The sequence below is a fragment of the Streptomyces varsoviensis genome, from assembly GCF_000718635.1.
Taxonomy (GTDB): domain Bacteria; phylum Actinomycetota; class Actinomycetes; order Streptomycetales; family Streptomycetaceae; genus Streptomyces; species Streptomyces varsoviensis.
Genome location: NZ_JOBF01000003.1, coordinates 1 through 115,343, shown reverse-complemented (window position 1 = coordinate 115,343; position 115,343 = coordinate 1). Strand labels below are relative to the sequence as shown.

Annotated in this window: 93 protein-coding genes (1 of these 93 running past the window's edge); 37 read left to right on the top strand and 56 right to left on the bottom strand. The window is 72.2% G+C overall.

Annotated features, from left to right (window positions below; translation table 11 throughout):
- On the bottom strand, nt 1-1,334 hold the 5' portion of the coding sequence (gene htpG, locus IF55_RS05190; RefSeq protein ID WP_030875976.1) for a molecular chaperone HtpG. It extends 628 nt beyond the left edge of the window; 1,334 of the gene's 1,962 nt are visible here — the first part of the coding sequence; its start codon is at nt 1,332-1,334; the stop codon falls past the left edge of the window.
- A gap of 247 nt (nt 1,335-1,581) precedes the next feature.
- On the opposite strand from htpG, the gene IF55_RS05185 reads away from it, so the two are divergent.
- The 3 genes from IF55_RS05185 (at nt 1,582) to IF55_RS05175 (ending at nt 3,490) form a co-directional block, all read left to right on the top strand.
- Nucleotides 1,582-1,947 (top strand): hypothetical protein, encoded by a 366-nt coding sequence (locus IF55_RS05185; RefSeq protein ID WP_157854263.1) that lies wholly within the window; start codon nt 1,582-1,584, stop codon nt 1,945-1,947.
- A gap of 64 nt (nt 1,948-2,011) precedes the next feature.
- Entirely contained in the window at nt 2,012-2,377 is a 366-nt protein-coding gene (locus IF55_RS05180; protein WP_157854262.1) for a hypothetical protein, read from the top strand.
- Between the two features lie 96 nt (nt 2,378-2,473).
- On the top strand, nt 2,474-3,490 hold the full coding sequence (locus tag IF55_RS05175; RefSeq protein WP_030875966.1) for a small ribosomal subunit Rsm22 family protein: 1,017 nt from the start codon (nt 2,474-2,476) through the stop codon (nt 3,488-3,490).
- A gap of 71 nt (nt 3,491-3,561) precedes the next feature.
- Here the strand turns inward: IF55_RS05175 and ddaH are convergent, their stop codons facing one another.
- Nucleotides 3,562-4,377 (bottom strand): dimethylargininase, encoded by an 816-nt coding sequence (gene ddaH, locus IF55_RS05170; RefSeq protein WP_037962756.1) that lies wholly within the window; start codon nt 4,375-4,377, stop codon nt 3,562-3,564.
- Between the two features lie 262 nt (nt 4,378-4,639).
- Between ddaH and IF55_RS05165 the strand changes: the two genes are divergently transcribed.
- The gene (locus IF55_RS05165; protein WP_030875960.1) at nt 4,640-5,236 is read left to right on the top strand and encodes a TetR/AcrR family transcriptional regulator; all 597 of its coding nucleotides are present in this window, start codon (nt 4,640-4,642) and stop codon (nt 5,234-5,236) included.
- A gap of 244 nt (nt 5,237-5,480) precedes the next feature.
- Nucleotides 5,481-6,203 carry a bifunctional DNA primase/polymerase gene (locus IF55_RS05160; protein WP_030875956.1) on the top strand — a complete coding sequence of 241 codons (723 nt, stop codon included), beginning with the start codon at nt 5,481-5,483 and terminating at the stop codon, nt 6,201-6,203.
- Between the two features lie 106 nt (nt 6,204-6,309).
- Here IF55_RS05160 and IF55_RS05155 read toward each other — a convergent pair whose 3' ends face one another.
- The 4 genes from IF55_RS05155 to IF55_RS05140 all read right to left on the bottom strand — a co-directional run bounded on the left by IF55_RS05155 (nt 6,310) and on the right by IF55_RS05140 (nt 10,454).
- Complete coding sequence (locus tag IF55_RS05155) at nt 6,310-7,281, bottom strand: SCO2278 family lipoprotein (protein ID WP_030875954.1); 972 nt, start codon at nt 7,279-7,281, stop codon at nt 6,310-6,312.
- A 141-nt stretch (nt 7,282-7,422) separates the two neighbouring features.
- Complete coding sequence (locus tag IF55_RS05150) at nt 7,423-8,274, bottom strand: heme ABC transporter ATP-binding protein (protein WP_030875953.1); 852 nt, start codon at nt 8,272-8,274, stop codon at nt 7,423-7,425.
- A 115-nt stretch (nt 8,275-8,389) separates the two neighbouring features.
- A complete protein-coding gene (locus IF55_RS05145) occupies nt 8,390-9,493 on the bottom strand; it encodes a FecCD family ABC transporter permease (protein WP_037962753.1) in 1,104 nt (367 codons plus the stop codon).
- Between the two features lies 1 nt (nt 9,494).
- Nucleotides 9,495-10,454: a heme/hemin ABC transporter substrate-binding protein gene (locus IF55_RS05140; protein WP_051776078.1), complete on the bottom strand. Its 960-nt coding sequence runs from the start codon at nt 10,452-10,454 to the stop codon at nt 9,495-9,497.
- 175 nt (nt 10,455-10,629) lie between these two features.
- Here IF55_RS05140 and IF55_RS05135 point away from each other — a divergent pair, with 175 nt between their 5' ends.
- Nucleotides 10,630-12,141: an HtaA domain-containing protein gene (locus IF55_RS05135; RefSeq protein ID WP_037962748.1), complete on the top strand. Its 1,512-nt coding sequence runs from the start codon at nt 10,630-10,632 to the stop codon at nt 12,139-12,141.
- Nucleotides 12,142-12,209: 68 nt separating this feature from the next.
- Complete coding sequence (locus IF55_RS05130; protein ID WP_048831566.1) at nt 12,210-13,847, top strand: HtaA domain-containing protein; 1,638 nt, start codon at nt 12,210-12,212, stop codon at nt 13,845-13,847.
- Between the two features lie 136 nt (nt 13,848-13,983).
- Here IF55_RS05130 and IF55_RS05125 read toward each other — a convergent pair whose 3' ends face one another.
- Both IF55_RS05125 and IF55_RS05120 read right to left on the bottom strand, forming a co-directional pair.
- Nucleotides 13,984-14,652 (bottom strand): response regulator, encoded by a 669-nt coding sequence (locus IF55_RS05125; protein ID WP_030875938.1) that lies wholly within the window; start codon nt 14,650-14,652, stop codon nt 13,984-13,986.
- Nucleotides 14,649-15,800, bottom strand: a complete 1,152-nt coding sequence (locus tag IF55_RS05120) for a sensor histidine kinase (RefSeq protein ID WP_030875935.1) — start codon at nt 15,798-15,800, stop codon at nt 14,649-14,651. Before IF55_RS05120 ends, IF55_RS05125 begins: the two co-directional genes overlap by 4 nt.
- Before the next feature lie 221 nt (nt 15,801-16,021).
- Between IF55_RS05120 and IF55_RS05115 the strand changes: the two genes are divergently transcribed.
- The gene (locus IF55_RS05115) at nt 16,022-16,606 is read left to right on the top strand and encodes a hypothetical protein (RefSeq protein ID WP_157854261.1); all 585 of its coding nucleotides are present in this window, start codon (nt 16,022-16,024) and stop codon (nt 16,604-16,606) included.
- 303 nt (nt 16,607-16,909) lie between these two features.
- On the opposite strand, the gene IF55_RS05110 is transcribed toward IF55_RS05115, so the two are convergent.
- Both IF55_RS05110 and map read right to left on the bottom strand, forming a co-directional pair.
- Complete coding sequence (locus tag IF55_RS05110; RefSeq protein ID WP_030875930.1) at nt 16,910-17,605, bottom strand: biliverdin-producing heme oxygenase; 696 nt, start codon at nt 17,603-17,605, stop codon at nt 16,910-16,912.
- 114 nt (nt 17,606-17,719) lie between these two features.
- Nucleotides 17,720-18,577, bottom strand: coding sequence for a type I methionyl aminopeptidase (map, locus tag IF55_RS05105; RefSeq protein WP_030875927.1), 858 nt, complete (start codon nt 18,575-18,577; stop codon nt 17,720-17,722).
- Between the two features lie 78 nt (nt 18,578-18,655).
- Here map and IF55_RS05100 point away from each other — a divergent pair, with 78 nt between their 5' ends.
- Nucleotides 18,656-18,904 carry a hypothetical protein gene (locus IF55_RS05100; protein ID WP_030875924.1) on the top strand — a complete coding sequence of 83 codons (249 nt, stop codon included), beginning with the start codon at nt 18,656-18,658 and terminating at the stop codon, nt 18,902-18,904.
- A gap of 421 nt (nt 18,905-19,325) precedes the next feature.
- Here IF55_RS05100 and IF55_RS05095 read toward each other — a convergent pair whose 3' ends face one another.
- On the bottom strand, nt 19,326-19,937 hold the full coding sequence (locus IF55_RS05095) for a hypothetical protein (protein WP_030875921.1): 612 nt from the start codon (nt 19,935-19,937) through the stop codon (nt 19,326-19,328).
- Between the two features lie 275 nt (nt 19,938-20,212).
- Between IF55_RS05095 and IF55_RS05090 the strand changes: the two genes are divergently transcribed.
- The 5 genes from IF55_RS05090 to npdG are packed head-to-tail and all read left to right on the top strand — an operon-like array spanning nt 20,213 to nt 25,106.
- Nucleotides 20,213-21,301 carry a sialidase family protein gene (locus tag IF55_RS05090; RefSeq protein ID WP_030875919.1) on the top strand — a complete coding sequence of 363 codons (1,089 nt, stop codon included), beginning with the start codon at nt 20,213-20,215 and terminating at the stop codon, nt 21,299-21,301.
- Complete coding sequence (locus tag IF55_RS05085) at nt 21,298-22,638, top strand: ABC transporter substrate-binding protein (protein ID WP_030875915.1); 1,341 nt, start codon at nt 21,298-21,300, stop codon at nt 22,636-22,638. Before IF55_RS05090 ends, IF55_RS05085 begins: the two co-directional genes overlap by 4 nt.
- Nucleotides 22,635-23,546, top strand: coding sequence for a carbohydrate ABC transporter permease (locus tag IF55_RS05080; protein ID WP_030875913.1), 912 nt, complete (start codon nt 22,635-22,637; stop codon nt 23,544-23,546). Before IF55_RS05085 ends, IF55_RS05080 begins: the two co-directional genes overlap by 4 nt.
- Nucleotides 23,543-24,388: a carbohydrate ABC transporter permease gene (locus IF55_RS05075; protein ID WP_030875911.1), complete on the top strand. Its 846-nt coding sequence runs from the start codon at nt 23,543-23,545 to the stop codon at nt 24,386-24,388. The genes IF55_RS05080 and IF55_RS05075 overlap by 4 nt, the downstream gene beginning before the upstream one ends.
- Nucleotides 24,389-24,401: 13 nt before the next feature.
- Entirely contained in the window at nt 24,402-25,106 is a 705-nt protein-coding gene (gene npdG / locus IF55_RS05070; protein WP_030875909.1) for an NADPH-dependent F420 reductase, read from the top strand.
- A gap of 94 nt (nt 25,107-25,200) precedes the next feature.
- On the opposite strand, the gene IF55_RS05065 is transcribed toward npdG, so the two are convergent.
- Nucleotides 25,201-25,626, bottom strand: coding sequence for a nuclear transport factor 2 family protein (locus tag IF55_RS05065; protein WP_030875907.1), 426 nt, complete (start codon nt 25,624-25,626; stop codon nt 25,201-25,203).
- 186 nt (nt 25,627-25,812) lie between these two features.
- Between IF55_RS05065 and IF55_RS05060 the strand changes: the two genes are divergently transcribed.
- Entirely contained in the window at nt 25,813-26,064 is a 252-nt protein-coding gene (locus tag IF55_RS05060; RefSeq protein WP_078643679.1) for a hypothetical protein, read from the top strand.
- A gap of 31 nt (nt 26,065-26,095) precedes the next feature.
- On the opposite strand, the gene IF55_RS05055 is transcribed toward IF55_RS05060, so the two are convergent.
- Nucleotides 26,096-26,914 carry a site-2 protease family protein gene (locus IF55_RS05055; protein ID WP_037962745.1) on the bottom strand — a complete coding sequence of 273 codons (819 nt, stop codon included), beginning with the start codon at nt 26,912-26,914 and terminating at the stop codon, nt 26,096-26,098.
- A 271-nt stretch (nt 26,915-27,185) separates the two neighbouring features.
- Here IF55_RS05055 and IF55_RS05050 point away from each other — a divergent pair, with 271 nt between their 5' ends.
- Nucleotides 27,186-30,617 carry an AfsR/SARP family transcriptional regulator gene (locus tag IF55_RS05050; RefSeq protein ID WP_030875901.1) on the top strand — a complete coding sequence of 1,144 codons (3,432 nt, stop codon included), beginning with the start codon at nt 27,186-27,188 and terminating at the stop codon, nt 30,615-30,617.
- A 52-nt stretch (nt 30,618-30,669) separates the two neighbouring features.
- Here the strand turns inward: IF55_RS05050 and IF55_RS05045 are convergent, their stop codons facing one another.
- The 4 genes from IF55_RS05045 to panB form a co-directional block, all read right to left on the bottom strand.
- Entirely contained in the window at nt 30,670-31,500 is an 831-nt protein-coding gene (locus IF55_RS05045) for an ABC transporter permease (RefSeq protein WP_030875898.1), read from the bottom strand.
- Nucleotides 31,501-31,555: 55 nt separating this feature from the next.
- Nucleotides 31,556-32,617 carry an ATP-binding cassette domain-containing protein gene (locus IF55_RS05040; protein WP_048831563.1) on the bottom strand — a complete coding sequence of 354 codons (1,062 nt, stop codon included), beginning with the start codon at nt 32,615-32,617 and terminating at the stop codon, nt 31,556-31,558.
- 794 nt (nt 32,618-33,411) lie between these two features.
- A complete protein-coding gene (locus IF55_RS05035) occupies nt 33,412-34,440 on the bottom strand; it encodes an amidohydrolase family protein (RefSeq protein WP_030875893.1) in 1,029 nt (342 codons plus the stop codon).
- A gap of 61 nt (nt 34,441-34,501) precedes the next feature.
- On the bottom strand, nt 34,502-35,419 hold the full coding sequence (gene panB, locus IF55_RS05030; RefSeq protein WP_030875890.1) for a 3-methyl-2-oxobutanoate hydroxymethyltransferase: 918 nt from the start codon (nt 35,417-35,419) through the stop codon (nt 34,502-34,504).
- A 158-nt stretch (nt 35,420-35,577) separates the two neighbouring features.
- Here panB and IF55_RS05025 point away from each other — a divergent pair, with 158 nt between their 5' ends.
- From IF55_RS05025 to IF55_RS05010, 4 genes are all read left to right on the top strand, one after another.
- Complete coding sequence (locus IF55_RS05025) at nt 35,578-37,209, top strand: MFS transporter (protein WP_030875888.1); 1,632 nt, start codon at nt 35,578-35,580, stop codon at nt 37,207-37,209.
- Nucleotides 37,206-37,802 (top strand): TetR/AcrR family transcriptional regulator, encoded by a 597-nt coding sequence (locus IF55_RS05020; protein ID WP_030875885.1) that lies wholly within the window; start codon nt 37,206-37,208, stop codon nt 37,800-37,802. Before IF55_RS05025 ends, IF55_RS05020 begins: the two co-directional genes overlap by 4 nt.
- A gap of 334 nt (nt 37,803-38,136) precedes the next feature.
- Nucleotides 38,137-39,168 (top strand): endonuclease/exonuclease/phosphatase family protein, encoded by a 1,032-nt coding sequence (locus IF55_RS05015; RefSeq protein WP_030875883.1) that lies wholly within the window; start codon nt 38,137-38,139, stop codon nt 39,166-39,168.
- Nucleotides 39,169-39,273: 105 nt separating this feature from the next.
- Entirely contained in the window at nt 39,274-40,485 is a 1,212-nt protein-coding gene (locus IF55_RS05010) for an MFS transporter (protein WP_030875879.1), read from the top strand.
- A gap of 387 nt (nt 40,486-40,872) precedes the next feature.
- Here the strand turns inward: IF55_RS05010 and IF55_RS39185 are convergent, their stop codons facing one another.
- Nucleotides 40,873-41,073 (bottom strand): hypothetical protein, encoded by a 201-nt coding sequence (locus IF55_RS39185; RefSeq protein ID WP_157854260.1) that lies wholly within the window; start codon nt 41,071-41,073, stop codon nt 40,873-40,875.
- 179 nt (nt 41,074-41,252) lie between these two features.
- Here IF55_RS39185 and IF55_RS05005 point away from each other — a divergent pair, with 179 nt between their 5' ends.
- Nucleotides 41,253-41,948, top strand: coding sequence for a hypothetical protein (locus IF55_RS05005; RefSeq protein WP_245661063.1), 696 nt, complete (start codon nt 41,253-41,255; stop codon nt 41,946-41,948).
- 140 nt (nt 41,949-42,088) lie between these two features.
- On the opposite strand, the gene IF55_RS05000 is transcribed toward IF55_RS05005, so the two are convergent.
- A complete protein-coding gene (locus tag IF55_RS05000; protein ID WP_245661100.1) occupies nt 42,089-43,342 on the bottom strand; it encodes a hypothetical protein in 1,254 nt (417 codons plus the stop codon).
- 474 nt (nt 43,343-43,816) lie between these two features.
- Between IF55_RS05000 and IF55_RS40365 the strand changes: the two genes are divergently transcribed.
- On the top strand, nt 43,817-44,086 hold the full coding sequence (locus IF55_RS40365) for a hypothetical protein (protein WP_245661062.1): 270 nt from the start codon (nt 43,817-43,819) through the stop codon (nt 44,084-44,086).
- Between the two features lie 308 nt (nt 44,087-44,394).
- On the opposite strand, the gene IF55_RS04990 is transcribed toward IF55_RS40365, so the two are convergent.
- On the bottom strand, nt 44,395-46,149 hold the full coding sequence (locus IF55_RS04990) for an NAD+ synthase (RefSeq protein WP_030875869.1): 1,755 nt from the start codon (nt 46,147-46,149) through the stop codon (nt 44,395-44,397).
- Between the two features lie 302 nt (nt 46,150-46,451).
- On the opposite strand from IF55_RS04990, the gene IF55_RS04985 reads away from it, so the two are divergent.
- Nucleotides 46,452-46,955, top strand: a complete 504-nt coding sequence (locus IF55_RS04985) for a DUF4234 domain-containing protein (protein ID WP_245661061.1) — start codon at nt 46,452-46,454, stop codon at nt 46,953-46,955.
- A 75-nt stretch (nt 46,956-47,030) separates the two neighbouring features.
- On the opposite strand, the gene IF55_RS04980 is transcribed toward IF55_RS04985, so the two are convergent.
- Nucleotides 47,031-48,731, bottom strand: coding sequence for a multicopper oxidase family protein (locus IF55_RS04980; RefSeq protein ID WP_030875864.1), 1,701 nt, complete (start codon nt 48,729-48,731; stop codon nt 47,031-47,033).
- A gap of 101 nt (nt 48,732-48,832) precedes the next feature.
- Nucleotides 48,833-49,288 carry a DUF6153 family protein gene (locus IF55_RS04975; RefSeq protein ID WP_030875861.1) on the bottom strand — a complete coding sequence of 152 codons (456 nt, stop codon included), beginning with the start codon at nt 49,286-49,288 and terminating at the stop codon, nt 48,833-48,835.
- 268 nt (nt 49,289-49,556) lie between these two features.
- Between IF55_RS04975 and IF55_RS04970 the strand changes: the two genes are divergently transcribed.
- A complete protein-coding gene (locus IF55_RS04970) occupies nt 49,557-50,387 on the top strand; it encodes a DUF998 domain-containing protein (RefSeq protein ID WP_078643676.1) in 831 nt (276 codons plus the stop codon).
- 63 nt (nt 50,388-50,450) lie between these two features.
- Complete coding sequence (locus IF55_RS04965) at nt 50,451-51,341, top strand: alpha/beta fold hydrolase (RefSeq protein ID WP_030875856.1); 891 nt, start codon at nt 50,451-50,453, stop codon at nt 51,339-51,341.
- 207 nt (nt 51,342-51,548) lie between these two features.
- On the opposite strand, the gene IF55_RS04960 is transcribed toward IF55_RS04965, so the two are convergent.
- Both IF55_RS04960 and IF55_RS04955 read right to left on the bottom strand, forming a co-directional pair.
- Nucleotides 51,549-52,256, bottom strand: a complete 708-nt coding sequence (locus IF55_RS04960; protein WP_037962739.1) for a GntR family transcriptional regulator — start codon at nt 52,254-52,256, stop codon at nt 51,549-51,551.
- A 117-nt stretch (nt 52,257-52,373) separates the two neighbouring features.
- Nucleotides 52,374-54,422: a collagenase gene (locus IF55_RS04955; protein ID WP_078643673.1), complete on the bottom strand. Its 2,049-nt coding sequence runs from the start codon at nt 54,420-54,422 to the stop codon at nt 52,374-52,376.
- A gap of 296 nt (nt 54,423-54,718) precedes the next feature.
- On the opposite strand from IF55_RS04955, the gene IF55_RS04950 reads away from it, so the two are divergent.
- The 3 genes from IF55_RS04950 (at nt 54,719) to IF55_RS39180 (ending at nt 58,373) form a co-directional block, all read left to right on the top strand.
- Nucleotides 54,719-56,080 carry a glutamine synthetase family protein gene (locus IF55_RS04950; protein ID WP_030875849.1) on the top strand — a complete coding sequence of 454 codons (1,362 nt, stop codon included), beginning with the start codon at nt 54,719-54,721 and terminating at the stop codon, nt 56,078-56,080.
- A 256-nt stretch (nt 56,081-56,336) separates the two neighbouring features.
- Complete coding sequence (locus IF55_RS04945) at nt 56,337-57,416, top strand: DUF262 domain-containing protein (protein ID WP_211269942.1); 1,080 nt, start codon at nt 56,337-56,339, stop codon at nt 57,414-57,416.
- 156 nt (nt 57,417-57,572) lie between these two features.
- Nucleotides 57,573-58,373, top strand: a complete 801-nt coding sequence (locus IF55_RS39180; protein WP_157854259.1) for a hypothetical protein — start codon at nt 57,573-57,575, stop codon at nt 58,371-58,373.
- 416 nt (nt 58,374-58,789) lie between these two features.
- Here IF55_RS39180 and IF55_RS04940 read toward each other — a convergent pair whose 3' ends face one another.
- The 3 genes from IF55_RS04940 to IF55_RS04930 all read right to left on the bottom strand — a co-directional run bounded on the left by IF55_RS04940 (nt 58,790) and on the right by IF55_RS04930 (nt 61,998).
- Nucleotides 58,790-59,911, bottom strand: a complete 1,122-nt coding sequence (locus IF55_RS04940) for a hypothetical protein (RefSeq protein WP_030875843.1) — start codon at nt 59,909-59,911, stop codon at nt 58,790-58,792.
- An 89-nt stretch (nt 59,912-60,000) separates the two neighbouring features.
- The gene (locus tag IF55_RS04935) at nt 60,001-60,321 is read right to left on the bottom strand and encodes a hypothetical protein (RefSeq protein WP_030875841.1); all 321 of its coding nucleotides are present in this window, start codon (nt 60,319-60,321) and stop codon (nt 60,001-60,003) included.
- A gap of 276 nt (nt 60,322-60,597) precedes the next feature.
- Nucleotides 60,598-61,998: an NADP-dependent succinic semialdehyde dehydrogenase gene (locus tag IF55_RS04930; RefSeq protein WP_030875837.1), complete on the bottom strand. Its 1,401-nt coding sequence runs from the start codon at nt 61,996-61,998 to the stop codon at nt 60,598-60,600.
- A gap of 285 nt (nt 61,999-62,283) precedes the next feature.
- Here IF55_RS04930 and IF55_RS04925 point away from each other — a divergent pair, with 285 nt between their 5' ends.
- Nucleotides 62,284-65,319, top strand: a complete 3,036-nt coding sequence (locus IF55_RS04925) for a bifunctional [glutamine synthetase] adenylyltransferase/[glutamine synthetase]-adenylyl-L-tyrosine phosphorylase (RefSeq protein WP_030875835.1) — start codon at nt 62,284-62,286, stop codon at nt 65,317-65,319.
- 126 nt (nt 65,320-65,445) lie between these two features.
- On the opposite strand, the gene IF55_RS04920 is transcribed toward IF55_RS04925, so the two are convergent.
- The 14 genes from IF55_RS04920 to gcvH all read right to left on the bottom strand — a co-directional run bounded on the left by IF55_RS04920 (nt 65,446) and on the right by gcvH (nt 83,648).
- Nucleotides 65,446-66,456, bottom strand: a complete 1,011-nt coding sequence (locus tag IF55_RS04920) for a phosphatase PAP2 family protein (protein ID WP_078643670.1) — start codon at nt 66,454-66,456, stop codon at nt 65,446-65,448.
- Nucleotides 66,457-66,520: 64 nt separating this feature from the next.
- Nucleotides 66,521-67,564, bottom strand: a complete 1,044-nt coding sequence (locus IF55_RS04915) for a LacI family DNA-binding transcriptional regulator (protein WP_030875829.1) — start codon at nt 67,562-67,564, stop codon at nt 66,521-66,523.
- A gap of 25 nt (nt 67,565-67,589) precedes the next feature.
- Entirely contained in the window at nt 67,590-69,269 is a 1,680-nt protein-coding gene (locus tag IF55_RS04910) for a glycoside hydrolase family 13 protein (protein ID WP_030875826.1), read from the bottom strand.
- 176 nt (nt 69,270-69,445) lie between these two features.
- Nucleotides 69,446-70,330, bottom strand: coding sequence for a sugar ABC transporter permease (locus IF55_RS04905; RefSeq protein WP_030875823.1), 885 nt, complete (start codon nt 70,328-70,330; stop codon nt 69,446-69,448).
- Nucleotides 70,327-71,310, bottom strand: coding sequence for a carbohydrate ABC transporter permease (locus IF55_RS04900; protein WP_030875820.1), 984 nt, complete (start codon nt 71,308-71,310; stop codon nt 70,327-70,329). The genes IF55_RS04905 and IF55_RS04900 overlap by 4 nt, the downstream gene beginning before the upstream one ends.
- A 175-nt stretch (nt 71,311-71,485) precedes the next feature.
- A complete protein-coding gene (locus IF55_RS04895; RefSeq protein ID WP_030875817.1) occupies nt 71,486-72,793 on the bottom strand; it encodes an extracellular solute-binding protein in 1,308 nt (435 codons plus the stop codon).
- A 184-nt stretch (nt 72,794-72,977) separates the two neighbouring features.
- Complete coding sequence (locus IF55_RS04890) at nt 72,978-73,739, bottom strand: TetR/AcrR family transcriptional regulator (protein ID WP_078643664.1); 762 nt, start codon at nt 73,737-73,739, stop codon at nt 72,978-72,980.
- A gap of 98 nt (nt 73,740-73,837) precedes the next feature.
- Nucleotides 73,838-75,793, bottom strand: coding sequence for a hypothetical protein (locus IF55_RS04885; RefSeq protein ID WP_030875810.1), 1,956 nt, complete (start codon nt 75,791-75,793; stop codon nt 73,838-73,840).
- A 30-nt stretch (nt 75,794-75,823) separates the two neighbouring features.
- Nucleotides 75,824-76,447, bottom strand: coding sequence for a rhomboid-like protein (locus tag IF55_RS04880; protein ID WP_211269941.1), 624 nt, complete (start codon nt 76,445-76,447; stop codon nt 75,824-75,826).
- Nucleotides 76,448-76,539: 92 nt separating this feature from the next.
- A complete protein-coding gene (locus IF55_RS04875; RefSeq protein ID WP_048831558.1) occupies nt 76,540-79,698 on the bottom strand; it encodes an alpha-N-acetylglucosaminidase in 3,159 nt (1,052 codons plus the stop codon).
- Between the two features lie 88 nt (nt 79,699-79,786).
- Nucleotides 79,787-80,434: a LuxR C-terminal-related transcriptional regulator gene (locus IF55_RS04870; RefSeq protein ID WP_030875802.1), complete on the bottom strand. Its 648-nt coding sequence runs from the start codon at nt 80,432-80,434 to the stop codon at nt 79,787-79,789.
- Nucleotides 80,435-80,858: 424 nt separating this feature from the next.
- Nucleotides 80,859-82,151: a sensor histidine kinase gene (locus IF55_RS04865; protein ID WP_030875800.1), complete on the bottom strand. Its 1,293-nt coding sequence runs from the start codon at nt 82,149-82,151 to the stop codon at nt 80,859-80,861.
- A gap of 221 nt (nt 82,152-82,372) precedes the next feature.
- The gene (locus IF55_RS04860) at nt 82,373-82,942 is read right to left on the bottom strand and encodes a winged helix-turn-helix domain-containing protein (RefSeq protein WP_030875797.1); all 570 of its coding nucleotides are present in this window, start codon (nt 82,940-82,942) and stop codon (nt 82,373-82,375) included.
- 310 nt (nt 82,943-83,252) lie between these two features.
- The gene (gene gcvH, locus IF55_RS04855) at nt 83,253-83,648 is read right to left on the bottom strand and encodes a glycine cleavage system protein GcvH (protein WP_030875794.1); all 396 of its coding nucleotides are present in this window, start codon (nt 83,646-83,648) and stop codon (nt 83,253-83,255) included.
- Nucleotides 83,649-84,091: 443 nt separating this feature from the next.
- On the opposite strand from gcvH, the gene IF55_RS04850 reads away from it, so the two are divergent.
- Together IF55_RS04850 and IF55_RS04845 are read left to right on the top strand one after the other, a co-directional pair.
- Nucleotides 84,092-85,339, top strand: a complete 1,248-nt coding sequence (locus tag IF55_RS04850) for an acyltransferase family protein (RefSeq protein ID WP_211269940.1) — start codon at nt 84,092-84,094, stop codon at nt 85,337-85,339.
- 137 nt (nt 85,340-85,476) lie between these two features.
- Nucleotides 85,477-86,004 (top strand): VOC family protein, encoded by a 528-nt coding sequence (locus tag IF55_RS04845; RefSeq protein WP_030875789.1) that lies wholly within the window; start codon nt 85,477-85,479, stop codon nt 86,002-86,004.
- Nucleotides 86,005-86,472: 468 nt separating this feature from the next.
- On the opposite strand, the gene IF55_RS04840 is transcribed toward IF55_RS04845, so the two are convergent.
- Nucleotides 86,473-87,945, bottom strand: coding sequence for a hypothetical protein (locus IF55_RS04840; protein WP_245661060.1), 1,473 nt, complete (start codon nt 87,943-87,945; stop codon nt 86,473-86,475).
- Nucleotides 87,946-88,078: 133 nt separating this feature from the next.
- Here IF55_RS04840 and IF55_RS04835 point away from each other — a divergent pair, with 133 nt between their 5' ends.
- Both IF55_RS04835 and IF55_RS04830 read left to right on the top strand, forming a co-directional pair.
- A complete protein-coding gene (locus IF55_RS04835; RefSeq protein ID WP_030875784.1) occupies nt 88,079-89,041 on the top strand; it encodes a hypothetical protein in 963 nt (320 codons plus the stop codon).
- A gap of 764 nt (nt 89,042-89,805) precedes the next feature.
- Nucleotides 89,806-91,581, top strand: coding sequence for a hypothetical protein (locus IF55_RS04830; protein ID WP_157854258.1), 1,776 nt, complete (start codon nt 89,806-89,808; stop codon nt 91,579-91,581).
- A gap of 127 nt (nt 91,582-91,708) precedes the next feature.
- Here the strand turns inward: IF55_RS04830 and glnA are convergent, their stop codons facing one another.
- Nucleotides 91,709-93,118 (bottom strand): type I glutamate--ammonia ligase, encoded by a 1,410-nt coding sequence (glnA, locus tag IF55_RS04825; RefSeq protein ID WP_030875780.1) that lies wholly within the window; start codon nt 93,116-93,118, stop codon nt 91,709-91,711.
- Nucleotides 93,119-93,493: 375 nt separating this feature from the next.
- Between glnA and IF55_RS04820 the strand changes: the two genes are divergently transcribed.
- Nucleotides 93,494-93,961, top strand: a complete 468-nt coding sequence (locus tag IF55_RS04820) for an RDD family protein (RefSeq protein WP_030875777.1) — start codon at nt 93,494-93,496, stop codon at nt 93,959-93,961.
- 203 nt (nt 93,962-94,164) lie between these two features.
- On the opposite strand, the gene IF55_RS04815 is transcribed toward IF55_RS04820, so the two are convergent.
- From IF55_RS04815 to lipB, 4 genes are all read right to left on the bottom strand, one after another.
- Nucleotides 94,165-94,845, bottom strand: a complete 681-nt coding sequence (locus tag IF55_RS04815) for a DUF4191 domain-containing protein (RefSeq protein WP_030875774.1) — start codon at nt 94,843-94,845, stop codon at nt 94,165-94,167.
- A 10-nt stretch (nt 94,846-94,855) separates the two neighbouring features.
- Nucleotides 94,856-95,092, bottom strand: coding sequence for an SCO2195 family GlnR-regulated protein (locus IF55_RS04810; RefSeq protein ID WP_030875772.1), 237 nt, complete (start codon nt 95,090-95,092; stop codon nt 94,856-94,858).
- Nucleotides 95,093-95,363: 271 nt separating this feature from the next.
- Nucleotides 95,364-96,317 (bottom strand): lipoyl synthase, encoded by a 954-nt coding sequence (gene lipA / locus IF55_RS04805; RefSeq protein ID WP_030875769.1) that lies wholly within the window; start codon nt 96,315-96,317, stop codon nt 95,364-95,366.
- A 117-nt stretch (nt 96,318-96,434) separates the two neighbouring features.
- Nucleotides 96,435-97,217 (bottom strand): lipoyl(octanoyl) transferase LipB, encoded by a 783-nt coding sequence (lipB, locus tag IF55_RS04800; protein WP_030875767.1) that lies wholly within the window; start codon nt 97,215-97,217, stop codon nt 96,435-96,437.
- A gap of 241 nt (nt 97,218-97,458) precedes the next feature.
- Between lipB and IF55_RS04795 the strand changes: the two genes are divergently transcribed.
- Nucleotides 97,459-99,021 carry an NsdA family TPR-like regulatory protein gene (locus IF55_RS04795; RefSeq protein ID WP_030875765.1) on the top strand — a complete coding sequence of 521 codons (1,563 nt, stop codon included), beginning with the start codon at nt 97,459-97,461 and terminating at the stop codon, nt 99,019-99,021.
- A gap of 56 nt (nt 99,022-99,077) precedes the next feature.
- Here IF55_RS04795 and IF55_RS04790 read toward each other — a convergent pair whose 3' ends face one another.
- Nucleotides 99,078-100,400 (bottom strand): NAD(P)/FAD-dependent oxidoreductase, encoded by a 1,323-nt coding sequence (locus IF55_RS04790; protein ID WP_030875762.1) that lies wholly within the window; start codon nt 100,398-100,400, stop codon nt 99,078-99,080.
- A 389-nt stretch (nt 100,401-100,789) separates the two neighbouring features.
- Nucleotides 100,790-101,698, bottom strand: coding sequence for a TIGR01777 family oxidoreductase (locus IF55_RS04785; protein ID WP_030875760.1), 909 nt, complete (start codon nt 101,696-101,698; stop codon nt 100,790-100,792).
- A 72-nt stretch (nt 101,699-101,770) separates the two neighbouring features.
- On the opposite strand from IF55_RS04785, the gene IF55_RS04780 reads away from it, so the two are divergent.
- Entirely contained in the window at nt 101,771-102,259 is a 489-nt protein-coding gene (locus tag IF55_RS04780; protein WP_030875757.1) for a GNAT family N-acetyltransferase, read from the top strand.
- Nucleotides 102,260-102,353: 94 nt separating this feature from the next.
- Here IF55_RS04780 and IF55_RS04775 read toward each other — a convergent pair whose 3' ends face one another.
- A complete protein-coding gene (locus IF55_RS04775) occupies nt 102,354-102,881 on the bottom strand; it encodes a DUF4240 domain-containing protein (RefSeq protein WP_030875755.1) in 528 nt (175 codons plus the stop codon).
- A 236-nt stretch (nt 102,882-103,117) separates the two neighbouring features.
- On the opposite strand from IF55_RS04775, the gene IF55_RS04770 reads away from it, so the two are divergent.
- Nucleotides 103,118-104,050, top strand: a complete 933-nt coding sequence (locus IF55_RS04770) for an SDR family oxidoreductase (protein WP_030875752.1) — start codon at nt 103,118-103,120, stop codon at nt 104,048-104,050.
- A 633-nt stretch (nt 104,051-104,683) separates the two neighbouring features.
- Here IF55_RS04770 and IF55_RS04765 read toward each other — a convergent pair.
- From IF55_RS04765 to IF55_RS04740, 6 genes are all read right to left on the bottom strand, one after another.
- Nucleotides 104,684-105,892, bottom strand: coding sequence for a helix-turn-helix transcriptional regulator (locus IF55_RS04765; protein ID WP_030875750.1), 1,209 nt, complete (start codon nt 105,890-105,892; stop codon nt 104,684-104,686).
- Nucleotides 105,893-106,165: 273 nt separating this feature from the next.
- Nucleotides 106,166-108,841, bottom strand: coding sequence for a pyruvate dehydrogenase (acetyl-transferring), homodimeric type (gene aceE, locus IF55_RS04760; protein ID WP_030883858.1), 2,676 nt, complete (start codon nt 108,839-108,841; stop codon nt 106,166-106,168).
- Nucleotides 108,842-108,998: 157 nt separating this feature from the next.
- Nucleotides 108,999-109,622 carry a GntR family transcriptional regulator gene (locus IF55_RS04755; protein WP_030883850.1) on the bottom strand — a complete coding sequence of 208 codons (624 nt, stop codon included), beginning with the start codon at nt 109,620-109,622 and terminating at the stop codon, nt 108,999-109,001.
- 204 nt (nt 109,623-109,826) lie between these two features.
- Nucleotides 109,827-111,599: a 2-oxoglutarate dehydrogenase, E2 component, dihydrolipoamide succinyltransferase gene (gene sucB / locus IF55_RS04750; RefSeq protein WP_030883847.1), complete on the bottom strand. Its 1,773-nt coding sequence runs from the start codon at nt 111,597-111,599 to the stop codon at nt 109,827-109,829.
- Nucleotides 111,600-111,648: 49 nt separating this feature from the next.
- Nucleotides 111,649-113,037: a dihydrolipoyl dehydrogenase gene (gene lpdA, locus IF55_RS04745; RefSeq protein ID WP_030883845.1), complete on the bottom strand. Its 1,389-nt coding sequence runs from the start codon at nt 113,035-113,037 to the stop codon at nt 111,649-111,651.
- Nucleotides 113,038-113,485: 448 nt separating this feature from the next.
- On the bottom strand, nt 113,486-115,021 hold the full coding sequence (locus tag IF55_RS04740; RefSeq protein ID WP_030883843.1) for a leucyl aminopeptidase: 1,536 nt from the start codon (nt 115,019-115,021) through the stop codon (nt 113,486-113,488).
- Between the last annotated feature and the right edge of the window lie 322 nt (nt 115,022-115,343).

The window sequence follows — 115,343 nt, the reverse complement described above, 5'->3', positions numbered from 1 at the left end:
CCGTCCTTCATGCGCTCCACGTACTGCGCCAGGGTCGTCGGCGCCTCGGCGTCGTGGGTCGAGGCGAACGAGGAGACGCCGAGGATCGCGTCGCGGTTCTCGAAGTCGCTCAGCAGCCCCTCCTTGATGACGCGGCCGAACTCCCGCCACAGCGTGGCGTAGCGCTCCGGGTTCCCGGCCATCATGTCCTTGATCGTGGACAGCACCTTCTTCGCCAGCCGCCGGTGCATGAGCTGGATCTGCCGGTCCTGCTGGAGGATCTCGCGCGACACGTTGAGCGAGAGGTCCTGCGCGTCGACGACGCCCTTGACGAACCTCAGGTACGGCGGCATGAGCGCCTCGCAGTCGTCCATGATGAAGACGCGCTTCACATAGAGCTGCACCCCGCGCTTGTGGTCCCGCATGAACAGGTCCTGCGGCGCGCGCGAGGGGATGAACAGCAGCGCCTGGTACTCGAACGTGCCCTCCGCCTGCATGCGGATCGTCTCAAGCGGGTCGTTCCAGTCGTGGCTGATGTGCTTGTACAGCTCGTGGTACTCCTCGTCGCTCACCTCGTCCCGCGAGCGCGCCCACAGGGCCTTCATCGAGTTGAGCGTCTCGACCTCGGGCTCGCCCGCCGCCGCCTCGCCGTCGGCCGAGCCATCGGCCGAGTCCCCGGCCGGGTTCTCGGCGGCGGCCGGCGCCTCGACGGCCATCCGGATGGGCCAGGTGATGAAGTCGGAGTAGCGCTTGACGATCTCCCTGATCTTCCAGGGCGAGGTGTAGTCGTAGAGCTTGTCCTCCGTGTCCGCGGGCTTGAGCCGCAGCGTGACCGAGGTGCCCTGCGGCGCGTCCTCGACGGTCTCGATCGTGTACGTGCCCGCGCCGTCGGACGTCCAGCGGGTGCCCTGGCTCTCGCCCGCGCGCCGGGTCAGCAGCGTGACCTCGTCGGCCACCATGAAGCTCGCGTAGAACCCGACGCCGAACTGGCCGATGAGCCCTTCCGCCGCGGTCGCGTCCTTCGCCTCCTTCAGCTCCTGGAGGAACTTCGCCGTGCCGGAGTTGGCGATGGTCCCGATGAGGTCGCGCACCTCGTCGTACGACATGCCGATGCCGTTGTCCCGTACGACCAGGGTCCGGGCCTCCTTGTCGGCCTCCACGGCGATGTGGAGGTCGGACGTGTCCGCGCCGAGCGCGTCGTCGCGCAGGGACTCCAGGCGCAACTTGTCCAGCGCGTCGGAGGAGTTGGAGATCAGTTCACGCAGGAAGACGTCCTTGTTCGAGTAGATCGAGTGGATCATCATCTGCAGGAGCTGGCGTGCTTCTACCTGAAACTCGAACGTTTCTGTCGGCATGATTCGCTATTCCTTCTCAGGTGCCTAGGGGCTGACCTGGGAACTCTAAAACAGCCGACCGGCACGGGTCCGGCCCCTGCCGAACTCCGCCGATACGGAATCCGCGCCGCCGCTCACCGGCCGTCGCTCTCCGCCGCAGCGCGCGACTTGGCCAACTTCGTTCACACCCTTGACACTTGGCGTACACAATCAGAATCTTTTGCGCAGTGTCCGCCCCTGGCCGAGAGGCGGCGGAGAGGAGACGACTGTGCTCAGACGGACGATGACAGCCCTGGCCGTGACGGCCCTCGCGCTGAGCGGCGCCCTCGTCAGCACGGCCGCGAGTGCCGCTCCGGCGGCGAAACCCGCGGCCGACTGCAAGCACACGGTCACCCATGAATCACCTGGCAGCCAGTCCGGGGTCGTCAAGAACACCCTCAACCTCAAGAGCGGCCCGTACGCCGCCTGCGAGAACGGCAAGCAATTGCCCGCGGGAACCAAGATCTGGCTCTGGTGCTACACCTACAACAACTACAAGCACCTCTGGTTCTACGGCCGTGTCGAAGGCACACAGACCAAGGGCTGGGTGTACGCCGACAGCCTGGTGTGGAGTGGGCAGAGCGCAGCCTGCTGATCACGCACGGCGCACGACCGACCCGTCATCCGCCCCGCGCAGGGGCTGAGAAGAGGAGACGACTGTGCTCAGACGGACGATGACAGCCCTGGCCATGACGGCCCTCGCCCTGAGCGGGGCTCTCGCCGGCACCGCCGCGAGTGCCGCGCCCGCGGTGAAACGCGCCGTCGACTGCAACCACTCGGTCACCCATGAGAACCCGGGCAAAGTCTCCGGCACATTCATCGGGAGCTTCTACCTCAAGGACGGCCCTTACGCGGCCTGCGGCAACGTGAAGAAATTCGCCGAGGGCACCAAGTTCTGGATCTGGTGTGGCACCTACAACGCCTACAACAACCACTGGGCATACGGACGTGTCGCCGGTACGGAGACCAAGGGCTGGATTCCCGTGAAGGATCTGATGTGGGGCGGCCCGATGCACGCCTGCTGAGCGCGGGGGCCGTAGCACGCCGCCCCGGCCCGGCGCCGTCCACCGGCCGGGGCCGCCGTACCGGGCGGGCCGGTCGCGGCCCGTAGAATTCGGCGGATGTACGACGCCCCCGAATCCCCCCGGACCGGCGAGACGCTGCGCGCGGCGCTCGCCGAGCTGCTCGACGGGCTCCCGCCCAAGCAGGCCGCGCAGGCCGTCGACCGGCTGATCGCCAACTACCGGGGGCGCACGCCGACGGACGCGCCCGTGCTGCGCGACCGCTCGGACGTGGTCGCCTACGCCGCGTACCGGATGCCCGCCACCTTCGAGGCCGTACGCGCCGCGCTCGACGCCTTCCGGGGACAGGACCCCGACTGGTCGCCGCGCACCCACGTGGACGTCGGCGGCGGCACCGGCGCGGCGAGCTGGGCGGTGGACGCCGCCTGGCCCGGCGCCGAGCGCACCACGACCGTTCTCGACTGGGCCGAACCGGCGCTCGCGCTCGGCGCCGAACTCGCCCGCGGCACGGCGTCCCCGTCGTCCCCCGCCCTGCGGGCCGCGCGGTGGCAGCGGGCGGAGATCGGCACGGGCCTGAAGCTGCCGGACGCCGACCTCGTCACCGTCTCGTACGTGCTCGGCGAGCTGACGGAGGCCGCCCGCGACGCCGTGGTCGAGGAGGCGGGCCGCGCCGCGCGGGCCGTCGTGATCGTCGAGCCCGGCACCCCCGACGGCTACCTCCGTGTCCTCGCCGCCCGCGACCGGCTGATCGCGGCGGGCCTGCGGGTGGTCGCGCCGTGCCCGCACAGCGCGGGCTGCCCGATCGTGCCGGGCACGGACTGGTGCCACTTCTCGGCCCGGGTCAGCCGCTCCTCCCTGCACCGCCGGGTCAAGGGCGGCTCACTGCCGTACGAGGACGAGAAGTTCAGTTACGTCGCCGCCGTACGGACACTCGTGGCGCCGGCCCCCTCCCGCGTCGTCCGCCGGCCGCAGATCCGCAAGGGGCAGGTGCTGCTGGACCTGTGCACGGCCGAGGAGCAGATCCGCCGCGAGACGGTCACCAAGCGCCACGGCCCCCTCTACCGCGCCGCGCGCGACGCCGACTGGGGCGACGCCTGGCCCCCGCCGCGGACCTGAGGGGTCCGGCCGCGGGCCTGGCGCGGTCCGGGCCCGCCCGCAAGCGCGCGACCGGGCCCGGCCGGCCCCGCTCAGCGCAGCTCCTGCGTGCAGCACTTCACGCTGCCGCCGCTCTTGAGCAGTTCGCTCAGGTCCAGCCCGACCGGCTCGTACCCCCGCTCGCGCAGCGGCTCGAACAGCCCCACCGCCGCCTGCGGCAGCAGCACGTGGAGGCCGTCGCTCACCGCGTTGAGCCCCAGCGCCACGGCGTCCGCCTCGGCCGCGATCAGGGCGTCGGGGAACAGCCGCTCCAGCACCGCCCGGCTGCCGGGCGAGAAGGCCCCCGGGTAGTACATGATCTCGTCGCCGTCGGCGTCGAGCACGCACAGCGCCGTGTCGAGGTGGTAGTAGCGGGGATCGACGAGGTCGAGCCCGATCACCGGGCGGCCGAAGTACTCCTGGACCTCGGCGTGCGACAGCGGGCTGCTGCGGAAGCCGCGGCCGGCCAGCAGCCAGGAGGAGGTGACGGCGAAGTCGCCCTCGCCCTCGTTGATGTGCTCGGGCTCCCGGACGTCGCGGTAGCCGTGCGCGCGGAACCACTCGGCGTGCACGGCGGCCTCGGCGGTCCGCTCGGCGTGGGCGAAGCGGGCGCCGAGCACCCGGCCGTCCACCACCGTCGCGCCGTTCGCGGTGAACACCATGTCGGGCAGGCCGGGGCGGGGCTCCAGCTCCTCGACGGTGTGGCCGAACGAGCGGTAGCGGTCGCGCAGGTCCTCCCACTGCGCGACGGCGAGCTTCAGGTCCACCGGCTTGGCCGGGTCCATCCAGGGGTTGATGGAGTACGTGACGCGGAAGTGTTCCGGGGGGCACATCAGATAGCGCCGGGCGGTGGCGGAACGCGGTGGCATACGCAAGGAAGGCTCCTCACGGCGGAGTCGGACACGTACGGGATGTCGCACGTGCCCAAATCGTCCACCCCGCCGCTCCGCACCGCATGATCCGTACGGGTGGTTTACAGCCCGTATCGGGTGTGGCCGAAGCTCGGTGTGGCAGGGCGGGACGGGCCCTCCTTCGCGGGAGTGGTCGGGCGTCCCGCCCGCGGGGCGGGGCCGGGCGCCCCGCCACCCAAGACGAAACGTCTCGGCTAGGGCAATCGCTATCCTTCCGGGCATGCCGAACAAGACAGCGCCCGACTCCACCCGCCGCAGCGAGCGGTCCCGCCGCGCCATCCTCGACGCCGCCCTCGAACTCGTCGCCGAGAGCGGCTTCGCCAAGCTGACCATCGAGGCCATCGCCGCCCGGGCCGGCGTCGGCAAGCAGACGATCTACCGCTGGTGGCCCTCGAAGGCCGCCGTGCTCTTCGAGGCGTGCGTGCCCGACGGCGGCGACCCTCGGGCCGTCGAGCTGCCCGACACCGGCGACATCGAAGCCGACCTCAAGACCGTGCTGCGGGCCACCGTGGACGAGCTCAACGACCCCCGCCTCGCCGCGCCGACCCGCGCGCTCGCCGCCGAGTCGCAGAGCGACCAGGACCTCGCGGCCATGCTCACCGAGCGGGTCCTGGAACCGCAGCTCCAGGCGTACGTGCGGCGGTTCGAGGCCGCCCAGGAAGCCGGTCAGATCGCCGAGGGCATCGATCTGCGCATCGCCCTCGAACTGCTCGTCGGCCCCCTCTTCCACCGCTGGATGACCCGCACCCTCCCGGTCACCCACGCGTACGCCGAGACCGTCGCCGACCTCGCGCTGCGCGGCCTGCGCCCCCGCTGAAGCCCGCTCGGCGACCCCGCCGGCACCCCCGCGCGAGCGCGGCGCCGCCGGACACGGACCGTAATCCCTACGCACACGGCCGGTACGCGCCCCGGCGCGCCACCGGTGCACGCCCCCGCCTGCCGACGTACGCCCGTGACGCCTGTACGACCCGTCCCGGCCACCCCGGATACGGACACTGGTCACACCAGGAGCAGGATGGTGGCAGCATTGATCCCAGCCCGCGGTCGAAGTGAGGGGATAGATGGAACGCAAAAGCAGGTTCTCCCAATGGCTGCGCCGACCAAGGAGCACGGCCGCCGATACGGGTGCGGACGCCCAGGCCGTCCGCGAGGATCTGCTCCTGGCCGCCGCCGCGGCGGGCTTCCCACTGGCCGTCGCCGCGCACCCCTCGGGCTACGGCTGTTCCTGTGAACGCATCGGCTGTCCGACCCCGGGCCGCCACCCCGTCTCCTTCGCCTGGCAGACGCTGGCCACCACCGACGCCGAGAAGGTCGGCGGCTGGCTGCGGGCCCAGCCCCAGGCCAACTTCATCACCGCCACCGGCATCAACCACGACGTCCTCGACGTGCCCCTCGAAGCGGGGCACCAGGCCTTGGAGCGGCTCGGCGCGGCGGGCGTCGAGGTCGGGCCCGTCGCCACCTGCGCGCCCGACCGGATGCTGTTCTTCACCAAGACCCGCGGCACCCCGGACGACGAGGACGAGTGGTGGCCGTGCGAGCTGGACTGCCACCCCGAGACCATGGACGAGCACCCCGGACTGCGCTGGCACTGCCGCGGCAGCTACGTGCTCGTACCGCCCTCGCGGGTACCGGGTGACGGACAGGTGGTCTGGCTGCTCGGCCCCGAGCGCCCGCTGCCCGAGCCGCTGACGCTGCTGGAGTCGCTGACGGACGCCTGCGCGCAGTTCGCGGGGGAGCGGCCGGACCACGACCACGAGTCCGCCGCCTGGCCGATCGGCCGCTGACGCCGGGTTCCGGACCGTCTTCCGGACCGTCTTACGGCCGGCGTACGGGCGGGGGCCGCACGTACGGGCGTACGGGCCTCAGTCGCCAGGCACGGGCGTACGGGCCTCAGTCGCCCTTGACCGCGGTGAGCCCCTCGATCCGGTTGAGGAAGGACACCTGGCCGCCCGCCTCCTTCGACGGCACCCGCACCGCCGACTCCGAGACCTTGGTGAAGGTCACCGCGCGCTTGAAGTCGCCGGTCAGCAGCGCCTTGGTGCGCGGGTCGCCGATGGCCGGCCTGATGCCCTTGGCCAGCGTCCGCTTCTCCCGGTGGAGCGCGGTGAAGAAGACCACCGCGCCGCCGTCCTTGGTGCGCAGCGCCAGCGGCGCGTACTCGGGGGGCCCGGCCGGGGTGTCGATGTACGCCGTCCAGAACGACGGGGTGCGCCGCAGCTTCTCGCGGGCCTCGCGCGTCCGCGATGTCGACTGGCCCGGCGCGAACTTCCCCTTCCCGCTGCCCAGATATGTCGTGTACGCGTCGCTCATCGCGCCCGGGTCGACGACCAGCCCCGAGCCCGCGCCCGTCGGTACCGGCTCCGCCCAGCCGTCCTTCCCGGTCGCGAACTCCGGCCGGTCGCTCTGGTTGAGGATCGACAGATAGGCCGCGCGCCACGGCTTCTTCGCCCCGTCGCGGGTGAAGACCAGGTACCAGCGGTTGGCGTCGCGGTTGCTGGCGGCGTCCGCGACGAAGAACTTCGGCCACCCGGCCTGAGCGGGGATGGTGAAGCGCGCGTCCTTGAACTCCAGCGCCGGATACGAGCTGTTCCCGCCCGGGGAGAGGGTGTGCTGCGCGGTGAGGTCCGCCCGGTTGTTCGCCGCCAGCGGCCCGGCCTCGAACGCGTCGACGGCCGCCGGATCGAGCTTCCGGTACGCCTTGTTGTACGCGTCCGTGAACCCTTCCAGGACCTTGGGGGCCTCCTCCCGGCTCACCGCGGGCAGGATCTCCCGCTCGCCGTGCACCGTCACACACCCCGTCAGCGTGAGGAGCGTCGAGGCCGCGAGGGCGGCGAACAGGCGACGGGGCGACCGGCGTCTCATCGGGCTTCGGCTCCTTCGGGCTGCTTGGGACGGCGCAACCCTACCGGGGGCGGTGCGGGCCAGGGGGGCGGGTCCCGGGAACGGGGCCCTCGCCCCGGCCCCGGTGGGCCCCTGCCGCCCCCGCCCCGCCCCGGCCCCGTACTACCGCCCGGCCCTCGCCTCTCGCTGTGGGATCACCAGCGGCTCCCCGGTCCGCGGGTGCGGGAAGACCTCCACCGGCTGCCGGTAGACGCGCGTCAGCAACGCGGCGTCGAAGACGCGTTCCGGCGGCCCGTCCGCCGCGATGCGGCCCTCGTGCAGCACGGCCACCCGGTCCGCGTACGCGCCGGCCAGCCCGAGGTCGTGCAGGACGACCACCACCGCGTCACCGGCCGCCGCCCGCTCCCGGCACACCCGGAGCACGAGTTCCTGGTGGCGCAGGTCCAGGGCGGCCGTCGGCTCGTCGAGCAGCAGCAGGGGGGCGCGCTGCGCGAGCACCCGCGCGAGCGCGACACGGGCGCGCTCGCCGCCGGAGAGCGCGGAGAACGGCCGCTCGGCGAACTCCGCCACCTCGGCGGCGGCCATCGCCTCCCGCACCGCGTCGTCGTCCGCGTCCTCGGCGGGCGTACCGGCCCAGGGCGCGCGCCCCATCCGTACCACCTCCTCCACCGCGAACGGGAAGGAGACCGCGGCCGACTGCGGCAGCACGGCGCGGCGCAGCGCCAGTTCGGGGGCCGACCAGTCGGCGACGGGGCGCCCGGCGACGCGGACCTCGCCGGACTCGGCGGGCAGATCGGCGGCGAGCGCGGCGAGCAGCGTCGACTTCCCGGCCCCGTTGGGCCCCACCAGCGCCAGCACCTCGCCCGCCGCGACACCGAGGCCGACCTCGGCCAGGACGGTACGTCCCCCCAACCGAACCCGCAGGGCGACGGCTTCGGCAAGGGGGACGCCGGGGGCCGCGGGCTCGGGGAGCGCCCGTATCCGGGAGGAGAAGAAACTCTTGATCACGCCCAACCCCCTTGCCTGCGCCGGGTCCTTCGCGGCAACCAGCAGTGTTTTTCCGGGGGCAGCCCCCGGGCCCCCGGCCGGAAACCCGTGGGGCGCGCGGCGGTGTGCGGCGAGCAGGCTGTCATGCCCAGCCTCCTTGCTTTCGCCGCGTCCGCCTCAACAGCCAGAAGAAGAACGGGCTCCCGAAGAGGGCCGTCAGGACGCCCAGCGGCAGCTCCGCCGGCTGCGCGACCGTACGTGCCGCGAGGTCGGCGGCGACCAGGACGAGGGCGCCGCCCAGCGCGCTGCCCGGTACGAGGAGGCGGTGGCCGGGGCCCGCGGCCATGCGCAGGAGGTGGGGGACGAGGAGTCCCACGAAGGTGATGATGCCGGCGACGGCCACGGCGGCGGCCGTGAGCAGCGCGACGACCAGGACCAGCGTGATCCGCAGCCGCTCCACGTCGACGCCCAGGTGGCGGGCGGGGCGTTCGCCGAGCGCGAGGAGGTCCAGCTTCCGCGCGTAGAAGGGGGCGACGGCCAGCCCGGCCAGGGCGCACGGCAGGACGGCCAGCACCTTCGGCCAGGTGGCCTGCGCGAGCGAGCCGAGCTGCCAGAAGGTGATCTGGGTGACCTGCGCGTTGTCCGCGAAGAAGACGAACAGGCCGATCAGGGCGCCCGCGAAGGCGTTCACGGCGATGCCGGTGAGGATCAGCGTCACCACCTCCGTACGGCCGCCCGACCGCGACAGCGCGTACACGACCAGCACGGTGAGCAGCCCGGCGGCGAACGCGCAGGCGGTGACCGTCCAGTTGCCGAAGAAGCTCAGGCCGAGCGCGATCGAGCCGACGGCGCCGACGGCGGCGCCCGAGGAGATGCCGATGACGCCGGGTTCGGCGAGCGGGTTGCCGAACACGCCCTGCATCAGCGCGCCCGCGCACCCGAGCGACGCCCCGACGAGCAGGGCGAGGACGACGCGCGGCAGCCGTACGTTCCACAGCACGCTCTCGCCGACCCGGTCCAGCCGCGCCCCGCCGAGCCCGACGCGGTGCAGCAGCGAGCCGAGGACGTCCCCGACGGGGATCTCGTACGCGCCGATGCCCGCGGAGAGCAGGCAGAGGGCGAGCAGGGCGGCGGCCATGGCCGCGATGAGCAGCGTCCGCCGCCCGCGGCGCCCGGCGGCGCGCGGCCGGGACGGGGCGCCCGCGGTGCCCCCGTCGGAAGCCGCTTCTTCCGTCAGAACGGCCATGTCAGGAGCCGCCCTTGTGGATCTGGTCGATCAGGGACTTGAGCACCGTGTCCGTACGGGGGCCGAAGTTGAGCAGCACGCCGTCGGCGACGGTGGCGATCCGGCGGTCCATTCCGGCCGGGGTCTCGGCGACGCCCGGCACCTTCAGCAGCCCGTCGACGCCGCCCACCGAGTCGAGCCCCTTGGTCATCAGGAGCACCACGTCGGGCGCGGCCTTCGCGAGCGCCTCGCTGGTGATCGGCGTGAAGTCCTTCGTCAGCCCGGATTCCGCGCCCGCGTCGACGCCGCCCGCGGCCTCGATGAGCGAGTCCGCGCCGGAGCCCTTGCCGCCGAGGAGGTAGACGGCGGCCGAGCCGCGGAGGTAGAGGAAGGCGACGCGGGGCTTCTTCCCGCCGTGCGGGATGTTCTTCTGTACGGCCGCGAGGCGCTGTTCGGTCCGCTTGCGCAGCTCGTCGCCGGAGGCGCGGACGCCGAGCGCCGCCGCCACCGCGTCGATGCGGGGGCCGACGTCGGCGAGCTTCTTGGGCGGGTCGAGCACGACGAGGGGGACGCCCGCGGCCCGGATCTGCTGGATGGCCTCGGCCGGTCCGGTCGTGGTGTCGGCGAGGACGAGGGTGGGTTTGAGGGAGAGCACGCTCTCCGCCGAGACGTCGTGCGCGCGGGTCACCACCGGCAGCTTCCTCGCCTGCTCGAAGGTGGCGGTGATGTCGCGGGCGACGACGTGGTCGCCGAGGCCGAGGGTGAAGACGGTCTCGGAGAGGGAGCCGGTGAGCGGGACGATCCGTTCGACGCTGCGTACGGTCACGTCGTGGCCGTCGGCGGACCGTACGGTGGCGGGCAGCTCGGGCTCGGGGCGCGTCCCGATCGGCTGCACGCGGTCGGCGGCGGCCCGCTGCTTCTCCGTGCCCGCCGAGCTGCCGCCGCCGGACGCGCCGGAGGTGCCGCAGCCGACGAGCGCCATGGCCAGGGTGAGGATCGCCACGAGTGCGCGGAGGGGGCGTGGAGCCCGTATCGGCGCGCCCGCCGACTGCCGTTGCTGCACGATTCAGCCTTTCCGCTTCCGGGTGGTATCCGACCTGAACGGTCGTAGCTTAGGTTAGCCTTACCTCATTAACCACACCCTGGAGGGGTTCCTGATGCTGCCGTTCAGACCTGTACGCGCCGCCGGCGCGGGCAGGGCGTCCGCCCTCGCGCTCGCCACGGCGCTGACGGCCGCGCTGCTGCTCCCGGCAGGTACGGCCCGCGCCGCGGACAGCCGCACGGTCTCGGGCGGCCGGCTCGACTGGGGCATCAAGTCCTCCTTCCAGAGCTACGTCACCGGGCCCATCGCACAGGGCAGTTGGGCCCTCCAGGGCGGGGCGGCCACGGTCGGCGGCAGCGCGTTCCGCTTCCACTCCGCCAAGGGCTCGTACGTCCCGGACAGCGGCGCGTTCGAGGCGGCCTTCTCCGGCGGGGTCCGGTTCACCGGCCACAAGAAGTCCGACGGCGGCTACGAACTGGACCTCACCATCAGCCGCCCCACCGTCCGCATATCCGGCGGCAAGGGCACGCTCTACGCCGACATGGTCAGCAAGGCCAAGGGCAGCGGAAAGGTCACCAGCGCCGCGCAGGTGCCGCTGGCCGCGCTGAACCTCTCCGGCGTGAACATGCGCGGCGGCGGCACCGCCGTCGCCCTCGCCGACATCCCCGCCACCCTCACCTCCCAGGGCGCCCAGGCCTTCGCCGGCTACTACACGGCGGGCACCGCGCTCGACCCGGTGAACCTGTCGGCCGACGTCCAGCCGGGCGCGCCGGACACGACGCCGAGCGCGACGCCCTCCGGCGACCCGGCCAAGGACGAGAAGCGCGAGAAGGACGCGCCCAAGGGCGAGTTCACGGACGCGGCCGTCGACTGGGGCGTGCGCCGCACCTTCCGCGAGTACGTCACCGGGCCCATCGCCCAGGGCAGGTGGCAGCTCGCCGACGGGGCCCAGGATGGCGGCGCGCTCTTCCGCTTCCCCCAGGGCAAGGGCTCCTACGACGAGGACAAGGGCGCCCTCGACGCCTCCTTCGCGGGCAGCCTGCGCTTCACCGGCAAACACCTCGACCTCTCCTTCAGCGAGGTGAAGGTCGCGGTGCGGGACGGCAAGGGCACGCTGTCGGCGGCCGTTTCCGAAGGGAAGGGCGTCGCCGACGGGAAGAGCGAGCCCAAGTCCGTACCGCTCGCCACGTTCGAGGCGAAGAGCCTCAAGCCGAAGGACGGTCTGATCGCGATCTCCGAGGCGCCGGCCAAGCTGACGGCCGAAGGGGCGAAGGCATTCGGCTCCATGTACCAGGAGGGCGCCGACATGGACCCGGTCTCGCTCTCCGTCGCCCTCGACGCCAAGGCGAAACTGCCGCCGCTGCCGGACCTCGGGCACGCGCCGAGCGCCACGCCGACGGCGGCCGACGCGAGCGCGACGCCGGCCGCCGCTGCCGCCGCTTCTTCTTCCTCGTCTCCCTCCTCTTCCTCCTCGGTTGTGCCGATCGCGGCGGGCGCGGGAGCGCTCGTGGTCCTGCTCGCGGCCGGCACCGCCTTCACCGTCGTCCGCAAGCGTCGGACGGCCGCCGCCGCCGGTGCCGCCGCCGGAGCGGGCACGGAAGACAGTGCGCCGCCCGCGAAGGACTGACGGCCTCCTCAGCCGCGAACCGCGTCCCCCAACACCCCCTCAACACCCCTTCAAGGAGAAACCCGACCATGACCGTCACCCCCTCCGCGCCCCCCGCCCGCCCCGCGCGGCGCTTCGCCCTCGTGGCCGCCACGGCCCTCGCGCTGGGGGCGGGCGCGGTGAGCATCCCCGCGTTCGCGGCCGACGGCGGCGCGGCCGGGCCGCCGAAGATGGAGCTGAAGGACGGCACCCTGGACTGGGGTGTGAAGGAGTCGTTCCGGAAGTACGTGACCGGGATGGCGAAGGGCACGATCGAGACCGCGGGCGGCGCGAAGCAGGCCGCCGACAACGGCCCCTTCACCTTCACCGGCGGCTCCGGCACGTACGACACGGGCACGCACGCCGTCGCGACCACCTTCAAGGGCAGCGTCCGCTTCATCTCGAAGGCGCACGGCTTCGACATCGAGCTCGCGGACCTGAAGCTGTCCACCCAGGGCAAGGCCGGCAGCATCACCGCCGACATCACCGCGGCCGGCAAGACCGAGGACGACGTCGAACTGGCCTCTCTCGACCTGTCCTCGGTGCGGCCGGGCAGCGGCGACGGCGGCGCGATGACCTTCGCGAAGATACCGGCGAAGCTCACCGCCGAGGGCGCGAAGGCGTTCAACGGCATGTACGAGGCGGGGCAGGAGCTGGACCCGGCGACGCTCACGGTGAAGGCGGGCGGCGGCGGGCGGCCCACCCAGCAGCCGACCACCGGGCCGACGCAGCAGCCCACCACCGTGCCGACGACCGGCCCCACGAACCCCACCGACCCGACCGGCAATCCGACGGGCAATCCGACGGGCAACCCCACCGGCGGCCCGTCGAAGCAGCCCACGAACGGGCCGACCGACCAGCCGGCCAAGCCGTCCACCCCCTCCGGCCCCGGGGAGCAGGACGCCCAGTCCGGCACGATCGCCGACGGCAACCTCGACTGGGGCGTGAAGAAGTCGTTCCGCGACTACATCACCGGCGGCGCGAAGGGCGAGATCGAGCTGTCCGGCGGGGCCGCCAAGAGCGGTGACGGCTACCGCTTCCCCAAGGGCCACGGCTCGTACGACGCCGACACGTCCGCCCTGGACGCGGCGTTCGGCGGCGCGATCCGCTTCACCGGCCACGAGGGCAAGCTGGACCTGAAGTTCAGCGACCTCAAGGTGCGGGTCAAGGGGGGCAAGGGCGCGCTGCTCGCGGACGTCTCCGCCAAGGACCTGGCCAGCGGCAAGGTCGTCAACAGCGACGATCTGCGCCTCGCCGACCTGGACCTGAGCGGCAAGCCGATGAAGGCCAAGGGCGAGATCGTCACGCTCGCGGCGGTGCCGGCCCGGCTCACGGACGAGGGCGCCAAGGCGTTCGGCGGCTACTACGACCAGCCGTCCAAGCGCGACCTCGACCCGGTCACGCTGAACGTCTCCCTCGACAAGAACGCCCAACTCCCCGGCGGCACCGGCTCGTCCGGCTCCTCGGACTCGGCGGGCTCGTCGGGGGGGACCGGCGGCTTCGGCGGCGGCGCGGGCACGACCGGCGGCTCCGGCGGCATCACGGGCGGCTCCGGAACCGGCGGCTCCCTCGCCAGCACCGGCTCCAGCACCCCCACCACCGCCCTGGTGGGCGGCGCCGCGGCCCTCGTCCTCGCGGGCGGCGCCGCCGCGTACGCCACCCGGCGCCGCGGCAGCGCACGCGGCTGACGGTCCCGAGGACCGCGCGGGCCCGAATCCCAGCGGGCCCGCGCGCACCGCCTCGGCCAGACCCTCCGAGCCTCGGGGCGTGAAGGCATCGGGGCGTGGAGGCGTGGAGGCGTGGAGGGGGTGGCGTACGCGACCGCTAGCCGCCCCGATGACCTCCCGGGGTCACGAGGCCCGTTTCGTACGCCACCACCACCGCCTGTGCCCTGCTGGCCAGGTCCAGCTTGGTCATGGTGCGGTTGAGGTGAGTCTTGACCGTCGCCTCGCTGATGTAGAGGCGGTCGGCCACCTCCAGATTGGACAGGCCGCGGGCGATCAGCTTCAGCACCTCCCGTTCCCGGAAGGTCAGCGCGGCCAGGTCCGCGGGCTGTTCGTAGGCGGCCTGGCGCGCGTACGCCTCCACGAGGCGGCGGGTGACGCTGGGCGCGAAGAGCGCGTCACCACCGGCGACCGCGGCCACCGCGGCGAGCAGCCGTTCCGGACTGGAGTCTTTGAGCAGAAACCCGGAGGCGCCGACGCGCAGCGCCCCGTACACGTACTCGTCGAGGTCGAAGGTCGTCAGCACCAGGACCCTGGGCGGGGGGCCGACGGCCTGGGCGAGGATGCGTTCGGTGGCGTCGATGCCGTTCATGCCGGGCATCCGGACGTCCATCAAGATCACATCAGGCCCGGTCTCGGCGGCGAGTGCCACGGCTTCCGCGCCGTCGCCCGCCTCGCCGACGACGTCGATGCCGGGTGCGGCGGCCAGCAGCCCGACCAGTCCGGCCCGAATGAGGAATTGGTCGTCGACGACGAGCACTTTGGTCATCTGGTGGCGTCGTCCCCCCGCGCCGCGGCCTTCGCGGAGGTCGGCAGGGTCAGCCGCACAGCGAAACCGCCTTGTTCCTGCGGGCCGATGCAGATCCGCCCACCGTAGAGCTTGGCCCGCTCGCGCATGCCGAGCAAGCCGTGCCCGCCGTCTGTTCGTACTCTGTCCGAAATCACCCCCTCTCCGTCGTCCGTGACCGACACCGTCACCTGGTGCGGTTCGTACCTCAGCCGTACCTCCGCACTCGCGCCGGGCGCGTGTTTGAGGACGTTGGTGAGAGCCTCCTGCACGACCCGGTAGGCGCACAGCTCCACGCCGGGAGCGACGGGGCGCGGGGTGCCTTCGACGCTCAGGGCGACCGGGACGCCACCGGCACGGACGCGTTCGGCCATCTCGTCGAGGCGGGACAGCCCCGGCATCGGGCCGGCCGGGGCGCCGTCGCCGTCGGCGCGCAGCACCATGAGCATGCGGCGCAGCTCGTCGAGGGCCTCCTTGCCGGTGGCGCCGATGGTGTCGAGCGCGCCCCGTGCGGTCCGGCGGTCGGTGTCGAAGACGAAACGGGCGAGACCGGCCTGCACGGAGATCACGGACATGTGGTGCGCCACCACGTCGTGCAGTTCGCGGGCGATCCGGCCGCGTTCCTCGGCCACTTCGCGCCGGGCCCGTTCGGCCTGTTCCCGGTGCAACTGCCGGGCGAGCTCGGCCGAGCGGCGGGCGACGACGCCGAACCGCCACAGCACCGCCGGGTAGACCACGGCCTGCCCGAGCACGGACGGCCAGGAGTCGGTGTGGTTCACCGCGCCCGCGTAGATCCAGGCGCCTCCCATCAGCGCGGCGCACGGCACGGAGATCGGCACGGGGCGCAGGGAGGCGACGGTGTAGATGGCCAGCAGGGGGCCGAAACTGCACACCACCGGCCAGTAGCCGAGGGCGATGTAGACCAGCCAGACCGTGTGCACGAGGCACCAGGTCAGGACGGGGGCCCGGGCGCGGTACACGAGCGGCAGGTGGACCAGAACCACCAGCACGAAAGCGGTCGCGTCGAGCGGGTTCTGCCCCTGGCGCGCGGCCTCCTGCCCCAGCAGCAGGGCCACACCGGTCAGCGCCGTCGCGATCAGCGTGTCGACGGCCAGGGAACGCATCCGCATCGCAGCAGCGTAGAGCCGGCTCCTGCGCAGAGGTGTCAAACTTCCGCGGTACCGCGGAAGTTGCAGGCGCCGGGTCGGTACCGCGGTGGTGTGCGCCGCGGCTCAACCCCCGGTGGGACGTGCGGAATACCGGGCGGACAGTACGTTCTGGGAGCTCAAGGGCGCCGGACACGCACCGGACGCCCGCTCGATCTGTCAGCCACGTGAAAGGACCTCGCGGCATGAAAATGGGAAACCGCCTCTCGGTGGCCACCGGCTCCGCTCTTCTGCTCGCCGCTGTCATCGCCTCTCCGGCAGCGTTCGCCGACGGCACCGCCTCCGCCGACACGAGCCGTTCCGCCTTCCGGGCCCAGGCAGCGGAGGCGGGGCTCACCGCGACGGAGGCCACGGCACTGCAGAAGGCAGTCGACGCGGCGATTGCCACAGACGGGGGCAAGCAGACCGCCGCCAATGAGATCCGCTACCCGGACGGCAGGCTGCTGCTGCCGCTGCCCGGTGAGAAGTACGCGCGCGAGCTCGGCAAGAGCGGGAGCGCGTCGCTCGCGGCCCACACCTGCACGTATAAGGCATTGTGCGGCTACTCGGGCACTGGGTACACGGGAGCGGAGCGCGAGTGGTTCTCGTGCGACTTCCACAAGAAGCCAAGCGGCTGGACCAGTGGGGGCTCCTGGTACAACAACCAGACCAAGGGCCGGGTCGGGAACTGGTACGACGGCAACAAGAAGTGGTTGGGCTCCACACCTCCGGCGCCCTATGGCACCAAGCACGGCCAGTGGCGCGGGGTCGGGTACGTCAAGCCCTGCTGACCCGGATTCTCGGCAGAGATGGCTGAGGTGTCGCCTCTGAGCTGGGACGGCGCGGGCCGCCGAAGGCTCTGACCGTCCCAGCTCAGGGCACCGGCGGCTGAGCGGTTACTCGACGGTCAGATCCCCGTCCGGCACGTCCTCGGCCGTCACTTTTCCCTTCGGCCGGCCGGTCCCCTGCGCCACCGCGCCGGCGATCCCGGCGGGGTCGGGTTCGGCCGGGAACGGTACGTCATGGCGCGGCCCCGACGGGCGGTGCTCCGTCGGGGCCGGTCGCGGCTCGTAGGGGGCGCGGCCGCCGGAGGGCTACGCGCTGAGCGGGCCGCTCGCGCCGCCGCCGAACTCCTCGCCCAGCTCCCGGAAGACGGCCGTGTTCAGCGCGAAGGCGCGCTTGCACTCGTCCACCACGCGCTGCTTCTCCAGGTCGTCCAGGGGCAGCGCGTCCAGCAGCTCGCGGTAGCCGCGCTTGAAGGCGGCCGGGTTGCCGATGGCGTCGAAGACGTAGAAGCGCACGCCGTCGCCCTTGCGCTCGAAGCCCCAGGTCTTCTCGGCGGTGCCGCGGATGATCTGGCCGCCGGAGAGGTCGCCCAGATAGCGGGTGTAGTGGTGGGCCACGTACCCGCCGGGCCAGGTGCGCGCGCAGTGCGCCACGCGCTCGGCGTAGGCGGCGGTCGCGGGCAGCGGGGTGATCTCCGCACGCCAGCCGGGCCCCGCCAGATGTGCCAGGTCGCGCTCCAGGGCTGCCGTACGGTCCAGTTCGGGCTGGACGAACGGGCCCGCGACCGGGTCGCCGGCCAGCCGCGCCGCGCTGTCGGCGTCCTCCAGCGCGCGGTAGACGAACCAGAGCTGCTCCGTGTAGCGCCGGTAGGCGTCCACGCCGAGCCGGCCGCCGAGCATGTCGCTCATGAAGGTCGAGTTCTCGGCCTCCGTGTGCTGCTCGTGGGAGGCGTTGCGGATCAACGTCGAGAACGGAACCGACGACGTCGAGCTGGTGGCGTCCAAGACGGACCTCCGGGGGCCGAGGGGGAGCGGACGGGAACCGATTCTCTCTACTTAGGCTTACCTAAGTCAACCTGTTCCCGACGCCCTGTCGGTAAAAACCTACCCCGTCGCGGATCAGGGAAGCGTGAGAATCTCGGCCCCCGTCTCCGTCACGACGAGGGTGTGCTCGAACTGCGCCGTCCGCTTCCGGTCCTTCGTGACCACGGTCCAGCCGTCGTCCCACATGTCGTAGTCGTACGTGCCCAGCGTCAGCATCGGCTCGATGGTGAAGGTCATCCCCGGCTTGATCTCCGTCGTGTGGTGCGGGCTGTCGTAGTGCGGCACGATCAGGCCGGAGTGGAACGACGTGTTGATGCCGTGGCCCGTGAAGTCGCGGACCACGCCATAGCCGAACCGCTTCGCGTACGACTCGATGACCCGGCCGATGATGTTGATCTGACGGCCCGGCTTGACCGCCTTGATGGCCCGGTTCAGGGACTCGCGGGTGCGCTCCACGAGCAGCCGCGACTCGTCGTCGACCTCGCCGCAGAGATACGTGGCGTTGTTGTCGCCGTGCACGCCGCCGATGAACGCCGTGACGTCCAGATTGACGATGTCGCCGTCGCGCAGCACCGTCGAGTCGGGGATGCCATGACAGATGACCTCGTTCACGGAGGAGCACAGCGACTTGGGGTAGCCGCGGTAGCCGAGCGTGGACGGGTACGCGCCGTGGTCGCACATGTACTCGTGCGCGACCCGGTCCAGCTCGTCCGTGGTCACGCCGGGCGCGATGTGCTTCGCGGCCTCCTCCATCGCCCGGGCGGCGATACGGCCCGCGATCCGCATCCGCTCGATCGTCTCGGCGTCCTGCACTTCGGGGCCGGTGTACGGGGTGGGAGCCTTCTTCCCGACGTACTCGGGGCGCGGGATCGACGCCGGGACGGGGCGGGCGGGGGAGAGCGTCCCCGGGACAAGAGTTGACTGGCCAGACATGCCAGCGAGTGTATCCAGGGCGCATCGGGCACCATGGGGCCAGAACGTCCAGCGGGGACCACACGGGAGGAGCGGCCGATGGCGCTGTTCAAGAAACGCGCGACCGGCAAGCCGGGGGAGTGGTACTACTGCCTCCAGCACGGCAAGGTCGAAGAAGGCCCGCAATGCCGCGCGGCCGACCGCATGGGCCCGTACGCCACGCGCGAGGAGGCCGCCCACGCGATGGAGACGGCGGCGGAGCGCAACCGCGAATGGCAGAACGACCCCCGCTGGAATGACGATGTCTCCGACGGGCCTGGCCAGGGCTCTACCGGCCGGGAGCCGTAGCCGGCGGCCGCCGGCGGGCCCCTCGCCGGGGTGGTTCGTCGCCTGCGGGTGCGTTGTGGCCGATCGCGCAGTTCCCCGCGCCCCTGGGGGTGGCCGTTGCCCGGGTGGTGTTCGTCTGCGGGTGCGTTGTGGTTGGGCGCGCAGTTCCTCGCGCCCCTGGGGGCGGGTCCCGGCGGGGCGGTTTGTCGTCTGCGGGTGTGTCGTGGCTGGTCGCGCAGTTCCCCGCGCCCCTGGGGGCGGGCCCCGGCGGGGTGGTTCTTCGCCTGCGGGCGCGTTGTGGCCGATCGCGCAGTTCCTCGCGCCCCTGAGGTCGGGTTTCGGCGGGGCGGTTTGTCGTCTGCGGGTGCGTTGTGGCTGGGCGCGCAGTTCCTCGCGTCCCTGATGGGGCGCGGGTTTCGTTGTGGCGGCCTGGTCCAGCGGTTTACCAGCGGACCGGCGGCGGGGTGGTCAGTTGGTCGGCTAGGCGGGAGAGGCGGTCGCGGAAGCGGCGGCGGCCGTGGGGGGCGGGGAGGGTGTTCTCTCCGGCGGCGGCGCTGACGAGGTGCTGGACGGTGTCGAGGTCGAGGGAGGTGCCGTCGTCGGTGGCGGGGACGGTCAGCGCGTCGTGGGCCAGGGCCCCCAGCTCCTCGTCGCCGCTGTCCAGCGCCAGCACCGTGGTGCCGCCGCGGCGCGCGTCGTGGACCCGTTCGAGCAGGGTCGCCTCCGGCGGCTCCGGGGTCACGACCAGGAGCGTTTCGCCGCGCCGGGCCGCGGCCAGCCGTCCGAGCCCCACGGAGAGGTGGGCGGGGACGCCGGCCGGCACCCGGTGCCGTACGAGCGTGGGTGAGAGTTCCGGCAGTCCCGACCAGGCGGCCTCGTCGTCGAGGTGGGCGGCGAGGTGCCACGGCTCGTAGCCGGCGCTGCCGACGAGCAGCAGGCCGCCGCCGTACGCGCCGACCGATGAGCGCAGCGCTCCGGCGAAGCGGCGGGTGGAGCGCAGCCACTCCGTTCCGGCGAGGACTTCGCGCAGCAGCGCGACTCGTACGGCATCCATGGGCCCGTATCCTGCCGCGGCGCGGCGCCCGCCGCCGGGTGGCGGCACTTTCTCACTCGTACGGGTGAGCGAGCGGTCGCAGGAGCGGGGAAACGATTCGGCAGGGCGGTCGTCGCCCCCGCGACCGGCTGCGTTCATCCCGTGTTCGTACGTCACGGGTACGACCGGGTGACGGGCCCGCGGGGCGCGCCGGTTGCCTTGACGGGGTATCAGCCCCTCCCTATGGTCACCGCAGGACAAGGGACGTCCTATGTCCGGTTGTTGGGGGATCGCCCATGGCTTACGAGACCTCCGTGCCGTTCCGGGCCGGGAGCGAGGGATACGCGAGCTTCCGGATCCCGGCCGTGGTGGTCTCCGCGCAGGAGACCGTGCTGGCCTTCGCCGAGGGGCGGCGCGCCTCCGCCGCCGACTCCGGTGACATCGACATCGTGCTGCGCCGCTCCGCGGACGGCGGCCGCACCTGGGGCCCGCTGCGCGTCGTCAGCGACAACGGCAGGGACACCGCCGGGAACCCGGCGCCCGTCCCGCTCCCCGGCGGCCGCGTCCTCCTGCCGCAGGTGCACAACGCCGCCGGCGCCACCGAGCAGCGCATCCTGCGCGGCCAGGTGTCCGAGGCCGACGGACGGCGCGTCTGGCTCCAGCACAGCGACGATGACGGGCTGACCTGGTCCGCGCCGCGCGAGATCACCGCGCAGACGAAGCGGCCCGGCTGGCGCTGGTACGCCACCACGCCCGGCCACGCCCTGCGGCTCACCCGCGGCGCGCACGCGGGCCGGGTGCTGGTCCCCGCCAACCACACCACCCCGCCGCTCGGCGCCGACTCCGGCGCCGAGCCCCGCTACAACAGCGGACACTGCGTCTACAGCGACGACGACGGCGCGACCTGGCGCATCGGCTACCTCGACGAGAACCCCGACGGCTACGTCAACGTGAACGAGACGACCGCCGCCGAACTCCCCGACGGGCGCGTCTACTTCAACACCCGCAACGACGCCGCCTCGCCCGGCCACCGCGCCGACGCCACCTCCAGCGACGGCGGCGAAACCCTCGACAAGCCCTTCCGCCCCCAGGCCGGGCTCGTCACCCCCATCGTCGAGGGCAGCGTCCTGCACCTGGGCCACCCCGATGTGCTGCTCTTCTCCGGCCCCGCCGACCCCGCGCACCGCGCGCTGATGACCGTACGGGCCAGCCGCGACTCCGGCCTGACCTGGCGCCCCGTGCACACCGCGAGCGGGCTGCCCGCCGCCTACTCCGACCTGGTGCGGGTCGACGCCGACACGGTGGGGCTGCTCTACGAGACGGGCGACTTCAGCGCGTACTCGACCATCACCTTCCGGCGCATCCCCGTGGAGGAGCTGACATGAGCCCGTACGGAGTGGGCCGCCGGGCCGTACTGGGCTCGGCGGCGGGCACGGCCGCGGCCCTCGCGCTCGGCGGCTGCGGCTCCGGTTCCGGCTCCGGCGAAGAGGGGTCGGCCCGCCCGCCGGACCGCAAGAAGGGCGAGCGGATCACCCTGACCTTCTGGTCCTGGGTGCCCGGCATCGACGGCCCCGTCGACCTGTGGAACCGCACCCATCCCGAAGTGCGCGTCGACGTCGAGAAGGTCTCCGCCGTCGGCGGCGCGCAGTACGCGAAGATGCACGCCGCGATCAAGGCCGGCAACCCGCCGGACCTCGGCCAGATCGAGTACGCCACCGTGCCCAGCTTCCTCCTCGACAACGGCCTCCTGGACCTGGCCGCGTACGGGGCGCGGCGGCACAAGGAGAAGTTCGTCGGCTGGGAGTGGGCGCAGTCCGTCTTCGGCGAGTCCGTCTACGCCATCCCGCAGGACTCCGGGCCCATGGGCCTGTTCCTCCGCCACGACCTCCTCGACAAGTGGGGCATCGAACCGCCCGCCACCTGGGACGCGTACGAGGAGGCGGCCAAGGCGGTCCGGAAGCGGGGCGCGTATCTGGAGACGTTCTCGGCGACCAACGGCAACCGCTTCGCCGGGCTCGCCTGGCAGGCGGGGGCCCGCTGGTTCCGCGTCGACGGCGAGCGGTGGACGATCGACATCGACGACGACGCCACCCGCCGCGTCGCCGACTTCTGGGGCGGCCTCGTCGCGCGGAAGCTGATCCGCACCATCCCCGACCGGCAGAACGCCTGGTACAAGGACATCCAGACCGGGCAACTCGTCTCCTGGCTCGGCGCGAGCTGGGGCGATGTGCTGCTGGCCGGCAACGCGCCGAAGACCGCCGGGAAGTGGCGCGTCGCGCCGATGCCGCAGTGGCGGAAGGGCGACGCGGCGTACGCGAACTGGGGCGGCTCCACCACCGCGGTCTTCGCCGCCACCCGGCACCCCAAGGACGCGCTGGACTTCGCCGTCTGGCTGAACTCCGACCCCGCCTCCATAAAGCTCCTCATCAAGGGCGGCTACGGCTTCCCCAGCGCCAAGCGCGGCTACAGCACCGCAGACCTGGAGGCCCGCCGGGACTTCTTCGGCGGCCAGCACTACACCGATGTCTTCCAGCGCGCCGCCAAGGGCGTCGACACGAGCTGGCAGTGGGGGCCGGCCACCGACACCCTCTACCAGCGGCTCGGCGACGCCTTCACCGAGGCGCTCGCCGACGGCGGCTCCTTCCGGTCCGTACTGAAGAAGGTGCGGGACCAGACCGTCGGCGACCTCCGGGACAAGGGCCTCAAGGCGGAAGCGGGTTGAGGCGCGCCACCCGCACCGAGGCCCGCTGCCGCCGCGCCGCGGCCGGCTTCCTGCTGCCCTTCCTCGCCCTCTTCCTGCTCTGCTTCCTCGCGCCCATCGGCTACGCCGTCTACCAGAGCCTGCTGAAGCCGAAGCGCTCCGGGCCGCTCGGCCTCGGCGGCACCACCCACGAGGTGTGGGCGGGGCTCGGCAACTACACGCACGCGCTGGGCGACCCCCGCTTCCTGGAGGGTTTCGGGCGCGTCCTGCTGTTCGGGGCCGTCCAGATCCCCGTGATGATCGTCCTCGCGGCCGGCCTGGCGCTGCTCCTGGACGCGGCCTCCGCCCGCTGGGTCGGCTTCTTCCGCACGGCGTTCTTCCTGCCGTACGGCGTGCCCGGCGTCATCGCGTCGATCCTGTGGGGCTTCCTGTACGTGCCGGGCCTCAGCCCGCTGGTCGAGGTGGCCCACTCGGCGGGCTGGCAGGTCGACTTCCTCGCCCGCGACACCGTCCTGTGGTCGATCGCCAACATCGTCACCTGGCAGTTCACCGGCTACAACATGCTCGTGCTGATCGCCCAGCTGAAGGCGGTGCCGGGCGAGCTGTACGAGGCCGCGCGCATCGACGGCGCGCACGCCGGGCAGATCGCCTGGCACATCAAGCTGCCGCTGATCCGGCCCGCGCTCGTGCTGGCCACCGTCTTCTCCATCATCGGCACCCTCCAGCTCTTCGCCGAGCCCATGGTGCTGCGCCCCCTCGCGGCCACCATCGACTCCGGCTACACCCCCAACCTGCACGCCTACAACGAGGCGTTCACCAGCAACAACCAGCATGTGGCCGCGGCCGAGGCGGTGCTCCTCGCGCTGGTGGCGTGCGTGCTGTCCTTCGGCTTCCTGCGGCTCGTGGGGCGGGGGAGGGACGGGAAGTGACCGGGCCACCGCTGCGCCACCGCATCGCCACCACCTCCCTGCTGGCGGTGGCCGCCGTCTACTTCCTCGTCCCCGTCTACTGGCTGGTCGTCTCCGCGACCAAGTCCACCGGCGACCTCTTCGGCAGCTTCGGCTTCTGGTTCGCCGACCCGCACCCGGTCACGTATCTGCGCCAGATGCTGACCTACGACGGCGGCGTGTACGTCACCTGGTTCGCCAACTCCCTGCTGTACGCGGGGGTGGGCGCCGTCGCGGCGACGCTGCTGGCCGCCGCCGCGGGGTACGCGCTCGCCAAGTTCGTCTTCCCCGGCCGCGAGTCGGTGTTCAACCTGATCCTGGCCGGGGTGCTCATTCCGGGCACCGCCCTCGCCCTGCCGCTGTACCTGCTGTTCAGCGAGATGGGGCTGGCCAACACCCACTGGGCGGTGCTGCTGCCCTCGATGGTCAGCCCCTTCGGCGTGTACCTGTGCCGGATCTACGCGGCCGCCGCGGTGCCGGACTCGCTCCTGGAGGCGGCCCGGCTCGACGGGGCGGGCGAGGCGCGGATCTTCACGGTGCTCGGGCTGCGGCTGATGACCCCCGCGCTGATCACCGTCTTCCTCTTCCAGTTCGTGCACATCTGGAACAACTTCTTCCTGCCGCTGGTCATGCTCGCCGACGCGGACCTCTACCCGATCCAGCTCGGCCTGACCTCCTGGCAGGGGTACGCGGACCGGCAGCCGGAGCTCTACCAGTACACGGTGGGCGGTGCGTTCCTGTCCGTACTGCCGCTGATGGTGCTGATGGGCGTGGGGCAGCGGTACTGGCGCACGGGGCTCACCGAGGGCAGCGTGAAGGCGTGACAGTATCGCTGTCATGACTACTTCTGATGACACGAAGAAGGCGCCCGCCAAGGACCCGTGGGAGCTGCCCGACGTCTCCGGCCTCGTCGTCGGCGTCCTCGGCGGCACCGGCGACCAGGGCCGCGGCCTCGCCTACCGGCTCGCCAAGTCCGGCCAGAAGGTGATCATCGGCTCGCGCGCGGCCGAGCGGGCCCAGACGGCCGCTGCCGAGCTGGGGCTGGGCGTCGAGGGCGCGGACAACTCCGAGTGCGCGCGGCGCAGCGACATCGTGATCGTCGCGGTGCCGTGGGACGGCCACGCCAAGACCCTGGAGGCCCTGCGCGAGGAGCTGGCGGGCAAGCTCGTCATCGACTGCGTCAACCCGCTGGGCTTCGACAAGAAGGGCGCCTACGCGCTGACGCCGGAGGAGGGCAGCGCCGCCGAGCAGGCCGCCGCGCTGCTCCCGGAGTCGCGGGTCACCGCCGCCTTCCACCACCTCTCGGCGGTCCTGCTCGCGGACCCGGAGATCGCGGAGATCGACACCGATGTGATGGTGCTGGGCGAGGCGCGGGCCGACACGGACCTCGTACAGGCGCTGGCCGGCCGGATCCCCGGCATGCGCGGCGTGTTCGCGGGCCGGCTGCGCAACGCCCACCAGGTGGAGTCGCTGGTCGCCAACCTGATCTCGGTGAACCGGCGCTACAAGGCGCACGCCGGGCTGCGGGTCACGGACGTATAGCGGGTACGGGCAGGTGGCGCGCGTACGGGCGTGGGGCCGCCCGCGCGCGCCGCTCCCCTTCCTGCCGGGGGCTCAGAGCGCGACGCGGCGCTGCTCAGAGCGCGATGCGGCGCTCGTCCTCGGCGATGGGGAGGTCGTTGATCGAGGCGTAGCGGCGGCGCATCAGGCCGCGCTCGTCGAACTCCCAGTTCTCGTTGCCGTAGCTGCGGAACCACTGGCCCGCCGCGTCGTGCCACTCGTACTCGAAGCGGACGGCGATGCGGTCGTCGGTGTAGGCCCACAGCTCCTTGCGGAGCCGGTAGTCCAGCTCGCGCTCCCACTTGGCGCGCAGGAACGCGACGATCTCCGCGCGGCCGGTCAGGAAGGTGTCGCGGTTGCGCCACTCGGACTCCTCGGCGTAGCCGAGGGCGACCCGCTCCGGGTCCCGGCTGTTCCACGCGTCCTCGGCGGCGCGCACCTTCCGCTCGGCGCTCTCCGCGGTGAACGGCGGCAGCGGCGGCCTGGTCTCGCTCGCGCTCATGGTCGATCCCTTCGCTGGGTACGGGGGTGCGTACTGGGATGCTGAGAACGTACGTTCTCCGGCGCTGGCCAGCCTAGGAGAATGAACGTTCTCCCGCAAGGGGGGCCTGGTGCCGGGCGGTGCGCGGGTGCCGCCGCGGACCGGCCGGAGACGCCGGACCCAGGCCGCGGCGGGCCCGTACCGGGCATGGGGGACACTGGCAGGGAAACATCGCACCCCGGACAGGAGCCGACCGCCATGCCCCGCCTCGCCCTCTATGCCATCGCCGTGTGCGTACTCTCGGTCGTCGCGGCCGTCGTCTCCTTCGTGAGCGGGAGCTGGGTCGGGATCGTCTGGGTCCTGCTGGCGGGCGTCTCCTCCAACATGGCCTGGTACTACGTGCGCAAGCAGAAGAACGACCGCGCGGCGGAGGAGCGGCGGCAGACCGCGGCCGGCTGACGACGGGCGCGGGCGCCGGCCCGCCGGCACGTCAGTCGAAGATCGTGTACGGGGCCTCGGACAGCGGCGGGATGTCCGGCGTGCCCTTCCAGAACTGGAACAGCGCGCGGCCCCAGTAGGTGTCCCACTCGGTCACGCCCAGAGCCCGCAGGAGCGCGTGGATCGCGTCGAAGAACACGACGTTCACCTCCGGGATCCACAGGATGATGAAGACGGCGAGCATCCCGAACTGCGCCAGCGGCTCCACCTGGCGCCGCACCTTGTACGACAGCCACGGCTCGATCACGCCGTAGCCGTCGAGCCCCGGGACGGGCAGGAAGTTCAAGATCGCCGCCGTCACCTGGAGCAGCGCCAGGAACGCGAGCGCGTACCGGAAGTGGTCCGGCACCCCGTCCAGCGCGTGCAGCCAGAACGGCGCCGTGCACACCGCCGCGAACAGCACGTTCGTCAGCGGCCCCGCCGCCGAGATCAGACTGTGCCGCCAGCGCCCCCGGACGCGGTGCCGCTCGATGAAGACCGCCCCGCCGGGCAGCCCGATGCCGCCCAGGATCACGAACACGACCGGCAGCACGATGGACAGCAGCGCGTGCGTGTACTTCAGCGGATTCAGGGTCAGATAGCCCTTCGCGCCGATGGAGATGTCCCCGCTGTGCAGCGCGGTCCGCGCGTGCGCGTACTCGTGCAGGCACAGCGACACGATCCACCCCGACACCACGAACAGGAACACCGCGATCCCGGGCACCTTCGAGAAGCCCGTCCACACCGCCCACCCGGACACCGCCATGATCGCGACGAGCGCGAGAAAGACAGAACTCACCCGCCGGTCGCCGCGGGCCGCCGTGCTTGCCATAGGTGGTGCTCCTGGAGTCGCTGGGCCCCCCGGGGCCCCGGAAGTGCCGGCGTACGACCGTACCCGCCACCACCCCGAAAAACGCCCCGCGCAACCTCCCGAGTTCCACCGCGACCGGGCGAGACTGGGGCCGGAGCTCACCGCGCCCCACGCAGCGGGGTGCGGGCACGGCAGCAGCGCGGCGCCCGGTACCGCAGGGACGAGAGTGGGGTGCTGGTGGAGGTGGAGGGCGCTGATTGGTGAGGGGGGACGGGTGAAGGAGAATGGGGCGGTGCGCTACGGCATCCTCGGCACCACCCAGGCCCTCCGCGACGACGGCACGGCCGTCGCCCTCGGCGGCGCGCGGCTGCGCTCGCTGCTCGCCGCGCTCGCCCTGCGCCCCGGGCGGGCCCGCGCCGCCGAAGCGCTCATCGACGAGATCTGGGAGGCCGAACCGCCCGCCGACGCCCCCGGCGCGCTGCAGGCGCTCGTCGGGCGGCTGCGCCGCGCCCTCGGCCACGACGCCGTGGAATCCGCCGACGGCGGCGGCTACCGGCTCCGCGCCGCCGCCGACGACATCGACCTGTACCGCTTCGAGCGGCTCGCGGACGAGGGCGCCCGCGCGCTCGCCGACGGCGACCCGCACAAGGCCGCCGTCCTCCTCGACGACGCCCTCCGGCTCTGGCGCGGCCCGGCCCTCGCCGACCTGCCCGACCCGGGAGCCGCCGCCGCCCGCTGCGACGCGCGGCGCCTCGACGCCCGCCGCGCCCGGCTCGCCGCCGACCTCGCCCTCGGCCGCGCCGAAGCGGCCCTGCCCGCGCTCGTGGAGCTGTGCGCCGAGCACCCCCTCGACGAGCCGCTGCACGCGCTGCGGCTGCGCGCCCTGCACGCCGCCGGGCGCACCGCCGAGGCGCTCACCGCCTACGAGGAGCTGCGCACGGGCCTCGCCGACCGCCTCGGCGTCGACCCCGGAGGCGAACTCCGGGCCGTACACGCCGAACTGCTCGAACCGGCCGGCGCCCCCGAGCCGCCCCGCCGCCCGGCCCCCGCCCCGGCGGCCGGCAACCTCCGCGCCCGCCGCACCTCCTTCGTCGGCCGCGAGAGCGACCTCGACACCATCCGTACGGACCTGGGCGCGCACCGCCTCGTCACCCTCCTCGGGCCCGGCGGCGCCGGCAAGACCCGGCTCTCGCAAGAGGCCGCCGACTCCCTCAAGGCGACCTGGCCGGACGGCGTATGGGTCGCCGAACTCGCACCCCTCGATGATGGCGCCACCGTCCCCGAGGCCGTGCTCACCGCGCTCGGCGCGCGCGAGACCCTGGTGCGCACCGCCGCCACCGAGGGGCTGCGCGCCTCCGACCCGAGCGCCCTCGACCCCCTCACCCGCCTCGCCGAGCACTGCGCCCCGCGCCGGATGCTGCTCCTGCTCGACAACTGCGAGCACGTCATCGACGCCGCCGCCGGCGTCGCCGAGACCCTGCTCGCGAGCTGCCCCGACGTCTCCGTCCTCGCCACCAGCCGCGAACCGCTCGCCGTGCCGGGCGAGTTGGTGCGGCCCGTGGAACCCCTGCCCGACCCCGTCGCGCTGCGGCTGCTCGCCGACCGGGGCGCGGCGGCCCGCCCCGGCTTCTCCACCGACGACGACCCCGAGGCGTGCGCCGAGATCTGCCGCCGCCTCGACGGCCTGCCGCTCGCCATCGAACTGGCCGCCGCCCGGCTGCGGATGCTCACCCCGCGCGGCCTCGCCGACCGCCTCGACGACCGGTTCCGGCTTCTGACCAGCGGCAGCCGGACCGTACTGCCGCGCCAGCAGACCCTGCGCGCCGTCGTCGACTGGTCCTGGGACCTGCTGGACGGGCCCGAGCGCGCCGTGCTGCGCAGACTCTCGGTCTTCGCGGGCGGCTGCGGCCTGGACGAGGCCGAGGCGGTGTGCGCGGACGGCGAGGAGGGTGCGGGCGGCGGTACGGGCGGGGGCCAGGGTACGGGCGCCGACGGGCGTACGGGTGCTCACGGGCGTACGGGCGGTGGTGAACGTACCGGCTCCGGCGCGCGTACGGGCGGGCGCGCCGGCGTCGCCACCCGCGATGTCGCCGCCCTCCTCGGCTCCCTCGTCGACAAATCGCTCGTCGTCGCCGCCACCCCCTCGGCCGACGCCGGCGGCGAGATGCGCTACCGGCTGCTGGAGACCGTCGGCGAGTACGCCGCCGAACGGCTCGACGAGGCGGGGGAGCGCGCCGCCGTGGAACGCCGCCACCTGGTCGCGTACCGCGAACTGGCCCGTACCGCCGACCCGTTGCTGCGCGGGCCCGCGCAGCGCGGCTGGCTGGAGCGGCTGGAGCTGGAGCACGACAACATGCGCACCGCGCTGCGCCGGGCCGTGGCCGCGGGCGACGAGCAGGAGGCGCTCTGCCTGGTGCTCTCCCTGAGCTGGTTCTGGCAGTTGCGCGACCACCGGGTGGACGCCTGCACCTGGGGGCAGGCCGCCGCGGAGCTGGGCCCGGACCCCTTCGCGGCGCCCGTCACCCCGGCCCCGCCGCTGCACGCGCGCTGCATCGACGCCCCGCCGCCCATGGATGCGGAGCAGTTGCAGGAGGCCCGGCGCGAGGTCCGCCTCGTCGTGCTCTCCAGCATGGAGAGCAACATCGACCCGTCCGCGTCGGCCGAGACGCGGGCGCAGATGAGCGGGATCACCGCCGCCTACCGGCCCGGCCTGCCGCAGACCTGCCGGGTGCCGGGCTTCTCCTGGATCTTCGCGGTGCTGCTCACCTCCGACGGCGACATGCCGCGGCTGAAGGACGTCATCCACGCCACCGTGGAGAGCTGCCGGGAGTTCGGCTACGAGTGGGAGCTGGCCCACGCCCTCCAGATGCGCTCGAAGTTCCTCAACGACCAGGGGGACGGGGCCGCGCAGGCCACCCGCGACGCCGACGAGAGCCTGGAGATCTTCCTGCGGCTCGGCGACGGCTGGGGGGTGTCGGAGGCGCTGGCCGGCCGGGCCGAGGCGCGCGAGCAGCGCGGCGAGTTCGCGCTCGCCGCCGACGACTACCGCAAGGCGGTCGAGCGGTACGAGGAGCTGGGCGCGCACGGCCAGGTGCCGCTGCTCCGGGCCCGGCTGGCCGAGGTCCTCATGGAGTCCGGGGCGATCAGCACGGAGGAGGGGGAGCGGCTGCTCCGCGAGACGCTCACGTCCTGGAAGGGGGCCAACCGCGACGTCGGCGCGTTCGCGCGGCTCCAGCTCGCGGTGCGGATCGCCCGCGCGGGCCGTACGGACGAGGCGCGGACCGAGTTCGACAGGCTGTACCAGGACTTCGAGGACCATACGATCCATGTGTTCCAGGGCATGGTCGTGGGGCTGTACGGCTGGCTGGAGGTGCTGGAGGGCCGGCCCGGGGCCGCGCTGGCGAAGCTGCGCCAGGCGCTCGCGAAGACGCGCACCCCGCTGGGGCGGCTCATCGCGCCGCACCTGCCGTTGACGCAGATCCTGACGGGCGCCCAGGCGCACGCCCTGCTGGGCCGCGACCGGGAGGCGGAGGCGCTGTGCGCGGCCCGGCTGCTGGGCGCGCACGACGCGCTGCGCCCGCCCGGGCACGCCCGTTCGGAGGAGCGGGAGGCGCGCGCGGCCGCCGAGGCGACGGCCCGTGCCGTGCTGAGCGGACCGGCGTACGAGCGCGCGTACGCCGAGGGCGGCGCCCTCTCCTTGGAGGAGGCCGCCGCCCTGGTGTGAGGGTGGCCGCCCGAGCCCGCCCGGGCCCGCCCGGGCCGGTACGGCCCGGCGCTCAGGTCTTGCTGCGGAACTTGCGTACGGCCAGCGGCGCGGTCACGACCGTGATGGCGACCGCCCAGGCGAGAGTGATCAGGACCGGCTGGGCGACCGCCCCGTGCCCGCCGAACAGGTTGCGCGAGGCGTCCGCGAGGTTGGACAGCGGGTTGACCTTGGTGAACCCCTCCAGCCAGCCCGGCATCGACGAGGTCGGCGTGAAGATCGAGCTGCCGAACTGGAGCGGCATGATCACGATCATCGCGAGACCCTGCACGGCCTGCGGGGTCTTCATCGCCAGGCCCAGCAGGATGAAGATCCACATCAGCGAGGCGCCGAAGGCCAGGGAGAGCAGCACCGCGCCGAGCACGTGGAGCACGGACCCGTCGATGGACATGCCCAGCAGGAAGCCCATGATCAGCAGGATGACCGTGGCGACCACCATCCGCCCGATCTCCACGACGATCTTCGCGATGAGGACGGAGGACCGGGCTATCGGCATGGTGCGGAACCGGTCCATCACCCCCTTGCGGAAGTCCTCGTTGACGCCGGTGCCCACCGCCATGGCGATGTTCATGCCGTTCATCGCCATGAGGCCGGGGATGAGGTAGCTGACGTACGCCTCCTGGTTCCCCTTGCCGGAGATCGCGCCGCCGAAGACGTACGTGAACAGCAGCGTGAAGATGATCGGCATCAGCAGGACGTCGAACATCGACTCCGGGTCCTGCTTGATCTGGAGCAGGTTGCGGCGGGCGAGCGCCCCGATGTGCCGCAGGTTGGCGCGCAGGCCGATGCGGCCCTCGCCGTCGTTCGTGGGCCGCGCGGGCGCGGTCAGGGTGGCGGCGCTCATGCGCGTACCTCGCTTCGGTGGGTGCTGCGGTGGAGTGGGGCGTCGTGGCGGGTGCTCATACGGCGGCCCCGGCGCGCTCCCGCGCACGGTCGTCGGCGTCCGCGCCGCCGTCCGCGTCCGCGTCCGCGTCCGCGTCCGCCAAGGATGTCTTCTGGCCGGTGATGGCCAGGAACACCTCGTCCAGGCTGGGCAGATGCGTGTCGATGCCGGCGATCGCGAAGCCGCGCTCGCCCAGCAGGCCGACGACGGCCGTGAGCTGCTCGTCGCTGATGATCGCGACGTTGACGACGCCCTCGGCCTCGTCGATCGTCGCCCCGCCGACCCCGTCCAGCCCGGCCTGCGCCAGCGCGCCGACCATCCGCGGCAGCTCGCCGCGGTCCGCCGGCCGGATGCGCAGGGTGCGGCCGCCGACCTTGGCCTTGAGCTCGTTCACCTCGCCGCCGGCGACGACGCGGCCGCGGTCGATGACGGTCAGCTCGTTCGCGAGCGCCTCGGCCTCCTCCATGTACTGCGTGGTGAGGAGCACGGTGCTGCCCTCGTCGACCATCCGCCGCACCTCCTCCCACACCTCGTTGCGGGTGCGCGGGTCGAGGCCGGTGGTCGGCTCGTCCAGATAGAGCACGGACGGCTGCCCGGTCAGGGACGCGGCCAGGTCGAGGCGGCGCCGCATGCCGCCGGAGTACTGCGCCGCGGGCTTCTTGGCCGCCTCCGTCAGCGAGAACCGCTCCAGCAGATCGCCCGCCCGGCGCCGGGCCTCGGCGCGGGACAGGTCGAGCAGCCGCCCGATCATGTAAAGGTTCTCGTAGCCGGACAGCTTCTCGTCCACCGAGGCGTACTGCCCCGTCAGCCCGATCACCCGGCGCAACTGCCGGGGCTGCTTCAGCACGTCGTACCCGGCCACCCGCGCGGACCCCGCGTCCGGCCGCAACAGCGTCGCCAGCACCCGCACGAGCGTGGTCTTCCCCGCCCCGTTCGGCCCCAGCACCCCGAGGATCGTCCCCTCGCGCACATCCAGGTCCACTCCGTCCAGAGCCTTGGTCGCGCCGTAGTGCTTGACCAGCCCCCGGACCTCCACGGCGTTCCCGCCGCCCTTGGTGAGGTCGTTGTATCGCGTCATGCCCACAAGGTCCCAGCCCCCGTCGACAACCCACCGACAGACCACCGACACGCGCCACCCGGCACCGACGGCCCGGCGACACGCGCCCCCGCCCTCCGCGCGCCGGCGCCTCGGCGGCTGTCGCCCGCGCCTACGGGCGGCGAGCGCGTTTCGCACCCCGCCCGGCCCCCCGCCGTCGGCCGCCCCGACGTTCCGCCGCGGAGCGGGGCCCGGCCCCGGCCCGCTGGCGGCCGTGGCCCGCGCAGGGACCGGAGCACCGGCTGCGTCGGTTCTGCTACGCGCGACCGCCCCCCGCCCGGGCGCAGGGAGGCAAGGGCGCGGACCGCACCCCACCCGGATTCCACCCGCGCTGCGCCCACCCGACGAGGCGTACGAGCCGCCCGCCGGGGCACGTGGTGCCTGTCCGGCCGCGGGTGCGGGCGACCCCTGCCCCACCCGGGCGGTGCCCCGGCGGCCGCCCGCCGAGGGGCCACCAGGGGGCGGCCGGCCACGGGTATGGCCGGGGTAGGGCAGGCGGGGAGGGGTGCTTGGGCGCAGGGCGCGCCCGCCCCTGGCCCTGCAAGGCCCCTTCGGAGCCGGGCGCCGCCCGGCGTCGGCGGATGTCATCGTGCGGGCCGCCCGCCGGGCACGTGGTGTCTGCCCAGCGGGGTGCTGGGGGGCCGGGTGCGCCCGCCCCTGCCCCGCCGAGCGGCGCCCGCTGGGGTCGTACGAGCCGCCCGCCCTGCGTCGGCGCAGGTCATCGTGCGGGCCGCCCGCCATGGCGTGTGGTGCCTCCCCGGCGAGGGGGCCTGGCGTCAGTGCGTGATGTGGCCGCGCAGGATGATTCGGGTGGGGTTGCGCAGCGCGGTGGGGTCGTGGCGGGGGTCGGTGGCGTAGGCGGTGACGTCCGCGAGGCCGCCCTCGGTCAGGCCGGGAAGCCCCAGCCAGGCCCTGGCGCGCCAGCTCGCCGCGGCGAGGGCGGCGTCGGTGGGGAGGCCCGCTTCGATGAGCCATTCGATCTCGCGGACGATGTCGCCGTGCGGCAGCGAGTCGGTGCCGGCCAGGACGGTGACGCCGGCCTCGTACGCCTCGCGGGCGCGGGTGAGCATGGTGCGGTGGCCCTCCTGCCAGAGGAGGTCCCGGTCGAGGCCGCGTCGGGCCCGCCATGGGGCGCTCTTGCCGAAGGCGGTCAGCGTGGGGACGTACGCCGTGCCGTGCGCGGCCATCAGGGGGATCGCCTCGGCCGGCAGCGCCATGCCGTGTTCGATGGAGTCGACGCCCGCGCGGGCCGCGTTCAGGGAGCCCGCCGCGGACTGGCAGTGGGCGGCGATCCGCCCGCCCTCCGCGTGCACGGCCTCCGTCGTGGCGCGCAGCAGGTCCAGCGGTACGGGCGCGGCCGTGAAGTCCCAGTCGGCCATGACCTTGCACCAGCCGTCGCTCGCCCGTACCTCCCGCACCGCCGCGCCGACGAGGTCGTCCACGACGGTGTGGAAGTCCGCGTGCTCGGACAGTCCGGACCACGCCAGCCACGCCCCGGCCGCGATGATCCGCGGCATCTGGGGCGACGCGCGCACCGCGTCCGGCACGGGCCCGTCGAGGCCGGGGCAGCGCAGTACCGCCACCCCGGCCGCGCGGTGCGCGGCCAGCGCGTCGACGTCGAAACCGCCGTCCTCCCGCAGGCCGGGGTGGGTGTGCGCGTCGACGAGGCCGGGCAGCAGGAAGCCGCCGTCCGCGACGGTCTCGGCCGCCTCCGCCGGCCGGCGGAAGGTCACACGGTCGCCGACGAGCCACAGATCTTTGGTGACGCCGTCGGGCAGCAGGGTGCCGCGCAAGTGGAGAGCCATGCGCGGAGCATGCCGTACCCCGCCGCCCGCGGGGCGGCGGGGTACGGCGCGGGCAGCGGAATCAGTGGAAGCTGTGTTCCGGCGCCGGGTACGCGCCGCCCACCACGTCGTCCGCGAAGGACTTGGCGGCGTCGGTCAGGGCGGTGCGGAGCTGCGCGTACTGCTTCACGAAGCGGGGGACGCGGCCCGGGGTCAGGCCGGCCATGTCGGTCCAGACGAGGACCTGCGCGTCGCAGTCCTGGCCGGCGCCGATGCCGACGGTGGGGATGTGCAGGACGCGCGTGACCTCGGCGGCCAGTTCGGCGGGGACGACTTCGAGGACGACGGCGAAGGCCCCGGCGTCCTGCACCGCCTTGGCGTCGCGCAGGAGCTGCTGGGCGGCCTCCTCGCCGCGCCCCTGGACGGGGTAGCCGCCGAAGGCGTTGACGGACTGCGGAGTGAGGCCGACGTGGGCCATGACCGGTATGCCGGCCGAGACGAGCAGTTCGATCTGGTGGGCGGAGCGCTCGCCGCCCTCCAGCTTCACGGCCTGTACGCCCGCCTCCTTGAGCAGCCGCGTCGCGTTGCGCAGCGCCTGGGTGGGGCTCTCCTGGTACGCCCCGAAGGGCAGGTCGGCGACGACGAGGGCGCGCTTGGTGCCGCGTACGACGGCGGCGGACAGGATGGCGATCTCCTCCATCGTGACGGGCACGGTGGAGTCGTAGCCGAGGTGGCAGTTGCCCATGGAGTCGCCCACCAGCAGCACGGGGATGCCGGCCTGGTCGAAGACGGAGGCGGTCATCGCGTCGTAGGCGGTGAGCATGGGCCATTTCTCGCCGCGCCCCTTGGCGGCGGCGATGTCGCGGACGGTGATCCGCCGGGAGCTCTTTCCCCCGTACAGCGCCTTGTCGCTGCTGTCGGGCCTGCTCGCGGCGGTGGGCGCCGGGGTGGGCGCCGGCGTGCCGGGCGCGGTCCGCCCGGATGTCGAGGCATGCGTCATTGCCATGGCTCCTGTGTCGGTCGTCTCGAAGCGCCCTTACGGCGTCTCCGGATCGCTTCCATGCTGGCACGCCGTGCCGCACCCCGGAAGGGCCGCCCGTCCGTAAAGTCTTTCCAATACGGAACGGTCCCGTATCGGAAACGGCTTACGCTGATCGTATGACAACCCCATCCGGCCCCCAGGGCCTCGACGACGCGGCCCTCGCCCGCCGGGTGCCCGAAGCGGTGCACCGCAAGCGCTGGGCGATCCTCACCGTCCTGCTCTTCAGCCTGCTCGTGGTCGTCCTCGACAACTCGATACTCAACGTCGCGATGAAGACCATCGCCTCGCCCGCCCCCACCGGACTCGGCGCCACCCAGAGCCAGTTGGAGTGGGCGATCAACTCCTACACCCTCGTCTTCGCGGGCCTGCTCTTCACCGCCGGGCTGCTCGGCGACCGGCTCGGCCGCAAGAAGACGCTGCTCCTGGGCATGGTGGTGTTCGGCATCGGGTCGGTGCTCTCCGCGATATCCGGCTCCTCCGGCGAACTCATCGCGTTCCGCGCGGTGATGGGCTTCGGCGGCGCCTTCGTGATGCCCGCCACGCTCGCCATCATCATGAACGTCTTCGAGCGCGACGAGCAGCCCAAGGCGATCGGCATCTGGGCCGGCGCCGTCGGCCTCGCCATCGCCATCGGCCCGATCACCGGCGGCGTGCTCCTCGACCACTTCTGGTGGGGCTCCGTCTTCCTCGTCAACGTCCCGATCGTGGTGATAGCGGTCATCGCAATGGTGATCCTGGTCCCCGACTCCAAGGACCCCGCCCCCGGCCGGCTCGACCCCGTCGGCGTGCTGCTGTCCGTCGTCGGCCTGGTCCTGCTCGTCTACGGGATCATCAAGGGCGGCCAGCTCGCCGACTTCAGCACCCCCGAGGTCTACGGCACGGCCGGCGGCGGCCTGCTCATCCTCGTGGCGTTCGTGCTGTACGAGCGGCGCGCCAGCCATCCCGCCATCGACGTCCGGTACTTCAAGAACCCGGCCTTCTCGGCGGCCGTCTCCTCCATCGCCCTGGTCTTCTTCGCGCTGATGGGCGTCACGTTCTTCATCGTCTTCTACACCCAGAGCGTGCGCGGCTACACGCCGCTCCAGTCCGGGCTGCTGATCCTGCCGCTCGCCGCCGCGCAGATGCTCTTCGCGCCCCGCGCCCGGCTGGTCGTCGACAGGTTCGGGGCGCGCGCCGTGTGCGCCACGGGCATGCTGCTCGTGGCCGCCACCATGGCGGGGTTCCTGCTGCTCGGCACGGACACCCCGATCTGGGTGCTGGAGGTCCTCTTCTTCCTCCAGGGCACCGGGATGGCGCACATCATGCCGCCCGCCACCGTCTCCATCATGCAGTCCCTGCCGCGCGAGAAGGCCGGCTCCGGCTCCGCCGTCAACAACACCTTCCGCCAGGTCGGCGGCGCGCTCGGGGTCGCCGTGCTCGGCTCGGTGCTCTCCACCACCTACCGCGACGGCATCCAGGACAAGCTCGGCGCGCTGCCGCCGCAGGCCCGGCACGCGGCGGGCGAGTCCATCGAGGCGACCCTCGGCGTGGCCGAGCGGATGGGCCCCGCGGGCAAGGCGCTCGTCGGCCCCGCCAACGACGCGTTCATCCATGCCATGCACGTCACCGTCGTCGGCTCCGCGGCCGTCGCCGTGCTCGGCGCGATCGTCGTCGCCGTCTTCCTGCCCGGCCGCGCCGCCGCCCGTACGGACCGGAGCGCGGAACCGGCCGGGGCGGCGGCCCCGGACCGTACGGGGGCCGACGCGTGAGCCAGCCCCCGCCGACCCGCGGCCGGCCCCGCAGCGCCGCCGTCGACACGGCCGTCATCGAGACCGTGCTGCGGCTCCTGGAGGACGGCGAGTCGGTGTGCGGGCTGTCCATCGAGCGCATCGCCCGCGAGGCGGGCGTCGGCAAGGCCGCCGTCTACCGGCGCTGGGCGGGCAAGGAGGCGCTGATGATCGACGTGCTGCGCACCCTGGACGAGGACCAGCCCGAGCTGGTCGGCGAGTCGGTCCGCGACGATCTCGTCGCCCTCCTGGAGGTCATGCGCCGGCGCGGCCTGGCCAAGCGCCACTCGGCGCTGCTGCGCACGATGATCGACCAGATGAAGGCGCAGCCGCGGCTGTGGGAGGAGTACCACGACACGGTCGTACGCGGCCGGCGCGAGGCGCTGTGCGCCGTGCTGCGGCGGGGCATCGCCACCGGGGAGATCCGGGGTGACCTCGACCCGGAGCTGACCGCCGACCTCTTCACCGGCCCCATGCTCGTCCGCGCGGTGCTGCACGAGCGCGCCGACCTCCCCGAGGGGCTTCCCGAACAGATCGTCGACGCGGTCCTCGCGGGGGTGCGGCCCCGGCCGTGACCGGAGCGGCGGCCCGGCCCCGCGCCCCCTGGCGCGGCGGGCCGCCGCCCTGCTAGCGCATCGGAGTTCGACTGTCCATGCTCGGAATTTGAGCACTTCCTGCGCGTTCCGATCGGCCGTGCGCCGGATTATGCCCGTTGTGTCACAGCAGGCCCGTACGGCCCTGTCCGCAGGAACCCGCGCGGGTTGCCCGATCGTCCTCACCTACGACCGACGCTCCTGACCGGAGCGGGCAAAAGAACCCCCTGCCGTCGCCTATCGTCGAGTGACCCGGCGGCCGGCACGCCCGAGCACGAGGCCGGGGAAACACCACGCGGAGCAGTGAGGACAGCGGATGCCGCAGGCACACATGGAGGAAACGGACCGCGAAGGGGCCGTGGGGGGGCGCACCAGCACGAGCGCCCGCGCGCGAGCCCGCCGGCTCCTCGACCGGTGGCGCGACGGCGGGATCTGGCGGCGCGGACTCATCCTCGCCGCGCTCGCCATCATCCTCGGCCTCCTCATGGCGTTCCACGCGTCCCTCCCCAACGACATCGGCAACCTCGGCAGCCTCTTCGAGACCTTCCTGCCCTGGTTCGGCCTCGCCGTCCCGGTGCTGCTCGTCCTCGCCCTCGTCCGCCGCTCGGCGACCGCCCTGATCGCGCTGCTGCTCCCCGCCATCGTCTGGCTCAACCTCTTCGGCGGGCTGCTCGGCGACCAGACCGGCAAGGGCGGCAACCTCACCGTCGCCACCCACAACGTCGACGCGGACAACCCCGACCCGGCGACCACGGCGAAGGACGTGGCCGCCGCCGGCGCGGACATCCTGGCCCTGGAGGAGCTCAAGACCAGCGCCGTCCCCACGTACGAGAAGACGCTGGCGAGCACGTACAAGTACCACAGCGTCAAGGGCACGGTCGGGCTGTGGAGCAAGTACCCGATCTCCGGCGCCCAGACCGTCGACATCGAGATGGGCTGGTCCCGGGCGATGCGCGCCACGGTGGCGACACCGCACGGCAAGGTCGGCGTCTACGTCGCCCACCTCGCGTCGGTCCGCGTGAAGTTCAAGGCCGGGTTCACCGCCAACCAGCGCGACGCCAGCGGCGCGGCGCTGGGCCGGGCCATCCGCTCCGAGACCGAGCAGAAGGTCATCCTCCTCGGCGATCTCAACGGCACCGTGAACGACCGCTCGCTCGCCCCCGTCACCTCCCAGCTCCGCTCGGCGCAGGGCGCCGCGGGCAGCGGCTTCGGCTTCAGTTGGCCCGCGTCCTTCCCGATGGCCCGCATCGACCAGATCCTGGTCAAGGGGATGGACCCGGTCTCGTCCTGGACCCTGCCCGAGACGGGCAGCGACCACCTCCCGGTGGCGGCCTCCGTCAAGATTTAACGCCGCGCACACCCGCAGGAACAATCGGCCTGCCAGGCTTTGTTTTCGCCATTCGCACAGTCGCACAGTGAATGCGCGCGAAACCCAGCTTTTGGAAGGTCTTACATGCCCCTGGCGCTGCTCGCCCTGGCGATATCCGCCTTCGGGATCGGCACCACCGAGTTCGTGATGATGGGCCTGCTGCCCAACGTCGCCGACGACCTGGGCACCTCGGTGCCCACCGCCGGATATCTCGTCTCCGCCTACGCCATCGGCGTCGTCATCGGCGCGCCCCTGCTCACCGCCCTCGGGTCGCGCGTGCCGCGCAAGCGGATGCTCCTGCTCCTCATGGCGGTGTTCACGATCGGGAACCTCGCCTCGGCGCTCGCCCACAGTTTCGGGCTGCTGGTCGCCGGGCGGGTGCTCGCCGGACTGCCGCACGGCGCCTTCTTCGGCGTCGGCGCGGTGGTCGCCGCCCGGCTCGTCAGCGACGGGCGGCAGGCGCGCGCCGTCGCCACGATGTTCCTCGGCCTCACCGTCGCCAACATCGTCGGCGTACCCGCCGCCACCCTGCTCGGCCAGCACCTCGGCTGGCGCGCCACCTTCCTGGTCGTCGCCGGGATCGGCCTCGTCGCGATGGCGGCGCTCGCCGCGCTCGTACCGCGCCTCTCCCTGGAGCACCAGGGCGGCCTCGGCCACGAACTGCGCGCGATGGGCAACCGGCAGGTGCTGCTCGGCCTGCTCACCGCCGTCTTCGGCTTCGGCGGCGTCTTCGCCGTCTACAGCTACCTCTCCTCGATGATGACCAAGGTCACCGGCTTCTCCGAGACCTCCGTGACGCTGGTGCTGGCCCTCTTCGGCATCGGCATGACGCTCGGCGCGCTCGCCGCGGGCCCGCTCACCGACCGGGCGCTCCGCCCGACGCTGTACGGCTCGCTGGGCGCCCTAGCCGTGGCCCTGGTGGTCTTCGACTTCGCGGTGCACGTGAAATGGGCGGCGCTGATCTCGGTCGTGGTGCTCGGCGCGGTCGGCTTCATGACCACCACGCCGCTCCAGATGCTGGTCATGTCCAAGGCCCGGCACGCCCCGACGCTCGCCTCGGCCTCCAACCACTCCGCCTTCAACCTCGCCAACGCGGGCGGCGCCTGGCTCGGCGGGCTCGCCATCGGCGCGGGCTGGGGCTGGACCTCCCCGGCGCTGGTCGGCGCGGTACTGGCCGCGGCCGGGCTGGGCATCGCGGTGACGGCCGGAACGCTGGACCGCGGCACACCGCGCGACGCCACCCGCGTCGTCGCCCAGGGCGCGGGCGAGACCCCGAGCAGGGAACCGGCGGCGTAGGCGCCCGCGTACGGGCGGTGCCGGCGCTCTCGCCGCGCAGGCGGTCCGTACGGGAGGTGCCGGTGACCGTCGCGTGGACGCCCGCGTACGGCGGAGGCGGGCGGCCTCGGCGCCGGTCGCGCGGACGGCACGTGGCCACGGCGGCGGAGCCTGGCGCTCGGCGGCCCATACGGGCGGCGGCGCCGGCGGCGGGGCGCGGGACTGTTGGTCCGCGCCCCCGGCCGGCTGTGCCGCGGGACTGCGCTGCCGGCCCCGGGGTGGGGGGCGGGGCGGTGCGGCGGCGGTGGCCGCCGGCTCCGGCGAGTCCGGGCGTACGCACGCGTGAGCTGGGCGCTTCCTCCGGTAGCCGCGGCGCGCGGTGGCGGCGGCCCGTGGGGCGGGACGGCCTTAACGGGCCGCCTCCGCCTCCTCGGCGGTGGCCGACCGCACCCGGTCCGCGGGGAGGGTCCACTCCGGGCCGCCGTGCACCGGGCGCAAATAGACCTCGCCCAGATACGAGGCCATGACATGGCCGACCGTTCCCGTACGGATGTCCACGACGAGTGGCCGCTGCGTTGGGGAGCCGCGCTCCCCCAGTGAACTTTCCATGGTCTGAATATCGGTCACCTGGCGACGCGCTTTAACTCCCGTGCCCCGGACGTATCGCACTCGTTGGGACTACCGTCCTTAGTGGCCCGAACGTCCCAGGGGAAGCCTTGAACACAGCTCTGCGCGATGCTATGGCGGCGTCACGTATGACCGCCGGATGTCTCGCCCGTACAGTCGGAGTGTCGACCAAGACCGCGGAACGATGGCTGTCGAACCCCGCTCGCGTCCCGCATCCACGGACCCGCGACGGGGTGGAGGCGGCGCTGGGAGTGAGTGCCGACGTGCTGTGGCCCAAGAGCGTCCGTTCCACCGTGAAGGTGGGCGCGGACCGGGAGATCGTGTCAGCTTACCCGTACCGCAGCGCGTGCCCCAGGACGGTGTGGGCCGCGCTCATCCACTCCGCCACGCGGAACATCACCTTCGCGGGGTACACCAACTACTTTGTCTGGCAGGAGCATCCGCGGCTCGCCGCGCGGCTCACGGCCAAGGTGGCGGCGGGCTGCCAGGTCCGCTTCCTGGTGGGCGACCCCGCCTCCGAGGTGACGCGCCGCCGCGAGGAGGTCGAAGGGGTGCCGCTGACCGTCTCCACGCGGATCAGGATCACCCTCGCCGCGCTCCAGGAGGCGGGCGAACGGTCCGGCATCCAGGCCCGGTTCAGCGATGAGCACATCGCCCTGTCGGTCTTCGCGTTCGACGACCAGATGCTGGTGACGCCGCACCTGTCGAGCCTCCTCGGCCACGAGTCGCCGATGCTGCACCTGCGGCGGCTGGAGGACGACGGGCTGTACGACCGGTTCGCCGCCCACGTCGCGGCGCTGTGGGAGAACGGCCGCCCCGCGTGGGGCGCCCCCGAGGCCGCCGACGCCCTGAGCTGATCAGGTGTTTTTTACGGGTCGGCCCCCGCGCGGGGCCGACCCGGTGTCCGTGCGTACGGGGCCGGTGTTCGTGCGTACGGTCCGGCGCCGGCGCCGGACCACTAGGAGTCGTCGTTCTCGCGGGCTCGGCTCCCGGCAAGTCAATCGGCGTGAGGCACTCCTTGTCGCAAGGCATCATCTACAGCCGAAACGGCTTCACTTAGGCGACGGAACAGCTTCGTGGGGCGGGCTAGCCGCCTGATACCCCGCTCAAGGGGTTCGCGCATGTGGCGCTCGCACACGACGAAATCGGCGTACCCGGCCGCACAGGACAGGTAGATCATGTCTGTGAGGTCGTTCCTCCTCCATCGCGTTCCCTTGTTGAGGTGCCGGTTGTGGAGCATCTCGCGGTAGAGCCCCGATGCAGGCAGGGTGCCGAAGCCCTTCATTGGCTGCTTCTCACACCACTGTTGGAGATCCTGCGGAGACAAGCCCGCAGCCTGTGCTCCCTCTGCCAGTTCGCGCCGGAAGTCATCGAACAAGAGGACATCGATCGATCGACGTTTCTGCTGCGAGTCCCGATCCTGAGAGTCGAGCCAGTCGCTGAATCGCTGGTTCAACTCAACCCACCCGGTCTCAGGTCCGGGCTCGACATGCTCAGCGTCGAGCATGACGTCGATGTAGGTGGTCGCGGACGTCAAGCAAACTTGGCGGAAGGCATCCTCGACCGGGAAATCCGGAGGTGGCGTGTAGGGCCCTACTCCACGAGTCGGCGAGTGAAGCGCATTCGGGGCAAGCGTGAACACATCGCGCGCTTGTGCATCGTCCCCCGAGCCCCGCCAGCAACGGAACATCCCAAGGATCTCGTCATTCCGCACCTGTAGGGGGTCGCGCATCTGCCAGCCACGGCTCAGCTGGAGGATCGTAAGGGCCAGGTCGTACCGCTTGTCCGCCAAGGACCACTTGGCGGTCTCGTAGTAGTGGCCCGCCGAGGCAGGCATGATGATCCGCCCGTCCTGCACCCACTGGGCCAACTGTTCTGCGGCATCACAATCTTTGTCGCTCACCGTGGCCCCGCCTCGCAGGGCATCGCTGACAGGACGCCACATGTTCTGGTCCAGGTACACGACGAGGCGCCCGTCGAGCTGGTCGGTTTGGCCACGAACGGGCAGCTCGAAGGCAATATCATCGCCGTTGCGCGTGACAGCGAGCAGGCCACCCATGGGGGGCGAATAGTGCAGTCGGGTCAGCAGGCTTGTGTCGGTGAACATGGGGTGCGTCAGGGGCTTCCGGGCTTCCTTACCGTCTGAACGCGTCAGAATCACCGAGGACGTCTCGCGGTCGATGGTCATCATCACGACGAAGGGGTCGCGTTTCTGGTTCACCGCAACATCGTGCAGGCGAGACACCAGCACTTCCAAGCGCTCATTCGACGCCACATACGCGCCGGGGCGGTCACAGCGACACACGCATGCCAGCAGCCGCCACGCCGCCGATGTCCTGGCGACGAGCTCGCCCTAGGCGCAATGCTGTTGCGTTAGGGGTCGGGTGATCGTGGTCGTTGGATGACGAAGGCCTGGGCGGGCGTTCTGGTGGGCTGTGGACAGGTGCGGTGTTCGGCCCGTTTGAGCCGGTAGTTGGGCATCTTCCGTTTGACCGCTCGGGGCTGGCCGCGCAGACGGCGGGGTGGCAGGAGCCGGCCCAGCAGGTCGTCTTGCGGTCGCGTGAGTGCGGCGATGAGGAGTTCAGGGGGAAAAGACGCCCGGTGTGGTAGTGATGCTGCGGCGGGCGGCCCGCAGGGTGTCGGTGAAGGAGAGCCGGTCGGGATCCAGGCCCCGGCCGGCCGCGCACCGGTGCATCAGCTCCCGCAGGGCGTGATGGACCAGCAGGTGAGCCCAGATCTGCTGGCGCACGCCGTCCGGTGCCCTGCTCGGGATAACCACACCCCGGCCGCGCTGGTGGGTCTTGATCTCCCCGAGCACCGACTCGATCTCCCAGCGTTCCTGGTACAGCGCAGCCCGGCCCGGCTGGAGCAGAACGCGGCCGCGCTGGAATTCACCCTGGACGCCGAGGCGCTGGCCGCGCTGGCCCCGCTGAGCGACCAGGTGATGGGCGAGCGCTACACCCCCGCGCACACCGCCGAGGTCGCTCGGGGCTAGCCGGTGGGCTCGGCGCGCACGGCCTCCAGCTCGGTCCAGCTCGACGACGTCGCTGACGCCGCGCCCACCGGTGACCTCGCCGGTCGTGACCAGACGGGATCGGGCCGGCGGTGCCTCGGCCTGCTCGACGGAGGCCGGGGCGTTCCCGCGGTCGCGGCTGGTTCCCCGGCGCGGGTCCGCCGCCACGCCGCTGGTGGCCGCGGTTTCCGGGGCTCCCGCCCGTACCGCCCGTACCGCGCGTGAACGACATGGAGCGGCCACCCGGCGCGTAGCGCACGGGTGGCCGCTCCGAGGACGGGGCGGGCCGGTCAGGCCGTTTCGCGCCAGCGGTTGGTGATGGGCAGCCGGCGGTCCTTGCCGAACCCCTTCGCGGAGATCTTGGTGCCCGGCGGGTACTGCCGCCGCTTGTACTCGGCCGTGTCGACCATCCGCAGGACGCGCGTGACCAGCTCCGCCTCGAAGCCCGCCGCGATGATCTCCGAACGTCCCTGGTCGCGGTCCACGTACAGCTCCAGGATGCGGTCCAGGACGTCGTAGTCGGGCAGCGAGTCCGTGTCCACCTGGCCCGGCCGCAGCTCGGCGCTCGGCGGCTTGCTGATCGAGTTCTCGGGGATGGGCGGGGTCTCGCCGCGCTCGGCGGCCGACCGGTTGCGCCACTTGGCGAGGCGGAAGACCGACGTCTTGTAGACGTCCTTGATCGGCCCGTACGCGCCGACGGAGTCGCCGTACAGCGTCGAATAGCCGCAGGCCAGCTCGGACTTGTTGCCCGGCGCGAGGACGATGTGGCCCTCCTGGTTGGACAGGGCCATCAGCATGGTGCCGCGCAGCCGCGACTGGAGGTTCTCCTCGGCGAGGCCGGTCAGCCCCAGCGAGCCCATGTAGGCGTCGAACATCGGGCCGATGGGGACCGTGCGGAAGTTCAGCCCGGTGCGGCGGGCCAGCTCGGCGGCGTCGCCGACCGAGTGCTCGGAGGAGTACCGGGAGGGCATCGCGACCCCGTACACGTTCTCCGCGCCGACCGCGTCGCAGGCGATGGCGGCGACGAGCGCCGAGTCGATGCCGCCCGAGAGCCCGATGAGCACACTGCGGAAACCGTTCTTCGCGGCGTACGCGCGGAGCCCCACCACCAGCGCGGTGTAGACCTCCGCGTCGTCGTCCAGCCGGTCCGCCTCCCCGCCCGGCGTCTCGGGCTCGTACGCGGGCAGCGGGTCGGCGGAGAGCGTCACGTGCTCGACGCGCAGGCCGTCATCGATGGTCCCGGCCGGCGGCTCGGCCGCGGCGGCGGGCAGGTCGAGGTCGACGAGGACGCACCCCTCGTCGAACTGCGGGGCGCGCGCGATCACTTCGCCGTCCCGGTCCACGACGATCGAGTCGCCGTCGAAGACCAGCTCGTCCTGGCCGCCGGTCATCGCCAGGTAGGCCGTGGTGCACCCGGCCTCCTGCGCGCGCTTCCGTACCAGGTCGAGGCGGGTGTCGTCCTTCTCGCGCTCGTACGGGGAGGCGTTGACGGAGACCAGCAGCCCGGCCCCGGCGCTGCGGGCGGCCGGCACCCGGCCGCCGTCCTGCCACAGGTCCTCGCAGATGGCGAGCGCGACATCGACGCCGCGCACCCGCACCATGGGCAGCGTCTGGCCCGGCACGAAGTAGCGGAACTCGTCGAAGACGCCGTAGTTGGGCAGGTGGTGCTTGGCGAAGCGCAGGGCCACCCGGCCGCCGTGCAGCACGGCGGCGGCGTTCTTCGGGGCCCCGGCGGGCCGGCCGTAGCGGGGCTGTTCCGACTCGTCGCGGTCGAGGTAGCCGACGATCACCGGCAGCTCCCCGAACCCTTCGGCGGCGAGACGGCCGGCCAGCGTTTCCAGCGCGGCCCGGCTGGCCTCGACGAACGAGGGCCGCAGCGCGAGGTCCTCGACGGGGTAGCCGGTCAGCGCCATCTCGGGGAAGGCCACCAGATGGGCGCCCTGCTCGGCCGAGTGCCGGGTCCAGCGGAGGATCGTCTCGGCGTTCCCGGCGAGGTCGCCGACGCAGGAGTCGATCTGGTTCAGAGCGAGGCGAAGTTGAGGCACGCGCCCAGTGTAATCGTCTGTCTGACGCGATCGCGTGTGAGCGCGGCCACCCGGGCCGGTCGCCTGTCGGGCGGGGGCTGCGGCCCCCCGTCCGGCGCGTCCTTGGGTCGGGCGTGTCGGGGGAGCGGTGACGGGCTCGGCCTCGGTCGCCCCGAAGGCCGCGCAGGGCCCCGCACCCCCACGCAATCTTGTGGCGGGGTCGTGGAATATATGACAAGCTTCGCGATCTGCCTGTGGCATGTCCGCCGCAAGGCATTCGACGTCCCCTGATGCCCCGTCAGGGGTTCGCATGAGGAGACTCGTTGAGCACGCAGCAGCCGTGGGGTCCGCAGTCCGACCAGCCCCACGCCCCGGCCGCGCCCGCATACGGTGGTTACCCCGGCTACCCGCAGGGTGGTCCCATCGGATTCGGACTGGCCATGAAGCGTCGCGTCCCGCTCGGTGTGTGGCTGGGACTGCCGCTGATCACCCTCGGGATCTACAGCCTGGTCTGGTACTACAAGGTCAACAAGGAGATCGCGGAGTTCGACAGCCGCCGCCACGTCAGCCCCGTCGGCGCCCTGCTCGCGATCACCATCGGCGGGTTCGTGATCATTCCGCCGTTCGTCTCGGTCTTCAACACCGGCAAGCGCATCGCCGACGCCCAGCGCGCCGCCGGCCTCACCCCCACGTGCAGCGCCGGCATCGGCCTGCTGCTGATGTTCGTTCTGGGTCTCTACCCGCTCTACTACCAGATCGAGCTGAACAAGATCGTCGACCACTACAACCAGGCCACGCCCGGCACCCAGGTGCCGCTCGCGTACTGACGACCCTGGCTCACTGAGCAACGGGACCCCGTGGGGCCCGCGCCGACCCGGCGCGGGCCCCACGGCCGTCGTCGCCTACTTCCGGTAGCCGAGGACCGTCATCATCCCGGACTCCGCGTGGTAGACGTTGTGGCAGTGGAGCATCCACAGCCCCGGGTTCCGGGCGTCGAAATCGACGTCCAGGCTCTTGCCCGGCAGCACGATCGCGGTGTCCTTGCGCGGCCCGCCGCCCGGCAGGGCGAACGTGTGGCCGTGCAGATGCATCGGGTGCCACATCGTGGTGGCGTTGACGAAGGAGAGCCGTACGCGCTCGCCCGCCCGTACCGGATAGCGCTGATCCGGGTCGTACCGCCTGCCGTTGACCGCCCAGTCGTACTTCGCCATCGAGCCGGTCAGCCGCATCGTGACCGTACGGTCCGGTGCGCCCGGCCTCAGCCGCACGCTCGCGTCGGCCTTCAGCCGCCCCGCCGTCAGCAGCCTCCCGTCCAGTTCCTTGGGGCGTACGGACTCCTCCGGCGCCGCGCCGCCGCCCGTGCGCAGCAGCGCCAGCCCCGACGCCTTCTTGCCCTCCGCGAGCGCGGTCAGCGGGAAGACGCCGTCCCCGGCGGTGACCAGCACGTCGTACCGCTCGCCCATGCCGAGCAGCAGCGCGTCGGTCTCGGCGTGCTCGACGGGGTAGCCGTCCGTGTGGGTGACCGTCATCCGGTGCCCGCCGAGGCAGACGCGGTACGCCGTGTCGCCGCCGGCGTTGATGAAGCGGATGCGGACGCGGTCGCCCGGCGCGGCGCGGAAGGTCTGCGGGGCGCCGGGCGTACGGCCGTTGACGAGGTGGAGCGGGTAGGCGACGTCCCCGGCGTCGCCGCCGAGGAGGGGGCTGGTGGCGCCCATCATCATGCGGGAGGGGCCGGGAGAGCCGGAGGGGGAGGCAGTGGGGGAGTCGGCGGGGGAGTCGGCGGGGGCCTTCTGGTACGAGCGGTACGACATGCCGGACATGCCGTGGCCGCTGTTGTCCATGCCTCCGCTGCCGTGGCCTCCACCGTGGTCCATCCCGCCGCCGTGGTCCATGCCGCCCATGCCCTTGCGCAGCTCGGCGAGGACCGCGTCCGGTGTGCTGCCGTCGATGCCGTCCACCCAGTCGTCCAGGACGACGACCCACTCCTTGTCGTACTTCAGCGGCTCCTTCGGGTCCTCCACGATCAGCGGCGCGTAGAGCCCGCGGTCCTGTTGCACGCCGGAGTGCGGGTGAAACCAGTACGTGCCCGGGTGCTCCACCGCGAAGCGGTAGTCGAAGGCCGCCCCCGCCCTGATCGGCCGCTGGGTGAGGTCGGGGACGCCGTCCATGTCGTTGCGGAGCGCGAGCCCGTGCCAGTGCATGGAGGTGGACTGGGGGAGGTGGTTGGCGACGGTCACGGCGAGCGTGTCGCCCGCGGTGACGCGCACCTCCTGGCCGGGCAGCCGGTCCCCGTACGCCCAGGTCGCGACCGTACGGCCGCCGAGGTCGAGCCGGGTGGGGACCGCGGTGAGCTTCACCTTCCGTACGGGCCCGGAGCCGCGCGCGGCCTCGGCCGCGGCGACCTCCGCGCCGTCGGGCGAGACGTATCCCTCGGGGCCGGTGGGTGAATCGGAACGGCCGGCGCCGTTCTTGGGGCCGTTCGAGCCGCCGGAGCCGCTGGAGCCGCCGGAGCCGGCGGAGTTCGAGCAGGCGGCGAGCAGGCCGCTGCCGGCGGCGGCGATTCCCGCGCCGAGTATGGCGCGGCGAGTCGGTGTCGTGCGCATGACTGAGTGCACCTCGTGTGGTGTCGGATGTCGGTGGCGTGCGTGCGGTGACGCGTGACGCGCAGGCCGCTCCGGACATGCGGAAGCGGCCGGGCGCGCTCCTACACGCGCAGCACCGACAACCGGGCGAGGGCTTTGTGGCGTGGTGGCGGCGGGATCGGCCACAGCGCCCTCGGCAGCCGCGAGCGCGGCGCGGCGGCCGTGGCATGGGCCCGGCGGTCGCGCGCGGCCAGTCCGACGAGGAGGCCGAGCACCCAGACGCCGAGGACCGCGAGGCACACGGACATCGGGTCCATGCCGCCGTGCGTAGGGACGGCGGCGGGGGTGGGGGAGTGGGCGTCGGCGGGGGCGTCGGCCATGGCCGCGCCAGGGGACCCGTGCCCCTCCGTCGCGGCGGCGGGGGCGGGGGCGCGGTGGCCGGCGCTGTGGGCCGAAGCCGCCGGGGCGCCGTGCTCGGCGGGGTGGCCCAGCGTGTGCATCGTGACGATGCCGAGCAGCAGGGCGGCGAACAGCAGCAGCCGCCCGCACCAGGCGGTGACCCCTCGCCGTCCGTACATCCCGCTCCCTCCGACGCCTGGCACCCTACCCCCAAGGGGTATGGCGGAACGCGGGCGGTTGCCCGGCGCGGTGGCCGGCGGGCATACGCGCGGGCGGGGCCGGATCATGAGAGGGGACGTTCCGGCTCGCCGAAAGGGGCCCCATGACCAGCACGGGAGCGCCGCGCGCCCGGCTCCGTACGGTCGTACGAGCGGGGGCCCGGACCCGCGCACGGCTCCGTACGCCCGCACGCCCCGCCGTGACCGACGCCCGCTAGGACACCGCGCCATGGACGGACCCGGAGGCGAAACCACCCGGCCCGGCGGCTCAGGGGAGGCCGGTACGGGAACCCGCGCCCGTAGCCGTACCCGATCACGGGCCGTGGCGGTGCTGCTCCTGCTCGGGGCGGTCGCGTACACGGCATGGGTGCTCGAAGTCCTGATCGCGACCGGCCTCGACCCGGTCCGTACGTACGTCAGCGAGCTGGCCGCCGTCGACCAGCCGCTCGGCGGCATCTTCCGCGCGACGGACCTGGTCGCCGGGGCCGCGGTGTTCCTCGCCGCCGGCGCCGCGCTGACCGGCCGCGAGCGGCGGCCGTGGCCCGTGGCGGGCTGGGCCGGGCTGCTGCTCTTCGGCGCGGCCACCGCGGCCGACTCGCGGCTGCCGCTGAGCTGCGCGCCCACCGTCGACCCGGAGTGCGCGGCCCGCGAGACCGCCGGTCTCGTGCCGGCCACCCACACGGCGCACGCCATCAGCAGCAGTCTGGCGATGACCGGCGCGCTGATCGGAGTGGTGGCACTGACCGTGGCCGCCCGCCGGTACGGTCGGGGCACGCCGCTCGCCCGCTTCGGCCCGGCGCCGGCGGCGGCCGAACTGGCCGCCACGGCCTGGACGCTGGTCGCGGTGGCCGCTTTCGAAGCGGGCAGAGGGACGTGGCTGCTGGGCGCCGGCCAGCGGGCGCAGGTGCTGCTGGTCGCGCTCTGGCTGGCGGTGCTGTGCGCGCACGTCGCCCGCGGCGACGTGCTCGGCGGGACCGAGGCCCGTGGCGAGGCGACCCGTGGCGAGGCGGCTCATGGGAACGAGGCCCGCGGGAACGAAGCCCGTGGGAAGGACGTTTGACGACGCGCGACGAGATCCGCGATATCCCGCGCTGGGACGGGCGGACGACGAAGGGGATAGACCATGGAGCGGCCGCCCGGGCGGATGGTGCGTGTCGATGGAGTGGCCCTGCATGTGCTGAGCGAGGGCGCCGGGCCGGTATGCGTGCTCAGCGGCGGGCTCGGCATGGGCTGGTTCGACTGGGACCCCGTGGTGCCGCTGCTCGTCGAGCACCGCACCGTGGTCCGCTTCGACCGGCCGGGCCTCGGCTTCAGCGAATCGTCCCCGCACCCGCCGACCGCCGCGGGCGAGGCGGACCGGGTGGCGGGCGTGCTCGACGCGCTCGGGCTGCCGGGCCCGGCGACGGTGGTCGGGCACTCCCTGGCCGCCTTCCACGCCGAGGCGTTCGCCCGGCTGCACCCGGAACGCACCGCCGGGGTCGTCCTGGTCGACGGCAGCGTCGAGGAGGACCCGAGCCCCGCCCCCGCCCGTGACCTGCGCACGGCCGCGGCCCGGGCCCGCGGCCGCGCCGTGACCGCCGCCGGGCTGCCCCGCGCCCTGGGCCCCACCCTGCGCCGGCTGACGGTGCGGGCCACCTCCATGCGCCGCACCGACCCGGCCCCGGACGACCTGCTGCGCCGCTGCTACGGGAGCGGCCGGGTGGCGCGCGCCGTCCTGCTGGAGAACGCCCGCTACCGCGACGTCGCCGCCGAACTCATCGCCCTGCGCGCGGAGCGCCCGCTCCCGCCCGTACCCGTCGCGGTCCTCGCGGCCTCCCACGGCAACGGCTCCTGGTTCGAACGCCGCTGGCTGGACCGCCAGCGCCGGCTCGCCGAACTCCTCGACGCCCGCTTCGAGACCGTGGCCCCCGCCGGCCACCTCCTCATGCTCGACCGCCCCCAAGCCGTAGCCGACGCCGTCCTGTCCGTAACCCCAACCCGAGAATCAAACCCCTCCCAAACCCCGGGGGCGTAGCCCCAGCCCGGACCCCGAAAGGGGGGCGCGGCCACCCCAACCCGACTTCTGCCCGGGCCCCGAAGGGGCGCTGCCACCCCAACCCGACTTCTGCCCGGGCCCCGAAGGGGCGCGGGGAACTGCGCGACCAGCCACGACGCACCCGCAGTCGGCATACGGCCCCGTCCGCCCCGGCCAGCCCCGCCCCGCCCCCGCGAAAGCGGCCCGTCAGCCCCCGTCCGGCAGGGACCGTGGTTCAGGAACAGCCGGCAAGGCTCCCGCGGACCAGAGGGACCGGACATGCCCCAGGTGCCGCCGCATGCACGCCTCCGCCCCCGGCGCGTCGCCGCCGATGAGGAGGTCGAGGAGTTCGAGGTGTTCCTCGGCGGAGGCGACGAGGGTGCCGCTGCGGTCGAGGCCGGTGAGCCCGTAGAGGCGGGCGCGTTTGCGGAGTTCGCCGACGGCCTCGACGAGTCGTTCGTTGCCCGCGAGGGCGAGGAGTCGCAGGTGGAAGCGGCGGTCGGCGTCGAGGTAGCCGATCAGGTCGTGCCGGGCCGCGGCCGTCACGATCTCCCGCGCGACGGGCCGTAGCGCTTCCAGCTCCTCCGCGGGCACGGTACGGGCGATCCGCCCGACCGTCGGCACCTCGATGAGGGCGCGGAGCTCCGTGTACTCGTCGAGGTCCCGCTCGGACAGCTCGGTGACCCGGAAGCCCTTGTTCCGAACGGGCTCGACCAGCCCCTCCCGGGCCAGCGCGAGCATCGCCTCGCGTACGGGCGTGGGGGAGACGCCCAGTTCGGCGGCGAGGGCGGGGGCGGAGTAGACGGCGCCGACGCGGAGTTCGCCGGCGATCATCGCGGCGCGCAGGGCGTTCGCCACCTGGTCGCGCAGCCGCTCCTGGACGAGGAGCGGACCGTGCCGGCGCAGCTCGCCCACAGCGGCCCTCCGTCCTAGGCTCGGCCCGGCGATTATAACTTCGCATTTAACGCGCGTACCGAAACAGAGCCCAGGACGAACAGGCCGGCCAGCCGGCCGCCGCGGTGGTCCCGAAGGTCAGCGCCCCGCCCCGGCCCCCGCGCCCGTACCGCAGCCGCCCGCCGCGCAGGCGGTGAGCCACCGGTCCCAGTCGGCGTCGTAGCGGGTGCCGATGGTCTCGGTCAGGTGGCGCCGGGCGCCCTGCCAGTCGCCCGTACGGTAGGCGGCGAGGACCGCGTCGACGTCGGCGCGGTGGTTCTCCAGCAGATAGCGGACGGCGAGATACCCCCACCGGTAGACGCGCGTGGTGTCGTCGCCGTATGCCGTGTCGAACACCGTGCTCAGCTTGTACGTGTGCTTCGCGGCCTCCGCCGCGGCCTCGCGGTACGGCTCCTTCCGGTAGGAGTACGACACGTACTCGGCGAAGCCCTCGATCCACCAGACGGTCGGCGTGGAGACCCCGGCGTCGAAGTCGCCGTACATGTCGAAGCGGCCGTCGAGGTAGTGCGTGTACTCGTGGTTGAGGTTCCAGATCGCGAAGTCCGGCCGCAGCCAGTCGGCCTCGTAGGCGATGAACCGCGGCTGGTTGCCGGCCGCGGCGGGGTCGCCCTCCAGGTACATCCCGCCGTTGTTGGTGTCGATGCCGTAGATGGCCCCGGCATACGTCTGGTAGTCGGCGGCGGAGTCGAAGACGGTCACCTCGATGGTGGTGTTGCGGTCGTCAGCGACCGGCCCGCTGTCCCTGGCGACGCCGTGGAAGAACGCGTCCTGTCCGCTCAGGCTGGCGCAGGTGGAGGCGAGTTCGGCGGCGGTCATCTGCTGGGCGCGGACGGTGATGCTCGGTCCGCAGGTGTGCCGGACGGTGAGCACCGCGTCGGTGAGCCGCTTCTGGAGGTCGCAGACGCCGTACTGCGCGCAGGCCGCCCGGTCGTAGTAGTCGGCCATCTCGGCGACGCCGACCCACAGCGGCGCGGTGCGGCCGGTGATCGCGCTGCGCCGCAGCAGGTCCACGGCGTACGGGCGGGCCCGCTCGCGCAGCGAGGCGTGCTGGAGGAAGCGGCCGAGCTCCCGCCCGGCGTTGGCGGTGAGGTAACTCCGCTTGCCGCCCAGCAGATCGAGGTGGGTGGCGGCGAACTCGTAGAGGGTGTACAGCACGGCGGGGGAGCGCTCGACGGCGGTCACGAACGCGGGCACCTGGTGTCCCCGGAAGAGCACGGTGTAGACGTTGTTGACGGCGCTCAGCATCCACCACGAGGCGTCGTACGAGCTGTCGTACCCCTTCAGCAGCCGCTCGACGACGTACAGGTAGCGGGCGTTCTCCTGGGCGCTGTCGATGAGGGTCACGGCCTCGGCGAGCGTCTCCCCGTTGGCGTCGGTCACATCGCGGGAGCGCGGCGCGGCGAAGAACGCGTCGAGGCCGGAGCGGATCGCCGTCCGCAGGGCCGCGCCGTACGGGCCGGTGTCGCCGGAGTGGTACCACTGCACGTAATACCCGGCGCGCAGGAAGAGCACGAGCTGCGGCAGGCCGGTGGTCCCGTTGCCGGGGTACGCGGCGGAGCCGTCCCGCAGGGCGTACGCGGCGGTCGTCATCTGCGCCTCGCGGAACGCGCCGCGCGCGTCGGCGCCGCTGAGGGCGAAGAGGGTGTTGACGCAGTCGGTCGTGGCGGCCTTGATCTTGGCGACGAGCGCGCCGCCGGTGTTCCGCGTGAAGTCCGCGACGTCGCAGGCGGCGGCGGGCCGGGCGGGGGAGCGGCCCGCCATGGAGGGACGGGGGTGGTCGACGGGGGCGGAGCGCGGGGTGTGCTCGCGGTCGCGTACGTCGGCGGGGTCGGCGAGCGGCGGTCGGTCGGCGGGGGTGCGGGGGCGTCCGTACGAGGGGCCGGCCGGCTGCCCGTACGAGGCGGTGGGGGACTGCCCGTACGGGGCGGTGTGAGCCTGCCCGTCCGACGGGCTGGGGCCGCTGCCCGGGCCGGAGACCGGACCGCTGCCCGAACTGGCGACCTGACCGGTGGCCGGGGCCGCCGTCACCGCCTGTGCCGGGCCCGTGAGGAGGCCGCCGCCCAGGCAGAGGGCGGCGGCGAGGGCCGTGAGCCGGCCGAGGCGTCTGTGCACGGTACGGGGTCGCATGTGCTGCCTCCCAGGGGGCTGGCTTGTCATGCACACGTGAGTGTGTGGCATGTAAAATTTCACATCGCACTGGGAGTTGGGAAGGCGTCGGCGACGGGAGAACGCCGACCGGAGAGCGGCCGAAAAACGACGGCAGAACCGCCGCGAGCCGCCCGGCGAACGCCCCGGCGGCAATCAGAACGAAACCGGGGGCATGCCGTGAAACGCGCCGGACACCCGAGGGAGTGATACTGGTGTGCCACCGCGGTGCCGCGGCACTGGTGAACGGGCAGATTGACCGGCGAGGATAGGGAACTATGGATAAGCAGCAGGAGTTCGTGCTTCGTACGCTGGAGGAGCGCGACATCCGGTTCGTGCGCCTGTGGTTCACCGACGTGCTCGGCTTCCTGAAATCCGTGGCCGTCGCCCCCGCCGAGCTGGAGCAGGCCTTCGACGAGGGCATCGGCTTCGACGGCTCCGCCATCGAGGGCTTCGCGCGGGTCTACGAGTCCGACATGATCGCCAAGCCGGACCCCGGCACGTTCCAGATCCTGCCGTGGCGCGCCGAGGCCCCGGGCACCGCCCGGATGTTCTGCGACATCCTGATGCCGGACGGCTCCCCCTCCTACGCGGACCCGCGCTACGTCCTCAAGCGCATCCTCGCCAAGACCTCCGACCTCGGGTTCACCTTCTACACCCACCCGGAGATCGAGTTCTTCCTGCTCAAGAACAAGCCGGTGGACGGCACCCGCCCGGTGCCCGCCGACTCCTCCGGCTACTTCGACCACACCCCGCAGAACGTCGGCATGGACTTCCGCCGCCAGGCCATCACCATGCTCGAATCCATGGGCATCTCGGTCGAGTTCAGCCACCACGAGGGCGCGCCGGGCCAGCAGGAGATCGACCTGCGGTACGCGGACGCGCTCTCCACCGCCGACAACGTGATGACCTTCCGGCTCGTCATGAAGCAGGTCGCGCTGGAGCAGGGCGTGCAGGCCACCTTCATGCCGAAGCCGTTCTCGGAGTACCCGGGGTCCGGGATGCACACCCACCTCTCCCTCTTCGAGGGCGACCGGAACGCGTTCTACGAGTCCGGGGCGGAGTTCCAGCTCTCCAAGGTCGGCCGGTCCTTCATCGCGGGGCTGCTCACGCACGCCGCCGAGATCTCCGCCGTCACCAACCAGTGGGTCAACTCGTACAAGCGCATCTGGGGCGGCGCCAACCGCACCGCGGGCGCGGGCGGCGAGGCCCCCTCGTACATCTGCTGGGGCCACAACAACCGCTCCGCGCTCATCCGCGTGCCGATGTACAAGCCCGGCAAGACCGGCTCCACCCGCGTCGAGGTCCGCTCCATCGACTCCGGCGCCAACCCCTATCTGACCTACGCGGTCCTGCTGGCCGCGGGCCTCAAGGGCATCGAGGAGGGGTACGAGCTGCCGGCCGGGGCCGACGACGACGTCTGGGCCCTGTCCGACTCCGAGCGCCGCGCCATGGGCATCGAGCCGCTGCCGCAGAACCTCGGCGAGGCCATCGAGCTGATGGAGCGCAGCGAACTGGTCGCCGAGACCCTCGGCGAGCACGTCTTCGACTTCTTCCTCCGCAACAAGAAGCAGGAGTGGGAGGAGTACCGCTCGGAGGTCACCGCCTTCGAACTGCGCAAGATGCTGCCGGTGCTGTAGACGCAGGTCAGAGCAGTTTCGTAACGCTTCATAGCATCAGGGCCGCCGGTCTCAGACCGGCGGCCCTGATGCGTGCCGTGGGTGCTGGGCCGTTCGTGGCCCGTCATCCGATGGGATCGGCTGCAGGCGAATCGGCGTCGCAGCTCTCACTATGGGTACACCGGTGGATCGAAAGGGTGCAATGATTCTGGTCTGGCCCTCTAGGCCGAGCATCAGACGAGGCGTAGGGGCCGGTTGAGGGCCCTACGCGCGAGGGATGGGTGATGGCATGGCGAACGAATCAGGCATCGTGAAGAAGTTTAAAAGCTCTCAAGACGCCTTGGTAATTCAAGCTTCCGACCTCTCCTTGGAGACGATCTCGCAAATGGCGCAGACTGGCGCCATTGACGTTGCTCCGCTTTTTCAAAGGCGGGAGCGCTGGGATCAGCGCAGGCAATCGGCTCTCATTGAGTCGTTCCTCATGAATGTTCCGGTTCCTCCAGTATATCTGTCGGAGGATGATTACGGAAGTTATTCCGTGATCGACGGAAAGCAACGAATTACGGCTATTCGCGACTTCATGTCTGACGCTTTCCCTCTCGCTCAGCTTGTTCGTTTCGAAGAGATTAATGGGCTTAAGTTTTCGGATCTTCCAAGCGAGCTGCAGAATGCACTGAGGGTGCGTCCTTACATCCGCGCGATTACTATTCTGAGGCAGTCGGATAGGTCGACAAAATATGAAGTATTTCATCGACTTAACTCGGGAGGGGAGCCGCTGAATGCTCAAGAGATCAGGAATGTCATTTATCGTGGGCCTTTGAATGACCTATTGATGGAGTTGTCTGAAGCTCCGTTCCTTCGGCGTCACTTGAAGATTCGAGACAACAGGTCTTCTGCCTACAATCTTATGCAAGACGCTGAAGTGGTTCTTCGCTTCTTTGTTCTATTGGAGCAGTGGCAGGAATTTTCTGGTGACTACAGGGTCTCTATGGATACGTACATGGAGGCCAATATGAATATGAACCTGCGGGAGGTTAGTAAATTGCGCGACACCTTCCTGAGAGCGCTCGACGCGTGCGAGAGAATCTGGGGTGAATTCGCCTTTAAGCGACCAGAGGGTGCGGGGTGGCGCGATCAAATGCTCGCGGGCATGTATGACGCGCAGATGGTAGCGGTCAGCCTGGTGGACGACAAGCGAATTTCTTCGCTGGCTGCACGGAGTGCGGAAGTCATCCAGGAAACGCGAGACCTATTTACTGACAAGGCGTTCAACGAGGCCGTTCGTCTGTCGACCAATACTCCATCGCGCGTCGCCTACCGAATTGGCAAGGTGTTGCAGCTAGTTCAGTCCTTCTGAGGTCTACGGGGGTTCATGGTGTCTCTTTCGTCACGCGAATCGTTCCTTCAGAGGATCACGACAATTGAGCAAGCGGTAGCGGATCCTTATCTCGTAGACCGGGTTCTTACGGACGTGGCGCATAATAATCGTGCCCGGTTGCTCAGGAACGGCCTCATGGTGGTGGGGTTTACTTCACTTGAGGATTTCATCAGAGGGCGCACCGAGGACCTATTGGACGCCGTTAGTCGTACAGTGGTGCATTTTTCTGATTTACCTGAATTTCTACGCAATGCCGCCACAATGGGTGCGATGAAATCCGCCAGGGCTAGGGCGGAAATGGCGAAAAATTCGGGCCAGGATCCCATAGCTTTGTTGCAGGAAGCCGGGCGTCACGTGGCTAGTACGGCCTCAGGGGCTCTGCAGCTTAGCCGATACAGCCTTGGGTATTCAGGATCAAATGTTAGTAGTAGTGAGATCGTGCAAATCTTGACTGCGTTCCAGGCTACAGATGCCTGGAATGAGATCACGCTAATCGCCCGGCGGTGCGGCGCAGGAAGCATGCCGTTGAAACCTGCCTACGATCAATCGATGCGTCTGCGACACGAGGCGGCACACAATGCTGACGCCAATACACAGCCGCGTGATCTTCAGACATTCTGTTCCCAGGCGATTGCTACTGCACTGGGTTTCGATGTTGTGGCGAGTCGCGCCGCGCGTTTGTTGAAGGAGGGGGAGCCGGATATCCTGATAAAGAAAGTAAAGGTTTCCGAGAGAGTGAATATTAGATTCATCGATCTTGGCCCTAAAGGGTACGTCGAACGACGTGAGGGTGCAAAAAGAGCGGTCAGGATCAGTAGTGATCCGGAGGATGCCCTGAAGAAAGCACTGAGGAATGCCGCGAAAGAGTATGAGCCAGTTGTGATGAGGGACGAGCGTGGATTGCCAATCTCGTGGGTGGCAACTGATTTGATGTAGACGTGAGCTTTCGAGAGCTATCTGTGGTACGCACGCTAGTGTGCTTGCCTTCGAATTCTTTCCACTGCCTTGGGTCGCATTGGTGCGCGCAAGACATCGTTCTGATCAGGCTGGAATTCTCCTGCGTAGGACAACGAGGACACACGAGCCCCACCTCACCCCCCCCCCGCTTCAACAGCGCCGCGGTCCGAGCCTTCGGCACCAACCTGCTGACGATCCGGATCGACCTGGACGCCCGCTGACTCACGGATGCGGCGGATCCCGCAGCACGGCCGTCAGAGCGAGCAGAAACCAGACGACGACCACGCCGCCGACGACCGCCAGCACGGCGATCACGACCCGCGCCTTCCGAGGGGTGGGCATGCGCTGCGGTCAACTCCTGTCAGGTGCGGGTCGGGGGTCTTGGCGGCGCCGGGTCATTTCGTGCCCATCTCGCGGGAACGGCCGTGCACATCGAAGTCGTGGGCCAGTCCCGTGGAGTTGAGGCGGGCGATGTCGGCCTGCTCGAAGTTGAACAGGCCGTGCGCCCCGGAGACGCTGCGGCGGTGCTCGCTGGGTATGCCCCAGTCGTACCTTTTCTTCACCTCGACACGGTAGGTGATGTGTCCGTTCCGCTTCTCGCCGACCGTCCGGTACTGGAAGTGGTTGAGGGCGTAGTACCAGTCCATGCTGGAACCCCCGTCCTTTATCTTCGGCGCGGTCGTCGTCCATGGGGTGCTGAACGCGCCGTCCGGCTTCTTGCGCACGCCGTCCAGCGTGTGGTCGACATCGTGCCGGAACGCCGGAACATCGTCGAGCATCGTGTTCGGGTCGACCTCGTACGGTTTGCCGTCGCCGTGCAGGTAGTGAAAGAGCAGTTCGGACGCGTTCCCCCAGTGCTCGATGGTCCGCATGCCCGCCTCGACCGTTTCCAGTTGCTTGAACACCCACCAGTCGTGGAGACCCGCGTCGTCGATACCGTGCTTCCGGCTCTCCGTCTCGAAGTTGTCCGGCGTACCGAAGATGACCTTGAGGTCGCGGGCCAGTTGCGCGTCCGTCTCCGTGGCGGCCCGTAGTTCCGCCTCGATCTTCCGCTCCAAGTCGGCCGCCTTCGCGTCGCGCTCTTCGATGTGCCGTTGTTCGGTGGGCGAGAGCGGTCCGGGGGCGCGCATCTCGGTCCAGGTGACCTGGCCCGTGTCGTTCACCGTCATGCCCGCGTCCAAGGCCTGCTGGATCAGCTCGGCGACCGTGCGCTGGTGTCCCTTGAGCCCCTTGAGTCCGCCACGGCCGTGTTTCCCGTCGGCCTCCACGTCCATGTAAGAGCGCAGGCTGCGCACCTCCGCGTCGAGCGCGTCGAGATCGAGCACCATCCGCTCGCAGTGGCGCTGAGCCGCCTTCCCGCCCTCTCCGCGCCAGTGGTCGCGGCGCAGTGCCCGTACCACGTCGTCGTGGAATTCCGTACGCGCCGACTTGATCTTGCGGTGGATCGCCGCCCAGTCGTCCGCGAATGTTTCCAGCGCGTCGATGTCGAGCTGGGCGAGCTGAGAAACGGTGATCACACGGTCCCCCCCGTCTGTCTGTCCGCGTTCCGGGGCCGCGCCCCGCTCTGCCTTGCCGGTCTGCCTTCCCGGCCCCCGTGCCTCTGGGGTCAGCCCGTGATCTGGCGGAAGTCCCGCGCGCGGTCGTGGTCGATCCGGCTGTATTCGCCCGCGCTCAGCCGGAAGTTGTCCGCCGCCTCGCCCAGCCGGCCGCGCACGAGGCCGTTGAGCTTCTCCCAGCGCTTCTTCATGTCGTCGACGCTGTGCACGAAGCTCCAGCCGGGCGCCGCAGCGGCCAGCGCGCCGAATGCCTCACCGGCCGGCCCCAGGGTGTGGAAGAGCGTCTCCGTCGCGGTGTCGCAGTCCGCGGCCCGGTGCTCCAGCCACGTGTGCGAGACCTCCAGGTCGGGCGGGCTCCCCCAGGGTGGCACGAGATGCGGTGAGGGGCCGGGGGAGGGGGACGGTGTCGGGGACGGATGCGGGGCCGGGTGCGGGTCGTGCCGGGCGCTACCGGGTGGTGCCGGAGGGGGCATGACACTGGGTGACGGCGTCGGCCCCGGTGTAGGTGTGGACATCGTGCGCCTCCTGACGGAAGTGAACTCACGTCACGTCACGAACGTATCAGCGGCCACAGGCACCCGACATGTACTTACATGGCATGTGTACAAGGGGAGTTGATCACTCCGGCCCACACCCCGCCCCGGCGGTCAGTTCGGGCCTGTGCCGTGCCATACCGTGGTGGCGTTGCAGAATTCGCGGATGCCGTGGCCGGCCAGTTCGCGGCCGTAGCCGGAGCGTTTGATGCCGCCGAAGGGGAAGGCGGGGTGGGAGGCGGTCATGCCGTTGAAGAAGATGCCGCCGGCTTCGAGGTCGCGGACGAAGCGGTCGACTTCGGCGGCGTCGCGGGTCCAGACGTTGGAACTCAGGCCGAAGGACGTGTCGTTGGCGATGGTGATGGCCTCGTCGAGGCTGCCGGCGCGGTAGAGGGTGGCGACGGGGCCGAACGCCTCCTCGCGGTGGATGCGCATGTTGGTGGTGATCTCGGCGAGGATCGTCGGCTCGTAGAACCAGCCGTTCGGGAGGTCCTTGGGGCGCTGTCCGCCGCACAGCGCCCGCGCCCCGTGGCGTACGGCGTCGTCGACGAGCTCCTCCAGGTCGGCGCGGCCCTGTTCGGAGGAGAGCGGGCCCACGTCGGTGGTGTCGCTCATCGGGTCGCCGACGGTCAGATTCCGCATGCCCGCCGTGAAACGCTCCACGAACTGGTCGTAGACGTCGACGTGGACGATGAAGCGCTTGGCGGCGATGCAGGACTGGCCGTTGTTCTGGACGCGGGCCGTGACCGCCGTGGCCGCCGCCCGTTCGATGTCGGCGGACGGCATGACGACGTACGGGTCGCTGCCGCCCAGTTCCAGGACGGTCTTCTTGATCTCGTCGCCCGCGATGGAGGCGACGGAGCGGCCGGCCGGCTCGCTGCCGGTGAGCGTCGCGGCGGCGACCCGCTTGTCGCGCAGGATGGCCTCGATGGCGCCGGACCCCACCAGCAGCGTCTGGAAGCAGCCCTCGGCGTACCCGGCGCGGCGGAAGAGGTCTTCCAGGTACAGCGCGGTCTGCGGCACGTTCGAGGCGTGCTTGAGCAGGCCCACGTTCCCCGCCATCAGGGCCGGGGCGGCGAACCGTACGACCTGCCAGAGCGGGAAGTTCCACGGCATCACGGCGAGCACCGCGCCGAGCGGCCGGTAGTGGACGCGCGCGTGCGTGGCGCCGGAGTCCCGTACGTCCGCGTCCGTCGGGTGCTCGTCCGCCAGCAGCCCCTCGGCGTGCGCCGCGTACCAGCGCATCGTCTTGACGCACTTCGCGGCCTCCGCGCGGGCCGCGCCGATCGGCTTGCCCATCTCCGTGGTCATGGTCCGGGCGACGTCCCGCGCGTCCTGTTCCAGCAGGTCGGCGGCGCGGCTCAGCAGCCGGGCGCGTTCGGCGAAGCTGGTGGTGCGGTACTGGCGGAACGCGGACTCGGCGGCGGCCAGCCGTCGCTCGATCTCCTCCGGGCCCAGTGCGTCGAACGTCTTGAGCGTCTCGCCGTTCGTGGGGTTCACCGTCGCGATGGGCATGGCTTTCCTTCCGTGCGCCGGCCGGTCGTGGCTCTGCGGCTCTTGTGCCTCTGCGGCTCTCGTGGCTCCGCGGCTCTTGTGCCTCCGCGCCCCTTCGACCTTGCAGCGCGCCCGGCCCCCGCGCAATACGGCGCGCCCCGCCACCCCGGCTTCACCAGGGTTTTACGGTGTATGGGTACGGTGCCCCCGCCCGCCCCGGCCGCCCGCCGCCAGTAGGCTCGTACCGGCCCTTGATCGCGAGCGGCCGGTGACGAGTGCGGCGTTCGACGGACGGGAGGCGGCGGCATGTCCGTACCGCAGGGTCGCAGGAGCTCCACCTTCAGCCGGCTGGTGCGCTACGGGTTCACCGACCCCGCCGGCGCCGAGCGGCTGCTCGACACCCCCGAACTCTCCACCGTGCGCGCCGACCCCGTCCTCCTCGACGCGCTCGGCGCCGCCGCCGATCCCGACCTGGCGCTGCACGGCCTCGTCCGCATGGTCGAGGCGCAGGAGGACGACGACCGGCGCACCTTCCTCGACACCCTCATCACCGCCAAACCGCTGCGCGACCGGCTCATCGGCGTGCTCGGCGCGTCCGAGGCGCTCGGCGACCACCTCGCCCGCCACCCCGCCGACTGGCACTCCCTCGTCACCTACGAGTCCGCCGACCTGCACCCCACCACCCCCGAGTTCGAGCGCGAGCTGGCCGAGGGCATCTGGGGCGAGCGCGGCGCCGGCCGGCCCCGCCCCGACGCGCTGCGCGCCGCCTACCGCCGCGCCCTGCTGGGCATAGCCGCCCGCGATGTGTGCGGCACCACCGAGGTCGCCGAGACCGCCGCCGAACTCGCCGACCTGGCCACCGCCACCCTGCTCGCCGCCCTGGAGATCGCCTCGGAGGAGCAGCCCACCGACGCCGCCGCGGCCCGGCTCGCCGTCATCGGCATGGGCAAGTGCGGCGGCCACGAGCTGAACTACGTCTCCGACGTGGACGTCATCTTCGTCGCCGAGCCCAGGGACGGCGTCGACGAGTCCAAGGCCGTGCAGGCGGCGACCCGGCTCGCCGCCCGGCTGGTGCGGCTGTGCTCCGACGTGACGGCCGAGGGCACCATCTGGCCCGTCGACGCCAACCTCCGCCCCGAGGGCCGCAACGGGCCGCTGGTGCGGACCCTCTCCAGCCACCTCGCGTACTACCAGCGGTGGGCGAAGACCTGGGAGTTCCAGGCGCTGCTCAAGGCCCGCCCGATGGCCGGCGACGCCGAACTGGGCCGCGCGTACATCGACGCCGTCACCCCCCTGGTCTGGCAGGTCTCCGAGCGCGAGAACTTCGTCCCCGACGTGCAGCAGATGCGCCGCCGCGTCATCGAGAACATCCCCGCCGCCCAGATAGACCGCGAACTCAAGCTCGGCCCCGGCGGGCTGCGCGACGTCGAGTTCGCCGTACAGCTCCTGCAACTGGTGCACGGCCGCACCGACGCCACCCTCCGCCGCGCCAACACCCTCGCCGCCCTCGCCGCGCTCGCCGCCGGCGGCTACGTGGGCCGCGCGGACGCCGCCTCGCTCGACGCCGCGTACCGCTTCCTGCGCGCCATGGAACACCGCATCCAGCTCCACAAGATGCGCCGCACCCACCTCGTCCCCGACAACGAGGCCGACCTGCGGCGCCTCGGCCGTTCCCTGGCCCGGCCGTTCGGCTGGCCCAGCGGCGTGGAGCCGGTCGAGTACCTGCGCAAGGAGTGGAAGCGGCACGCCCGCGAGGTGCGCCGGCTGCACGAGAAGCTCTTCTACCGGCCGCTGCTCGACGCCGTCGCCCAGCTCGAACCCGGCGAGACCCGGCTCAGCGCCGAGGCCGCCGGCCAGCGGCTGGAGGCCCTGGGGTACGCGGACCCGGCCGCCGCCCTGCGCCACCTGGAGGCGCTGTCCTCCGGCGTGACCCGCAAGGCCGCCATCCAGCGCACGCTGCTGCCCGTCCTGCTCGGCTGGTTCGCGGACTCCGCCGACCCGGACGCGGGGCTGCTCAACTTCCGCAAGGTCTCCGACGCCCTGGGCAAGACGCCCTGGTACCTGCGGCTGCTGCGGGACGAGGGCGCCGCCGCCGAGAACCTGGCCCGCGTGCTCTCCGCCGGCCGCCTCGCCCCCGACTTGCTGCTCCGCGCCCCCGAGGCGGTCGCCCTGCTCGGCGCCCCCGACGGGCTGCGGCCGCGCGGCCGGGCCGGCCTGGAACAGGAGGCGCTGGCGGCCGTCGGCCGCGCCGACGGCGCCGAGCAGGCGGTCGCGGCGGTCCGCGGCGTGCGGCGCCGCGAGATGTTCCGCACCGCCGCCGCGGACCTCATCGGCGCGTACGGCACCGAGGGCGTCCCGGCCCGCACCGACCCCGGCGAAGCCCTCGACGCGACCGGCGCGGCCCTGTCCGACCTGACCGCGGCGACCGTCGCGGGCGCCCTGCGCGCCGCCGTACGGGCCGAGTGGGGCGACACGCTGCCCGCCCGGTTCACGGTCATCGGCATGGGCCGGTTCGGCGGCCGGGAGATGAACTACGGATCGGACGCGGACGTCCTGTTCGTCTACGAGCCGCGCGAGGGCGTCGAGGACCAGACGGCCGCGAAGGCCGCCTTCGCCGTCGCCACCGAGATGCGGCGGCTCCTCCAGCTCCCCAGCTCCGACCCGCCGCTGCTGGTCGACGCCGACCTGCGCCCGGAGGGCAAGGCCGGGCCGATGGTGCGGTCCCTGGCGTCGTACGCGGCCTACTACCGGCGCTGGTCGCTGGTGTGGGAGAGCCAGGCGCTGCTGCGGGCCGAGCCGGTGGCCGGCGACGCGGACCTCGGCGAGCGGTTCATCGAGCTGGTGGAGCCGCTGCGCTACCCCCCCGGCGGGCCCGGCGAGGACGCGGTGCGCGAGATCCGGCGGCTCAAGGCCCGGATGGAGACCGAGCGGCTGCCGCGCGGCGCGGACCCCACGACCCACACCAAGCTCGGCCGCGGCGGCCTCTCCGACGTCGAGTGGACGGTGCAGCTCCTCCAGCTCCGGTACGGCTGGGAGGTGCCGGGGCTGCGCACCACCCGGACCCGCGAGGCGCTGGCCGCCGCGCACGCCGCCGGGCTGGTACCGGCGGAGGAGGCGCAGACCCTGGACGAGGCGTGGATGCTGGCGTCCCGCGTGCGCAACGCGGTGATGCTGGTACGCGGCCGCCCCGGCGACACGTTCCCCGGCGACAGCCGCGAGCTGGCCGCCGTGGGGCGCTATCTCGGGTACGAGCCGGGGCACGTCGGGGACATGCTGGAGGACTACCGGCGGCTCACCCGCAGGGCGCGCGCGGTGGTGGAAGAGGTGTTCTACGGGGCTTGAGGGGGAAGCGGCCCCTCGGGGGCGGCTACTGGCTATGGGCCCCGGCGCCGCCCGCTGCCGGCCCCGGCGGCTGCCGCGTCCCGGCGTCACCGGCTACCGGCTCCGCCCTGGTGACGGCCCCGGCCGCTATCGGCTTTCGGCCCTGGCCGCGGCTCTGGCGGCGGCCCGCTCGGCGGCGGTCCCCGCGGCCGGCTCCCCGGCCTTCCCCCGCGCACCCACCGCGGCCGCGCCGGGCGCCGGCTCCGGCCCGACCCCGGGCGTGGGCCGGGGCTTGGGCCTGGGGGCCGCCTTCGCCACCGGCCGGCTCGCCACCTGGCGCGAGAGCCGGTACGGGAACGCCCCGTACCAGGCGTACGCGACCGCGAACCCCACGGCCAGGCAGATCAGCCCGCCGATCGCGTCCAGCCAGAAGTGGTTGGCGGTGGAGACGATGACCGCCAGCGTCGCCACCGGGTAGAGCGCGCCGAGAATCCTCGCCCACAGCGGCCGCGCCAGCATCGCGATGGTGATGCCGCACCACGTGGACCAGCCGATGTGCATCGACGGCATCGCCGCGTACTGGTTGGACATGTCGGCGAGGTTGCCCGACGCCATCGAGCCCCAGGTGTGGTGGACCACGACCGTGTCGATGAAGGGCACGCCGTTCATCAGCCGGGGCGGGGCGAGCGGGTAGAAGTAGTAGCCGACGAGGGCGAAGGCGGTGGTGACGAAGAGGACCAGCCGGGTCGCCGCGTACCGGCCGGGATGGCGGCGGTAGAGCCACACCAGCACACCGATGGTCATGATGAAGTGCAGCGTGGCGTAGTAGTAGTTCATGCCCACGATCAGCCACGTCACCGAGTCCACGGCGCGGTTGATGGTGTCCTCGACCGCTATGTGCAGGGTCCGCTCGACCTGCCAGATCCAGTCGGCGTTGTCGAGCGCCTTGGCCTTCTGCTCCGGGACCGCGTTGCGGATCAGCGAATACGTCCAGTAGCTGACGGCGATCAGCAGGATCTCGAACCAGAGACGGGGCCTGCGCGGGGAGCGAAGACGCCTCAGGAGCGTGCGGTCCTCCGCCGGTCGGCCCTCGCGCTCCTCGATGGGTGGCGGGGTGGCCGATCGGCCTTCCGGAGTCCTCACGTGCGCTTCACCCATAGGAATACAGTCTGCCAGACGGAGCCGAAGCGCAGATCATCCCCAGGTCGGTTCTTACCCCCTTTCAAGGTCGTCCCAGAGGCGGTCCCGACCCCTGCGGGGCGGCCGCCGTCGACCCCCTGACCACCAGTTCCGGCAGGAAGACGAACTCGCTGTGCGGGGCGGGGGCGCCCCCTATCTCCTCCAGCAGGGCCCGTACGGCGGCCTGGCCCATGGGGCGCACCGGCTGTCGGATGGTGGTCAGCGGCGGATCGGTGAACGCTATGAGGGGAGAGTCGTCGAAACCGACGACCGACAGATCCCGAGGCACCCGTAGACCGAGCAGGCGGGCGGCCCGGACGGCGCCGAGCGCCATCATGTCGCTCGCGCACACCACCGCCGTGCAGCCGCGGTCGATGAGGTGGCCGGCCGCGGCCTGCCCGCCCTCCAGGGTGAACAGCGAGTGCTGGACCAGCCGCTCCCCCTCGACGGCGGGCACCCCCAGTTCGTCCGCCATGCCCCGCAGAAAACCCTCCGTTTTCCGCTGTACGGGCACGAAGCGCCGGGGCCCCAGCGCCAGCCCGATCCGGCGGTGGCCCAATGCCGCCAAATGGGTGACGGCGAGCCGGGCCGCCGCCCGGTCGTCGGGGGAGACGAAGGGGGCCCGCACCTTCGAGGAGAAGCCGCCCACGAGGACGAACGGGACGCCCTGGGCGCGCAGCCGCTCGTAGCGCTGCGGGTCGGCGGTGGTGTCCGCGTGCAGCCCGGAGACGAAGATGATCCCGGCCACCCCCCGGTCCACCAGCAGCTCCGTCAGCTCGTCCTCTGTGGACCCGCCGGGTGTCTGGGTGGCCAGCACCGGCGTATATCCCCGGCGGGTCAGGGCTTGGCCGATGACCTGCGCGAACGCGGGGAATATCGGGTTCTCCAGCTCGGGGGTGATCAGTCCGACGAGCCCGGCGCTGCGCCGCCGCAGCCGCACCGGACGCTCGTAGCCGAGCACGTCGAGCGCGGCCAGCACCGACTGGCGGGTGGCCGCCGCGACGCCGGGCTTCCCGTTGAGCACCCGGCTCACCGTCGCCTCGCTGACCCCCGCCTGGGCCGCGATGTCGGCGAGCCGGGCGGTCATGGGCGGGGGCTGTCCCGGCCGCATCTCAGACCGCCCACCACACGCATGCCTCCGCCGGGACGCGGACCGCGCCGCCGCCGAACTCCAGCGGGGCGGTGGCCAGCACCGGGCGGCCCGGCACCGGCAGCTCGGCCTCGGCGGCCAGCGTGTTGAGCGTGCACACGAAGCCGGGCCGGGACAGGGCCAGCACCCCCTCGGGCGCGGGCAGCCAGCTCATCGGGCCGTCGCCGAGCCCCGGCAGCTCCCGGCGCAGGGCGAGCGCCGAGCGGTACAGCTCCAGCGTGGAGCGCGGGTCGCCCGACTGCGCCTCGACGGACAGCTCCCGCCACTGGGCGGGCTGCGGCAGCCAGCTCGTGCCCGGCCCGAAGCCGTACGGGGCGGTGGTGCCCGACCACGGGATCGGCACCCGGCAGCCGTCCCGCGTGCCGTCCTGCCCGCTGCGCTCCGCTCCCTCGTTCCCATGGGGAACGCCGCCCCTGGCGCGGGCCCCGCGGCCGCGGAGGAACGCCGGGTCCTGCCGCGCCTCGTCCGGCAGGTCCTCCACCTCCGGCAGCCCCAGCTCCTCGCCCTGGTAGACGTAGGCCGAGCCGGGCAGCGCCAGCATCAGCAGCGCCGCGGCCCGCGCCCGGCGCAGCCCCCGCTCGCCGCCGCCGTAGCGGGTGGTGTGGCGCACCACGTCGTGGTTGGAGAGGACCCAGGTGGCGGGGGCGCCCACGGCGGCGGTGGCGGCCAGCGACTCGTCGATGACCTCGCGCATCGCCGCCGCGCCCCACGGGCACCGCAGGAACTGGAAGTTGAACGCCTGGTGCAGTTCGTCGGGGCGTACGTACAGCGCCAGCCGCTCGGACGTCGGGGCCCACGCCTCCGCGACCCCGATTCGCTCGCCGTCGTAGCTGTCCAGGAGCCGCCGCCAGGAGCGGTGGATCTCGTGCACGCCGTCCTGGTCGAAGAACGGCAGCACCTGCGTGCCGATCATCTTGGCCTGCTCGCCGCGGCCGATGTCGGGCAGCCCGGCCGCCTTGACCATGCCGTGCGCCACGTCGACGCGGAACCCGTCCACGCCCAGGTCCAGCCAGAACCGCAGCACGGACGCGAACTCCCGCGCCACCTCCGGGTGGTCCCAGTTGAGGTCGGGCTGCTCGGGCGCGAAGAGATGGAGGTACCACTCGCCCGGGGCCCCGTCGGCGCCGGCCGTGCGCGTCCAGGCGGGGCCGCCGAACACGGACTCCCAGTCGTTCGGCGGCCACTGGCCGCTCTCTCCTCTCCCCGGGCGGAAGTGGTAACGCTCGCGGGCCGGACCCCCGTGCCGGTCCGCGAGCGCGGCTCGAAACCACGCGTGCTGATCCGAGGTGTGGTTGGGCACGATGTCGACGATCACCCGCAGGCCGAGGCGGTGCGCCTCCCGTACGAGCCCGTCGGCGTCGGACAACTCCCCGAACAGCGGGTCCACCGCCCGGTAGTCGGCGACGTCGTAGCCGCCGTCCGCCTGCGGCGAGGCGTAGAACGGGGTCAGCCAGACCGCGTCCACGCCCAGGTCGGCGAGGTGCGGCAGCCGGTCGCGGGCCCCGCGCAGATCGCCGACGCCGTCGCCGTCGCTGTCGGCGAACGAGCGCACGTACACCTGGTAGATGACGGCGCTGCGCCACCAGCCGGTGGAGCGGCCGGCGCTCGGGTCCTGGACGAGGGGCGCGAGGTCCTGGGTCATGCGGCTTCCTGTCGGGCGGGCCCAGCCAACTGGGCGTCAGGTACATGCGGATGGAGCGGTGGTGCGGCGCGCTGGTCGCGCTGTCCGGCCGTCGGGACGGCGGTGCCGACCGGGTAGTCGGCGCTGTCGGCGGCGTCGGCTATGAGGTCAACGCGGGGCGCGCGCGTCGGTGACGGTCAGCCCTTGGTGCCTCCCGCGGTGAGTCCGGCGACGAGGTGGCGCTGGGCGAGGAAGAAGACGAACCCCGCCGGAACGGTGATCAGGACGGCCGCCGCGGTCATCAGCCCCCACTCGGCCTTCTGCTGGCCGACGAAGGTCTGGAGGCCCACGGCGAGGGTGTAGCGCCGCTCGCTGCTCATGAACTGGGTGGCGAAGGCGACCTCGCCCCAGGCGGTGATGAAGGAGTAGAACGCGGTGACCGCCAGCCCCGGCCGGGCGAGCGGGACGATCAGCCGCCAGAAGGAGCCGAACGGGGTCAGGCCGTCGACCCGCCCCGCCTCGTCGATCTCGACGGGGATGGTGTCGAAGTAGCCCTTGAGCATCCAGGCGCAGAACGGGACCGAGATCGAGCAGTAGGTGACGATGAGGCCGGGATAGGAGTCGAGGAGCCCCAGCGTCCCCAGAATGTTGTACAGCGGCACGATCAGCACCGCCATGGGGAACATCTGGACGACCAGGAAGGTCCACATCAGCGGGCGGTGGCCGGGGAACCGCAGCCGGGAGACCGCGTACCCCGCGCTCGCCGCCACGAGCACGCCGAGCGCCGTCGCGCCCAGCGCCACGAGCACCGAGTTGCCGAACCAGACCACGAACTCGGTATGGGCCAGCACATGGCCGTAGTTGGCGAGGGTGAAGCCGACGAACCGCGTCGGCTCCTGCCAGCCGTCCCGGCCGCGCAGCGACACGAAGACCACGAAGAGGACGGGGAAGGCGGCGATCAGGGCGGCGGCGATCAGCGTCGCGTGCAGCGCCACGGACGCCCCGCGCGACCGCGCGCCCCGCGCCCGTACGGTCCGCGGGGCCTGTGCCCGTACCGCCCGGCCGCCCGGTCGCGCGCTCATCGCGCGGCCTCCTGGCGGGTCAGCAGCCGCCGGTAGAACACGGCGAAGACCAGCAGCAGCGACAGGATGAGGATGCCGTACGTGGCCGAGCCCGCGTAGTCGCGCACGCCCTGGAAGGCCAGCCGGTAGGAGTACGTCACCAGGATCTCGCTCTCGGAGCTCGCGCCCTGCCCGATCAGCAGGTAGATGACCTGGAACATGTTGAACGTCCAGATGACGCCCAACAGGATCACCGTCCGACTGACCGGCCGCAGCCCCGGCAGCGTCACATGCCGGAACCGCTGCCAGGGCGTCGCGCCGTCCATCTCGGCGGCCTCGTGCAGCTCGGACGGGATGGCCTGGAGGCCGCCGAGGATCGCCACCATCATGAACGGCACGCCCAGCCACACATTGACCGCGACCGCCGACATCTTCTGGAGCGGCCCGTCGCCGAGCCAGTCGACGGCGCCCACCCCGAACCGGTCGAGCACGGCGTTGAGCACGCCGTACTTCTCGTTGAACATCAGCCGCCAGGAGAACGTCGCGACGAACGCCGGCACCGCCCACGGCAGGATCAGCAGCACCCGGTACAGGCCGCGGAACCGCATCCGCCGGTTGAGCAGCAGCGCGAGCCCGAGGCCGATGGTGTAGTGGAAGAAGACGCAGGACCCGGTCCACACGACGGTCCACGCCAGCCGCCCGTAGAAGTGCCCCTCCTGTCCGGAGAGGACCTTCCAGTAGTTGTCGAGGCCGACGAACTCGTAGGTGGCCGGGATGTGGTTGACGCCGATCGTCCGGGCCACGTTCGCCTCGTTGGCGTCGGTGAAGGAGAGGAAGATGCCGCGCCCCAGCGGATAGCCGACGAGCACCGCGAGCACCACGACCACCGGCAGCACCATCGCCCACGCGTACCAGTAGGCGTCGAAGGAGCGCCGCAGCCGCCGGAACGGGCCGGGGCGCGCCGGACGCGGGGGCCCGGTACCGGATACGGCAGTGGTCATGACTCCGCGGCTCTCTCGGTCGGTGCCAGGGGCTGGGGGCTGGGCTCGCCGGGACGGCGAACGCGGTGGAACCGGCTCGGCGGGGCGGGCGCGTGGGAGCGTACGGTCCGGGTGGACCCGTGGGCCGTACTCCCCCCGACCGGCCGAGCCGGGGTCAACTGGGGCCGCCCGTCGGCTACTTCTGTATCTCGTAGTCCTTGAGCAGCGTGGTCCGCCACGCCTTCGCGGTGGCGTCGAGGCCCGCTCGCGGGTCCTCCTTCAGCGTGAGGATCTTCGTGTAGTGCTGGAGCCAGTCGGTGAACAGGTCGCCGCCCTGCGGGATCGCCGGGCGCGGGCGCGCCGTGGCCAGCGCGCGGTGGTAGGCGGCGCGCACCGGATCGGCCAGCACGCCCTTGGTGTACGCGGACGTGCGGGTCGGCAGCACCCCGACGGCGGTGGCGGCCGTCTCCTGCTGGGCCGCGTCGGTCAGGTACTTGACCAAGAGGTACGCGGCGTCGAAGTTCTTCGAACCGGCGTAGACGACGAGGTTGTGGCCGCCCACGGGGGAGCCCGCGACGCCGGTGGAGCCGGCCGGCACGGGCGCGATGCCGAGGTTCGCACGGTCGCGGAACGCCGACCCGCCGAAGATCTCCTTCGTCGCCCACGGGCCGTCGATCAGCATCGCCAGCCGGCCGTTCTTGAAGTCCGTCTTGAGGTTGTTGTAGCCGTCGGTGCCGGCGGGCTTCGGCGCGGCCCCGGACCGGACCAGGTCGACGGCGGTCTCGATGCCCTTGCGCGACGCCGCGTCGGCGATGGTGATCTTCTTGGCGGCGACATCGACCAGGTCGCTCTTCTCGCCGTAGAGGAACGGCAGGGCGTAGTAGCCGTCCGGGTTCAGCCCGATGCCGCCCGCCCCCGTCCGCTCCTTGATCTTCGCGGCGGCGGCCTTGACCTCCTGCCAGTTCGCGGGCGGCTCGGCGACGCCCGCCCGCTTGAGGAGCGCCTTGTTGTACATGAGGCCCAGCGCGTCGGTGACCTGCGGGGCGCCGTAGGTCTTGCCGTCGTACGCGGCGTTCTTCAGCGGCCCTTCGAGGAAGTCGCCGCTCTCGCCCAGCGCCGGGGTGCCGGTCAGGTCCTTGAGATAGCCGAGCTGCGCGAACCCCGGCGTCCAGCCGACATCGGAACGCAGCACGTCGGGCGCGCCCCGCCCGCTCTGCGCCGCCGTCTTGAACTTCTGCTGCGCCTGGTCGAACGGCACATTGACGTAGTCGACCTTGATCTTCGGGTACTTCTTCTCGAACGCCGAGACCAGGCTCCGGTACGTCGGCGCCTCGTTCGTCGCGTCCGAGGTGTCCCACCAGGTGACGGTCCCCGAGACGCTGCCCGGCTCCTTCGCCGCCTTGGAGCCGCTGCCCTTGTCGCCCCCGCCGCCGTCCCCTCCGCACGCCGCCGCGCCCAGCGTCAGCGCCCCCACGGCGACGACGGCGAGAATGCCTCTGCGCATGGGTCCCCCCCCCGAGGGCCGGCCCGTACCTGGACGGTCCGGGTTGGGGAGGAAGCTAACAGGTTGCAATCCCTTGCGAAAGAGCTTGCAACGTGGAGAATGGGCCAACTCCCGCGCGCAGAAAGGGCGGTGCCCTTGGCGGGGCTGGGCGCGGCGATGGCGTCGGGCCGAGCGCCTGCCGGGTTCACATCGCCTGGGACTGGGCCTGGAGTCGCGGTTCCGGCCGCGACAGAGGAGGCTGCGACAGAGGGGGCTCCGGCCGCGGCGCGAGGGCCGTCAGGCGGCCCACGAGGTCGCCGAACGGGCCGTCGGCCGGCTCGTCCGCGAGCATCCGGCCGAGGACGCCCGCCATCTCCTCGTCGTACGCCGCGCTCACCGCCGCCAACGCCGCGAGATCGTGCACCAGTTGCAGTTCCACCTCGCGCCGCGCGAGCTGCCGGCCGTCCAGCCACAGCAGCGCCGTCGACTCCGCGAGGGAGATCCAGGAACGGACGACCAGCTCCGTGCGCGGGGCCGGCCGCGCCAGGCCGAGATGGGCGACGATCTGCTCGTACGCGGCCTCCCGGACCCTCTCCAGCATCGCGCCCGCCGCCGAGCCGGCCGCCGGGCCGCCGCGCATCAACGCCGTGAAGCCGGGTCCGTGGTCCTCGACGAAGTCGAAGAAGCGGTGCGTGACGCGCAGCAGCCGCGCGCCGAGCGGACCCTCGCGGGGCTCCACGAAGAGCGCGGCGAGCTGGTCTCCCGCGCGGCGCAGCGCGGCCTCGTACAGGCTCTGCTTGCCGGGGAAGTAGTGGTAGACCAACGGCCGCGATATCCCGGCCGTCTCGGCTATCTCGTCGATCGAGACGTCCTCGGGGGAGCGGCGGCCGAAGAGCCCGAGCGCCACCGAGATCAGTTGATCCCGGCGCTGCTCGACGGCCATCCTGCGGCGTACCCCGGTCGTCATACGGACCACTCTAACGACCGGGGCCACCAGAGGTCTTGGGCGGTGCCCAACCTGTGATCTCGCCGCCCCCTGCGTACGCGCGTCCGTGCGCGATTCCGTCAGTGCAGCGCGGCGAGCTTCTTGCCGTTCGTCAGCCGCGCGGTCAGCTCCGCCCGCGCGCCGTCCTTCGCCGGTACGGCCAGCAGGTTGCCCGACGCGCTGCCGCGCACCCCGCCCGTGGCGGTGACCGAGGCGACATCGCGGCTGCCGGCCGCGAGCAGATACCACTGGCCGGCGGGCGACTTCCACAGCGCGCCCGCCAGCGCGGTCGGGTCCTTGGGGCCGCAGGCCCGCGAGCCCGCGGAGCGGGCGACGAGGGCGCCCGGCGCGCCCGGCTTCGTGCCCGGCGGCTGGAACTGGGCGAGCGCTTGGCTGCCGCCGCCGCGCCAGGTCTCGGTCCGCGTGCAGACCCACTCGGCGCTCCCGGCGCCGGCGGGCAGCGGCTGCTTCGCGAACCGCCAGGAGTTCACGGACCGCACCCCCTGCCCGCGCACGGCCGCCAGGTGGCAGGCCGAATGCGCCCAACCGGCGCGTCCCGCCGCGGTGTTCACGTCCCGGGGGCCCTTGCCCGCCGGGCTCCCGTACGTGAGCCGGGCCGGGAACAGCTCGCCGAGGTCGGTCACCAGCCGGCCGCCGAGCTGGAGCGCGGGCCAGGTGTCGCAGGACGAGGCCGCGGCCGGGCTCGGCACCGGATCGGTCACGCCGTCCGCGCCGCGGTGCAGCGGCCGGGCCGCCGCGGCCGGCTTGAGCAGGTCCCGTACGGCCGCGCTCTTCACCCAAGGGGCCGTCAGGTAGCGGACGTTGCCGTCCACGCGCGCCACGACGAGGGCGGTCGCGGAGGCGGCGTCCGCGGCGTCGGCGCGCGCGAAGTCCAGCGCCACCAGCGACGCCTTGCCGTTCTTGGGCTCCGCGTAGCGCACCACGCGCAGCCCGTCGTGGAGGATCACCACGGCCACCGAGCCGACCTCGCCCGCGTACAGCAACTGCGGCGGGCCCGGCGGCGGGCCGGGCAGCGTGCCGGGCGTCGCCGACGCGCGCGTGTCGCGGCCGGGCCGGGCCCAGACGGCCAGCGCCCGGCGCAGCAGCTCCCGGTCGCCGACCCGGTTGCCGCGCGCGGGCCAGGACGAGAAGTCCCCGCGGTCCGCCGTCTGCCACGCCGTGGGCGCGGCCCGGGTCAGACTCGCCGGGTCCAGAGCCCGCTCGGCCGCCGCGTTGCGCGCGTACGGCGGGGCCGCCGCGCCGTCCGGGCCCCAGCCGGAGCCGGGCAGGCTCAGCAGCGTGCCGCACACGGCGACGGCGGCCAGCGCCGCGAGCGCCGCGCGGGAGTGCTGGCGGCGGCGGAGCAGATCGGTCGGCCGGGCCTGCAACGAGCAGGGGTCGAACTCCGGGGCGGTCAGCAGCGATTCGGCCCGGCAGCCCGCCGGCAGCTCGACCGCGTCCGCCTCGTCGAGCGCCGCGTCCGGGTCGTCGACCCCGGCGGCGTCCAGCGCCCGCAGCGCGTCCAGCTCGCCCATCCGCTCCAGCGCGCGCAGCACGTACGCGGCCCGGCCCGGCAGGGACAGCGCGGACAGCGTCCGCTCCAGGGCCAGTTCCTCGGCGCCGCCCGAGCGCGGCGTGAGCCGCAGCCCCCACACCCGCGGCAGCGGCGGCGGGAGCTGGCCGGGGCGCGGCAGCCGCCACCGCCCGCGCGGCCGCCCCGCCACCAGCGCCGCGCGCAGCACCCGGGTCCGTACGTACGCGTAGCCGGGGTCGGTCCGCGCGCCGTCCGGCGTGCGCGGCGCGGGCACCGTCCGGGCGGCGTCCGTGACCTGGTTGCGCGGCAGCGCCCGCTGCACCACGGCGTGGGCGGTCAGTACCCGCCGCCGGCGGCCGAGGTCCGGCGGGAGGACGAGATATCCGAGCCGTACCAGGCGCGGATAGTGCTCCATGAGCGCGGCCTCGGCCTGCTCGACGTCGATCGGGGTGTCGATGGGGGTGTTGACCTCGGGACGGGGGGTTGTCGCCTGCTGTTCCACATTCGGAAGAACGAGTGAATGGGGGGAGGGTCACCGCACTCGTTCGTGGGGCGCGGCTTCCCGGAGGTGTTTGTTCCGCCGATCGCGGCTGATGGGGAGCGTGAGTCCGAGAACGAGCGCGGCGAGGTGCCCGGCGTCGGTGAACGTCCGCTCCCGGCGCAGGAGGGGGCGCACGCCGAGGGCGAGGAGGGCCCCGGTCGCGGCCGTACGGGCCGGACCGCGCGGCAGCGTCCGCGCGAGCGCGCCGACGACGGCGTTGAATCCGTAGCTCGGTCCGACGTCGATCGCGGAGCGCGTGCGCGGGTCGATGCCAGGGGCGGCGCGCAGCCCGGCGTACACCAGCAGGCTCGCGCCCGCGTGCCCGTACGCGAACACGCCCGCCGTCCGCCCCGCGCCCCGCGTGCGCTCGGCGTACCCGAGCACCGCGAGCAGCAACAGCGCGTACGGCGGCTCCATCGGCTCCTCGACCAGCCCGGCGCTGGCGGCGAGGGTGCCCCAGCGGCCGCCGCGCAGATTGTCGACATTGGTCGAGCAGCCGCGCAGCAGCCGCTGCCGTGCGGAGGGCGCGAGCCGGCGCAGGGCGTACGCGCCGAGCTGCACGCCCCCGACGTACGCGGGGGCGAACCGGGGCATCCGAGAGAGAGCTGTACGCATCCGCCCATGATCGGCGGCGCCCGGCCCGGACACCAGCCCCTGCGCCCACGCCCTCACGCGCGCCTACGCGCCGGGCCGCCATGCTCACGCCCTCACGTCAGGACCCACCCGCTGAACTCCACCAGCCCCCGCTTCCCGCTCCCGTCGTTGCCCGCCGTCATGAAGAGCCCGACGTCCTGGACGGCCGCGGCGCCCGGCACGGAGACCGTCGCGATCGTGCGCCAGGTCGTGCCGCCGTCCGTCGAGCACTCGGCGGTGTACGCGCCGGCCGGGGTGCGCGTCAGGCGCAGATGGACCGGGGCTTTGAGGCCGGTGATCCGCCGGTAGGCGTCGACCGTGCCGTCGCCGTTGGTGTCGTAGGAGAGAACGACGCCCTGCTCCGGCGTGGCCGCCAGGTTGATGAAGCCCGGGGACCGCGGAGGGACCGTGGAGGCCAGGGAGTTGCGGACGATGATGCCGGTACGGGCCCAGCCGCCGGTGTTCGTCTGGGTGTCGACGCGGACCGTGGCGGAGTGCCCCGGGCTCAGCGCGCCCTCGCGGTACACCGCCCCGAACTCCGCCGTCCCCTTCCACAGGTCCATGCCGCCGCCCTCGATCGCGAAGCGGTCGCCGAGCTGCCCGAAGATCGCGGCGTTGTTGGTGACCGTCTTCCAGCCGGCCGCCAGCGGGCCCGCCGCGTAGAGCGTGCCGGGCAGGACGGCCGTCACCCGCTCCTCGCCGCGCGGCCCGTACCGCGCCGTCAGCTCGTACGGCAGCGGCTTCAGCGGCCGGTCGAGCGGGCCGGCCGGGGCCGTGACCCGCCAGCGGACCGTGCCCGTGCCGCCCGGCGCGACGTACGGCAGCGAGAGCGGGCCCCGCGGGGCGGCGTCGAGGCCCGAGAGCGCGAAGTCGACGCGGCCGGTGGCGCGCAGGCCGTTGACGTTGCGCAGCGCACCGGTGAGCGTCGCCCGGCCGCCGGGCGGCACGGCGGCGGGTTCGGCGGTGGCGGAGAGGGTGCCCTGGTACGGGGCGGCGGCCAGCGTGTCGTGGACGCGCCGCGCGGTGCGGTAGGCGTCGGAGGCGGGCCGCAGCGGGTACCGCTTGCGCTCGCGCGTCCACGGCTCCTCGAAGGCGAACCAGTCCACCGGGCGCGGCGCCCGCCCCTCGCGCAGCGCGTCCTCCAGTTCGCCGAGCCACTTCGCCCAGCGCGGCAGGTAGAAGTCGGCCATCAGGCCGTTCCAGTCGCGGTTGCCGTACTCGTGCAGCTTGCCGGGGTCGGAGGTGGCCCGGTCGCCCCAGACGGTGATCAGCACCCGGGCCGTGCGCTCCAGCTCCGCCGACTCGGCCGCGCTCGTCCCCATGGCCCGCGCCGCCTCGTTCCAGGGCCCGAGCAGGAACGCGCGGTGCGCGCCCGCGATGTCGTCGGCCAGCCGCATCAGCCTCAGCCACAGCGCCGACAGCGCCCGGAAGGCCGGCAGGTCCCTCCGCATGTACGCGGTCTTGAGCTGCGGCAGCAACTGGCGGCTGCGGTGGGCGACGGCCTGCCGCGCCACGTCCACCAGGTCCGCCTTGTACGCGTCGCTGCGGCGCAGCTCGTCGTCGACGGCCAGCAGCCCGGCGAGCGCCGCGTCGAAGCGCGCCGGGTCGTAGGACAGGTCGCGCGGCGCGTACTCGGCGGCGCGGTTGGCGTCGAGGTCGGGGCGGGCGGCGAAGAGGGAGTCGTGCGGGTCGCTGCGCTCGGGCGCGTGCTGCTGGTAGGCGGTGTCGCGCAGCGCGGCCCAGGCGCGGCGCGCGCCGCCGTCCCGCTCCCCGTACCGGAACTCGCCGTAGTCGGCGAACCACTCGGTCCGGTCCACGGGCCGCTCGCGCCACGCCAGTTCGGAGAAGAGCTCGAAGGCGGCCGGGTCGCGGTCGGTGGCCTCCGGCATGTACGCGGTCCCCGCCAGCGCGCTGTTCGACTTGTCGCGCCACCTGAAGAACCGGTCGTTCCAGGCGTGCGTCTTGGCGCCGAGCGTGGTGCGGCCCCCGTAGTTGGGGATGGTGCCGAAGCAGTACGGGGTGCCGGCCCAGTCCTTCTCGCGGTCCGGCTCGGCCGTGGTGCGGTCGGAGATCCCGTCGAAGATCACCATCTTCGACTTGTCGACCGCCGCGATCAGTTCGGGCAGCGGGTTGCTCTCCCAGCCCAGGATCGTCCAGATGCCGTCCGGGTGCGCGGCGCGCAGCGCCCGTTCGACGCCCTGCGCGGCGGGGCCGACCGGCACGTCGCCGGCGGTGCCGCCCTCGTGCAGCAGGTCCATCTTGAAGTGCGCGGCCTCGCCGAGGATGTCGCGCTGGTGCCGGTAGAAGGAGGCGGCGACCTCGCCGAAGACGGCCGTGCGCGGGTCGAGCCAGTCGGGGCGCTTGAAGCCGTGCCACTCGCCCTGCGGGACGACGCGCGCACCGGGGTTACGGGCCACGAAGCCGTCCGGCACGGTCCCGTAATAGCCGGGGAGCACCGGGTGCATGCCCAGCTCCCGCAGCCGGTCGGCGATCCGCCGCCCCAGCGCGGAACGTTTCGCCAGCAGCTCACGGCTGAGCGGCCCGCCGTACGCGCTGAGGTTCTGCAGCAGCCACCACGGCTGGTGGGACGGCGCGGGCAGCCAGGCTCGGGCCTCGGCGTCGCTGTAGCCGAAGTCCATCAGCACCCGGTGGTAGACCTCGTCGTGCCCCGCGATCACCAGCACCTCGTTGCAGCCGTGCAGCGCGAGGAGGTCGATCCGCCGCTCCCAGAACGCCCAGTCGGCGTACGGCGCGGTGTAGCCGTCGTTGGTGTCGTTGAGCGCGAAGCGGTGCGCCAACGACGTGGATCTCTCCAACGGGCGGCCGGGCGACGGCAGCCTCCGGGGCAGGTCCGTCTGGCTGCCGTTCCAGGTGAGGTGGGCCCCGCAGACGTACTTCAGATACCAGTGCACGCCGGTGAGCTGCACCGCCGGGCTCGTCCCGGCCACCTCGACCTCCCCGGCCCGGCCGGAGACCTCGAAGCGCTCCTCGCCGCCGTGCAGCGGAACGAGCCGGAACTGGTCCGCGTGCCGGGGAAGCAGCCGCCCCAGCGCTGCTCGCGCCGGGGCGGTGGTGAACGGGGTCGCGGTCGCGGTGGTGCCGGAGGCGGTGTCCGCGGCCGCGGCGGGGGTGAGGCCGCTGAGGGCGGCTCCGGCGCCGAGCGCGCCGGCGGTCCCCAGCAGCCCGCGTCTGGACAGTCCGGGCAGTCCGGGCAGGCTGGACAGGTCGGTCATAGCAAACGCTCCCTGTGTGCAGCGGCAACAATGGACGCTGTGCGCAGCGCACGTTAACCGTCGTCGCACACGGGGGCAATGAGGCGCTTCAGCCGCGGTCGAGGTAGGCGAGGACTGCCAGAACGCGGCGGTTGTCGTCATCGGACGGCGGCAGCCCCAGCTTCCCGAAGATGTTCGAGGTGTGCTTTGCGACCGCACGCTCGGTAACGACCAGGTGGGCGGCGATCGCGGCGTTGGAGCGCCCCTGCGCCATCAGCTCCATCACGTCGCGCTCACGGGGCGTCAGATGGGTCATCGGCTTGTCCTGGGACCGCCGGGAGAGGAGCTGAGAGATCACTTGCGGGTCCATCGCCGTACCACCGGCGGCCACCCGCCGTACCGCGTCGATGAACTGGTCCGCGTCGAAGACCCGGTCCTTGAGCAGATACCCCACGCCGCCGCTCCCGTCGGCCAGCAGCTCGCGCGCGTACAACTGCTCCACGTGCTGCGACAGCACCAGCACCGGCAGACCGGGCGTGGCCCGCCGCGCCGCCAGCGCGCACTGGAGCCCCTCGTCCGAGAACGACGGCGGCAGCCGCACGTCCACCACCGCCACGTCCGGCTTCAGCTCGGCCAGCGCCCGGGTCAGCTCGGGGCCGCTCTCGACGGCGGCGGCGATCTCGAAGTCGTACGCCTCCAACATCCGGACCAGGCCGTCCCGGAGGAGGAAGAGGTCTTCGGCTAGGACAACGCGCACGGAATCTCCATGGTCGGGAAGTGACGGGACCGGCCGGCGGCCGGGTCGGCGGCCGATCGGCGGACCGCGCCGAGGCTGAACGGGCCGCGCGGGGCGGGCCCCGCGAGCTTATGGTCTCATCGGCGCGGGGGAGGGGGCGGGGAGAGCGGGGAGAGCCGGGTACGCGTCCGCGTTTGTACGGGGCCTGTGAGGCGTACGGTGCCTGCGGGGCGTACGGGGCCTGCGGGGCGTACGAGCCGGTGGAGCGTACGGGCCCGGCGCGGCGTACGGGTCCTCCCCTGTGTCCGGGCCCTGCGGGGCGTACGGGTCCTCCCCTGTGTCCGGGCCCTGCGGGGCGTACGGGTCCGTACGCAGCGAAGAGCGCCCCCGGGGCCGGGCCGGCCGGGGGCGCTCGTCTGCTCAGGTGGGTGGTACGGGGCGCGGCTCACCGGCCCCGCGCGGGCGCGGGGCTCAGGGAGCACGGGATCTCCATCGTGACCATCGTCGGCCCGCCCGCCGGGCTGCTCATGGCCAGTACGCCGTCGAACGTGCCGAGCCGCCGCTCGACGCCGACGAGCCCCGAGCCGCCCGAGGTGGTCGCGCCGCCCCGCCCGTTGTCGGTCACGCTGATGCGCAGCATGCCGTCGGTGTGGTGGATGTCCAGCCAGACCTGCTCGGCGCCCGAGTGCTTGGCGGCGTTGGTCAGCACCTCGCTGACCGCGAAGTACGCGGCCGACTCGACCGGCTCCTCGGCCCGGCCGGGCAGCTCGATGTCGACCTCGACCGGCATCGACATGCGCAGCGCCAGCGCCCGTACGGCGTCGCCGAGACCGCGCTCGGCCAGCACCGGCGGGTGGATGCCGCGGACCAGGTCGCGCAGCTCGGTCAGGGCGTCGGCGGAGTCGGCGCGGGCCGCCGCCAGCAGCTTCTTGGCCTGCGCCGGGTCCTTCTCGATGAGCGCCTCGATGGTGCCCAGGCTCATGCCCATGGCGACGATCCGGGCCTGCGCCCCGTCGTGCAGGTCGCGCTCGATGCGGCGCAGCTCGGCGGCGGAGGTGTCCAGCGCGTCGTGGCGGGTCTCCGTCAGCCGGTCGACGCGCTGGGCGAGCGCCTGCTCGCGGGTGGCGGCGTCGGTCGGCGCGAGCAGCGACATGGCCAGCGTGAAGTGGCCGCGGAGCAGGGCCGGATTGACGAAGAAGGCCAGGACGCCGCAGCAGATGCCGAGCGCGGCGGCCAGGTTCGCGCTGGTCTGGCCGGTGATGTGGATGAACGCGAACCACTCGTTGCCGCCGGCGTTCACGATCGGCCGCCAGACGCCCAGGGCCAGCACGGGGCCCCACAGCGCGTACAGGAAGAGCACGGCCGGCAGGAGCGCGAGGAAGAAGCCCGCCGTCATGTCGACGAGCAGCCAGGCGATGTCGCGCCAGGTGGCGGGGTCCTTGAGCAGCGCCCGGCAGCGCTCCATCTGCCCGATCACGCCGCCGGAGTGTTCGGCGGGCAGCGGCCGGTACGGCGAGGGGATGCGCACCCCCGACCACGTGTACGCCTGGACCCGCCGCAGGTCGGCGAAGGCCCGTACGCCCTTGAACACGACGGGCGTCGTGAAGACGCCCAGGCCCAGGGGGGTCAGGACGATCGAGACGATCGCGAGCGTAAAGAAAATGATCGATCCGGCCAGGCCGACGACGGACAGGTACAGCCCCCGTGCAGTGGCCAGCAGTGCGCTGCGGACCCTCATCTGTATGTCTCCCTGCGCTCTTCCCTGTCACCCGGCGGTCGGGCACGTCACCAGTCTGCTGATCGGCCCATTATCGGTCACTGGGCCCGGCACCCGGGCCATGGTGTACCTAGCGACACCACGCCGGCGTCGCTGGTTGCTTCTGCGATCAGGCCGGCTGTATGTGGACGGGCGGCCGCCCCGAAGGAACGGCCGCCCGGCGCATCGCTACGGGAGACGGGTCAGGCGAGCGGAGGCACGTACTTGTAGCCGACCCGCCGCACGGTCACGATCGACCCCCGGTGCTCCGCGCCCATCTTGCGGCGCAGCCGGGCGACGTGCACGTCGACGGTCCGGCCGTCGCCCACGTGCCCGTACCCCCAGACCGTCGTGACGAGCTGATCGCGGGTGTGCACCCGGTGCGGGTGCGCGACGAGGTGGGCGAGCAGCTCGAACTCCAGATACGTGAGGTCGAGGGGGCGCCCGGCGACGTGGACGGTGCGCCGTTCCGGATCTATGCGAACAAGATCGTCGGCCGCCGCCGGGGCGGCCTCCGGAGCCCCTGCGGCCTGCTGCTCGGCCGGTACGAGCACCAGATAGCCGACCATCGGCGGCTGGCCCGGCAGGGTGGGCAGCGTGTGCGGGGGAGCGGGCAGCCACGTCGCGCCGGCGTGCAGCAGCTCGGCGACCGGCGGCGGCTCGCCGGGCGCGACGGCCCGCAGCCGGTGGCGGTGCGAGGGGGCGGTGGCGGCCGGAGCGGGGACGGGGGCGGAAGCGGCGGGGGAGGGCGACAGGGTACGGAGATTCGTCATGGGGACTCAGCTCTTTCGCGCGAGATGCCGTCGGGGGGCGTTACGTGCGCGCTGGCCATGGGCCGGTACGGGCGACCGGCGGGCTGACGTCGACCGCGGGCGTCAGCGGGGGGAGCGGGCCTGCGCGGAGATCGCGCGGCAACACACTCGGTCGTAATCGTGATGCTGGCGTGACGGCCAGAACGGCTCAAGGTCGCTGCGACCCGTAGCGGTGCTCGTCTGAAGGCTGGCCATGCCCCCCATTGAAGCATGCGCCCCGCTTGAGCAGCCCGCCCGCGGCCACTCCGGCTCTCTCCTGCGGCTCCTCCCACTACTCCGGATCGTCCTCGGCGAGATAGGCCGCGTACTCCTCCGCGTTGAGCAGCCCGCTGTACGCGCCGGGGGAGGGCACCTGGATGAAGATCACCCAACCATCGCCGTACGGATCGTCGTTGATCTGCTCCGGGCTGTCGTTGGTGGTCTCGTTGACCGCGATGACGACGCCGTTCACCGGCATATAGATCTCCGTCACGGCCTTGACCGACTCCACCGACCCGAACGCCTCGGCCGCCTCGAACCGCTCGCCCGGCTTCGGTAACTCGACATAGACGATGCTGCCGAGCTGCCGCTGCGCGAAGTCGGTGATGCCGACGGTCGCCTGGTCACCCTTGATCCGCAGCCATTCGTGATCCCTGGTGTACGAGAGGTCCTCGGGGATGTTCACCATGACGTGCCTCCTAGGCGGCGTCTGCGACGGGCGGCGCGGATGGGGCGTACAGGGCGGACGGGACAGCGGGCGGGGGACCTGCTCTGCTCGACGGTGCCACCGCGCGCCGTGCCCGCCAAGAGCACGCGCGGCCCGGGGGCGCGTCAAGGAGCGGTGCCTGGCCACCCGGCGGCAGCGGCGGGGGTGCGTGGTGGGGTTAGCCCCCTGCTCCGAGGGCGACAGCCCCCCGTCCGGCAAGGCCGGGCCGCCCCACCCGAGTTGGGGCCCTGCCCTCACTGCCCGGCACGCCGTTCCCGAAGAGCATTGAGGCACTCAGCACTCAGCACTCAGCACTCAGCACTCACCTCACCGAGCCGCCGGCCGAGCAAAGGACCCGTCATGCCGTTTCCCAGGAGAAGACCGGACTGTGCCGGAGCGGGCGGCGCGGGCGGGGGCACGTACGCATGAGCATCGCGGAGCGCCCTCGTACGTACGAACCGAGCGCCGCGGGGGTCGCGGGGGACAAGGCGGAGCCGTCGGCGGCGACGCCCCAACGGGACCGGGCGATAGACGCCCTGCGGGCGCTGGCGCTGCTGGCGGTGCCGACCGGCCACTGGCTGGTGGGCGGGCTGAGCCTGGACGGGAACGGCGCGCTGCACAACGCGAGCCCGCTGTCGTCCTTCGCCCCGCTGGCCCCCATCACCTGGGTGCTCCAGATGCTGGGCATCTTCTTCCTGGTCGGCGGCTACGCCTCCGTGCTGTCCTACCGGCGGTCGGCCGCGCGCGGCGAGTCGCGGACGCGTTGGATACGCGGCCGTCTCGCCCGTCTGCTGCGGCCCGCCGTGGGCGTCACGGCGGTCTGGGCGCTGCTCGCACCGCTGCTGTACGTGCTCGGGGTGCCCGAGCGGACCCTGCGCACCGCCGCGACGCTGGTCGTACAGCCGCTGTGGTTCGTCCTGGTGTACGCGGTGGTGACGGCGCTGACGCCGTACTGCGTGGCCGCCAACCGCAGGATGGGCGGGTGGGCGGCGGCGCCGCTGATGGCGACGGTGGCCGTGGTGGACTTCCTGCGCTACGGGCCGTACGCGGCGTCCGTGCCCGGATGGGTGGGGCTGATCAGCCTCTTTCCCGGCTGGCTGGTCGGCTACCAACTGGGCGTCTCCTGGGGCGAGAAGCGCCTCGGCAGGCGGGGCGCGTGGCTGCTGTGCGCCGGCGGCGCGACGCTGTTCGCGGTGCTGCTGGTGGTGTTCCACTACCCGGTGAGCATGGTGGGCGTGCCCGGCCAGGACCGTACGAACTCCCATCCGCCGTCTCTCCTGGTGATCGCGCTGGCCGCGGCGCAGTGCGGGGCGGCGATCCTGCTCCGCGACCGAATAGCGGCGCTGATGCGCAGGCCGGCGCTGTGGGCCCCGGTGTCGGCGGTCAACGCGTCGGCGATGACGAGCCTGTGCTGGCACCAGACGGCGATGCTCGCGGCGGCGGTCCCCGCGGCCTTCCTCGGCACGGTGACCGGCCTCACCACGGCCCCGGACTTCCCGGCCTGGATGCTCACCCGCCTCCCCTGGCTCCCCCTCTTCGCCATCCTCCTCATCACCATCGCCCGCACCACCCGTCACCTGGAAGCCCCCTGGACCGGCCTCTCCCGCACGCCCCGCCTCCTGGCGGTCGCCCTGGCCGTCGGTTTTTCGGCCTTCGCGCTGGGACTGGCCTGAACCCGACGCTGGGCGGCGGACAATGGCGGAAAATGATTTAACGGTCAACCATTTAGCGGTGCATCCTGAATGCAGCGACGGCGGGCCGGTAGCGCCTCGCGACTCAACACCCGTACGAGCCAACGGAGTTGACCGACATGAGCCAGACCCTTCCCCTCCGCCTCCACCACAACGCCTGGATCACCGACGACCAGGAAGCCAACCGGCACTTCTACGAGGACGTGCTCGGCCTGCCCCTGATCGCCGTGTGGACCGAGGTCAACACCCTGTTCGGCACCGAGCGCGCGTACAGCCACGCCCTGTACGGCCTGGCCGACGGCAGCGCCCTGGCCTTCTTCCAGTTCGCCGACTCCGAGGCCCAGAAGGAATTCCGGACCGACATCAACGACACCCCCTTCCGTCACATCGCCTTCAAGGTCGACCACGAGACCCAGGAGGCCATGCACAAGCGCCTCACCGCGGCCGACCCGGACTCGGACGCCCACGTGATCGACCACGGCTTCTGCGTCTCGCTCTACGTCACCGACCCCAACGGCCTGCGGCTCGAATTCGCCGTCGACCACCCCGACGTGGCCAAGATCGACGAAGAGCGCCGCACCACCGCCCACGCCGACCTCGCCCGCTGGCTCTCCGGCGACCACACCCCCAACAACAACTGGCGCTGACCCCGCTCCCTCACGCACCAAGCACAGCGAAGGCCGCCACCCCAACGGGGGTGGCGGCCTCGGGGCTGTGCCGTCGCATCAGGGGGAAGCCCAGTTGGCGAGTGCTAGGCGCCCTGTCCAGAATCGCGTTCTCGCCAGAAAGCCTCAGCCTGCGGGCGGACTGGGTGAGTTCCGTGTGGAACGGCGTCCGCCGTCGGGCGGGCCGGGCGGGTCACTCACGCGTCTACCGAAGGTATTTGCCGGGGGCCGCGGACAGCGGTTATCCGTGTCGGTGTTCAGTTCTTGGCGTACCTGACGCCAAGCGCGGATGATCTGTGGAAGCTTCGACAAGACCTCGCTCACTTGTGCCAGCAGGAGCGTGAGGCAGCCGAACGCGGCGAGGATGATCAGGGATATGTTGTCCCAATTCATAGCGTGAACTCCGATTTATGCCGGATTGGGAGCGAAGAGCAGGGCCGTACTGGGGCACTAGGCGAGAAGAACATGCTCAGAGAGCCAGTCGAGGGCATCGACGCCCAGCCGGTCGGGCGCTTCGAGGAGCGCGGCCTCCACCTGCGCGGAGTCGGACAGCACCTCGGGTCTGTCCGTCGGGCCTGGTGCGGCGAGACGCTCCATCGCCGAAGCGACGGTCTCGGGCCAGCCCGGCATGCCGAAATGGTGGGGGGCTTTGAAAACGGCCGATGCGGCCCTGTGCAGCAGCCCCGCGCGCCAGCCCTGTTCACGCATCACTTCCGCGGTGAACCAGACTCGGTCATCGACATGCTGGACGAACTCCGCCACGGGTCCGGACGGCATCGTGCGCAGCGCGAAGCGCGAACCGCCGGCCCACGGAAGGTCCACATCCGAAGCGATGGCTACGAACGCGAGCAGCGCCTCGGGGCCGCTGTCCCGCGCTGCTACCAGCGCCGCGCGGGCTCTGCGGTACAGATCGACACTCTGCGCGAAGATCTCCCCGTCGCTCGGCCCGTGATCGGCCGCGTGGATCGCCTCCAGCGGCCCCTCGCGCCAGGCTTCGGCGACCAGCCCGACCGCTGCCGCACGCACCAGAACGTCCGTGTCGTCGGCGTCGATCCCGAAGTGCGCCAGGACAGTGGGGCCCCACTCCTCGATCTCCGGAAGCGGCGAGTGCTCATCCGCGTCCTTGGCCCGGGCCTTGTCCAAGCGAGCTGCGAGTTCAGGGGACAGAGGTGCCAGTCCAGGCTGTTCCACGGTGATTCCGTGCTCCGCCAGATCCTCGAAAACGGTATCCGGCCCGCAGTCGATGTGTGTGGAGTCGTGGCGTCCCGAGCAGTCTTCCGCGCATTCGAACTCCTCGCACATCTCCGGCTCTGCGGGCTGCGCCTCGTTGAGAAGGTGATAAGCGAGCCGCTCTGCCACCGCCTCCCGCGCCGCGATCATGGCCAGGTCCAAGCGGAACGCCTCGTCCCTCAGCGCCGTGTCCTCGCGGTCCGCGGCAGCGGGGGGCTCCGGTGACTCTGGGATCCAGGTGTACGCGGACTCCAGAGAGACCAACAGCCAGGCGACACGCAGCGCTTTGACCTCCCCGGCCCGGGCCAGTTCGGCCACGGCCTCAGCGGCCTGCCGCACGCTGTCGAGATGGGCGAGATGGTGTGCACGTGCGGGCAACCAGACCGCGGTCTCCGCTCGAACCCGCTCGGAGTCGTGCGCCAGGGTTTCATCGCGGGCCCTTCGCGCCTGGGTGATCAATCGGGTCAGACAGGGTCGGCAGCCGAACAGCCCGGACGTCGGTGTCGGCCCGAGCGGTATGGCGGCGAGACTCTCACCGAACGGCTCGTCGCACAGGCAGCACACCAGGGCACCTACCTGGCGGGCTGTGGGAATACGCGGCAAGGCGGCGCGGATTGTGTCGTAGGCGTAGGCAGGGATGTGCATGCGCGGCAACTCCTCGGGGTGGCGGCGCTCCACCGGCGCCTTCTCCATGCTCACCCCACCGGTCGACCGTGAGTCACGATTTGGCGAGTGGACCGGCGAACTTGACGAATACTGCCTAGGCCCTGGTCTGCGACTTCTACCGTGTTGGCAGAACTTGACACCTTGAGTAGGGAGACCCCCCGTGACCGCTTCCAGCGCACCACCCCCGGCGACGGACCATCACCACGAGTTGGTCGAAGCTCTGCAAGAACTGCATCGCGCGGCCGGCAAGGTGAGCTTTCGGAAGGTGAGCACGCTCATCCGCGGCCGCGATGACCAGTTATCGGACGCCAGCCATGAGACCGTGCGCTCCGCCGTCAACGGACTACGGGTCCCACGCTGGGAGACCGTCCACGACATCGTCGTAGTTCTGGCCGGGCTGTGCAGCCCGCCTCGGGACGAGGAGACCGAGAGGGCCAGATTCCTGTCGCTCTGGCGCGCGATCAGTGAAGGGGAGTCGGGTGCGCTGAAGTCGTTCCAAGAGCTCGTCAACGGCGGGTGGGGCGGCGAGGACGGCAAATGGACGCCGGAGCTCGTCATGGGCGCGATGATCAACCCTTTCAACGCCATCGAGATCCACCCGTCGCTGGCCGTTCCGCACGAGACGTTGGTGTCGGAGGACGACTGGGTCCGGCTGATGCTGCGGCAGATTGAGGAGCAGGGAGCCGAACACACTCTGCGGGTCCTGCTCCACATGCTGAAAGGCGACTATGTGGGGGCGGCGGAGGGCTCGCCGTTCGGCTACTCCAACCCCGACCGGGAAGCCATGGAGGCGCACGCGGCCTTTCAGTACGGCTGTCAGGAGATTCAGCGGCGGCTGAGTCGCGAGCCCAACCTCCTGGCGGAATCGATCCGCGCCATGCGCGCCGACGAGACGATGGACCGGGACGATCGGGCGGAGATGCTGGAGAACGAGTCGGACCCTAGTCTGATGCGAGAGGTGATGATCGTGACTCCCGACACCTGGGACGAGGTCTCGGAGGAGGCGCATCACATGGTTTTCGGCTATCTGATCAAGCAGATCAGCCCTGTCGGCCCGTTCGGTCTCCCCGATGCCGAACGCTTTCGGATCATCTGGCGCGTTCCCGAGTCGCCCGCAGCATAGTTTCGCTCCCCGAGAGTCCCGTCGCACAGCGAAGGCCGCCGCCTCCAACGGGGTGGCGGCCTCGGGCGGAAACCTCGGGGGAGTTCGTGGACCAGAGGCCGAAGTACAGCACGGAAGCAATCCTGGCCGGGGGCGGCCTCTGAGCGCCCATGTGCACGTGCGCGCGTTCCCCCCTCTATACCGTGACATACCATGCCAGTACCTGCGGCTACCTCGTATTCACCGAGGAGGGACAGAACCCGGAATTCTCCTACAGGGGGATGCGAGCCCGGGAACTGGGGCGAGCGCTGGGGCTGGCGATCGCAGAGCGCACGGTGCGGGCGCGTTTCCCCGATCACTTGGTCTCGACCGTCGACGCCGAATCGGTCCTGCTGGCCGGCTTCGCGCGCTCCGGCCGGCCGCCTTCGCTCGACCACGGCCTGAGTTCTTCATCGAGGCATGGAAGCCCGGCGAACCGTCCCGGGTCTTCGTGGTGACGGCCAACGGAAACCACCAGGGAACGACCAAGCGCATAGGGAAGATCGATCGCTCAGCCGTCAAGCAACTGGCCAGGGCCAGTGAGCGCGCTGAACACCTCCACCTAGCCGCATGGAACACCACGCCCTGTCTCCTTCGGCGAGGACGGCCCTGTCACGGCTCTGCGTATTCTCCAGGAAAGGGAAGAATGGTGTGCTTCATGAACCAGAAACGGCATGTGCGTGCTCTGACGACCATGCCGCAGACGGACTCAAGGCGTGTCAGAGGTCGCTCGTATGCTCTGGGGTATGGGGAGCACTGGAGTCACTGAAGGCGACGTCGACAAGGCGATGGCCATCGTCGAGAGCGGCAGGCAGTCGCTTCGGCGGGATGATCCCGCTGTCAAAGCACTAGCAGCAGCGGTATCCGTGCGGCGCCGCTTACAGGGAGAAGAGGCGGTTGCGGACGACGAACTGCTTGCGGCGCATGACCAATTGCACGCAAAGATGCCTCACAGGAACGGCGGTAGCCTGGAGGCACTTGCCGACGTGTTACTGGGGCGCGGGATTGTGCCCTTACCCGGCGACTACGACGGCGACTGGTGGCTATGGTGGCCCAAGAAGGGGTATGGGCCATGTCGTGACTGCCGACAGCATCGCTCACTGACTCGCTACTCCGCTAAATGGGGCAAACCCTACAGATACTTGTGCGCACGCTGCCGCAAGCTGGAACTGGCAGAAGACAGCGCGTATCTCAACAGCGTCACCGGCGTCGTCCCGGATGAAGGCGAGTCCGCCGAATCGCTCTTCGGCAGACGTATGGCAGCCCTCGTCAGTCAACTGGACACCCAGGCGGCAGCAGCACCCGAGAAGCAAGTGGCCCGCCCGGACGCCGACCAGTGGGGCGAGTACGTAGACCGGCTCATAGAAGTACTCGGTTCGCTCGACTGGGCGGGTTGGAGCGTCCCGGACGAATACGATTCGGACTGGGATGCCGAAACCGGCCCGATGCTCTTCGCCACGCTGTGGCGCACCGGTGCCGCGATGGAAATCGAGTACTACCCGCGTGAAAGTCGGCTCCGGTTTCTTCCCTACGACGACGTATGCGGCGACTTTCCGGAGTCGTTTTCCGTGCTTGACGGAGAGGTCGAAGTCACGGTCACTCTTCGAGGCGACGAGGCTGTCACAGCGGTCCACCGTCGGGTCGGTGCGTTGGGATTGCTTGATGCAACTCGTGTCCGTGTGGTGGAGGGGGCCGATCCGGAGGCCGCGGAGGCGTTCGAAGCGGAGTCACTGCTGTCCCTCTTTGGCCCGGCAGCCTCGTACCGGGAGATCCCGGTCGCGGATATCGTCAAAGAAGCTGTGCAGCACCCTGACCTCAGCACGTATCTGCAGTGGGTCGTCGGTAGGGCAGGTCGCAACGTGCACCCGGATCCGGTGCCCGATGCGGCGGCGCTTGGTATCGCGGCCTGGTGCTGGCGCAATGAAACGGCTGTGGAGGCCCACCACCTGCCCTCGGACGTGCTGATGGCCCGAGTGAACATTGCGGTGACTCGCGCGGTGCTTCCTCATGTCTGCCCATACGAAGGTATCGATTGGGACGGAATCGAGCGGTCACTCACCGATACAAGCTGGAAACTCCCCGACGGCCGGACCGTCTCTTCCCTGTTCGGCGACGGATGGCCGGCGGTGCAGTCGTCGGTGCGGGAGCAGATCCGGAAGTGGCAACGCCTCGACAGCGAACTGCTGGGCCCGGATACTACTTTGCGGCTGATGACGATCGGGGGCTCGACAGATCACACGTGTCATTGGTGGGGCCAAGGGCGTTGGCGTGCGATCTGCGAAGAGATTGTCCATGATGCTGTCGAAGCTGGATTCACGCTGCCGCAGCCGTACGGCTGCCGTGGTCCTGCTGCCTTGATCGACGACTTGGAAAACCCGGACATGCAGTCCGATGCAGTGCTGGCCTGGCTTATCGACATGCCCGAAGCCTCAGTTTCAGGACCTCACGGATTGCGCCACCATCCGGCTACACGACCGCTCGTACGCGAATACGATCCGTGGTGGGCGGCGGAGGGAACCTGACTCCGCAGTCGGTCGGCAGCCCCATGCCTCGCGAGCAGATCGAGCGTCTGCCTCCGGCAAGACCTGCTGGAGGCAGACGCTCGGGAACTTCTTCGGTCAACTATCTGTCGAGTTCGAGCTCTAGTTTCTAGAGGTCGAAGTACATCTCGAACTCGTGGGGGTGGGGGCGGAGTTGCATGGGGGCGATTTCCTGGGTGCGCTTGTAGTCGATCCAGGTCTCGATGAGGTCGGCCGTGAAGACGCCGCCCGCCTGGAGGTACTCGTTGTCGCCTTCGAGGGCGTCGAGTACGGCGGGGAGCGAGGTGGGGACCTGGGGGACGTTCGCGTGTTCCTCGGGGGCGAGCTCGTAGAGGTCCTTGTCGATCGGTTCGGCCGGCTCGATCTTGTTCTTGACGCCGTCCAGGCCGGCCAGCAGCAGGGCCGAGAAGGCCAGGTACGGGTTGGAGGACGGGTCCGGGGCGCGGAACTCGACGCGCTTGGCCTTGGGGTTGGAGCCTGTGATCGGGATGCGCATGGCGGCGGAGCGGTTGCGCTGGGAGTAGACCATGTTGACCGGGGCCTCGAAGCCGGGGACCAGGCGGTGGTACGAGTTCACCGTCGGGTTGGTGAAGGCCAGCAGCGACGGGGCGTGCTTGAGGATGCCGCCGATGTAGTAGCGCGCGGTGTCCGAGAGGCCCGCGTAGCCCTGCTCGTCGTAGAAGAGCGGCTCGCCGCCGGACCACAGGGACTGGTGGACGTGCATGCCCGAGCCGTTGTCGCCGAAGATCGGCTTCGGCATGAAGGTCGCGGTCTTGCCATTGCGCCAGGCGACGTTCTTCACGATGTACTTGAAGAGCATCAGGTCGTCCGCCGCGGCGAGCAGCGTGTTGAACTTGTAGTTGATCTCCGCCTGGCCCGCCGTGCCCACCTCGTGGTGCTGGCGCTCGACCTGGAGCCCCGCCGCGTCCAGCTCCAGGGAGATCTCCGCGCGCAGGTCGGCGAAGTGGTCCACCGGCGGCGCCGGGAAGTAGCCGCCCTTGTACCGGACCTTGTAGCCGCGGTTGTTCTCCACCGCGCCGGTGTTCCAGGCGCCGGCCTCGGAGTCGATGTGGTAGAAGGACTGGTTCGCGCTGGTCTCGAAGCGGACGCTGTCGAACACGTAGAACTCGGCCTCCGGGCCGAAGTACGCGGTGTCCGCGATGCCGGTGGAGGCGAGGTACGCCTCGGCCTTCTTGGCGATGTTGCGCGGGTCGCGGCTGTACTGCTCGCCCGTGATCGGGTCGTGGATGAAGAAGTTGAGGTTGAGCGTCTTGTCCTTGCGGAACGGGTCGACGCGTGCCGTCGTCAGGTCCGCGCGCAGCGCCATGTCGGACTCGTGGATGGCCTGGAACCCGCGGATCGACGAGCCGTCGAAGGCCAGCTCCTCGTTCGGGTCGAACGCCGAGGCCGGGATCGTGAAGTGCTGCATCACGCCGGGCAGGTCGCAGAAGCGGACATCGACGAACTTGACGTCCTCGTCCGTGATGAACTTTTTGGCGTCGTCGCCGTTCTGGAACATCCAACTCCTCCTAGCCCGGCCGACTGCGGTCGGGGTTGTTTCGATGGCGCGGTCCCTCTGCGGTGGCGCGCTGGGCCCGACCCTAGGCAGGCGGCATTTCCCAAGCATGACCCATTTGTTTCGCCGAGGTTAACCGGACGGTGCCCCCGTTGACGCCCGGACCGCGCGTCGTGCCCGTATGCCCTGGCCGGACGTAGTGCCTGTGTGTCCCTGGCCGGACGCTGCGCCCGTATGCCCCTGGTCGCGCATCGTGCCCGTATGTCCTGGCCGGGGCCGTGCCCCGCCGCCCCGGCCGTACGCCCCGGGCCGGGGCCGCGTGGGCGGCTACCCGACCCGGAGCGGCACGTACATACGCGGCCGCAGTACCGTGGTCCTGTGGATAACAGGCAAGCAATCGGATCGTGGCTCTCCGGGCCGCGCGCGGCCGCCGAGGACATGGGCGTCGACTTCGGGTACCGGGGCGAACGGCTCGGGCTGCCGAAGGACGGGCCCGGCTCCCTCGCCTCGCTGGGCCGGCGCGTCGGGGCCCTGTGCGTGGACTGGGCGCTGTGCATGCTCATCGCCTACGCGTTCCTCGCCGACGGCAGCGCGCAGCGCGCCGGCAACTGGGCGCTCCTCGTCTTTCTCGTACTGAGCCTGCTCACCGTCGGCACGGTCGGCTCCACCCCCGGCAAGCGCCTCCTCGGCCTGCGCGTCGTCGGCGAGGGCGGCGGCCGGCTGTCGCTGCCCCGCGTCGCGCTGCGCAGCGTCCTGCTCGTCCTCGTCATCCCCGCCGTCATCTGGGACCGCGACTCCCGCGGCCTCCACGACAAGCTCGCCCGCGCCGTTCAGGTCCGGATCTGATCGAAGCCGGCCCCCCCGGGGGGCGGCGCGAGACGGCTCGTCAACGCGTCAAAGGGCGGCCCGGATATCCCGGGCCGCCCTTTTCTGGTTCTTCCGTCGTTCTGCCGTCGTTCTTCTGTCGTTCGTGCTGCCGGTGGGTAGCGGCCGTGGGTAGTGGCCGTAGGTAGTGGCCGTGACCTGCTCGTGCCGGCGTCCCGGCCGCCTCAGCGGCCCTTCGGCATCCGCATGCCCTTGGGCATCGGCCCCTTCGGCATCGGCATGTTGCTCATCAGGTCGCCGAGCGCCCGCAGCCGGTCGTTCACCACCGTGACCTGCGCGCCCGGCAGTACGCGCGGCAGCTTCAGCAGCGTCGTACGGACCTTCTTCAGCGGCACCTGGCCCTCGCCGTCGCCCACCACCACGTCGTGTACGGGCACGTCCGCGACGATGCGGGCCATCTTCTTCTTCTCGGCGGCCAGCAGCGACTTGACCCGGTTGGGGTTGCCCTCGGCCACGAGCACGATGCCCGCCTTGCCGACCGCCCGGTGCACGACGTCCTGGCTGCGGTTCATCGCCACCGCCGGGGTCGTCGTCCAGCCGCGGCCGATGTTCTCCAGCACCGCGGCCGCCGCGCCCGGCTGGCCCTCCATCTGCCCGAAGGCAGCCCGCTCGGCGCGCCGCCCGAAGACGATCGCCATCGCGAGGAAGGCCAGCAGGAAGCCCAGGATGCCCAGGTAGATCGGGTGACCGATCCAGAAGCCGATGGCGAGGAGGACACCGAAGGTGACGATTCCCACAGCCGCGACGACAAGCCCGACCTTGGGGTCGGCCTTCTTGGTCATCTTGTAGGTCAGAGCGATCTGCTTCAGTCGCCCGGGGTTCTCGGATGTTTCCTTCCTCGCCATACAGCGAAGTTTACGTGGCCTGTGGGCCCGGGGCAGCCACGGCCTCCAGTACGTGCTGTGCCTCGCGCCGGTCCTTGGCCCGGCGCCGGTCCTCCAGCACGGCGGTCCAGGCGTTTCGGCGGGCTGTGCGCTGTCCGCCGCGCAGGAGCAGCCCTTCCAGGGCGCGCAGGGCGTCGGTCACGGACGGCGGGCGTACGGAGAGCGCGGGCGGCGGAGCGGAAGAGGCGCGTACGGGCGCGGCCTGCATGTCGGGGTCCCCCTCGGGAGCCTGGATGTGGATGTATGGGGAGGTGCGGAGGTGCACGGGGACGTACGGGGGCTGTGCGGGGAAGTACGGGTATCGCGCGGGACCGTGCGTGCTTACATCGTCACTGAACGGTGTTACCAACGGATGACCTGTTGGTCAAACACCTATGAAACGTTGACGCGGCCCGTCCGATCGCGCGCTCTTGCGGGTCGTACGGGCCGCGTAGTACTGCCGTGCGGCGTGGGGGCGGGGGAGCCGGAGGAGAGCGGGGTCAGCTCGCCTTGGCGGCCGCCGGGGCGGCGGTCCGGTGGTCGATGGCCTGCTGGTAGAGGCGGCCGGCGCGGTACGAGGAGCGGACCAGCGGGCCGGACATGACGCCCGCGTAGCCGATCTCGTCGGCCTCGTCCTTCAGCTCCACGAACTCCTGCGGCTTCACCCAGCGCTCCACCGGGTGATGCCGGGGGGAGGGGCGCAGGTACTGCGTGATCGTGATCAGCTCGCAGCCCGCCTCGTGCAGGTCGCGCAGGGCCTCGCTGACCTCCTCGCGGGTCTCGCCCATGCCCAGGATCAGGTTGGACTTCGTGACCAGCCCGGCCGCGCGGGACTGGCGGATCACGTCCAGGGAGCGCTCGTAGCGGAAGCCGGGGCGGATGCGCTTGAAGATCCGCGGCACCGTCTCGACGTTGTGCGCGAGCACCTCCGGGCGCGACGAGAACACCTCGGCGAGCTGCTCGGGTACCGCGTTGAAGTCGGGGATCAGCAGCTCGACGCCGGTGTCCGGCATCAGCGCGTGGATCTGGCGCACCGTCTCGGCGTAGAGCCAGGCGCCGCCGTCCTCCAGGTCGTCGCGCGCGACGCCGGTGATCGTGGCGTACTTCAGCCCCATGGTCTGTACGGACTCGGCCACCCGGCGCGGCTCGTCGACGTCCAGGGCCTGCGGCTTGCCGGTGTCGATCTGGCAGAAGTCGCAGCGCCGGGTGCACTGGTCGCCGCCGATGAGGAAGGTCGCCTCGCGGTCCTCCCAGCACTCGAAGATGTTGGGGCAGCCCGCCTCCTGGCACACGGTGTGCAGGCCCTCGGTCTTCACCAACTTCTGCAGCTCGGTGTACTCGGGGCCCATCTTCGCCCGGGTTTTGATCCACTCCGGCTTGCGCTCGATGGGGGTCTGACTGTTCCGGACCTCCAGGCGCAGCATCTTGCGTCCGTCGGGTGCGACAGCGGACACGTCCGGTACTCCCCTTTGCTGTACGGCATTCGATTCGTCGGCGAACCCTAGAGTACGCCCGTACTACTTACGCTCTTACGCCCGAACCAACCTCCGACGCTGGGGGGCGCATTCCCGCTAGACGGCCCGGGGGAGCAACTCCGCCCCTTGTAGGACGTCCCGCAGGTGCTTCTCGATCACGGGGACGGCCTCGGGGACGGTGACCTCGCGGCCCAGCTCGTTGGAGAGCGACGTCACACCCGCGTCCCGGATTCCGCACGGCACGATCCGGTCGAACCAGGTGTTGTCCGGATTGCAGTTCAGCGCGAAGCCGTGCATCGTCACGCCCTTGGCGATCCGGATGCCGATCGCGGCCAGCTTGCGGTCCTCGCGGCGCTGCCCGGCGTTGGACGGCGCGTACTCCGGGCCGTTCAGCCGGGGGTCGAACTCCTCGTCCGCCAGGCGCGGGTCGAAGTCCAGGGAGAGCCCGCCCGCGGCCGGCCGCTCCTCGACCGGGTCGCCCAGCACCCAGACGCCGCTGCGGCCCTCGACGCGGGTGGTCTCCAGGCCGAACTCCGCGCAGGCCCGGATGAGCGCGTCCTCCAGGCGGCGTACGTGCGCGACCACGTCCACCGGGCGCGGCAGCTTCTGGATCGGATAGCCGACGAGCTGGCCGGGGCCATGCCAGGTGATCTTGCCGCCGCGGTCCACGTCGATGACGGGGGTGCCGTCCAGGGGGCGCTCGTTGTCGGCCGTGCGCCGCCCCGCTGTGTAGACCGCCGGGTGCTCCAGCAGCAGGCACGTGTCCGGAATCTCGTCCGCGAAGCGGGCGGCGTGGACCCGGCGCTGCTCCTGCCAGGCCTCCTGGTATTCGACGGCGTCCGCCCCGAAGCCCAGGTGGACAAAGCGCAGCTCACTCACGGCAGCTCCTCTTCGAACCTTGTCTTGCAGCCATCGCGCTCTGCAACTGTACGGCGGGGCGCTGACAGCGCGGACGGCGGCCGGGGCGGGAGGCGGCGGGAAGGCGGTGCGAAGGGCCCGCGACCGACCGTCCGCTGTGCTCACACGATCGGATGAATGCGGGGCGAAGGTGGCGATCAGGGCCAAGACTGCCGCTAAATTCGCGCCGTTCCAGAGGGCGATCAGGGAGACCGACAGGCTGATGACGGAACGACCCCCGCACCGCACCCCCAACCGTCAGCTCGCCGGGCTCATCGCCGAGGCGGGCTTCTCCAACGCGGGGCTCGCGCGCCGGGTTGATCAGCTCGGGCTCGAACACGGGCTCGATCTGCGGTACGACAAGACATCCGTGACGCGCTGGCTGCGGGGACAGCAGCCGCGCGGCACCACCCCCGCGCTGATCGCCGAGGTCTTCACCCGGCGGCTGGGGCGGCGGCTCTCCGCGCAGGACATGGGGCTCGACGCCTGCGCGCCGGTGTACGCGGGGCTGGAGTTCGCCGCGTCGCCCGAGGAGGCCGTCGACATCGTCAGCGGGCTGTGGCGCAAGGACTCGGGCAGCCACACCGAACTCCGGAAGATCGCCTTCACCCCGGCCGGGCTGGTGGTGCCCAGCCGGGACTGGCTCATCGGGCGCCCCGACGAGCGGGTGGCGAGAGGGGACCCGGGGGCGCGCGGAGCGGGTGGTGGCGCGGCCGGGACCGGAGCCGCCGGGGCCAGTGCTCCCAGTGGTGGCGCGAGCGCCGGCGGTGTGCCCGCGCCCGCCGGCGGCAAGACCCCCGGGGCCGTCGGCGAAGCGCCGCGCGTGCCCGCACAGGGCCGGGGGCCCGTATCCCGGCAGCGCCAGACCGAGCGCGGCCCCGGCGCCCGCGTCACGATGGGCGACGTCGCCGCGCTGCGGTCGGTGGGCGACCTCTTCCGCACCCTCGACCACGCCTACGGCGGCGGCCACGCGCGCCAGGCGCTCGTGCGCTATCTGGAACACGAAGTGGAACCGATGCTGCGCGGCGCGTACGGGGAGGCCACCGGGCGGCGGCTGTTCGCCGCCGCCGCCGACCTCACCCGGCTGGCGGGCTGGACCTCGTACGACATCGCCGCGCACGGGCTCGCGCAGCGGTACTTCGTCCAGGCGCTGCGGCTGGCCCAGGCCGCCGGGGACCGGGCCTACGGCAGCTACGTGCTGGCCACCATGAGCCGGCAGGCCGTGTATCTGGGACACGGCCGGGAGGCCGTGCAACTGGCGCGCGTCGCCCAGCAGGGCGTGGGGTCGGGCGCGCCGCCCGTGGTGCAGGCCCTGCTGCACGCCGTGGAGGCGCGCGGGCACGGCGTGCTGAGCGAGGTACGGGCGTGCACCGCCTCCCTCGCGCGGGCGGAACGGGCGCTGGAGACGGCGCGGCCGGGGGACGACGTGCCGTACTGGGCGCGGTTCTTCGACGAGGGGCAGCTCGCCGACGAATTCGGCCACTGCTACCGGGACTTGCAGCAGTACCGGGCCGCCGCGCTGCACGCCGAACGGTCGTTGCAACTGCGCGGCGCCGGGTTCGCCCGCAGCCGGCTGTTCTGCCGGGTGGTGCTGGCCTCCGCGCGGCTGGGGCTCGGCGAGCTGGAGCAGGCGTGCGTGCTGGGCGCCGAGGCGGCGCAGCAGGCTTCCGAGATGCGGTCGGCCCGCGCGGTGGAGTACGTGCGCGACTTCGAACGGAGGCTGGAGCCGTACCGGGACGCCGCGGCCGTACGCGGATACCGCGAGCGGGTCGCCGCGATGGGGTAGGGGACGGGCGCGCCCCTGGGGCGCGCCGCTCCCGGAGCGGAGCCGCCCCTGGGGGGCTACGCCGCCCGCAGCCTCGGCGATTCGTCGGTGGCGACGCCCAGGTCGTGGAGGACCGCGCGGGCGGCTCGGCGGCCCGAGTAGAGGGCGCCCTGCACCGTGCTGGTGTCGCGGTGGTCGCCGCATACGTACAGCCCGGAGAGCAGCCGCACCGGGCGGCGGAGGTCGTGGGGCGCGGTCATGGCGGGGATCGCGTCGGGCTCGTGGTACGCGGCCAGCAGCCGCCACCCGGTGGTGGACGTGGCGTAGACGGCGGCCAGTTGGGCGCGGACCGCGCGGTCGAGTTCGGCGGTCGGCAGCGCCGCGGCGGCGCCCAGGACCGTCGAGGTGATCAGCGTCCGGCCGGGCGGGGTACGGGCCGGGTCGACCTCGCCGGCCACCATGGTGTGCGCGACGGGCCCGCTCCCGTCGGCGGCGAGGATCAGCGCCGGCCCGTGCGGCGGCGCGGCGTCGGCGGCGTGGTGCACCACCGTGACGGGGTGGAACGCGGGAAGCCGCAGACCCGGAATGAGTTCGGCGGCGGCGCGCGCCCCCGTGGCGACCACGACGGAGCGGCAGCGGATGTCGCCGTGGCCGGCGGTGGAGACGGACGTGGTGCACACCGACTTGGCCTGTACGCCCGTCCGGACCGTACCGGGCGGCAGCGCCGCGACCAGCAGTTCGGGGATGGTGCCCGCCCCGCCGGCGGCCAGGCACAGCCGGCCGCGCGCGTACCCGCGCAGCACCAGGTCGGCGACGCGGCTGGACGTGGTGAGGTCCGGGTCGCCGAGCAGCGAGACCAGCAGCGGCCGCAGGAAGCTCTCGACGGTGCGGGGCGAGAGGCCGCGCCCGGCCAGGGTCTCGGCGGTGGGCCGGTCGGGGCGGGTGAGCAGCCGGTCGGTGGACAGGGTCGCGAAGCGGGACAGCGCGGCTCCTATGCGCGCCTGGTCGAGGCCGCCCGCGCGGGGCGCGCGCGCCAGGGCGCGCGCTGTCGTCAGTGCGCCCCGCGTGCTCCGGGCGCTTCGCGCACCGCGGGGCGCGCCCGTCCGCAGACTGCCGCCGTCGTGGTGGACGAGCACGCCCGGCGCGAAGGGCCGCAGCGTGAGCGCCCCCAGACCGGGGGTGCGCAGCAGCTCGGGATAGGCGGTGTTGAGCAGCGCTCCGGTGCGGTCCAGGCGGAAGCCGTCCACCGTCTCCGTGGTGGTGCGGCCCCCGGCGTAAGGGGCGGCCTCCAGGACGGTGACTGTTACTCCGGCGTTGGTGAGCTGCTGGGCCGCCGACAGGCCGGCGAGCCCGGCGCCCACGATGACGACATCGACGGCGTCGACGGCGGCGTCATCCATACCGTGGGTGCCAGCGGCATCGACGGCATCCGGGGCGCCGTCGGCATCGATGGGGTTCGCGGAATTTCGTGCACGGTCGAGCACGTGCCCTCCCCGAGGTCGGTCCGCTCACTCGGTGGCCTGATGCCCCCAACCAATGGCGGGGATGCGTGAGTTGCCTCGACGGTAGGGACAAAACCCCTTCGCGGCAGTCGCGCACGGACAGTGCACGGTCGCACGCCGGTCGCACGGCGGCGGCGCCGACGCCGCGCGGCGCGTACCGGCACGTCGGCGGGCCGGCCTGGCCACGGCGTACGACCGACGCGGGAGGCGCGCGGTACGGCCCCCGGCCGGGGCTCCGCGGCACCGACGGCGGAGGGCGGCCCGCGCGCCTCCCGGTCCGGCCGCCGTCAGCCCCGTTCCGCCAGCGCCGCCCGCAGCGTCTCCTCGATCCCGGGGAACGCGTACGCGAAACCCGAGTCCAGCAGTTTGCGGGGCAGGACCCGCTGGCTGCTCAGGACATCCGTCGCGAACTCGCCGAGCGCGAGCCGCAGCGCGGGCGCGGGCGCGGTGAACAGCGTCGGGCGGCGCAGCACCCGCCCCATCGCCCGCGTCACCTCGCGGTTGGTGACGGGCGCCGGCGCGGTGAGGTTGACCGGCCCGTACAGCGTCCCGGTGTCCAGGATGTGGCGCAGGGCGGCGACGTGGTCGTGCAGGGAGATGAAGCTCCAGTACTGCCGGCCGTCGCCCAGGCGTCCCCCGAGCCCGTACCGGAAGAGGGGGAAGAGCCGTGCCCAGGCGCCGCCCGCGCGGGAGACGACCAGGCCGGTACGGGCGTAGACGGTCCGTACGCCCGCCTCCACGGCCGCCCCGGCGGCTTCCTCCCACTCCTGGCAGAGGTCCGCGAGGAAGCCGTCGCCGGGCGGGTGGTCCTCGTCGACCGCGCGGTCCCCGGTGTCCCCGTAGAAGCCGATCGCGCTACCGCTGACCAGCACCCGCGGCGGCTCGTCGAGGGCGGCCACGGCCTCCGCGACGGCGGCCGTGCCCAGCACCCGGCTGTCGCGCAGCTCCTTCTTGTACGCGTCCGTCCAGCGGCGGTCGCCGAGCCCCGCGCCCGCGAGGTGCACGACGGCCGCGCACCCGGCGAGCCCGTCCGCGTCGACGCGCTGCCGCATCGGGTCCCACTCGACCTCGTCCGCCGCGCGGGGCGCGCGCCGCACCAGCCGCACCACGTGGTGGCCGTCCGCCTCCAGGGAGCGTACGAGCGCCGTACCGATGAGCCCGGCCGAACCGGTGATCGCGATCCGCATGCCGGTCATCCTGCCCCCGCGCCCGTCGGCAGGCGGTTAATTCCCGCCGCGGCACCCGCCGCCTGTGCCACAGTGACCCGCATGCCCGAGCCGATCATCCGCCCCGCCGTCCTCTCCGACGACGCGGCCCTCGCCGAGCTGGACCGCCGGACCTGGTCGCCGGTGCACTCCGTGATGGCGCCGCCGAAGCCGCCGTACGGGCCGTTCTTCACGGCCGGAAACCTGCCCGAGTACATCCTCGTGGCCGAACTCGACGGGCGCGTCGCCGGCTATCTGCGCCTCGTACCGGCGACCCCGCTGCCCTCCAACGCGCACGTGCGGCAGATACAGGGGCTCGCCGTCGACGAGACCGCGCGCGGGCGCGGCGTCGCCCGCGCCCTGCTGCGGGCCTCCGCCGACGAGGCCCGGCGGCAGGCCGCGGTCCGCCTCACGCTGCGGGTGCTCGGCCACAACACGCCCGCGCGGCGGCTGTACGAGTCGGAGGGGTTCGCCGTGGAGGGCGTGCTGCGGGGGGAGTTCCTGGTGGGCGGGGAGTACGTGGACGATGTGCTGATGGCGCGGGCGCTGTAGCTTTCGGCTGCCTGCAGGGGAGGGCTCCGGACCCCGGCGGGGAGTGGTTCGCCTCCGCCGCCGGTAGTGGTTCACGCCTGTAGCCCGTGGTGGTTCACGCCCCCAGCCGGTCGCGGCCCTCCCACAGCTTGGGGAACCGTTCCGCCATCGCCGCCTCGTCCTCGAAGTCCAGCGGGCTGCCCAGCGGCTCCGAGGGCGGCTCCGGCAGCCCCAGGTCCGGCAACTCCGCGCCGGTCAACTGCTCGTACGCCTCGTCGGCCGCGTACCCCAGGTCCTCGCCGTCCCCGTCGACCCGATCGTCGAACTCCTCCAGCAGGTCGGCCAGGTCGTCCGGCTCGTGCAGCGCCCCCTCGAAGACCTCCCGGCCCTGCCCGATCAGCCAGCAGCGGAAGCAGTCGAAGACCTCGTCGTCCGCCCCGTCCAGCAGCACCCAGGCCGCGCCCCACAGATCCCAGCGGTACGCGCGGTTGTAGCGCGCCTCGAAGTGCCGCGCGAAGTACAGCACGGAGTCCGGATCGAGCTGCGTCAGCCGCTCGATCAGCAGGTCGGCCTGGTCCTCGGGGTCGCCGTCGGCCGCCTGGCGGGTGGCGTCGATCAACGACCAGAACTCCGTCTCGTCCATCACGGCACCAGCATCGGGCCTGGGGCCGGGCCACGCACGCGGAGCGGCCCAGATGCGACTGTGTCGTTACCGGCCGTTCGAGGACGGCAAGAGGACGGCAAGCGGTACTGATCCGGTCTCAGATCGAACGGCGAACGTACCCGTGCGGGCGCGAGCCGAAAAGACGACAGAAGGTGTCCGGTATCGCTGTCAGGGTCGGCCCGTAGCCAACCGGCGGAGCGAGAGGACATACGTACATGAGCACACAGGACGCAGCGGCGCGCCCCCTGGCCGGCAAGGTCGCCCTGGTCGCGGGGGCGACGCGCGGCGCGGGCCGCGCGATGGCCGTCGAACTGGGCCGCTCCGGGGCCACCGTCTACGCGACCGGACGCACCACCCGGACCCGCGTCAGCGAGGTCGGCCGGCCCACCGAGACCATCGAGGAGACGGCCGAACTGGTGACGGCGGCCGGCGGCACCGGCATCGCCGTCGCGACCGACCACCTGGACCCGGCGCAGGTCAAGGCGGTCGTCGAGCGCGTCGACCGGGAAGCGGGACGGCTCGACATCCTCGTCAACGACGTCTGGGGCGGGGACCACCTGCTGGAGTTCGACAAGCGGATCTGGGAGGTGAAGATCGAGGACGGGCTGCGGATGCTCCGGCTCGGCATCGACGCCCACCTCATCACCAGCCACTGCGCGCTGCCGCTGCTGATCCGCGACCCCGGCGGCCTGGTCGTCGAAGTCACCGACGGCACCGCCGAGTTCAACAAGACCTACCGCGGCAACCTCCCCTTCGACCTGGCCAAGACCGCCCCGCACCGGATGGCCTTCGGCCTCGCCGAGGAACTGAAGGAGTACGGGGGCACCGCCCTCTCCATCACGCCGGGGTTCCTGCGCTCCGAGGAGATGCTCGACCACTTCGGCGTCACCGAGGCCACCTGGCGCGACGCCGTGGAGCGGGAACCGCACTTCGCCATCGCCGAGTCGCCCGCCCTGATCGGCCGCGCCGTCGCCGCCCTCGCCGCCGATGCCGGGCGGGCGCGTTGGAACGGCGCCTCCGTCTCCAGCGGCCAGATGGCCAGGGTGTACGGCTTCACGGACACCGACGGCTCGCAGCCGGACGCCATGGCGTACTTCCGTGACGTCGTCTTCGGCGGCAAGGCCGCCACCGCCGCCGACTACCGCTGACGGTCGCCTGCGGCGCGCTGTGTGGCCTTGACCTGTGCCGCACGGGGCACGGGCCCCGCGCCCGGCGCCGTGGGCTGCGCGCTGTGTGCGCCTGACCGGTGCCTGGCGCCGCGCCGTACGGTCCTTGGCGGCCCGTGATGGGCGGCTGGCGCTTCGGCTCGCCCCGTCCGGTCGCGGCGTCCGGTGCCCGGTGCCCGGCGCCGCGCGTCTTACGGTCCTCGACGGTTTGTGACGGGCGGTCGGGCTTCGGCCCTGCCCCTGCCGCGCGCTGTGTGGCCCCGACTCGTGCCGTGCGGGCACGCGCCCGGCGCCGCGCGCCGTACGGCCCTTGATGGCCCGTAGCGGGCGGCCCACGCTTCGGCCCGCCCCGTCCGGTCGTGGTGTCCGGTGTGAGGCGCCGCGTGCCGTACGGTCCTCGACGGCCCGTGATGGGCGGCCGGGGGCTCGGCCCTGCCCAGCCGGTCGCGGCGCCCGGCGGGGTCGGCCACCCGACCGGGGCGTCCGCGTACCCCCGGGGGCCAGGGCTGTTGGCCGTTGGGCAAGGGTTCCGCGGCCTTCGCGGCCGGGCGTGGCGGCTGATCGCCGTCGGCCGCCGGGCCGGGGCTCGTAGCGGGCCGCAGAGCACATGGCGGATCAACGCGCCCCGTACCGGGCGGCCATTTCGCGTGCTGCCCGCGCGAAGCGTTCGCGCAGCGCCGCGGGTGCGAGCACCTCGGCCTCCGGCCCCAGGCCGAGCAGTTGGGAGTACGCGACGTCGACCGTCTCGACGGGCAGGGTCACGGTGATCCGCCCCTGCTCGTCGGGGTCCCCGGCCGCGGCCAGCGCCTCGCGGGCGGCGAGCTGGTCCGTCACGTACGGGAGCTGGCGGGCGCCGTCCGGCGTGAGGCGCACCTCCACCCGGTCCCGCAGGATCGAGCGGGCGAACTCGACGGCCCGCTCCTCCCAGAAGGCGGGCAGGTCGAACGCCTCGGAGCGCTGGAAGCGCTCCTCCCCGCTCGCGACCGCCGTGAACCGGTCCACCCGGTAGACACGGAACTCCCGCCGCCCCGACACCCCTGCGCCAGGACCCGCGCCCGTACCCTCCGCGCTGCCGTCCGCGACACGCGCCGCCCCGGCCGCCGCGCCGGAGCCCGCGCCCGTACCTCCCTGGCCGGAGCCCGTGCCCGTCCCTTCCCCGCCGCCGTCCGCCACGCGCACCGCCCCGGCCGCCGGGCCGGAGCCCGGCGCGCCCGTACCTCCCGCCCCAGGGCCCCCACCCGCCCCCTCCCCGTCCCCATCCGCCACACGCGCCGCCAAGTACCACACGCCTGCCTTGAGGACGAGGCCGTACGGTTCCAGTTCGCGTTCCGCTTCGGTGTTGCCGCGCTGGTAGCGGGTGGTGAGGCGGCGGTTGTGCCAGAGGGCGTGTGCGATGGCGGGCAGGAGGGCGGGGGGTTCGGCTTCGTGGAACCAGGCGGGGGCGTCGAGGTGGAAGCGCTGGGCGGCGCCGGCCGCCGCGTCGCGCAGTTCGGGGAGGAGGGCGGCCGAGACCTTCAGCCGGGCGGCGGAGGCGGCGTCGGCTAGGCCCATCTCGCGCAGGGCCGAGGGGACTCCGGACAGGAACAGCGCCTCGGCCTCCGTACGCCCCAGGCCCGTGAGGCGGGTGCGGTAGCCGCCGACGAGGCGGTAGCCGCCCGTACGGCCGCGGTCCGCGTAGACGGGCACGCCGGCCTCGGAAAGCGCGAGGACGTCCCGCGCGACCGTGCGCTCCGAGACCTCCAGGCGGCGCGCCAGCTCGGCCCCCGTCATCCCGGGCCGGGACTGGAGCAACAACACCATCGTGATGAGCCGGGCAGCACGCATGCCGCCATCATGCCGAGCCCCACTGACAGTCGGCCCCCGGCTGCAGTCGGCGGGCGGAGCGCGCGGCCGGGTCCGGGTCCGGATCCGGGTCCGTACAGGAGCCGGCGCCCGCGGCCGGGCTTGGGCCTGTACGGCCCCCGCCCCCCGGCCGGCGGCGGGCCCCCGCCCCCCGGCCGGCGGCGGGCCCCCGCCCCCCCGGCCGGCGGCGGGCGTACGCCCCCCGGCGCGCGAGTACCGGGACAGGCGGGCCCGGCCGCCGTATGGGGGAGGGGCTCAGCGCCCGTAGCGCTCGGCGGCCTCCTTGACGAGGGATGCCTTGACCTCGCCGCGGCGGGCGAGTGCGGCCAGGGCGGAGACGACGACCGACTGCGGGTCGACGCCGAAGTGGCGGCGGGCGGCCTCGCGGGTGTCGGAGAGGCCGAAGCCGTCCGTGCCGATGGAGGTCCAGTCCTGTTCGACCCAGGGCGCGATCTGGTCCGGGACCGCCCGCATCCAGTCGCTGACGGCCACGACCGGGCCGGGCGCGCCGTGCAGGGCCTGGGTGACGTACGGGACGCGCTCCTCGCCGCGCAGCGCCGCCGCCTCACAGTCCAGCGCCTCGCGGCGCAGCTCGGTCCAGGAGGGCGCGGACCAGACGTCGGCGGCGACGCCCCAGTCCTCGGCGAGCAGCCGCTGCGCGTCGAGCGCCCAGTGGATCGCGGTGCCCGAGGCGAGCAACTGGAGGCGCGGCGCGCCCTCGGGGAGCCCCTGGGCCTCCTGGTAGCGGTAGAGGCCCTTGAGGATGCCCTCCTCCACGCCCTCGGGCATGGCGGGCTGGACCTTCGTCTCGTTGTAGACGGTCAGGTAGTAGAAGACGTTCTCGGCCTCGGGCCCGTACATCCGGCGCAGGCCCTCGCGGACGATCACGGAGACCTCGTACGCGAACGCCGGGTCGTACGAGATGGCCGCCGGGTTGGTGGAGGCGATCAGGTGCGAGTGGCCGTCGGCGTGCTGGAGGCCCTCGCCCGTCATCGTGGTGCGGCCCGCGGTGGCGCCGATGACGAAGCCGCGGCCGAGCTGGTCGGCGAGCGCCCAGAACTGGTCGGCCGTGCGCTGCCAGCCGAACATCGAGTAGAAGATGTAGAACGGGATCATCGGCTCGCCGTGCGTCGCGTACGAGGTCGCGGCGGCGGTGAAGTCGGCCAGCGAACCGGCCTCGGTGATGCCCTCGTTCAGGATCTGACCGTCCTTGGCCTCCTTGTAGTACAGGAGCTGGTCGCGGTCGACCGGGTCGTACGTCTGGCCCTTGGGGGAGTAGAGCCCGGCGGACGGGAAGAGCGACTCCATGCCGAAGGTGCGGGCCTCGTCGGGGACGATCGGCACCCAGCGGCGGCCGGTCTCCTTCTCCCGCATCAGGTCCTTGACGAGCCGGACGAACGCCATGGTGGTGGCGATCTCCTGGGTCCCGGAGCCCTTCTGGAGCGCCTCGAAGGGCTTCGCGGACGGCTCGGGCAGCGGCTTCGCGGTGACCTTGCGGGCGGGGGAGGGGCCGCCGAGCGCGGCGCGGCGCTCGCGGAGGTAGGCCATCTCGGGGGAGTTCTCGCCGGGGTGCGCGTACGGCACGGGGCCGTCGGCGAGCGCGCTGTCCGGGATGGGCAGCCCGAGCAGGTCGCGCATGTCGCGGAACTGCTCGCCGGTGAGCTTCTTCATCTGGTGGTTGGCGTTGCGCGACTCGAAGCCCGTGCCGAGGGTGTGGCCCTTGATGGTCTGCGCGAGGATCACCGTCGGCGCGCCCTTGTGCTCCACGGCGGCGCGGTAGGCGGCGTACACCTTGCGCGGCTCGTGGCCGGCGCGGGAGCTCTGGAACAGCTCCAGCAGCTTGGCGTCGGTGAGCTGCTGGGCCATGGCCCGCAGCGCCGGGTCGGCGCCGAAGAAGTGGTCGCGCAGGTATCCGGCGTCGCGGGTCGCGTACGTCTGGAACTGGGCGTCCGGCGTCTCGCGGAGCCGGCGTACGAGCGCGCCGTCGGTGTCGCGGGCGAAGAGGTCGTCCCAGGCGGCGCCCCACAGGGACTTGACGACGTTCCAGCCCGCGGCGCGGAACTGGGCCTCCAGCTCCTGCACGATCTTGAAGTTGGGGCGGACGGGGCCGTCGAGGCGCTGGAGGTTGCAGTTGATGACGAAGGTGAGGTTGTCCAGGCCCTCGCGGCCGGCCAGCGCGAGCGCGGCGGTGGCCTCGGGCTCGTCCATCTCGCCGTCGCCGAGGAACGCCCAGACGCGGGAGCGGGAGGTGTCCTTGATGCCGCGGTGCTCCAGATAGCGGTTGAAGCGCGCCTGGTAGATCGCGGAGAGCGGGCCGAGGCCCATGGAGACGGTCGGGAACTCCCACAGCCAGGGCAGCCGCCGGGGGTGCGGGTAGGAAGGCAGGCCGTCGCCGCCCGCCTCCTGGCGGAACCGGTCGAGCTGGCCCTCGGTGAGGCGGCCTTCGAGGAAGGCGCGGGCGTAGATGCCGGGGGAGGCGTGGCCCTGGAGGTAGAGCTGGTCGCCGGAGCCGCCGGACGCCGCGTCGTCCTTGCCGCGGAAGAAGTGCTGGAAGCCCGTCTCGTAGAGCCAGGCGGCGGAGGCGTACGTGGCGATGTGGCCGCCGAGGCCGAGGGCGCTGCCGCGGGTCACCATCGCGGCGGCGTTCCACCGGTTGTAGGCGGTGATCCGGCGCTCCATCTCCTCGTCGCCCGGATAGTCGGGCTCCGCGGCGGTGGGGATGGTGTTGACGTACTCGCTCTCCAGCAGCGGGGGCAGCCCGAGGCCGGCGCGCTCGCCGTGCTCCAGCGTGCTGCGCAGGATGCGGGCGGCGCGGTGCGGGCCTGCCGCGGTGGTGACGGCGTCGAGCGACTCGCCCCACTCGGCCGTCTCCTCGGGATCGGCGTCCGGGAGCTGGTCGAGCTGGCTGTACTGGCGCACGGGGTCGGGCATGGGGTGGGCCCCTTTCCGGACGAAAGAGAGGTGGAGGGGCGGCAGGCAGGGGTTGCGCCCACGATCGACGATACGCCTCTGATCGATGATCGATCAACGGTTCGTCAAAAGAAAAACCCCAGGTGGCACGGGGTGTCGCGGCTTATGGCACCCGGTGTCAGAGCTGCGGGGCGCAGCACAGCACATGCGTGGTGAGCACGTCTCCGATGAGCGGATCACGCCGCCGGAAAGCGTCCACCAGCTCCTGGTGATCGTCGGCGTACGAGCGCGGCTCGGGACTCAGCCAGCGGATCGACAGTGTCGTCCAGACCTCGATGCCCAGCGACTCCCAGGTGTGCAGCAGCACGCTGTTCCCGGCCGCCCGCACGATCTCCCGGTGGAACGCCACCGTGTGCCGGACCTGCGCCTCGCCGTCGTCCGCCAGGTCGGCCTCGCGGAGCGCCGCGACCTCCCGCTCCAGCGCGGAGAGGTCCGCCGCCAGCCGTTCGGCGGCCAGCTCCGCGGCCACCCGCTCCAGCCCGGCCCGCACCGGATAGCTCTCCTTGAGGTCCGTGGCGGTCAGATTCCGCACCCGGACGCCCTTGTTGGGCGCCGACTCGATCAGCCGCAGCGACTCCAGCTCGCGCAGCGCCTCCCGTACGGGCGTCTGGCTCACCTCCAGCTCCACGGCGATCCGCCGCTCCACGATCCGCTCCCCGGGCTGCCAGCGGCCGCTGACGATCCCCTTGAGGATGTGCTCGCGGATCTGCTCACGCAGCGAGTGGACGACGGGCGGGGTCATGAGTGCTCCTTCGGGGCGCGCCGGTCGGCGGCCATTCTTCTCTCCCGGAAGTATCCGGCGGGTCACGGCGGCTTGCGGCGGCTCGCGGGGGCCTATGACGGGCCGCTCGCGGCTGCTTTCGCGAGTTCCGTCGACAACGTCCGACCACGGGGAAGGCCCCGGCTCGCTGAGCCGGGGCCTTCCCTCCATACGGTGCTGTCAACCTCAGAGGCCGAGGTCGCCCTCGAACTCGCCGCCTTCCAGACGGGCCTTGAGCGTGCCCAGGAAGCGGGCCGCGTCGGCGCCGTCCACCAGCCGGTGGTCGTACGACAGGGCCAGGTAGACCATGTCGCGGATGGCGATGGTCTCGCCCAGCTCCGGCGTCGTGACGACGACCGGACGCTTGACCGTCGCGCCGATCCCGAGCATGCCGACCTGCGGCTGGTTCAGGATCGGGGTGTCGAACAGCGCGCCGCGCGAACCGGTGTTGGTCACCGTGAAGGTGCCGCCCGCCAGCTCGTCCGGCTTGATGCCGCCCTCGCGCACCCGGCCGGCCAGGTCCGCGGTCTTCTTCGCGATGCCGGCCAGGTTCAGGTCGCCCGCCTCGTGGATGACCGGGACGAACAGGCCCTTCTCGGTGTCCACCGCGATGCCGATGTTCTCGACGTCGTGGTAGGTGATCGTGTCGTCGTCGTTCACCTTGGCGTTCAGCGACGCGTGCACCTTCAGCGCCTCGGCGGCGGCCTTGACGAAGAACGGCATCGGCGAGAGCTTGACGCCCTCCCGCGCGAGGAAGCTGTTCTTCGCCTTGGCACGAAGCTGCATGATCTTGGTGACGTCCACCTCGACCACGGTCGTGAGCTGCGCCGACACCTTCAGCGACTCCACCATGTGCTTGGCGGTCGCCTTGCGGATACGGGACATCTTCACCGTCTGGCCGCGCAGCGCCGACGGCTGCGCCGGAGCGGCGGCGGCCTTCGGAGCGGCGGCCGGAGCCTGCTGCTTGGCGGACTCGGCGGCGGAGATGACGTCCTGCTTGCGGATACGGCCGCCGACGCCGGTGCCCTTGACCTCGGCGAGGTTCACGCCGCTCTCGGAGGCCAGCTTGCGCACCAGCGGCGTGACGTACGCGCCGTCCGCCTCACCGGTCGCCGCGGCGGCCGGAGCCGGAGCGGCGGGGGCGGCGGGCGCCGGGGCCGGAGCGGCCGGGGCCGGGTCCGGCGCCGGGGTGGTGACCTGCTGCGGGGCCGGGGCCGAGGGGGCCTGCGGGGCCGACGTGGCGGGGGCGGCGGGCGCCTCGGCCGGGGCCGGAGCCGGGGCGGGCTCGGGAGCGGCCGCCGGGGCGGGCGCGGCCGGAGCGGCGGGGGCGGCCGGGGCAGCGCCCGCGGCGCCGATGACGGCGAGCTTCGCGCCGACCTCGGCGGTCTCGTCCTCGCCGACCACGATCTCCAGCAGGGTGCCCGCGACGGGCGCCGGGATCTCGGTGTCGACCTTGTCCGTCGACACCTCCAGCAACGGCTCGTCGACGGCGACCTCTTCGCCGACGGCCTTCAGCCAGCGGGTCACGGTGCCCTCGGTCACGGACTCGCCCAGCGCGGGGAGCGTGACCGGGGTGCCCTCGGCGGAGCCGCCGGACGCGGCCGGGGCCTCCTGCGCGGGGGCGGCGGGCGCCTCGGCCGGGGCCGGGGCCGCGGCGGGCTCCGGCTGAGCCGCCGGTGCGGGCTCGGCGGCCGGCGCGGCCTCCTGCGCCGGGGCGCCGGAGCCGTCGTCGATGATCGCCAGTTCGGCGCCGACCTCGACCGTCTCGTCCTCGGCCACCTTGATGGAGGCGAGCACACCGGCGGCCGGCGCGGGGATCTCGGTGTCGACCTTGTCGGTCGACACCTCCAGCAGAGGCTCGTCGGCCTCGACGCGCTCACCCTCGGCCTTCAGCCAGCGGGTGACGGTGCCCTCGGTCACGCTCTCGCCGAGCGCCGGCAGGGTTACGGAAACCGCCATGGTTTCGGTTGCTCCTTACGAAAAGTGCGGATGGTGGTGCGCTCGGGACTTAGTCGTGCGAGTGCAGCGGCTTGCCGGCCAGGGCCAGGTGGGCCTCGCCGAGCGCCTCGTTCTGCGTCGGGTGGGCGTGGACGAGCTGCGCGACCTCGGCCGGCAGCGCCTCCCAGTTGTAGATGAGCTGCGCCTCGCCGACCTGCTCGCCCATACGGTCGCCGACCATGTGGACGCCGACGACGGCGCCGTCCTTGACCTGGACGAGCTTGATCTCGCCGGAGGTCTTGAGGATGTTGCTCTTGCCGTTGCCCGCGAGGTTGTACTTCAGGGCCACGACCTTGTCCGCACCGTAGATCTCCTTGGCCTTGGCCTCGGTGATCCCGACGGAGGCGACCTCGGGGTGGCAGTACGTGACCCGCGGCACACCGTCGTAGTCGACCGGCACGGTCTTCAGACCGGCCAGCCGCTCCGCCACCAGCATGCCCTCGGCGAAGCCGACGTGCGCGAGCTGGAGGGTCGGGACGAGGTCGCCGACGGCCGAGATGGTCGGCACGTTGGTGCGCATGTACTCGTCGACCAGGACGTAGCCGCGGTCCATCGCGACGCCCTGCTCCTCGTAGCCCAGGCCCTGGGAGACCGGCCCGCGGCCGATCGCCACCAGCAGCACCTCGGCCTCGAAGGTCTTGCCGTCGGCAAGGGTCACCTTGACGCCGTCGGCGGTGTACTCGGCCTTGTCGAAGAAGGTGCCGAGGTTGAACTTGATGCCGCGCTTGCGGAAGGCCCGCTCCAGCAGCTTGGAGCTGTTCTCGTCCTCGACCGGGACGAGGTGCTTGAGGCCCTCGATGACCGTGACGTCCGTGCCGAAGGACTTCCACGCCGAGGCGAACTCGACGCCGATGACGCCGCCGCCCAGGATGATCGCGGACTTCGGGACGCGGTCCAGGGTCAGCGCGTGGTCCGAGGAGATGATGCGGTTGCCGTCGATCTCCAGGCCGGGCAGCGACTTCGGCACGGAGCCGGTCGCCAGCAGGACGTGGCGGCCCTCCACCCGCCGCCCGGCGACGTCCACCGAGGTCGGCGAGGACAGCTTGCCCTCGCCCTCGATGTAGGTCACCTTGCGGCTGGCGACGAGACCCTGCAGACCCTTGTAGAGGCCCGCGATCACGCCATCCTTGTACTTGTGCACGCCCTCGATGTCGACGCCCTCGAAGGACGTCTTGATGCCGAACTTCTCGGCCTCACGGGCCTGGTCGGCGATCTCGCCGGCGTGCAGCAGAGCCTTCGTGGGGATGCAGCCGTTGTGCAGGCAGGTGCCGCCGAGCTTGTTCTTCTCGATCAGGGCGACGTCCAGACCAAGCTGCGCTCCGCGCAGGGCAGCGGCGTAACCGCCGCTACCGCCTCCGAGGATCACTAGGTCGAAAACGGTGCTGGCGTCGTTCGCCACGTCACGTCCTCCATGCATGGATACGCCGTAGCCGGTCGTCGGTGACCGGGCGGCGGCTGTTGTTCGGCCGCTTCTAGATCGGCCCTGGGTGTAAGGGGGCCCTGTCCTGCCGTGACAACATCTTCGCACTTGTTGATGGGAGGCGGGACGCCGGGCCGGTGTCGGGGGCGGCGGATCGGCCCTCCCCGAGGTCGCTCCGGCGCGCGGACGTACGGATTTCGTCGAGGGCGAACGTGACGAACGGAACGACGAACGGAACGACGAATGGAACGACGCACGGAACGACGCACAGTACGAGCCGCACGGCGAACAGTACGACGGACGGCACGGCGGATGGCACGACGGTCGGCACGACGGACAGCGCGAGCCCGCGGCGAGCGGGGGCGGCCGGACGTCCGTACGGCCCCGGGCGCGGAACCCGGGGCCGTACGGACAGCGACGCGGACCGTCAGCCGAGGTCGCCGTCGGCCGTGCGCTCGGCCAGCCGCACCAGGGTGCGGACCGAGGCCCCGGTGCCGCCCTTGTGGGTGTAGCCGTACGGCGCGCTCTCGTGGAACGCCGGACCCGCGATGTCCAGGTGCGCCCAGGTGATGCCCTCGCCCACGAACTCCTGGAGGAACAGCCCGGCGGCCAGGCCGCCGCCCATCCGGCCGCCCACGTTCGCGAGGTCGGCGACGGGCGAGTCCATGCCCTTGAGCAGCTCGGCGGGGAGCGGCAGCGGCCAGGACTGCTCGCCGACCTCCTCCGCGATCTCGTGCAGCGAGGCGCGGAAGGCGTCGTCGTTGGCCATGATCCCGAACGTGCGGTCGCCGAGGGCCACCACCATCGCGCCGGTCAGCGTCGCCACGTCCACGATCGCGTCGGGCTTCTCCTCCGAGGCGCGGGTGATCGCGTCGGCGAGCACCAGCCGGCCCTCGGCGTCGGTGTTGAGCACCTCGACGGTCTTGCCGCTGTACATCGTGAGCACGTCGCCGGGGCGGGTCGCGGTGCCCGACGGCATGTTCTCGGCCAGCGCCAGCCAGCCGGTCACATTGACCTGGAGACCGAGCCGGGCGGCGCTGACGACCGCGGCGAACACGGCGGCCGCGCCGCTCATGTCGCACTTCATCGTCTCGTTGTGCCCGGCCGGCTTCAGCGAGATGCCGCCCGAGTCGTACGTGATGCCCTTGCCGACCAGCGCGACGGTCTTCTTCGCCTTGGCGTGCGTATAGGCGATCTTCACCAGCCGCGGCGGGTTGGCGGAGCCCTGGCCCACGCCGATCAGACCGCCGTAGCCGCCCTTGGCCAGCGCCTTCTCGTCCAGCACCTCGACCGTGAGGCCGTGCTCCTTGCCGGCGGCCTGCGCGGCGGCGGCGAACGACTTCGGGGTGAGGTCGTTGGAGGGCGTGTTGATCAGGTCGCGGGCGCGGTTGATCTCCTCCGCCAGCGCGATGGCGCGGTCCGCCGCGGCCTTGTGCGCCTTGTCGCGCGGCTTGCCGCCGAGGATCGCGACCTCGGCGAGCGGCGCGCTCTTGTCGTCCTTGCTGCCCTTGCCGTTCTTGCCGTTGCCGTTGCGGTAGGCGGTGAAGGCGTACGCGCCGAGCAGCGCGCCCTCCGCGATGGCGGCGACATCCGCGGCGCCCTCGACGGGCAGCGCGAACGCGCCCTTCTTCGTGCCCGCCAGGGCGCGCGCGGCGGAGCCCGCGGCCCGGCGCAGCGCCTCGCCGTCGAAGTCCTCGCCCTTGGCCGGGGCCTCGCCGAGGCCGACCGCGAGGACGACGGGGGCCTTCACACCGGACGGTGCGGGCAGCTTCGTCACCTCGCCCTCGCCGCCGCCGGCGCCGAGGGCCTCCAGGACGGAGGCCAGTTTGCCGTCGAACGCCTTGTCCACGGCTTCCGCGCCGGGCGCCAAGACGGGGCCCTTCGGGCCCTTCGCCACACCGACGACGAGGGCGTCGGCGCGCAGCGTCGCGGCGCTGGAGGTGCTGAGAGTCAGTGCAGTCACGGTGGTGGGGTCCCTACTTCCGTTGAGTTCGGCCGGTCGGTGGATGGTGACCGGCCGCCAGGAGCTTGCCGCGAGCCTAACTCCCGGTCTTGCCGGGCCCGTCACCTGTGGGTGCCTTCGCCCCACCATGCCCCTCGCGGGGAAGCCCTGGGCCCCGGGCCCCGGCCCTCAACCTCCCCCAGCTACCGCTGGGAGGTGCCCCCTGACGGGCTTACTCGGGGCTCCGCCCCGGACCCCGGTCCTCAATCGCCGGACAGGCTGGGCGGGGGCGGACGGTGGGTGCGTGGGCGGGGGTGGGGGATGTCCTCAACCTCCTCCAGCT

Excerpts from the sequence above, each read along its gene's own strand:
- IF55_RS04840 (WP_245661060.1), bottom strand. The coding sequence starts at position 87,945 with ATGGAGAAGGCGCCGGTGGAGCGCCGCCACCCCGAGGAGTTGCCGCGC.
- IF55_RS04765 (WP_030875750.1), bottom strand. The coding sequence starts at position 105,892 with ATGCGTGCTGCCCGGCTCATCACGATGGTGTTGTTGCTCCAGTCCCGG.
- IF55_RS39180 (WP_157854259.1), top strand. The coding sequence starts at position 57,573 with ATGGTGGTGGGGTTTACTTCACTTGAGGATTTCATCAGAGGGCGCACC.
- IF55_RS05015 (WP_030875883.1), top strand. The coding sequence starts at position 38,137 with ATGCCGCAGGCACACATGGAGGAAACGGACCGCGAAGGGGCCGTGGGG.
- IF55_RS04755 (WP_030883850.1), bottom strand. The coding sequence starts at position 109,622 with ATGACCCCGCCCGTCGTCCACTCGCTGCGTGAGCAGATCCGCGAGCAC.
- IF55_RS05065 (WP_030875907.1), bottom strand. The coding sequence starts at position 25,626 with ATGAGCGCGAGCGAGACCAGGCCGCCGCTGCCGCCGTTCACCGCGGAG.
- IF55_RS04980 (WP_030875864.1), bottom strand. The coding sequence starts at position 48,731 with ATGCGCACGACACCGACTCGCCGCGCCATACTCGGCGCGGGAATCGCC.
- IF55_RS04975 (WP_030875861.1), bottom strand. The coding sequence starts at position 49,288 with ATGTACGGACGGCGAGGGGTCACCGCCTGGTGCGGGCGGCTGCTGCTG.
- IF55_RS05165 (WP_030875960.1), top strand. The coding sequence starts at position 4,640 with ATGCCGAACAAGACAGCGCCCGACTCCACCCGCCGCAGCGAGCGGTCC.
- IF55_RS39185 (WP_157854260.1), bottom strand. The coding sequence starts at position 41,073 with ATGGAAAGTTCACTGGGGGAGCGCGGCTCCCCAACGCAGCGGCCACTC.
- IF55_RS04865 (WP_030875800.1), bottom strand. The coding sequence starts at position 82,151 with ATGAGGGTCCGCAGCGCACTGCTGGCCACTGCACGGGGGCTGTACCTG.
- IF55_RS04880 (WP_211269941.1), bottom strand. The coding sequence starts at position 76,447 with ATGCGTACAGCTCTCTCTCGGATGCCCCGGTTCGCCCCCGCGTACGTC.
- IF55_RS04770 (WP_030875752.1), top strand. The coding sequence starts at position 103,118 with ATGAGCACACAGGACGCAGCGGCGCGCCCCCTGGCCGGCAAGGTCGCC.
- IF55_RS04810 (WP_030875772.1), bottom strand. The coding sequence starts at position 95,092 with ATGCAGGCCGCGCCCGTACGCGCCTCTTCCGCTCCGCCGCCCGCGCTC.
- IF55_RS05100 (WP_030875924.1), top strand. The coding sequence starts at position 18,656 with ATGGCGCTGTTCAAGAAACGCGCGACCGGCAAGCCGGGGGAGTGGTAC.
- IF55_RS04845 (WP_030875789.1), top strand. The coding sequence starts at position 85,477 with ATGAGCCAGACCCTTCCCCTCCGCCTCCACCACAACGCCTGGATCACC.
- IF55_RS04775 (WP_030875755.1), bottom strand. The coding sequence starts at position 102,881 with ATGGACGAGACGGAGTTCTGGTCGTTGATCGACGCCACCCGCCAGGCG.
- IF55_RS05130 (WP_048831566.1), top strand. The coding sequence starts at position 12,210 with ATGACCGTCACCCCCTCCGCGCCCCCCGCCCGCCCCGCGCGGCGCTTC.
- IF55_RS04815 (WP_030875774.1), bottom strand. The coding sequence starts at position 94,845 with ATGGCGAGGAAGGAAACATCCGAGAACCCCGGGCGACTGAAGCAGATC.
- IF55_RS05035 (WP_030875893.1), bottom strand. The coding sequence starts at position 34,440 with ATGGCTCTCCACTTGCGCGGCACCCTGCTGCCCGACGGCGTCACCAAA.
- IF55_RS05125 (WP_030875938.1), bottom strand. The coding sequence starts at position 14,652 with ATGACCAAAGTGCTCGTCGTCGACGACCAATTCCTCATTCGGGCCGGA.
- IF55_RS04910 (WP_030875826.1), bottom strand. The coding sequence starts at position 69,269 with ATGACCCAGGACCTCGCGCCCCTCGTCCAGGACCCGAGCGCCGGCCGC.
- IF55_RS05095 (WP_030875921.1), bottom strand. The coding sequence starts at position 19,937 with ATGGATGCCGTACGAGTCGCGCTGCTGCGCGAAGTCCTCGCCGGAACG.
- IF55_RS04860 (WP_030875797.1), bottom strand. The coding sequence starts at position 82,942 with ATGACGAATCTCCGTACCCTGTCGCCCTCCCCCGCCGCTTCCGCCCCC.
- IF55_RS04950 (WP_030875849.1), top strand. The coding sequence starts at position 54,719 with ATGGATAAGCAGCAGGAGTTCGTGCTTCGTACGCTGGAGGAGCGCGAC.
- IF55_RS05115 (WP_157854261.1), top strand. The coding sequence starts at position 16,022 with ATGAAAATGGGAAACCGCCTCTCGGTGGCCACCGGCTCCGCTCTTCTG.
- IF55_RS05090 (WP_030875919.1), top strand. The coding sequence starts at position 20,213 with ATGGCTTACGAGACCTCCGTGCCGTTCCGGGCCGGGAGCGAGGGATAC.
- sucB (WP_030883847.1), bottom strand. The coding sequence starts at position 111,599 with ATGGCGGTTTCCGTAACCCTGCCGGCGCTCGGCGAGAGCGTGACCGAG.
- IF55_RS04875 (WP_048831558.1), bottom strand. The coding sequence starts at position 79,698 with ATGACCGACCTGTCCAGCCTGCCCGGACTGCCCGGACTGTCCAGACGC.
- IF55_RS04925 (WP_030875835.1), top strand. The coding sequence starts at position 62,284 with ATGTCCGTACCGCAGGGTCGCAGGAGCTCCACCTTCAGCCGGCTGGTG.
- IF55_RS05025 (WP_030875888.1), top strand. The coding sequence starts at position 35,578 with ATGACAACCCCATCCGGCCCCCAGGGCCTCGACGACGCGGCCCTCGCC.
- IF55_RS05145 (WP_037962753.1), bottom strand. The coding sequence starts at position 9,493 with ATGGCCGTTCTGACGGAAGAAGCGGCTTCCGACGGGGGCACCGCGGGC.
- IF55_RS05085 (WP_030875915.1), top strand. The coding sequence starts at position 21,298 with ATGAGCCCGTACGGAGTGGGCCGCCGGGCCGTACTGGGCTCGGCGGCG.
- IF55_RS04795 (WP_030875765.1), top strand. The coding sequence starts at position 97,459 with ATGACGGAACGACCCCCGCACCGCACCCCCAACCGTCAGCTCGCCGGG.
- aceE (WP_030883858.1), bottom strand. The coding sequence starts at position 108,841 with ATGCCCGACCCCGTGCGCCAGTACAGCCAGCTCGACCAGCTCCCGGAC.
- IF55_RS05175 (WP_030875966.1), top strand. The coding sequence starts at position 2,474 with ATGTACGACGCCCCCGAATCCCCCCGGACCGGCGAGACGCTGCGCGCG.
- IF55_RS05120 (WP_030875935.1), bottom strand. The coding sequence starts at position 15,800 with ATGCGGATGCGTTCCCTGGCCGTCGACACGCTGATCGCGACGGCGCTG.
- IF55_RS05010 (WP_030875879.1), top strand. The coding sequence starts at position 39,274 with ATGCCCCTGGCGCTGCTCGCCCTGGCGATATCCGCCTTCGGGATCGGC.
- IF55_RS04780 (WP_030875757.1), top strand. The coding sequence starts at position 101,771 with ATGCCCGAGCCGATCATCCGCCCCGCCGTCCTCTCCGACGACGCGGCC.
- IF55_RS04915 (WP_030875829.1), bottom strand. The coding sequence starts at position 67,564 with ATGACCGCCCGGCTCGCCGACATCGCGGCCCAGGCGGGGGTCAGCGAG.
- IF55_RS04830 (WP_157854258.1), top strand. The coding sequence starts at position 89,806 with ATGGGGAGCACTGGAGTCACTGAAGGCGACGTCGACAAGGCGATGGCC.
- IF55_RS04930 (WP_030875837.1), bottom strand. The coding sequence starts at position 61,998 with ATGCCCATCGCGACGGTGAACCCCACGAACGGCGAGACGCTCAAGACG.
- IF55_RS04905 (WP_030875823.1), bottom strand. The coding sequence starts at position 70,330 with ATGAGCGCGCGACCGGGCGGCCGGGCGGTACGGGCACAGGCCCCGCGG.
- IF55_RS05140 (WP_051776078.1), bottom strand. The coding sequence starts at position 10,454 with ATGGCGCTCGTCGGCTGCGGCACCTCCGGCGCGTCCGGCGGCGGCAGC.
- IF55_RS04895 (WP_030875817.1), bottom strand. The coding sequence starts at position 72,793 with ATGCGCAGAGGCATTCTCGCCGTCGTCGCCGTGGGGGCGCTGACGCTG.
- map (WP_030875927.1), bottom strand. The coding sequence starts at position 18,577 with ATGTCTGGCCAGTCAACTCTTGTCCCGGGGACGCTCTCCCCCGCCCGC.
- IF55_RS04970 (WP_078643676.1), top strand. The coding sequence starts at position 49,557 with ATGGACGGACCCGGAGGCGAAACCACCCGGCCCGGCGGCTCAGGGGAG.
- panB (WP_030875890.1), bottom strand. The coding sequence starts at position 35,419 with ATGACGCATGCCTCGACATCCGGGCGGACCGCGCCCGGCACGCCGGCG.
- glnA (WP_030875780.1), bottom strand. The coding sequence starts at position 93,118 with ATGTTCCAGAACGGCGACGACGCCAAAAAGTTCATCACGGACGAGGAC.
- IF55_RS05060 (WP_078643679.1), top strand. The coding sequence starts at position 25,813 with ATGGGGGACACTGGCAGGGAAACATCGCACCCCGGACAGGAGCCGACC.
- IF55_RS04900 (WP_030875820.1), bottom strand. The coding sequence starts at position 71,310 with ATGACCACTGCCGTATCCGGTACCGGGCCCCCGCGTCCGGCGCGCCCC.
- IF55_RS04955 (WP_078643673.1), bottom strand. The coding sequence starts at position 54,422 with ATGCGACCCCGTACCGTGCACAGACGCCTCGGCCGGCTCACGGCCCTC.
- ddaH (WP_037962756.1), bottom strand. The coding sequence starts at position 4,377 with ATGCCACCGCGTTCCGCCACCGCCCGGCGCTATCTGATGTGCCCCCCG.
- IF55_RS04945 (WP_211269942.1), top strand. The coding sequence starts at position 56,337 with ATGGGTGATGGCATGGCGAACGAATCAGGCATCGTGAAGAAGTTTAAA.
- IF55_RS04790 (WP_030875762.1), bottom strand. The coding sequence starts at position 100,400 with ATGGATGACGCCGCCGTCGACGCCGTCGATGTCGTCATCGTGGGCGCC.
- gcvH (WP_030875794.1), bottom strand. The coding sequence starts at position 83,648 with ATGGTGAACATCCCCGAGGACCTCTCGTACACCAGGGATCACGAATGG.
- IF55_RS05055 (WP_037962745.1), bottom strand. The coding sequence starts at position 26,914 with ATGGCAAGCACGGCGGCCCGCGGCGACCGGCGGGTGAGTTCTGTCTTT.
- IF55_RS05155 (WP_030875954.1), bottom strand. The coding sequence starts at position 7,281 with ATGAGACGCCGGTCGCCCCGTCGCCTGTTCGCCGCCCTCGCGGCCTCG.
- IF55_RS05135 (WP_037962748.1), top strand. The coding sequence starts at position 10,630 with ATGCTGCCGTTCAGACCTGTACGCGCCGCCGGCGCGGGCAGGGCGTCC.
- IF55_RS04965 (WP_030875856.1), top strand. The coding sequence starts at position 50,451 with ATGGAGCGGCCGCCCGGGCGGATGGTGCGTGTCGATGGAGTGGCCCTG.
- IF55_RS05045 (WP_030875898.1), bottom strand. The coding sequence starts at position 31,500 with ATGAGCGCCGCCACCCTGACCGCGCCCGCGCGGCCCACGAACGACGGC.
- IF55_RS04850 (WP_211269940.1), top strand. The coding sequence starts at position 84,092 with ATGAGCATCGCGGAGCGCCCTCGTACGTACGAACCGAGCGCCGCGGGG.
- IF55_RS05040 (WP_048831563.1), bottom strand. The coding sequence starts at position 32,617 with ATGACGCGATACAACGACCTCACCAAGGGCGGCGGGAACGCCGTGGAG.
- IF55_RS04890 (WP_078643664.1), bottom strand. The coding sequence starts at position 73,739 with ATGACGACCGGGGTACGCCGCAGGATGGCCGTCGAGCAGCGCCGGGAT.
- IF55_RS04785 (WP_030875760.1), bottom strand. The coding sequence starts at position 101,698 with ATGACCGGCATGCGGATCGCGATCACCGGTTCGGCCGGGCTCATCGGT.
- IF55_RS04920 (WP_078643670.1), bottom strand. The coding sequence starts at position 66,456 with ATGGGTGAAGCGCACGTGAGGACTCCGGAAGGCCGATCGGCCACCCCG.
- npdG (WP_030875909.1), top strand. The coding sequence starts at position 24,402 with ATGACTACTTCTGATGACACGAAGAAGGCGCCCGCCAAGGACCCGTGG.
- IF55_RS05160 (WP_030875956.1), top strand. The coding sequence starts at position 5,481 with ATGGAACGCAAAAGCAGGTTCTCCCAATGGCTGCGCCGACCAAGGAGC.